The following is a 103,725-nucleotide window of genomic DNA, read 5'->3' as shown; positions in this document are numbered from 1 at the left end:
GATCCGCCGGACTACGACACTGCCCGTCCGTAACATCAAGGCCGACCGACCACGAACGGTCGCACCCGAAGTTGTCTAGGCCCGGTGTAAAGGATCACCTGGCACAGAACCGTTAACCATCTCCTGATCCAAGGCAGCCCACGTCCGGCCATCCGTCCGCGTTCCCGCTAGGTTCGTCGACATGAAGGTGCTGTTAACCGGGGGCGCGGGCTACATCGGGTCCACGACGGCGCTCGCGTTGGAGCGAGCCGGTCATGTGCCCGTGGTCCTCGATTCGCTGGTGTCAGGCCCGCGGGCGTTCGTGCGGGACCGGCTGTTTTACGAAGGCGACGTCGCCGACAGAGTGCTGCTGCGTCGAATCGTTCGGGAGCACCCAGACTTGGACGCCACGATCCATCTAGCGGCACGAATCGTTGTGCCGGACTCCGTGGCGCAGCCGTATAACTACTACCGCGACAACATCACAAAGTCCTTAGAGCTCTTCGATGAGCTAGCTCGGCTGGGTAAGCCGCGCGTGTTGTTCTCATCCTCGGCTTCGTTATATGCATTCACCGACTCGTTCGAGGTGACCGAGGAGTCAGCGCTGGCGCCGGGCTCGCCGTACGCGCGAACTAAGCTGGTGATGGAGATGGCGCTACAAGACATGTCGCAGGCCTATGACCTCCGGTCCATTATTTTGCGCTATTTCAATCCCCTCGGTTCGGACCCTGCCCTGCAGTCCGGTGTTCACGTGCGCGAGCCGTCGCACGTGCTCGGCCAGCTCGTGATGGTGGCGAATGGGGTCAAGGATGCCTTCGTAATCACTGGAGTCCATCACCCGACCAGGGACGGCACGGGGCTGAGAGACTACATTCACGTGTGGGACCTTGCGTTGGCCCATGTGGCAGCGATCGAGCAGTTCGACGCGGTCCTCGATCAAGTGCGGAGGCCCAGCGTCGTACTGAATGTCGGTACAGGAAACGGGGTCACGGTACGTGAACTCGTGGCCGCCTTCGAGCGGGTCCTTGGTGCGGAGGTCCCGGTGCGCGAAGCTCCGGCACGTCTTGGCGACGCCGTGGGCGCCTACGCCAACGTGGACAAGATCAAAACCCTGCTCGGATGGTCGGCCACTCTGACCGTCGATGAGGCGATCGCCTCCGCCCTGGCATGGTCGGCCAAGCGCCGCAAGGTTCTGGGATACGAATAGCTCGCTGATCATGGTGCGCACCGGTCCAACGCGACCGCCTCGGTCGGCGGCCGGTGCGTCAGCGCGGAGGTCAGTTCCTGGGACTTCGACCCCGGGTACAGCCGAGACAGCCGCAGCTGTCCAGACTCGGGGAGGTGGTTGGGCGACATTCAAGGCCTTGCGGTCCCATCGCCACCTCAGGTCACCCGGAGCGAGCGGCAGAGCTGGCGGAATGGGGCCACGGCCAGCAGGTTCTTCAACTGCTCCTCCAGCGGCCCGTACCGGTCCACGAGCTCATCGCGCCCGGCATCGACGTCGGCCGGACGCCGAGGTAAGGCTTTGACCATCAGCCGGCCGGCACTGACCCACGAATTCGGCGTCGGCACCGCCGTCGCGATTGGACTCGCAGTGCTCCTTGTCAGAGCGTCCCGTCCATCGTGGGCGACCGCGTTCGGAAGCCCAGCACATGATCCACCTTTGCTTTATGGCCAGGCGGGAGCGATTCCGGATGGCCTTCATGCGTTGGTCGAGCGAAGCGACGGTTTTTCGTCGCCGCTAGCTGCCCACCAGCGCCGACGCAGGGACCAGATCCTCCAGCACCCTGCTGCAGTAACCCAGCAACTCCCGATCCCGCAGCGCAGTACCGCCCATCCGGCCCCCCTCGGTCGGCGGCCGGAGCGTCAGCGTGGAGGTCAGCTCCCGGTACTTCGATCCTGGGTACAGCCGGGCCAGCCGCATCTGCCCGGACTCGGGCAGGTGGATGGGCGACATCCGCAGACCCTGCGGTCCCATCGCCACCTCCGTCACCCCGAGCGAGCGGCACAGCTGGCGGAAGGCCGCGACGGCCAGCAGGTTTTCTACCTGCTCCCCCAGCGGCCCGTACCGGTCGACGAGCTCGTCGCGCACCGCATCGACGTCGGCCGGTGAGGTTGCGCCGGCGATCCGGCGGTAGGCATCCAGCCGCAGCCGCTCGACGGGGATGTACTCATGCGGAATGTTGGCGTCGATCGGCAGCTCCACGCGGACCTCGGCGGGTTCGTCCTCGACCGCGTTAGCGCCGTCGGCCGACGATGCCGCCTTCTTGAAGGCGTTCACCGCTTCACCGACCAGCCTGATGTAGAGGTCGAAACCAACCCCGGCGATGTGGCCGCTCTGCTCGGCGCCGAGGATGGATCCAGCGCCGCGGATCTCCAGGTCCTTCATCGCGACGGCCATGCCGGCGCCGAGGTCGGAGTTCTGCGCGATGGTCGCGAGCCGGTCGTGCGCGGTCTCGGTCAGCGGCTTCTCCCCCGGGTACAGGAAGTAGGCGTATCCACGTTCCCGGCCGCGGCCGACCCGGCCGCGGAGCTGGTGCATCTGGGACAGCCCCAGCACCTCGGCGTGGTCGACGATCAGCGTGTTCGCGTTGGAGATGTCCAGGCCGGTCTCGACGATGGTCGTGCAGAGCAGCACGTCCCACTCACGCGCCCAGAAGCCGTCGATGATCTTCTCCAGCCGGTCCTCGGCCATCTGACCGTGGGCCACGGCGATCCGCGCCTCCGGCACCGCCTCACGAATGCGCCGGGCCACTGACTCGATGTCGGCGACCCGGTTGTGCACGTAGAAGACCTGGCCCTCCCGGAGCAGCTCCCGCCGGATCGCAGCAGAGACCAGCTTGTCGTCGTACGCGCCGACGTAGGTGAGGATCGGGTGCCGTTCCTCCGGCGGCGTGGTGATGGTCGACATCTCGCGGATCCCGGCGAGGCTCATCTCAAGGGTCCGCGGGATCGGCGTCGCGCTCATGGTGAGCATGTCGACGTGCGCCCGCAGCGCGGTGATGTGCTCCTTGTGCTCGACCCCGAAGCGCTGCTCCTCGTCGACGACGACCAGCCCGAGGTCCTTCCAGCGGATGTTGGGCTGCAACAAACGGTGCGTGCCGATGACGATGTCGACGCTGCCGTCGGCCAGGCCCTTGATCGTCTGAGCGGCCTCGGTGTTCGAGGTGAACCGGGAGAGCCCACGGATGGTGATCGGGAACTGCTCCATTCGGTCCGAGAACGTCGACAGGTGCTGCTGCGCCAGCAGGGTCGTCGGCACCAGGATGACGACCTGCTTGCCGTCCTGCACCGCCTTGAACGCGGCGCGCACAGCGATCTCGGTCTTGCCGTAGCCGACGTCACCGGAGATCACCCGGTCCATCGGGACCGCCTTCTCCATGTCGGCCTTGACCTCGTCGATCGCCGCCATCTGGTCGCGGGTCTCGGTGTACGGGAACGCGTCCTCGAGCTCGCGCTGCCACGGGGTGTCGGCGCTGAACGCATGCCCGGGAGCGGACGCCCGCGCTGCATACAGCTGTACGAGTTTCGCCGCGATCTGCCGGACCGCCTTCCGGGCACGACCCTTGGTCTTCGCCCAGTCCGACCCGCCCAGCTTGTTGAGCGACGGCACCTCGCCGCCCACGTAACGGGACAGCAGGTCCAGCGCGTCGGTCGGCACGAACAGCCGGTCCCCGGGGTGGCCGCGCTTGCTGGGGGCGTACTCCACCACCAGGTATTCACGGGTCGCGCCGCCCGAGGTGCGCTGCACCATGTCGATGTACTTGCCGATGCCGTGCTGCGCGTGCACCACGTAATCGCCCGGTTTGAGCGACACCGGGTCGACGGCATTTCGGCGGCGGGTCGGCAGCCGGGTGCCCGCAGCCTCCGGATTGACTCCGCGGGTCCCCGTCAGGTCCGCCTCGGTGAGAATCGCGAGACCGGAGTCCCGCAGCACGAAGCCGTTCTCGAGCCGTCCGCAGGCGACCGTGACGACATCCTTGCGCGGTGCCTCCGTCAAGCCGTCTCCCGCGACGATGACGCCCATGTCGGCCTCGGCGAGCCGCTCCCCTGCTCGCGCCGCGGTGCCGGCGCCGGCGACCACCAGGACCGTCGACCCACCCGCGGTCTGCCGTTCCCGTGCGTCGTCCAGCGCGACCGCCAGCTCCCCCCGGTAGGCGGGGGCCGCGATAACGGCGGGCGTCGTGGCAGCAGACGCCGCCTCACCGTCGGGGACCGCGTCACCGGTGTCGAACGGTGCGATGCGCCAGATCGGCAGTTCGGCGTCCCGGACGACGTCCAGCGTCTCCTCGAGGCTCCGGTACGCGGACGAGCCGAGGTCGATCGGTGCCCGGCCGCCGGTGGCGGCCGCCATCCAGGACGCCGCGAGGAATTCGTTGCCGGTCCTGACCAGGTCGGCCGCGCGGGTGCGAATCCGTTCCGGGTCGGCAAGCAGCACATGCGTCCCAGGACGGACGAGGTTCGGCAGCAGCTCGAGCTTCTCGCCGACCAACACCGGAATCAACGACTCCATACCCTCGACGCTTATTCCGTTGGACAGGTTGTCGAGCATCTGGGCCAGCGTCGGGTCGCCGGTGTTCTGCGCGGACAACGCTGCCGCTCTTGCGCGCACCTCCGGCGTGAGCAGGATCTCCCGGCAGGGCGGCGCCGTCACGGATTCGACGGCCTCCAGTGAGCGCTGGTCGATGACGCCGAAGGTGCGGATGTCGGTGATCTCGTCACCGAAGAACTCGACCCGCACCGGGTGGTCCGCCGTCGGTGGGAAGACGTCGAGCAACCCGCCGCGAACAGCGATCTCCCCGCGTTTCTCGACCATGTCGACGCGGGTGTAAGCCAGTGACACCAACTGGTCGACGACGTGGGACAGGTCGACCTCCTCGCCGACCGTCAACAGCACCGGTGCCATCTCGCCCAGATGCGGCGCCATCGGCTGGATCATCGACCGGATGGTCGCGACCACCACGGCGGGATAGCCGGCCGGGTCGGTTTCCGGATGCGCGATCCGTCGCAGCGTGGCCAACCGGCGGCCCACCGTGTCGGCCCGTGGCGACAATCGCTCGTGCGGCAACGTCTCCCACGAAGGGAACAGTGACACCCGGTCGTCGCCGATCAGGTCGCCGATCGCCGCGACAGCGGCTTCGGCCTCCCGCCCGGTCGCCGTCACCAGCAGGACCGGGACACCGGCCGGAGCATCGAGATCGGCCGCGAGCGCACCGGCGACGAACGGCCGGATTGATGGCGGTCCCGTCACGCTGTGGGTGATCGCGCCCGACGCGGCGCGCATCGACCCGAAGAACGGATCGTCCAACGCCGCAGTCAGCAGCCCGCGCAGCGCACCGGAATTCACTGTGACAGCACTCCCTATCCTTCGACTCGCTCGCCCCCGCGATAGCGCGTGGGCGACACCGGCTCACGCCAGAAACCCCCCGCCGACGCGACGAGGGGTTGTTGGTGCCAAGCCTACGCGGCCGGGAAGACCTCCCGGTCCTGCGCGGCGTGAGACAATTTCACCGCTATCCGCCGTGGTGTAACGGCAGCACCTTGGATTTTGGTTCCAATGGTTCAGGTTCGAATCCTGGCGGCGGAGCGGTTCTCGACACCAGCGGTTCCTGCGGCTTGAGCCCGAGCATGCCCGGTCTACGATCAGCCGCGGGGCCTTCGCACGAGTGTCGGCACCGCGTGACCTGCGCCTGACAGCACCCGACGAGCCGCCATAACCCCGCGAATACGTTCGCAGGAGGGATGAGCCGTGCCACCCGAGTCCTTCGACCCGGAAACCGGCGGATCGCCGACGACCCCGATCTCTGCAGTGATCGTGCTGGCGGCCGGCGCGGGGACGCGAATGAAGTCCGACCGGCCCAAGGTGCTCCACGAACTGGCCGGCAAGCCGATGCTGTGGCATGCATTGCGGTCGGCCGCTGGGCTCGGGCCGGAGCGGCTGGTGGCGGTGCTGGGCCACGGCCGGGAGCGGGTCGGTCAGTTCCTGGACGATTCCGCGGACCTCCCGCCCGTCATCACCGCCGTCCAGGACGAGCAGAAAGGCACCGGCCACGCCTGCGCCTGCGCGATCGAGGTGACCGGCGACCTGACCGGGACAGTCCTGGTGACCTACGGCGACGTGCCCCTGCTGCGAACCGAGACGCTGTTCGCCCTCGCGGCCGAACACTCGGGCAGTGGCAATGCCGTCACCGTGCTGACGGCGGAGGTGTCCGACCCCACCGGCTACGGACGCATCCTGCGCGGCGACTCCGGTGAGCTGGTGGGCATCGTCGAGCAGAAGGATGCCGACGAGGCCCAGCGCGCCATCCGCGAGGTCAATTCCGGTGTGTACGCCTTTGACGGCGCCGTGCTCGGTGACGCGCTCGGCCGGTTGTCCGACGCCAACGCGGCCGGCGAGCGATACCTCACAGACGTCGTCGGGATCGCCCGTTCCGACGGCCGCCGCGTCGGTTCCGTCACAGCGGCCGATGCCGTCGAGACGGAAGGCATCAACGACCGCGTCCAGCTGGCCGAGCTCGCCCGGGTGCTCAACGCGCGGTTGGTGCGCAAGGCACAGCTAGCGGGCGTGACCGTGCACGATCCGGCCACCACCTGGATCCATGCGGACGTCACCATCGGACCGGACACCGAGATCCTGCCGGGCAGCCAACTCCAGGCCGGCACCACCATTGGGCGCGGCTGTTCGATCGGGCCGGACACCACGCTCATCGCGTGCACCGTCGAGGACGGGGCCAGCGTCGTGCGGTCGCACTGCATCGGCTCGAGCATCGGGCCGGGCGCGAACATCGGGCCGTTCAGCTACCTGCGACCCGAGAACGTGCTGGGCCCGAAGAGCAAGGTCGGCGCCTTCGTCGAGATCAAGAAGTCGACCGTCGGTGCCGGATCGAAGGTGCCGCACCTCTCCTATATCGGCGACACCACGATCGGGACCGGCGTCAACATCGGCGCCGGGACCATCACGGCCAATTACGACGGCGACCACAAGTACCCCACCACCATCGGCGACCACGTCTTCGTCGGCAGCGATTCGACGCTGGTCGCCCCCGTGACGCTGGAGACCGGTGCCTACGTCGCGGCCGGGTCCACCATCACCGCCGACCTCGGGCCAGGCGATCTCGGCATCGCCCGCGGCCGCCAGCATTCGGTGTCGGGATGGGTTCTGCGCAAACGCCTCGGCAGCAAGTCCGCGATCGCGGCCGAGGCAGCCATCGCCGAAGAGCCCGTCCAGCTTCCAGCCGGCGGTTCGCCGGACAGCACCACCACTTCTCAAGGAGATCGTCCGGCGTGAGCTCCCTCTCGATCACGACCCGCAAGAGCCTGATGCTCTTCTCCGGGCGCGCCTATCCCGAACTGGCCGAAGAGGTGGGCAAGTACCTGGATGTAACCGTCACCCCGCAGTCGGCCTACGACTTCGCCAACGGTGAGATCTTCGTGCGGTTCGAGGAGTCGGTCCGCGGCTCCGATGCGTTCCTGATCCAGTCCTGCGGTGTGCCGATCAACACCTGGGTCATGGAGACGTTGATCATGATCGACGCGCTCAAGCGGGCGTCGGCCAAGCGGATCACTGTTGTGCTGCCGTTCTACCCGTACGCGCGCCAGGACAAGAAGCACCGCGGCCGCGAACCCATCTCCGCCCGGCTGATCGCCGATCTGCTGAAGACGGCAGGAGCACAGCGGCTGATGACGGTCGATCTGCACACCGACCAGATCCAGGGATTCTTCGACGGACCGGTCGACCACCTCTTCGCGCAGCCGCTGCTCGGCGGGTACATCGGAGAGAAGTACAGCGGCGACGATCTCGCCGTTGTCTCCCCCGACTCCGGCCGCGTCCGGACTGCGGAACGGTGGGCGGACCGGCTCGGCGGCGCACCGATCGCGTTCATCCACAAAACCCGCGACCCCACCCGACCCAACCAGGTGGTGGCCAACCGGGTGGTCGGTGAGGTCCGCGGCCGAACCTGCATCATCGTCGACGACATGATCGACACCGGCGGGACCATCGCCAAGGCCGTCAAGCAGGTCCTCGAGGCCGGCGCCACCAAGGTCGTGGTCGCCGCCACGCACGGCGTGCTGTCCGACCCGGCCGCCGAGCGACTGGCCAACAGCGGCGCCTGCGAGGTCGTGCTCACCAACACGCTGGCCATCCCGCCGGCCCATCAGTTCGAGCAACTGACCACACTGTCGATCGCCCCGCTCATCGCGAAGGCGATCCACGAGGTCTTCGAGGACGGCTCCGTCACCTCCCTGTTCGACAACTAAACCCTCGAACCACGCTCCTCGACGGCGGAAACCGCCGTTCGGCTTAGAGGTGCGTCGACCGTGAATACTCCCGTCGATGACTCCAGGCCCAGAAGAATCTCCGTCGGCGACCGGGTACCACTAATAAAGATGGCGCCCATCTCGATTGACCGAAGAACTTTCGGCCGATACCCTTATGTACAGGAGATTCTCAAGGCATAGGGGTTGATCATGACAGTGTTTCCACGGGTAGCCGTCTTGGACGGCGCAACAGAGGGCGGCCGCCTGCTCGACCTCGTCGTTTCCCGCGGCTACGCCGTTTCCGATCCTGCGGGCGCCGACGTCCTCGTCGCCGGCACCAGCAGCGTGCTGGACGACGCTGCCGCCGAGCGGGTCCGCGGGGGCATCGGCCTTGTGGTCCTCGATGGGCCGGCCGGAGCCGGACAGAACGAGCAGCTCCACGCGCTGCTCACCGAGGCCGGTATCGAACTGACCACGGAGCCCGGAGTCGGCAACGCCGCCGCCACCCGTGAGGAGACCGCGGACGTCACCGACCTCGACCTTCTCGCCCGCGTCGACCCCGCCGAGCTGACCGTGCTGGGCTCCATGGCGGTCCGCTCGCCCGCCGCACCACTGCTCCGGCTGCGCGCCGCGGGCCGCGCCCTGGGCGCCCCGGTGGCCGCCGTGTCCCATCTGGGCACCGGCCGCGTCGTCGCGCTCGCGGTCTCCCCCGCGGCCGGGCACGCCACCGACGAACTGCTCTTCAACGTCATCACCTACGCGGCGAGTCATCTGCGTCACCGTCGCGAGCCGGTCCGATCCGGCCTCACCTCCGAGCCGGCCTGGCTGTCGCTGAAGGCGGCCGTCACCGATCTGCAGGCTGTCCAGGCGAAGGACGGTTCCGTCGCGGACGCGGCCGATCATCCGCGGGCCACCGAGCTGATCGGCGCGATCAGCAGTGCCGTCACCGATCTCGCGCCGCATTTCCCGCACGACCGGGATTACCTCGCGGCACTGGTCAAGGACTTCACCCGATGGGCCGACGGCGGCTTTGGGGTTCCGGATTTCCTGGACTCGCTGATGGAATTCCATCCCGAATTGCAGCGGGTGGACGGCCGCGAGCATCTGGTGGTCTTCCCGATGTACACCCAGAACGGCAGCCCGTACAGGCATGTCGAGGCCGTTCTCGTCCAGGTGATCTGGCCCGAATTCGTCGGCGAACTGGAAGCCGGCGCGTACTCGAACAAACTGTTCGTGCCCATCCGGTTCCTGGATTTCACCGCCGGGTACGACACCAATTCCGCGGTTCTCTTCCCGGAAACCATTGCGATGCGCGAGGTCCCGAAGTTCACCTGGGGTGCCATCTTCGCCGACCGGGAAGCCGCCCGGTTCCGCACCGTGGTGGAGGCCGCCGCCGCGACCACCAAGTTGGCACTGCCACCGGACGCCGCGCGGCTGCTCGAGGACCAGAAGCTGACCGAGGAAACGTTCGTCATGTGGGATCTCATCCACGATCGCACCCACATGCACGGCGACCTCCCGTTCGACCCCTTCATGATCAAGCAGCGGATGCCGTACTTCCTCTACTCGCTCGAGGAGCTGCGCTGCGACCTGACGGCGTTCCGCGAGTCGGTCGACCTGGAGCGGCAGGGCGTGCCGCACGCCCGCCTCGTCCAGTACGCCGTCATCTTCGACCGGATCTTCCGCTTCGCGATCACCGGCAACCGGGTACGGAACTACGACGGCCTCGGTGGCCAACTGCTCTTCGCCTGGCTGCACCAGCACCACGTCCTGCACTGGACGGACAACCGGCTGTCCATCGACTGGGACCGGGTGGCCGACGCCGTGCTCGAGCTGGGTGAGCAGATCGAAACCCTGTACTGGCGCTCCATCGACCGCCCGAAGGTGAGCCATTGGCTGGCCGCCTACCAGCTGGTGTCGGGCACCGTCGAGCCGCATCCCGCGTCCACCTGGGCGAAAGGCGCTGCGGTGCTCCCGGTCTCCGGTCCTCCGAAGGAGATGACCGACGCCGTCCTGCCCGACGAGTTCCCGCTGTCGATGTTCTACGAGGCGCTCAGCCGCAAGCTGGCGCCGGTGATCACCTCGACTGCCGGCATCACCGGATGACCGGACCATCGGGCCGGGTGGTGGTCGTCACCGGAGCTGCCGGTGCCCTCGGGCCGCCGACGTGTTCGGCGCTGGCCGCGGACGGTGCCACCGTCGTCGCTGTCGAGTACGCGCCGGAGCCGCTGGCCGCACTGCAGGAGCAGGTTCCCGGACTGGTCGGAGAGGTCGTTGACCTGACCGACGTGGCCGCCGTGTCCGCCCTTGCCGCCCGGGTCCGCGCCCGGTTCGGCGCCGTGGACGGGCTGGTGCACCTCGTGGGTGGTTTCCGCGGCGGCGGGTCGTTCGTCGACAACACCGACGATGACTGGCGTTTCCTGTCCGCGGGCCTGATCGACACCCTCCGTCACGTCACGATCGCTTTCCACGACGACCTCGAACGCTCCTCCGCCGGACGGGCCGTCATCGTGTCTGCCCTGGCCGCTCAGAAGCCGGCCGCCGGGGCCGCGAGCTACGCGGCCGCCAAAGCAGCCGCCGAGGCGTGGATGCTGGCGCTCGCCGATTCCTTCCGCCGGGCGCAATCGGGCAACAAGGAGCAACCGGTCCCGCAGACGTCCGCGGCCACCATCCTGGTGATCAAGGCGTTGGTGACCGACCGGATGCGGGCGGAGGCACCGGAGCGGAAGTTCCCGGGCTTCACCGACGTCGCGGATCTGGCAGCCCGCATCGTCGGGCTATGGTCGGAGGACGCCGCAGCACTCAACGGCGTCCGGCTACCACTCTGACCCGCCCACCTGACCCGAAAGACCACACGACGTGAGCACTCTGCACGACACGGCCAGTCGGGGCTTCGCCTCCGACAACTACGCCGGCGCCCATCCCGAGATCCTGCAGGCGCTCGCGGATGCCAATGGCGGACACCAGATCTCCTACGGCGAGGACGTCTACACCGAACGGCTGCACGAGGTTCTGGCCGGCCACCTCGGATCGGACATCGAGGTCTTCCCGGTCTTCAACGGGACCGGCGCGAACGTGTTGTCGCTGCAGTCGATGCTGCCCCGCTGGGGCGCGGTGATCTGCACCGAGACCGCCCACATCAACACCGACGAGAACGGCGCCCCGGAACGCGTCGGGGCGCTGAAGTTGCTGACCGTGCCGACCCCGGACGGCAAGCTGACCCCCGAGTTGATCGACCGGCAGGCCTACGGCTGGGGTGACGAGCACCGGGCGCAACCGCTGGCCGTCTCCATCACCCAGACCACCGAGCTGGGCACCGCGTACACCCCGGACGAGATCCGGGCGATCGCCGACCACATCCACCCGCTCGGGATGCGGCTGCACCTTGACGGCGCCCGGATCGCGAACGCGGCGGCAAGCCTCGACGTGCCGCTGCGGGAGTTCACCACCGACGCCGGCGTGGACATCGTGTCCTTCGGCGGAACCAAGAACGGCCTGCTGTTCGGCGAGGCGGTCGTGGTGCTGCGGCCCGAGGTGTCCTCGGGATTGCTGTTCCTGCGCAAGATGAACATGCAGTTGGCATCCAAGATGCGGTTCGTCTCCGCTCAGCTGATCGCGCTGCTCGAGGGTGACCTGTGGCTCCGATCCGCGCGCCACTCCAACGCCATGGCCCAGCGCCTGGCCGCCGCCGTCCGTGACCTGCCCGGCGTCCAGATCACCCAGGCCGTGCAAGCCAACGCGGTGTTCGCCATCATCGATCCGGCGGTGGCCGACCGGCTGCGCCGGAAGTTCCGGTTCTACGACTGGAACCCGTCGACCGGCGAGGTCCGGTGGATGTGCGCGTTCGACACCACGGAGGCCGACATCGATGCGTTCGCGGCTGCCCTGGCGGAGGAACTGGGCTGAGCTCCGGCTCTAGACGGAGAGTCGGGTGAGCCGGCGAGATCCATGACGGCCGCGCGCAGAACGTCGTTGACCGACTGCAGCATCCGGAGCTCGGCCTCGAGTTCCTCGACCACGGGGCAATCGCCGGAGTCGGCGGACTGTGGCTGGCCGGCATCGACGCCTGCCTCACGCAGCCAGCCCCTGACGAAGGCGGGCAGCACCCCGAGCGTGCCGCCGACCCGCTCCGCGGCGGCCGCGAGCGATAGCGTTGCGTCACAACTCAATGCCTGTCCGACAAGACGAACGGATCGCTCACGCAACTCCTGCGGATATCGACAAGGTGCAGGCATGAATGCCCTCCGCTGTGTTGTTGAAACGCGCCGTCGACCATTGCCGGCCCATTGAACGTACCCCGGGACCGGCTGCGACACATGGCCGCCCTGCGCCGTTTTCGCATGAACCAGGTCGATCAAAGCGCACTTGTTGTACGCACGGGACGGTGATGCATTCGACCTATTGGTCGATGGGTCAGATCAGTCACGGATTGTCCGCGACCGGGACGTTGTCCGAGACATAGGAGCCGCCCTCGGCCGGGATACCGTCCGGGTTCTGCTGGACGACATCGTCATCGGCGAACCGCACGGGCAGCGAATCGGTGAACCAGTCCGCGGGGACGGTGCTCTCCACCTGGAAGTGCAGGTGCGGCACGCAACCGGTCAGCCCGGTCCTGCCGCTGAGGCCCAGCACCTCACCCTGCGCGACCGGCCCATGGTCGCGGGCCTTCGCCAGGATCCCCGGCGACACCTCCTGCAGGTGCAGGTACAGCGCCGAAGTGCCGTCGCCGTGGTCGATGCGGACGAGGTTCGCCTGATCCCCCATGGTGGCGTTGACGAGGTACCCCGGCGGCGGATCGGCCACGGGGACGAGGCCACCGCAGTGGTCGGGCGCCCAACTCCCGGCCGCGAGCCCGACGGTGCCGGCCCTGGCGGCCAGCACGGGTATGCCTTCCGGGAGGTCGAAGTCCCAGCCGTACTGCTGGCCGTCGCCGCTGTGCGTCAGGCAGCCACTGAGGCAGTTCCCGGAGACGGGGTCGGCGACGTGGACGCCTTGCAGGACAACCAGTTTGCCGTCAGCCGCCGCCCAGGGCAAGAGGTACTCGGGTGCCTGCGACGCCGCACCGGGCGCACAGCCGCCGGCCGCGGCGAGCACCGCCGCGGCCACGACGGCCCGCACCCTGCAACGGCGACGAATCCTAGGCCCCAGCCCACAATTCGGTGGTGCGAGCCAGGTTGATCCGGTTGGATTCCTCGGCCCGGTCCTCCCAGGCAAACACGCAAACGGTCAGTTGGCCGTCGAAGTTGTGCTGTTTGAGCAACGAGAACAGCTGCGGGAAATCGACTTCGCCCTGGCCGATGTCGAGGTGCTGATGGATCCGGGCGGCCGACCCGGGGGGATTGACGATGTACCGCAAACCCGAGGACGCCCGGAAGTTCAGCGAGTCGGCCAGGTGGACGTCGGTCAGCAGGTCGCCGGCGTGCGCGATGATGCCCGCCGGGTCGTTGCCGATGTGATACGTGTGCGGCGCGCAGTAGAGGTACGACAAACGGGGGTGGTCGAGGCCGCGGATCACGTTGATGGCCTCGATGCCGTCCTCGATGAAGTCATCGGGATGGGGCTCGAGGGCCAGGTCGATGCCCTCCCGTTCGAAGACCGGCAGCAGATCCTCGAGCGAGGCGAAGAACTTGTTCTCGCTGGCCGACACTGCCTCCGGGCGGCCGTTGAACTCCGACACCATCCGGGTGGTGCCCAATTCCGCGGTGATCTGGATGGCGCGCTTCCAGTTGCGGACCGCGGCCTGCCGTTCGTCCTCATCCGGCCCTGCCCAGCGGTACAGCGGCAGCACGGTGGAGACACCGACACCGGCGGCGTCGAGTTCCTTGCGGAACCGGCGAACCGTCGCCAGGTCGACCCGGGGATGCCGGAAGAACGGCAGGAAATCCTCGCGCGGGGACAGTTCGATCCACTCGTAACCGTGGTCGGCGACCACACCCGGCAGGTCGAGCAGTGGGACATGGCGGATCATGTGCGGATCCAGGGCGATTCTCACGCCGTCGATCCCTGTCGGTACAGCGCCGGCTTCTCCGCCAGCTGGACAGTCGTCCGCGCGCCGGTCTTGATGGATTCGACGGCGGCGTCGGAGACGACCGCGGCGGCGTAGCCGTCCCAGGAGCTCGGGCCGAGCGTGGACCCGTCCCGGACGCCGTCGATCCATTCCTGGAATTCGACGTCGTAGGCGGAGATGAAGCGCTCCCGCCAGTCCTCGGGGACCCGGCCGTAGTAGACACCGTTCTTCCGCACGGTGATCGGATTGGACTCGCCCAGCGCAGCGGTGCCCTCCTCGCCGACGACCTCGCCGCGGATGTCGTACCCGTACCGGATGTTGACGGAGATCTCGACGTCGATCAATGCGCCGCTCTCCATCTCGAGCAGCAGCACCAGTGGGTCCTGCAGGTCGCCGCCGAGCCGGCTCTTGCGCGGTGTCAGCACCGTGGTGCCGACGATCTCCTCGCCGAACATCCAGCGCACCATGTCGATCTCGTGCACAGCGGTGTCGGTGATGGCCATGTCCTTGGTGTAGTGCCCGGGGACGCTGGGGTTGCGATGCGTGCAGTGCATGATCAGCGGGGCACCGATCTCCCCGCTGTCGACCACTGCCTTCAGCGCCCGGTACGCCCGGTCGTAGCGGCGCATGTACCCGACCTGGACCAGCCGTTTCCCGGCGGCGACCTCGGCGTCGATGATCCGCCGGCACGCCTCCTGCGTTGTGGCCAAGGGCTTCTCGCAGAACACCGGTTTACCGGCGGCGATCGCGGCCAGCACGTACTCCTCGTGGGTCGGCCCCCAGGAGCACACCAGCACGGCGTCCACGTTCTCGTCGCTGATCAGTTCCTGACCGGTCGAATGTACCCTCGCCCCGGGTATCGCCTGAGCAACCTTCTTCGCCTCATCGAGGTTCACGTCGGTGACCGCCGTGACCTCCGCCCCGGCGAGAACGGTGGTGAGCCGCCGGATGTGGTCCTTACCGATCATTCCCACGCCGATGACGCCGACGCTGACTGTCACGAGTGTTCCCTTTCCTGATGGTGTCGCAGCTGATGTCGCCGGTGGTGCCGCGGGTCAGCGGCCCTGGAGTTCGTGGGACAGCTCGGCGAGCTCGCGGCCTCCGGCCATCTCGGCGGTGAGCTCCTCGAGGGTGACCTCGGACCGCTTCTTGTCCAGCACCCGCTGGCCGAGCTTGAGGATGATGAAGTGGTTCCCGACAAGGTAGGCGTGGTGCGGGTTGTGGGTGATGAACACGACGCCCAGTCCCGCGTCGCGGGCGGCCGCGGTGTATTTGAGCACCACACCTGACTGCTTGACCCCGAGCGCGGCGGTCGGCTCGTCCAGGATCAGCACCCGGGCGCCGAAGTACACCGCCCTGGCGATCGCGACGCACTGCCGCTGCCCGCCGGACAGCGTGCCGATGGGCTGGTTGATGTCCTTGACCGTGATGCCCATCTTCTTGAGCTCGGTGTCGGCGATCTCCCGCATTTCCTTGATCTTGAGCGGGGCGAGCGGATAGTTACCCGCGCGCAGCTCCGACCCGAGGAAGAAGTTCCGCCAGACCTCCATCAGCGAGACGACAGCGAGATCCTGGTACACCGTGGCGATCCCGTGATCGAGCGCCTCCCTGGGAGAGCTGAAGTTCACCTCCTTGCCGTCCACCTTGAGCGAGCCCTCGGAGTGCCCGTGCAGACCGGACATGATCTTGATCAGGGTTGACTTCCCGGCGCCGTTGTCGCCCAGGACGCAGGTCACCTCGCCGGCGCTGACCGACAGGTTGATGCCCTTCAGGGCCCGGATCGCGCCGTAGGTCTTCCCGACATCGTCCATCTGGATCAGCGGCTCGCCCTTGTGCAACGAAGGGTCGGCGTGTGAGCTCAGTGTGTCTGTCATGACGTTCCCCTCATGCCTTCCGGGTGGTGGCGAGCTTCTTGACGGACAGGTTCACCGCGACGGCGAGCAGCAGCATGACGCCGAGGAAGGCCCGGAACCAGTTCGGGTCCCACCCTGCGTAGACGATGCCCTGCTGCGTCATTCCGAAGATGAACGCGCCCAGTGCGGTACCGAAGGCCGAGCCGTAACCGCCGGTCAGCAGCGTGCCGCCGACCACGGCCGCGATGATGAACAGGAATTCCTGGCCGACACCGCCACCGGCCTGGATGGTGTTGAACTGGAACAGCTGGTGCATTCCGGAGAACCAGGCGAGGAACCCGACACCCATGAACAGGGCGATCTTGACCTTGTTCACCGGCACACCGACGGCACGGGCACTGGCCGCGTTCCCGCCGACCGCGAAGATCCAGTTACCGGTCCTGGTCCGGTTCAGGATCCAGGTCGCCAGCAGGACGAACAGCAGCCACCAGACCACCGTGATCCGCACCGTGACACCGAAGACGGTGAACGAGGACGAGAAGATGGCGTTGAGGAAGCTGAAACCTTCCATGTCCGAGATGTTCTGGGTGGACACCGCACCGGTGACGAGCTTGGTGACGCCGAGGTTCACACCCTGCAGGATGAAGAATGTCCCCAACGTGATCAGGAAGCTCGGAATGCCCGTCTTCACGACGAGATAACCGTTGATGAACCCGATGAACAACGCCAGGATCAGCGCCGACACCGCACCGACGATCACATTCAGGTTGAACTGATAACTGAGCATCGCCGCTGTCAACGCCGCCGTCACCACAGCAACACCAGCGGACAGGTCGAACTCGCCGCCGATCATCAACAACCCGACACCGACCGCGACTATGCCGATCAGCGAACTGGCGTACAGGATGGTCGAGAAGGCTTCGGGCGACCGGAATGCCGGCGCGACGATGAAGAAGAAAATGTAGATCACGACCGCGGCGAGGAAAGCGCCGAGCTCCGGTCGACCGAGCATCCGGGTCACCACGGACACCGGCGCCTTCGCAGGAGCTGTTGCGGCACTCGCACCGGATGACGCCGGTGGCGGCGTCTTGAGAGACTGACTCATCACGTTCTCCCTACAGTTGGGGGACCCCGGAGGCGGGAACGGGTCCACGGCCGCCTCCGGGGCGAAGACATCAACGGGTGTTGTTCGCCGCGTACTCGGCAATGGCATCGATGTTGGTGCTGTCGACGAACGATGGCCCGGTGAGAACGGGCTGTCCGCCGCCGATGTCGTTCTTGTTGGTGAGGTACAGCCACAGCGAGTCCACCGCGAGGTATCCCTGCAGGTACGGCTGCTGGTCGACACTGAACTGGATCTTGCCGTCCTTGATCTGCGTTGCCACGTCCGCGTTCAGGTCGAAGGTCACGAGCTTCGCCTCGCTCCCGGCCTGCTCGATCGACTGCTGTGCCGCCAGGGCGATGGGTGCACCGAGCGTCACGATGTAGTCGATGGAGGGATCCTGCTGCAGCTTGGCGCCGATGGTCGAGGTCACCGAGGGAATGTCGGTGCCGGTCACCTGGATGTTCTCGGTCCCGGGAGCGTTGGCCTTGACACCCGCGCAGCGGGCCTCCAGAGCCACCGAACCCTGCTCCTGGATGACGCACAGCGGGTGCTTGGCACCATCGGCGGTGATCCGCTCGCCGACAGCCCGGCCGGCGATGTCCTCGTCCGAGCCGAAGTACATCAGCGCGCCGAGTTCCTTGTACTGGCCGATTCCCGTGTTGAAGCCGACGACGGGGATGTCGGCGTCCACGGCTGCCTTCACAGCAGTCGTCATCGCGTCCGGTGACAGGAACGTCGCGGCGATGCCGTCGACCTTGCTGTCCACGGCGTTCTGGATCAGCGTCGCTTCGCCCGGTGCCGTCGGGTCGTTGGAGTACTTCAGCTCGACGTTGTCCTTGGCGGCGGCGGCTTCCGCGCCGGCGCGGACCTTGTCCCAGAAGGAGTCTCCGGGAGCCTCGTGCGTCACCATCGCGATGGTGAGTCTCGGGGTGTCAGCAACCGCCCCACCGCCCGCGGCGGCGGCCTGGGTCTCCGCCTGCTTGCCACCGGTGGCGCTGCACGCGGTCAGCGCAAGTGCGGCGGCCACGGCGACAGCAGTCAGGCCGACAGCCTTCTTGCGAATCGTCATCGATTCGGGTCCTTTCGTGAAAGGGACGGGGAGGTCCCGCGGTGAGGTGATGGGGACGGCGGCCGCGACAGGTCGATTCCGGTGATGTGACCGCGGCCGCCACTCAGGAAACAGAGAGGCGGCAGCTGTTCAGGTACTGCAGCGTGCGGGTGGCGATCGGCGCCGGAACATCCGGCGCACACGGGTAGAGGTCCTGCTCGACGATCGCGAACAGCGGCCGGCCGAGCGCATCGAGCGCATCGAGCACCGGCGGCATGTCCGGAATGCCCTGCGGCGGCTCGCACATCGCGCCCAGCTTGACGGCCGGGCCGAACGGGAGATCCTCCGCGTTCACCTTGGCCAGCACCGCGGGATCCACCTGCTTGAGGTGCACGTACCCGATCCGCGACGGGTAATCGCGGATCAGCGCGAGGTTGTCGCCGCCGCAGTAGCTGATGTGTCCGGTGTCCAGGCACAGGGTGACCAGGTCAGGGTCGGTGCCTTCCAGGAAGCGGCCGACATGCTCGTTGGTGTCCACATGCGAGTCGGCGTGCGGGTGGTAGACCACCTTCATGCCGTACTCGTCCAGGATCGCCCTGGCCAGTCGGTCCATGCCCGTGGTCTTCTGGTCCCACTGGGCCGGCGTCAGATCCCGGGGTTCGAGCACCTCGGCCGTGGTGTCGTCCCGCCACATCTCCGGGATGACCACGACGTACTCGGCGCCCTGGGTCTTCGCCAGCCCCGCGACATCCGAGACCTGCTTCCACACGCTGTCCCACGAGTTGGGCTTGTGCAGGTGCTCGAAAACCGTCCCGGCGGACAGCTTGAGATTCCGTGCCGCGAGTTCGTCGGTGAGTTGTGCCGGATCCGTCGGCAGGTAGCCGAACGGCCCCAGCTCGATCCAGGTGTAACCGGCGGCTGCGACCTCATCCAGGAAGACGCTCCAGTGCACCTGCACCGGATCGTCGGCGTGCCACACACCCCACGAATCGGGTGCTGATCCGATGATCAGATTTCCGGCGTCGCCATTGGCGCCCATGCAATTCCTCCGTTCAGAACCGGTCGGACCGGCTCGCCTAAGAGTGGCCCGCACCACATGTGTTGTCAAGACTTTGTACTGACATTCTTACGTCTTAACCGACCTGTGATCTTGACGCATCGGCGGATCGCCGGCGCTGACCCGACGGGGTCGGCAGGTCAATGCAGCACGGAGCGAAGTCCGTGCTGCACAACCGCTTTCGAGGGGTTTGTCATCTTTCACCCCATTGCAGCGCTAGACGTTCTGGGGGAACCCGAGGTTCAAACCGCCGTGGCTCGGATCGAGCCAGCGGGTCGTGATGACCTTGTTGCGGGTGTAGAAGTTGAAGCCTTCGGTGCCGTGCGCGTGGGTGTCACCGAACAGCGATGCCTTCCAGCCGCCGAACGAGTAGTAGCCGACCGGGACCGGGACCGGCACGTTGATGCCGACCATCCCGACCTCCACCTCGTTCTGGTAGCGCCGGGCAGCGCCGCCGTCATTGGTGAAGATGGCGGTGCCGTTGCCGTACGGATTGCTGTTCACCAGCTCGAGGGCCTCGTCGTACGAATCAACCCGCACGACGGACAACACCGGGCCGAAGATCTCGTCGGTGTAGATCGACATGTCCGTCGTGACCTTGTCGAACAGGGTTGGACCGAGCCAGAACCCGCCGGCGGCACCGTCCACGGCCGGGTCGCGGCCGTCCACGACCAGTTCCGCGCCGGCCTCGACGCCGGCGTCGACATAGCCCTGCACCTTGTCCCGGTGCGCGCCGGTGACCAACGGGCCCATGTCGCAGCCGCGGCGCCCGTCACCGGTGCGCAGGGTGGCGATCCGCTCGGAGATCTTCCCGATCAGCTCGTCGGCGATCACGTCAACGGCGACCAGCGCGGAGATCGCCATGCAGCGCTCGCCGGCGGAGCCGAAGCCCGCGTTGACCGCCGCATCGGCCGCGAGGTCCAGGTCGGCATCCGGCAGCACCACCATGTGGTTCTTGGCGCCGCCGAGCGCCTGTACGCGCTTGCCGTTCCGGGTTCCGGTCTCGTAGACATACCGGGCGATCGGGGTCGAACCGACGAACGAAATCGCCTTCACCCGTGGGTCTTCCAGCAGCGCGTCGACGGCCACCTTGTCCCCGTGCAGCACGCTGAACACACCGTCGGGCAGGCCGGCCTCCTTCCACAGCGCACCCAGCCAGTTCGCGGTCGACGGGTCCTTCTCGCTCGGTTTGAGCACGACGCAGTTGCCGGCGGCGATGGCGATCGGGAAGAACCACATCGGCACCATGGCCGGGAAGTTGAACGGCGAGATCACCCCGACGACGCCCAGCGGTTGCCGCAGCGAGGACACGTCGACGTTGGTGGAGGCGTTCTCGGTGAGGCTGCCCTTGAGCAGATGCGCCAGGCCGCAGGCGAACTCGACCACCTCCTGGCCACGGGTGACCTCACCGAGCGCGTCCGAGAGGACCTTCCCGTGCTCGCTGGTGATGATCTCGGCGGCCTCGTGCTTGCGCTCGTTGAGCAGCTCACGGAAGCGGAACAGGACCTGGGTGCGCCTGGCGAGGGACATGTCCCGCCAGCCGGGCCAGGCGGCGGCCGCCGCACCGATGACGGCGTCGGCGTCCGCGGGCGATGCCAGTCGCAGCCGCTTCGTCACCTGGCCGGTGGCCGGATCAAAGACGTCGGAGAACCGGTCGCTGTCCCCCGCGAACGCCGAGCCCGCCTTCCAGTGCGACACGGTCGGCGGTGCGCCGGCCGGGTGATGAGCCTCCGCGGTGGGTAGCGCGTCGGGGTCGGTGATGGTCGTCATGTCAGATCCTTCCGATGCGGGCGAGGGAGCGGGCCGGGATCACAGCAGCGGCCGCTGGTCGGCCTTGAAGCCGTCGTAGGTCCGCTTCGCCTCGCGGGTGATTTCGAGTTCGGAGACGTCGGCGACGGGGACGTCCCACCACCCGTCCCCGGCAGGCGACTGGTACTCCAGGTCGGTGTCGACGTGCACGAGCACCGCGGTCTCCGATGCCTTGGCCTTGGCCAGGGCGTCCTTGAGTTCCACCAGCGTCGAGGCCTTGAGAACCTTGATGCCGAGGCTCGCGGCATTGGCGGCCAGGTCGACCGGCAGGATGTCGCCGTCCAGCCGGCCCGAGGTGCTGTTGCGGTAGCGGTACTTCGTGCCGAACCGTTGCACGCCGAGCGATTCCGACAGCGATCCGATCGAGGCGTATCCGTGGTTCTGCAGCAGCACCACGATGATCTTGATGCCCTCCTGGACCGCGGTCACCAGCTCGGTGGGCATCATCAGGTAGGACCCGTCGCCGACGGTGATGAACACGTCGCGGTCGGGTGCCGCCATCCGGATGCCGATGCCGCCCGGGATCTCGTACCCCATGCAGGAGTAGCCGTATTCGACGTGATAGCCCTTGCGGTCGCGGGTCCGCCACATGCCGTGCAGATCCCCGGGCAGCGAACCCGCCGCGCAGACCACCACGTCACGGGCGTCCATCGCCTCGTCGACGGCGCCGAGGACCTCCGCCTGCGCGAGCACGCCGTGCTCCGCGCCGTAACCGGAGTGGAACGAGGCGACCACCTCGTCGTCCCATGCCTTCGCCCGTTGCCGGGCATCCTGCTGATATTCCGTAGCGGTGGAATAGCCGGCCAGCAACGGGGTCAGCGCCTCGAGGGTCCGCTTCGCGTCGGCCTGCACCGGCAGCCCGGCGTGTTTGACGGCGTCGATGGCGGCCACGTTGATGTTGACGAAGCGAACGTCGGGGTTCTGGAAGATCGTCCGGGACGCGGTGGTGAAATCCGAGTACCTGGTGCCGATCCCGATCACCACATCGGCCTGCCTGGCGAAGAGGTTCGCGGCCGGGTTGCCGGTTGCTCCGATCGCGCCGAGGTTCAGCGGGTGGTCGAAGGGCAGCGAGCCCTTCCCGGCCTGCGTCTCGGTGATCGGGATCCCGGTGGCCTCGACGAACGTGCGCAACGCGTCATTGGCCTCGGCGTAGGTGACCCCGCCGCCGGAGACGATGACGGGCCTCCTCGCGCCACGTATCAGCGCCGCCGCCGCGTCGAGGACCTCGGGCTCGGCGACGGGACGGGCGATCCGCCACACCCGTTCGCGGAACAGCTCCACCGGCCAGTCGTACGCCTCGGCCTGTACGTCCTCGGGCAGCGCGATGGTCGCTGCACCGGTTTCCGCAGGATCGGTCAGCACCCGCATCGCGCCGAGCAGGGCGGCCGGCAGCTGCTCGGGCCGCCATACCCGGTCGAAGAACCGGGACACCGGCCGGAACGCGTCGTTCACCGAGATGTCGTACCCGTAGGGCTGTTCCAGCTCCTGGAGCACCGGCGAGGCGACCCGGGTCGCGAAGATGTCGCTGGGCAGCAGCAGCACCGGGAGCCGGTTGATGGTGGCCAGCGCGGCGCCGGTGAGCATGTTGCTGGCACCCGGACCCACCGATGCGGTGACGGCGAAGGACTGGAGCCGGTCCGACTGGCGGGCGTAGCCGACCGCGATGTGCACCATCGCCTGCTCGTTGCGGCCCTGGTGATAGGGCAGCTCGCCCGGGTCCAGCAGTTCGGACTGCAGCAGCGCCTGGCCCAGGCCGGCGATGTTGCCGTGCCCGAAGATCCCGAAACAGCCGGCGAAGAACTTGCGCTTCACCCCGTCCCGCTCGGAGTACTGCTGTCCGAGGAACTTCACGATCGCCTGGGCGACGGTCAATCGGACGAACTGGCCCGTCGGGGCGCCCGCCCCGTTGCTCGCGCTTGTCACCAGCGCTCTCCTTTTCCAAGATCTGATGGTGCGGGTGGGAATGCTGCGGTGGTCATGTCGTCGCGTCCGGTGCCCGGTAGAACGGGAGTCGCGGATCTGTCGGCTGGTCGGCCCACATCTCCCGCACCCACCCGTGGTTCGGGTCGTCGCTGATCCCCCAGGCCCGCTCGTCGCCCGGCCCGGCCATCACGTTGAGGTAATACATATGGTGCGACGGGGACGCGATCGAGGGCCCGTGCCAGCCGTGCGGGATGAGCACGGTGTCGCCGTCCGACACCTCCTCCAGCAGCTCGATCGGGCGCGCCGCGGTGCCGTAGACGCGCTGGTAACCAACGGCTCTGGCGCTGCGCGCGGCGGTCTGGTCGGGTGGAGCCGCGGACGCGAAACGGTAGTGGTAGATCTCCTCGAGTTCGGTCTCGCCGCCGTTGGCCTCGTCGTGCTTGTGCGGCGGGTAGGACGACCAGTTGGAGGCGGGCGTCAGCACCTCGCAGGCCAGCAGGGCGACACACTCCATGCCGGAGCCCATGCCGAAGTTGTTCACCTGCCGGGTGCTCGAGCCGCTGCCCCGCAGCGAGACGTCCACCGCGGACGCCGGCTGGTAGCGGAACGGCATGCCGCGTCCGGCGCGGGCACCGGGCAGTGCGACCGTGGCACCGTCCGGGCTGACGAGCCGGACCTGGGAGTCGATCGGCAGGTAGGCGGTGTCCGTCACCGCCGAGAAGACGCTGTCCCGGCCGGCCAGCCGGTACGTGGTGGAACCGATCGACACGTCCACCCCGCCGGACAGCGGCAGCACGATCATCTCGTCCGGACCGGTGGCGAACTCGAATGCTTGCCCCGCGGCGAGTTCCACGATACGCAGGCTGGAGTATCCCCAGTCGGCCGACTCGGGGGTGACGACCAGCGCGAACCCGTCCGCGGCGGAGGATCCCGCGGGCACGAACAGCGATGATTCCTGCTGCGTGACAGACGATCTGGGCACGCCGGTCACCGCACCATGGACGCGGCGGTGTCGACCGCTGCGGCCACGTCGTCGTCACCCGGGTACAGCAGTGTCCGGCCGACCACCAGGCCGCGCACGGACGGCAGCGCCAGAGCAGCCCGCCAGGCGGCGAAAGTCTCCTCGGGGCTGGTGTCCGGGTCCCCGCCGAGCAGCAGGGTGGGCAGTGTCGTGGACTCCATGACGCGCTCCATCTCCTCGACCACCGGCAGCTTCATCCAGGTGTAGGCGGAGGTCCTGCCGAGCGCGCTGCAGATGCCGACCGACTTGATCACGGCGTCCGCGGTCAGGTCGTTGCGCACCTTGCCGTCGACCCTGGACGACCAGAACGGTTCGACCATCGCCATCAGCTTGCGTTCGGCGAGTTCGTTGATCGCCTGGGCGGTGGCCACCATCGTGCTAGCCGTGCCCGGATCGTCGAGAGCGATGCGGGTCAGCGTCTTTCCACCGTTCAGGCCCATGTCCAGGCAGGCCTGCGCGTCGTAGCCGGTGAACCGGTCGTCGAACTCGAACGCCGCGCCCTGCAGGCCGCCGCGGTTCATCGACCCGATCGCGATCTTGCCCTCGAGCGCGCCCAGCAGCAGCAGGTCCTCCAGGATGTCGGGGCTGGCCAGCAGGCCGTCGACACCCGGTCGGGCCAGCGCCACCTCGAGCCGCTCGAGGAGGCTGATCCGATTCCCCATCGCGAGTGGGCGGTCGCCGACGCCGTTGGCGCCGCGCGCCGGGTGATCCGCGGCGATGATCATCAGCCGGCCGTCGCCGCCGGTCAGGCTGCGCTTGGTCCGGGCATCGGCGGCGCGCCTGATGGCCTCCGGGTCTTGGACGCGGATCTCGGTGAGCGCGGCGTACCGCTCGCGGTTGGTTGCGCCCGACACCACCGGTGCCGCAGGGCTTGTGGTCGGTGCAGCCGTCGCAAGATCAGACATGCTCGACCTCCTTCAGGAGCGCCTGTACCTCGTCGGTCGTCGGCATCGCGGTGGAGCATTCGCGGCGGGTGGCGACGATGGCACCGGCGGCGTTCCCGAACCGCAGGACCGTCTCCAGGTCCCAGCCCGACAGCAGGCCGTGGCAGACCGCGCCGCCGAAACTGTCGCCGGCGCCCAGCCCGTTGATCACCGTGACCGGGGTGGGCGGCACCTCGACGACGGCATCCTGCGTCATCCCCAGCACGCCCTTCGGGCCCTGCTTCACGATGGCCAGCTCGACGCCGGCGTCCAGCAGCGCCTTGCCGGCGCGCATCGGATCGGTTTCACCCACGGCGATCTCGCATTCCTCCTTGTTGCCGATGGCAACCGTGACGTTCGGCAGCGCCGCGCGTACCTCCCGCGTTGCGGTGGCCGGGTCGCTCCAGAACATCGGCCGGTAGTCGAGATCCAGCACGGTGTACCTGCGCCGCGAGCGTGCCTGCCACGCCGCATGGTGCGCCGACCTGCTCGGCTCCGCCGACAGCCCGGTCACCGTGGCCCAGAAGATATCCGCCTCGGCAATCGCGCCGAGATCGAGTTCGTCCGGCCGGATCACCAGATCCGGGGCGATCGGCAAGCGGTAGAACAGCAGCGGGAAATGGTCCGGTGGGTACATCTCGCAGAAGGTCACCGGGGTCAGCAGGTCGCCCACCTCGGTGATGTAGCGGTCGTCCACGTTCATCCGGCGCAATGCCTGATGGACGAAACGGCCGAACGCGTCGGGTCCGGTGCGGGAGATCAGTGCCGCCCGGCGACCGTGCTTGGCCGCGGCGATCGCGACATTCCCGGCACTGCCACCCACCGACTTGCTGAAGGTGTCGACGTCCTCCAGCCCGACGTTGTCCTGCAGCGGGTAGAGATCCACGCCGACCCGACCCATGGTCAGCACCTCGAAAGGCTCGACCGGTTCCTGCGGGACCGAAACTCGACTTGATTGCTGGTGGGGCGCTCCCTGGTGGGGCGATTCCTGCTCGACCATCGTGGTCCTTCCGTCTTCTCACCGGACGTGCCGCCTCTGACGCGGGTCTACGGGCGCCGGCTGGAAGGACTCCGAGCGGCGGCGGTGCCGTGACGTTTCAGAGCGTGGCGTCTCAGCGCCGGTCTGTCAAGACTTTGATAGGACATATAGTCATGTTGATGTCGGGCTGACATGTACTACCATCAGCTCACCAGCGGCGGGAGGATGCGATGACCCAGCTCTTCGTCGACCTGGATCGTTCGAGCCCGGTGCCGCTGTACTTCCAGGTCGCCCAGCAGATCGAACTCGCCATCAGCGAAGGCGGTCTGGCGCCCGGCGACAGGCTGGACAACGAGATCAGCCTGGCCGAGCAATTCGGCCTGTCACGTCCCACCATGCGACGAGCCATCCAGGAACTCGTCGACAAGGGCCTGCTGGTCCGCAAGCGCGGTGTCGGTACCCAGGTGGTGCACGGCCAGGTCACCCGGCCGGTCGAGCTCACCAGCCTCTTCGACGATCTCACCAGCCATCACCAGACGCCGACAACGACGGTGCTGGCGAACGAGACCATCAGGGCGACGGACGAAGTCGCCGTCATGCTGGCGGTTCCGTCCGGCAGCAGGGTGCTGCACCTGCGACGGCTGCGGTTCGCGCATGGGGAACCGCTGGCCATCATGGAGAACTTCCTGCCAGAGGACCTGATCGAGATCGGCGGAATGGATCTCGCGGGCCGCGGGCTCTACCAGCTGATGCGCGGCAAGGGCGTCAACATCCGCGTCGCCAAGCAGCGCATCGGTGCCCGCACCGGCACCCCGGAAGAATGTTCGCTGCTCGGCGAGAAGCGCGGCACGCCCGTGCTGACCATGGACCGGGCAGCGCACGACGATTCGGGACGCCCCGTCGAGTGGGGTCATCACTGTTACCGCGCCAGTCAGTACTCGTTCGAGGTGACGCTGGTCGATCACTGACCAGCCGTTCCCGGACCTACCCGACCGATAACCCGACCGCCCGCCGCCCGTGCGACCGGCACCACCTGCAACGCTGTTCATCACCCGGCCGAGCCCCGAGGGGCCACGATGCGTCCCAGCGCTGGACGCCACGATGGAGGAATCCATGGCAACGACGCCCACCACCGACATCCGCACGTCCGACAACGGGCCGGCCACCACGGTTCCCGACCAGCCGATGCTCATCGGCGGCGACTGGGTCCCGGCGCTGGACGGCAGCTGGAGCGAGGTCCGTTCCCCCGGGCACCGCGGCACCGTGCTGGCCAGGGTTCCGGTCGGCGGCGCCGCCGACGCGGACCGGGCCGTGCGAGCCGCCCGCGCGGCCTTCCCTGCCTGGCGCGATCTGCACTTCAAGGACCGGCAGAAGGCGCTGTTGCGCATCGCCGACGCACTCGAGGAACGTGCCGAGGAGCTCGCCCGGCTGACCGCCGCCGACACCGGGAATGCGCTGCGCACCCAGGCCAGGCCCGAATCGCAGACCCTGGTGAATCTCTTCCGTTATTTCGGCGGCGTGGCCGGTGAGTTCAAGGGCACCGTGCTGCCGGCCGGGAATGACCAGCTCCAATACACCCGCCGCGAACCGCTCGGCGTGGTCGCCGGAATCCTCCCGTGGAATTCACCGTTGATGATCGCGGGAATGAAGACCCCCGCGTCCCTGGCCGCGGGCAACACACTCATCCTGAAGACGGCCCAGGAGGCCCCGCTCACCATTCTCAAGATGGCGGAAATTGCTGCAGAATTCCTCCCGCCGGGGGTGCTCAACGTCGTCACGGGCCGGGGATCGGACATCGGGGAGGCGCTGCTGGTCCATCCCGACGTCGACAAGGTGTCGTTCACCGGGTCGACCGGGATCGGCCGGCATGTCGCCGAGGTGACCGGAAAGCGTCTGGCTCATTCGTCTCTCGAACTCGGCGGGAAGAGCCCAAACATCGTCTTCGCCGACGCCGCGACCCCGGAGACCATCAACGCCACCGCCGACGGTGTTCTCACCGCGATGCGTTTCACCCGGCAGGGCCAGTCCTGCACCGCCGGTTCCCGTCTTTTCGTGCACGCCGACGTGTATGACGAATTCCTGTCGGTCCTCGTCGAGAAGGTGCGGGCGCTCAAGGTCGGCGATCCGCTGGACGAGGCGACGGACATGGGCTCCATCATCAACGAGAAGCAATACGAGTCGGTGCTGGGCTATATCGAGGACGGCAAATCGCAACCGGGCATCAGTGTCCCGCTCGACGGCACGTCTTTCGACAATTCCGGTCTCGATGGCTTTTACACCGGTCCGACCATTTTCGCCGGCGTGGACAATGGCTGGCGCATCGCCCAGGAGGAGATCTTCGGGCCGGTGCTGGTCGCGATTCCGTGGCGGGACCGGGACGAGGTCATCGCGATGGCTAACGACTCGCACTACGGCCTCGGCGCCTACATCTGGTCGCACAACCTGACCGACGCCCTGGACACCGCGCACCGGATCGAATCCGGCTGGATCCAGGTCAACCAGGGCGGCGGGCAGGTGATCGGTCAGTCCTACGGCGGCTACAAGGCCAGCGGCATCGGCCGGGAGTTCTCGATCGAGGGCGCCCTCGAATCGTTCACCCAGATCAAGCAGATCAACGTCAAGCTCAACTGAAGCGGGGACAGCAATCGTGACCGGTGGACCGCTGGCCGACATCACCGTCGTCGACCTCACCCGAGCACTGGCCGGCCCGCACGCCGCGATGATGCTCGCCGATCTCGGCGCCAGGGTGATCAAGATCGAGACCCCCGGCGCGGGCGACGACACCCGGGGCTGGGGGCCGCCTTTCGTCGGCCCCGGCGGGACCATCTCCACCTACTTCCTGGCCTGCAACCGCAACAAGCAGTCGGTGGTGCTGGACCTGAAGAGCGAGCACGGCAAGGACGCGTTGACCGAACTCGTCCGGCGTGCCGACGTGCTGCTGGAGAACTTCCGGCCGGGTGTCCTGGACCGGCTGGGTTTCCCGATGGAGCGCCTCACCGAGCTCAATCCCGGCCTCGTCGTGCTCTCGATCTCCGGGTTCGGGCACGACGGCCCGGAGGGCGGTCGCGCGGGCTACGACCAGATCGCCCAGGGCGAGGCCGGCCTGATGTCCATGACCGGACCCGATCCGCAGACACCGACCAAGGTCGGTGTCCCGATCTCCGATCTGCTGGCCGGCATGTACGGGGCGTACGGGGTGCTCGCGAAGCTGCACGAGCGCGCCCGCACCGGTACCGGCGGGCTGGTGCGCACATCGCTGCTCGCCAGCGTGGTCGGGGTGCACGCATATCAGGGCACCCGCTGGACCGTCGCCGGCGAAATCCCCAAGGCCGAAGGGCCGCACCATCCCTCGATCTGCCCGTACGGGCTCTTCCACTCCTCCGACGGCGTCGTGCAGATCTCGGTCGGATCGGAGGGACTGTGGGCACGCTTCGCGCCCGCCTTCGGCCTCTCGGTGCACGCGCCCGGATTCGCCAGCAACGAGGAACGGGTGCGGAACTCCGAAGCCGTGCGGGCGGCCATCGAGTCGGCCTTCACCGCCTACTCCACCCCGGAATTGCTGGCCAAGTTGGCCGAGATCGGCGTGCCCAGCGGCCAGGTGAAGAACCTGCAGGAGGTCTACGAGTGGGACCAGACGCGGTCCCAGGGTTTGCTCATCGGGGTCGAGCACCCGGTGCTCGGGGAGATCGAGCTGCCGGGTCCGCCGCTGCGGTTCTTCGACCCGGCTGGTGACGAGTGGCGCCGTGAGCACGCCGCTCCGCCGCTCCTCGGCCAGCACACCGACGAGGTGCTGGGCTGGCTGGACTCCGACGGGACCGGGTCCACGGGTTAGAGACGCTGGGTTTGGGCGGGTGGCGGCCCGGCGCGTAAGATGGACGGGTTGCCTCGGCGAGGGCGATCCGGACGGCCATGGCCGGCGGGTCTGCCGTGATCGGCGCGGTGGGTGTTCTGCCCCCGTGCCGTGAGCCGGGTCAGATGATGCACCTACCGCACGCACCTAGCGCCTGACGAAGGCCGTTGTCCGAGGAGTCCGCAGTGTCTGAAGTTCGCTTGTCCGCCGAGATCCGCACCGAGTTCGGCAAGGGCGGTGCCCGTCGCACCCGCCGCGCCGGCAAGATTCCCGCGGTGCTCTACGGGCACGGCACCGAGCCGCGCCACCTGTCGCTGCCGGCCCGTGACTTCTCGCACGCACTCAAGGGCGGCGCGAACACCGTGCTGACCCTGCAGTTCCCCGACGGCGACGAGCTGGCGCTGCCGAAGTCGGTCGTCCGGCACCCGCTGCGCGACTACGTCGAGCACGTCGACCTGCTGCTGATCCGTCGCGGCGAGAAGGTCACCGTCGACATCCAGCTGCACTTCGTCGGTGAAGCCGCCTCCGGCACCCTGGTGCTGACTGAGGCCAACTCGATCTCCGTCGAGGTCGAGGCGATGAGCATCCCGGAGAGCCTGACCGTCGATCTCGAAGGCCTCGAGGCCGGCACCCAGATCCTGGCGGGCGAGGTCGCCCTGCCGGCCGGTGCGGTGCTGATCACCGATCCTGAGGCGCTGCTCGTCGCCGTGCAGACCGCGCCGACCGCCGAGCAGGTCGAGGCCGAGACCGAGGCCGCCGAGGCCGACGCCGGTGTCGTGCGCGACGAGAAGACCGAGACCGAAGACTGATCGTGGCGACCGGGACGTTTCTCGTCGTCGGTCTTGGCAATCCGGGGAAGCAGTACGCCGGGAACCGGCACAATGTCGGCGCCATGGTGGTCGACGTGCTCGCCCAGCGGTCGAGCAGCAACTTCAAGAGCCACAAGGCCGGGGCCGACATCGTCGAGACCCGGCTGGCCGGCGGTCGTGTCGTCCTGGCCAAGCCCCGTTCGTACATGAACCTGTCGGGCGGGGCGACGGCCGGACTGGTGCGGTTCTTCGGCATCGAACCCTCCGGCGTCATTGCGGTGCACGACGAGCTCGACCTGCCGCCGGGAACCATCCGGGTCAAGTCCGGCGGCGGCGAGGGCGGTCACAACGGCCTGCGGTCCATCTCCGCCGCGCTCGGCACCAAGGACTACCTGCGGGTGCGGTTCGGCATCGGCCGACCACCGGGCCGGATGGATCCGGCCGACTACGTGCTGCGTGATTTCTCCGCCGCGGAGCGCAAGAATCTCGGTGTCGACATCGAACACGCGGCGGACGCCGTCGAGCTGCTCATCGAGGTCGGGCTCGAGGCCGCCCAGAACACCCTGCACGCAAGCTGATCCCCCGGCGCATCGTCGACCGGGCTCCGGCGGCAGGGGCCTAGAGCACCGGCCGGCGGCTCTGGCTGGCCGATGACGGGCGCCCGGTCGGGTCGATGTCGAGCACCCGCTGTGCGGCCGCCGCCACGAGGTCCGGCCGGTCCACCGGCACGAAAGTGCCTGCCCGGTCCGCCCACACGACGCGGGTGTCGAGCATTGCCGCTACTCGGCGGCCGTCCGCGGCGGAAAAGCAGAGATCGCGCCGTGGCCAGACGATCTCGGCATGACCCTGCAGATAGCCGAGCCGGCTGCTCGCACGAAGCAGCAGCTCGGGCCGAAGCGATCTGATGAACACGGCGAGATCCGCTCGTACGGCTGGATTCTCGAGGATTCCTGTGGTGATCCGCCGGACATAGTCGCGGCCGAAGCCGCGGACGGTGAAGATGTTCAGCGGTCCGGGGTCGGCCAGCACCGCCGGGATGCGGAGCACACGCGCGAAGCCGCTCAGTGTTTGCGGCCATTTCGCTCCAGCCACGAAGGGTGCGAAGGCCGGCGGCGGGAAGTGCTCGAGCACCTCGCAGCCCGCGAGAACAATGCCGGCCACCAGGTCGGGATACTCGGCCGCCAACAGCTGGCTCATCGCCCCGCCGTTGTCGTTGCCGACGACAACGGCCGGCCCCAGATCCGCTGCCTCCAGGACGTCGGCGAGCGCGTCGGCGATGCCGCCCGGGTGCAGCCGATTCCGCTCGGGAACGGCGTGCCGGTGAGCCCCCTGCGGTAAGTCCGGCAGGACGACAGTGGCGCGCGCCGCCAGCAGGCGGGCGGTCGCGTCGAAGATGTGGCTGTCAACGAAGGCGCCGTGGACGCACAGGACAGGCGGCCCCTCGCCGACCAGTCGCACCGGTACCTGGCCGATCCCGGTCGACACGCCGAGTCGTCGGACGCTTGACTCCGGCAGAGTCTCCATATGCTTCTCCTCGTCGTGTAGCAGTCGCTACACCGAAATGTAGCGACTGCTACACGTCACGGCAAGGGGTGGGAACCACGTGGTGACCGAGCGGGGCCGACCCGAGCAGCGCGAAACATTCCTGACCGGTGCCGTCGACTACGTGCTGCGCCACGGCGCCGGCGGGATGTCGCTGCGCCCATTGGCTGCCGCACTCGGGACCAGCGATCGCATGCTGCTGTACTACTTCAACAGTCGCGAACGCTTGCTCGGGGCGATCCTGGACCGCGTCGGCGACGGACTGGTCGCAGCACTGTCCGAAGCCGTCCCGCCAGGACGCTCGGACCCCGAGGTGTTGCTGCGCTCGGTGTGGGCGGTCGCCAGTGACCCAGCCGGGGAGCCGGCGCTACGGCTGTACGTGGAGATCATGGGCCAGGCCGCCGCGCGGGTGGCACCCTTCCCGGCCGTCGCACATCGGGTGGCCGGCCGCTGGCTGGATTGGGTGCAAGACCGGCTCGACCTCCCCGATGACGAGCGGCGGGATGCGGCCGCTGCGCTGTTGGCCACCCTTGATGGTCTTGTGCTCCTCCGGCTGGCCGTGGGCAGCGATGTGGCCGACCGAGCCGCCCGGCGCCTGCTGAACGAGAGTTGACCACGAGCGCGACCGGCCGCACTGTCATTCCCGGCCGGCCGGGCGATGTCAGGTGATGAGAACCGCTGCGGCAGAACGCTTCAGCTTCCCCGACGGTGTCTTGGGAATGGTACCGACCGGCAGCACGGTGACCACTGCCGGCCGCACGCCGATTGCTGACGTCACGGCCGAGCGCACTTCCGTGGCGATCCGGTCGGCGGCCGCCTGGTCAGCGGCCTGCCGGGACTCGACCGCCAAAGCGAAGGATTCGCGCCCACCCGAAGTCGTCCACCGAACGGCAACCGCATTGCCGGCCCGGACCCCGTCGACGGTCTCGGCGATCCGCTCGACATCGGTCGGATAGATGTTCCGGCCGCCCATGATGATCAGGTCCTTCACCCGCCCGCAAATCACCACCTCGCCGCCGACCAGGTACCCGAGATCGCCGGTGTCCAGCCACCCGTCGGGGCCCTTGGTCGGCACCGGACCGTCGACAGTGAGGTAATTGTCGGTCACCGAATCACCGCGCAGGTGCAGGGTCCCGACCTGACGCTCATCGAGATGCCTGCCGTCCGGGCCGACCGCGCTGACCTCGATACCGCGCAGCGGCGGCCCGAGCACCGGGAACGTCCGGGTCTCCACCTCACCGAGCGAAGCCGCTGGTTCTCCTCCGGCCCCGTCGGCCGGTACCGCGAGCTGCCGTCCCTCCAGGTCGGCGGCGCGGATGGTGTCCACCTTCAACGGTGTGCCCCACGGATGGAAGGACACCCCCAGGGTCGCCTCGGCCATCCCGTACGCGCAGACCACCGCGGTCGACGGCAGACCGAACCGGGCGCCGGCGTCCAGGAAGGCGTGTACCGCGGTCACATCGATCGGCTCTGCCCCGTTCAGCGCGAACCGCATCGAGTACAGGTCCAGATCGAGGTGTTCGTTGGCGGCCCTTGCCAGAACCTTCGCGGTCAGTGCGTAGGCGAAATTCGGTGCGGCAGTGATGGTTCCGCGATACTTGCTGATCAACGTCGGCCAGAGCACCGGCGACGACAGGAAATCCGTCGGTGTCACGGTGACCAGCTCGACCCCCTGGCACATCGGCAGCGTGAGGAAACCCACCATGCCCATGTCATGGAAGAGCGGCAGCCACGAGACCATCACCTCGCCGGGATGGATGTTGGCGCTGTCGCACATCGCGCCGATGTTCGCCCAGAGATTCCGGTGCCGGATCACCACCGCCTTCGGGGTGGAGGTGGATCCCGACGTCAGCTGCAGCAGGGCCGGGGCGTCCTCGTCGATCGTCACGTCCGGCGCCGTCCCGCCCGGCTCCGCGACCAGCTGGTCGACGGTCAGCGCGAGGACGCCGGACTCCTGCACCATGTCGACGAAATCGGTGAACGGGTCGCCGAGCACGATGGCCCGGGCACCGATCAACTCCAGCACCGCCGCCGTGTCGGCAGCGTAGGTGGCCAGGTTCGTCCGCGCGGTCGGCTGGTGCAGCATCGTCACCGATGCACCGGCGAGCCAGGCCGCCTGGGCGACGGGTGCCACCTCGAAGGGTTTCGCGGCGAGCACCGCGACGGCGTCACCGGGTCGTACGCCCCGTTCGGCCAGCACCCTGGCCCCGGCACAGGCCGCGGCGTGCACCTGGCCCCAGGTGGTCCGCACGGGTTCGTGCGGTTCGCCGGTCGTCATCCCGGCGTCGCCCTCGGCTGCTCGGCGCAGTGCATCAGTGAACGCGCTCATGCCCGCCACGGTAGGGCACGCGGCGGCCGGCCCGGGCGACCGGTGCCGGGCTGTTCTTCCTGCCGGCCCCGGCGCGTCGGCTATCGTTCGCCGGTGCCGCAGCCCGCAGCAGAACATCCTCCCGATCGCCCACCCGGCGCGGTCCGGATCGCCGTGCTCGGCAGCCTCAACATGGACCTCGTCGTTCGCACTGCCCGGCTGCCGGGTCCCGGCGAGACCCTCCTCGGCCGGGACTTCGCCACCTCGCAGGGCGGAAAGGGTGCGAACCAGGCGATCGCGGTCGCCCGTAGCGGGGCTGCCGTGACGATGATCGGTGCCGTCGGGACGGACGGATTCGGTGACGAGCTGCTGGCGGCGCTGGGCGCGGACGGCGTGGACACCCGGCTTGTGCGGCGGGTCGACGGCAGCTCCGGGATCGCGGTCATCACCGTGGACGACGACGCGGAGAACACCATCGTGGTCGCCCCGGGAGCGAACGGTGCGCTGACCGGGCTCTCCGACGACGACCTCGCCGTCATCTCCTCGAGCGATCTGCTGATCGCCCAGCTCGAGGTGCCGATCGGGACCGTCACGGCGGGCGCTCGCGCAGCGGCGGAACGCGGCGTCCCGGTGTTGCTGAACGTCTCCCCCGCCCGGTCGCTGCCGGACGACGTGATCGCTGCCGTCACCCTGGCGGTGGTCAACCAGGGTGAGGAGACATTCATCGGCGCAACGGTTCTCGACCGGGTGCCGCATGTGGTGACGACCCTGGGGGCGGTCGGAGCGCGCTACCGGGGTCCGCAGGGACGGCGGGCATCGGCGACCGCACCTCGGGTGCGACCCGTCGACACGACGGGCGCCGGCGACGCCTTCACCGGCGCGCTTGCCGTTGCCTGGGCGCAGGGCGCCGACCCGGAGCGTGCGCTCCTCGTTGCGTGCGCGGCAGGTGCGCTGGCAACGACCCGGGCCGGGGCGGGAAGATCCGCTCCGATTCGGGCGGACATCGAGGCCATGATCCGCCCACCGGGGGCGGAGCCGGAAATCTGACAGACACCCATCGGCAATGAGACGATGGACACATGGCTTTCAGTGCAATCTACGACCTGGTCATCGACGACCGGGACGTCCGCATTTACTCGAACGGCACCGGAGACCCGGTCCTGATGCTGCCGGATCTCGGTTCGTCGGCGGCGAGCTGGGAGTGCCTGACCGGCCGGGTGGTCGAGCGCGGGCGCCAGTTGGTGGCCGTCGACCTGCCCGGTACCGGGCATTGCGATCCGGTCAGCGGCTCGGACCTGTCCAGCTTCGTCGACCACCTGCGGCGGGTGGTGCAGCAGCTCGGGGACGAACCGATCGACCTGGTCGGCTGCGGGTTCGGCGCCTACCTCGCCGCCAGCCTGGCCGCCGCCGAACCCGCACTGATCTCCCGGCTGGTGCTGGAGAACCCATTGCTGCCACCACGTTCCGGGCCGCCGGTCAGCAGCAGGATGCCGGCCGGAATGGCCATCAGCGGCGCCGTCACCACCCTGCGCCGCGGCCGGCTCAAGCAGAACGTTCTCGGCTTCTCCCGCGCCCGCGCCGTCCTCGACCAGCTGTCCAGGGCCGACCCGGAGTGGTGGGACTCGCTCTCCCGGATCACTGCGCCCACCCTGGTGCTCGGCACCGGTGCCACCGTGGCCGCCGATCGCGCAATGCTCGACCTGCTGGCGGCCGCCATCCCGGCGAGCGTGCGCAGTGACCTGTCCGGATCGAAGCGGGGGCACGCCAGTGATCCGGACGGATTCGCCGCGACGGTGCTGCCCTTCCTGGTCGCCTGACTCCGCATCGGCCACCGGCAGCGGGACAGTCCGGTCATAACCGGACGTCTTTCCGCAAGTGCGCTATGGACCGCGTTCTTGGGGCAGACTAGGGATGCTCCTGAAGACAGCTCAGGAGCAGGCGTCGTTGCCGGGCCCGGTTCCGGGCGACGATGCGGGGGCAACGATTCGGGGCGGAGGGCCATGAAACGGTTCGCCTGCCGCGACGTCATTCCCGGTTGTCAGTATGTCTTTACCGGCGACGACGACCAGAGTGTGCTCGACCAGGTGATCGCGCATGCCGCGGCGGATCACGGTCTGCTGAAGCCCCCGTTGGCCCTGGTGGAATTGGTGGTCGCCACCACCTACACGGTCCCCCCGACCCGGTCGCGCAACCACCTCCGACTGGTCGGTGCGACGAGCGACGAGCCGGACGAGTCCCCCGGCACGCCGGGCGCCACGGGGGACGACCCCGCCGCAGAGGCGGCCGACGACGATCGGTCAACGATGCCGGCCGCTCTCCACTCGGGCTCGCCCGGTGCCCACTCCGCCGGTGCCGGATCGGGGTTTCCCGATCGGTCGGCTTCCGTGCTGCCGTTCCGTGGGCTGCGGTCGGCAACACCGTCCGCGGGCGCAGATGGCGACACCGCGAGAGCGGGACGGCACGCCTCCGCCACCCACCACCCGTCCGCCGGTCACGACAGCTATCGACACGAGTGCCTGTTCTATGACGGCGTCGAGGAGTTCGTCGAAGCAGTCCGGCCGTTCGTCCTCGACGGCCTGGCTCTGCACCAGCCGGTCATGGTGGCGGTGGTCGAACCCCGCGCCTCGGCCCTGCGAGCGGCGCTCGGACCGGATGCCGAACGGGTCGTGTTCGCCGATATGGCCTCACTGGCCGCCAATCCGGCCCGGATCATCCCGGCGTGGCAGATCTTCGCCGACCGGGCCCGCGGACCGAGTCGCGGTGTGGGAGAACCCATCTGGGCCGGACGGCGGCCCGCCGAGGTCCTCGAGAGCCAACTGCACGAGGCCCTGCTCAACCTTGCCCCGGCGCAGTCGACACCGTTGTGGCTGGTGTGCCCGTACGACGTCGGCGCCCTCGACCCGCTGGCGATCCAGGAGGCCAGGCGCAGCCACCCGACGCACACCGTCGGCGACGGCAGCGTGGACAACATCGCCTACGGCGGCGTCTCCCGGGCCCGCGACATGTTCGCCACCCGACTCCCGGAACCGACGGGACGGGTGAGCACGCTGTCCGTCGGCGGCGACGTCGCGGTACATCTGCTGCGGCATGCCGCGGCCGCAGGTCTGACGGCGCGCCGGTCGGCGACGCTGGCGGCCGCGGTGGACGCCCTCACCAGTTCGGCAAGCGTGCGGGACGTCACCGTCCGGGTCTGGCGCGAGCAGTCGGCATTGATGTGCCAGGTAGACGACCCGGTGGTGCTGGACGACCCGCTGGTCGGCCGGTCGACCACGATGCCGACCGACGGGCCGGAACGCGGGATCCGGCTCGCGAACGAGCTGTGCGATCTGGTGCAGGTGCGGTCAGGCGCCTCCGGTACGGCCGTTCGCCTGCACTCCTGGCTCTGATCACCGCTCCGATCAAGAAGGCGTCAGCCCTCGAGGTCCTCCGCAGCAGCGAGCCATTCGGTCTCCACCGACGCGATTTCGGTGCGCAGCGCCTTGAGTTCCGCCGACAGTTGCGCCGCTGACCCGTAGTCCGCGCCCGCCGCGGCGAGCCGATCGTGCAGTCCGGATTCCTTGCGGTGCAACGATTCCAGCTTGCGTTCCAGGCGCTGCAGGTCCTTGCGGAGCAGCCGGAGCCGGGCCGGGTCGGTCGCCGGTGTCCCGTCGCCGACAGCAGCGGCCGGCGCACCGTCCGGGACGGCACCGTTCGTACTCGACGACCGGGCCGCCTGCTGGTCGTCGGCGCGCCGCTGGAGGTACTGGTCGATCCCGCCGGGCAGATGGGTGATCCGGCCGTCTCCGAACAGCGCCACCGTGGTGTCCGCGACCCGCTCGATCAGGTAACGGTCGTGGCTGACGACCAGCAACGTCCCGGGCCAGCCGTCGAGCAGATCCTCCAGAGCGGCCAGCGTGTCGGTGTCCAGATCGTTGGTGGGCTCGTCCAGCACCAGCACGTTCGGCTCGTCCATCAGGATGCGCAGCAGCTGCAGCCGGCGTCGCTCACCGCCCGAGAGCTCGCCCACCCGTGTCCACTGGTGGGTGTTGGTGAAGCCGAACCGCTCCGCGAGCTGGCCGGCGGTGAGCATCTTGCCGCCGAGCTCGACGATGCCGGCGATCTGCGTGACCGCCTCGATCAGCCGGAGATCACCGGGCAGTTCGGCGACCTCCTGCGAGAGGTAGCCGAGGCGCACCGTGGAACCCAATTTGACGGTTCCACCGTCCGGTGGGAGCTCGCCGACCAGGATCCGCAGCAGGGTGGACTTCCCGGAACCGTTGATGCCGACGATGCCGATCCGGTCGCCCGGGCCGACCAGCCAGGTGACGTGGTCGAGCAACGTGCGGCGGGTGCCGTCGACGGCGGTGACGGACGCCGAGACATCCTTCAGCTCCAGCACGTCCTTACCGAGCCGGCGGCGGGCGAAGGCGTGCAGCTCCACCGAGTTCCGCGGCTCGGGCTCGCCGGCGATGATCGCCTCCGCGGCCTCGATCCGGTAGCGCGGTTTCGACGTGCGGGCCGGCGGACCGCGTCGCAACCAGGCCAACTCCTTGCGCGCCAGGTTTTTTCGACGTTCCTCGGCGGCCTGGTCGAGCCGCAGCCGCTCGGCCCGGGCGAAGACCCAGTCGGAATAACCACCCTCCCGACCGAGCACCGCGGCGTCGACCACCTCCCACGTCGAGGTGGCAACGGCGTCGAGAAACCAGCGGTCGTGGGTGACGGCGACGACCGCGCCGGCCCTCGCCCGAAGGTGGGCGGCGAGCCAGGCCACCGCCTCGATGTCCAGGTGGTTGGTCGGCTCGTCCAGCAGCAACAGCTGGGCGTCGGTCACCAGGGCGGCGCCGAGGGAAACCCGGCGCTGCTCGCCGCCGGACAGTCCACCGACCGGCGTGTCCAGTCCGATGTCGCGCAGGCCGAGGCCGCTGAGCACCTCCCGGACGGCACCGTCGGATGCCCAGGCATGCTCGGCCTCGCCGAACGAATGCAGCACCGCGTCGCGGACCGTGATGCCGTCCGGCAGATCCGAGCTCTGCGAGACGAAGGCAACGGACGTCCCACGGGCGAACGAGACCCTGCCGGTGTCGGGCAGGTCGAGCCCGGCCAGCAGCCGGAGCAGCGTGGTCTTGCCGGAACCGTTCAGGCCCAGCACGCCGATGCGATCGCCCGTCTGCACGCCCAGCGACACCTTGCTCAGCACCGGCCGGACGCCGTGCGTGACGCCGGCCGCCTCGATGTTGACCAGGTTCGCCATCAGTGCCGCACCGCGGGAGTCGATCCGATGAGCCGGGCACCCGGCGCAGGCCCCGCGGCCATCCGTACCGTCCGGCAGGTTCCGGACCCGGCGAGCTCGGCCGCCACCCCGCCGGCCGATTCGGCGTCGGCGCAGAGCAGCGCCACCGTCGGCCCGGAGCCGGACACCACGCCGCCGAGCGCACCCGCGGCCATCCCGGCACGCAGTGTTCGGCGCAGCCCCGGCTGCAGCGAGATGGCCGCCACCTGCAGATCGTTGCCGAGCGCGGCCGCCACCTCGGCCGGCTCGCCGCTCGCCAGGGCGGAGAGCACCCGGTTGACCGGACCGACCCGGGGTGGGTTCGAATCCGCGCGCAGCCGGTCCAGTTCGGCGAACACAGCGGGGGTCGACAGACCCTGGTCGGCCAGTGCGAGCACCCAGTGCAGCGGGGTGCGGGCCAGCACCGGCGAGAGCCGGTCGCCCCGGCCCGTTCCGACCGCCGTGCCGCCGGTGAGCGCGAACGGGACGTCGGCTCCGATGTCTGCGCCGATCTCGGCCAGCTCGCCGCGGCCGATCTCGAGTCCCCAGAGTGCCGCGCAGCCCACCAGCGCGGCGGCGGCATCGGCGCTGCCGCCGGCCATGCCGCCGGCCACCGGGATCTGCTTGGCGATCTCGATGGCGACCGGCCCGCCGAGCCGGGTGCGCCGGGCCAGCAGCCGGGCGGCGACCCCGGCCAGGTTCTTCGAGCCGGCCGGGACACCGTCGGTGGGAACGGTGCGCACCGAATGCCGCGGCGCTGTGGTGATGGTCAGTTCGTCGGCGAGGTCGACGGCGTGGAACACCGTCACCAGGTCGTGGTAGCCGTCGGGCCGGACGTCACCGACGGCGAGGTGCAGGTTGATCTTCGCGGGCGCCCGAACCCGGACAACGGCGGACGCACGGTCATTCGGACCGCCCGTCATTCGGGCTCCACCGCGTCGATCGCACCGGCGGTGCGCGCGATCCGGGCGAAGTCGTCGACGGTGAGCACCTCGCCACGGGCCGAGGGGTCGACCTTCGCCCTGGTCAGCACGGCCTCGGCGTAGGCGGGAGAGCCTGCCCACCCGGCGAGGGCGGACCGCAGCGTCTTGCGGCGTTGCGCGAAGGCTGCGTCGATGACGGCGAACACCGCGGCGCGGTCGCCGGAGCGCGGCTCGGCGCGCCGCTCGAAGCCGACAAGGGCGGAATCAACCCCCGGCACCGGCCAGAACACCGAGCGGGAGATCGATCCGGCTCGGCGGGCGGTGCCGTACCAGGCGGTCTTCACGCTGGGCGAGCCGTAGGTCTTCGACCCCGGACCGGCCACCAGCCGATCCGCGACCTCGGCCTGGACCATCACCAGCACCCGGCGGAGCGTCGGGACCTCGGCGAGCAGCCGCAACAGAACAGGAACAGCGACGTTGTAGGGCAGGTTCGCCACCATCGCGGTCGGGTACTCGGGCGCGGCCAGGTCGGTGGTGGGCAGGGCGAGCCGGTCCCCGGTGATCAGCAGGGCGTCCTCGGTGATCACCTGCAGCGCAGCCGCCTGCCGGGGTGCGTGCGCGTGAACCGTGTGCGGCAACAGTTCGGCGAGCCGTGGATCGATCTCGACCGCCGTGACGGCCGCGGCGACGTCGAGCAGTCCCAGGGTCAACGAGCCGAGGCCGGGGCCGACCTCGAGCACGTGGTCGGTGGACCGGAGGTCAGCGGCCGCAACGATGCGCCGCACTGTGTTGCCGTCGATGACGAAGTTCTGCCCGAGCGACTTGGTCGGGCGCAGGTCGAGCTGCTCGGCCAGCCGACGGATCTCGACGGCACCGAGCAGGCTCACCGGAGAACGATCGGACACAACGATCATCCTCACACGATCCGCGGGCCCGAACGACCGACCTCGCCGCGTTGCCGGTCGTGGCGCCCAACCGGCGCCGGGATTGCACCCTGCGGGGCGCGTTCGCCCGATCGACTGTGCCGAGCGCAACACAGGCCCCGACCTGTGGGTCGGGGCCTGTGGGGCACTGCTCGGTCTGCTCGGTCTGCTCGGTCTGCTCGGTCTGCTCGGTCTGCTCGTGCGAGCTGTATCGGTCAGCCGGGAGCTGTATCGGTCAGCCGGGAGCTGTATCGGTCAGCCGGCGGGCGGGCCGCTGGCGGCGTACCCGCACAGCCACGGCTCGAGCCCACGCTGCTGGTAGAGCAGCTTGGCACGCTTCAGCTGCTCCTCCGGGCTGGCGTCACCGGGGTTGCCGGAACCGCCGACGGACTGCCAGGTCGGCAGGTCGAACTGAAACAGGCCATAGGTGGACAGGAAACCGGCCGGGTTGTTGACGGCGTTCGGGTTGTTGGTCGACTCGCAGTAGGCCAGCCCGTCCCAGTTGACGCCGAATTCGGTGTCGTGGAAGAAGACGCGCCCGCCCTGGACGTCAAGGCCCGACTTCGTCCCGACGCGCACCTGGTTCGGGGTGGGCTCGGCGACGGTCGTGCGGGAGACCGCCTTGCGGGAGGTCTCCTTGCCGTTGACGGTGGTGACGGTGACGACGACCTTCTGCTTGCCGGGCTTGCCCTTGACCGCGACGACCGTCGAGCCCTTGTCGAGCTTCGGGTCGTCCGTGCGGACGTCCTTGGGGGCGATGCTGACGGTCTTCGTGACGGTCTTGACCGACACCCTGGAGACCTTGATCTGCTGGCCGTCCTTGACCGCGGTGGTCAGGGCGGGATCGGTGGTGTCGTCGGCGCCGAGGGAGACGCCCTGCTCCTTCAGCACGTCGGCGACGGTCTTCGCGCCGGTGCTGACCTTCTTCGCGGGGCGGCCGGCGTCGGAGATGGAGACGGTCCGCAGCGCGTTCGCGGTCACCTCCAGGCCGTCCAGCGGGATCTCCCTGGACCGGTCAGCGGACAGATCCAGCGCCGCCGGGTCCTGGCCCAGCTGGACCAGCGCCTCATCGACGGTGTCCGCCGTCGTCCAGACCTGCCGCTCCTTGCCGTTGATGGTCAGATCGAGCGGACGGGCCCGCTCCAGCGCGATGTGCGAGCCGTCGGAGATCGTGGCGTCGGGGGCGGGGGCGACGACGTCGTGCTCGCCGACCTGCAGGCCGGCGGTGGCCAGTGCGCCGTCCACGGAGTCGGCCAGGGTGGTGACCTCCTGCTGCTGGCCGTCGACGGTGATGACGACCTCCTTGCTCATGGCGGCAGCGGTTCCGCCGCCCACCCCGAGCAGCCCGATGGAGGCGGCAGCGGCGATCAGCAGGCCCTTGCGGCCCAGTCCGCGGCGGCGCTTGCGATCGTTCGGGACAAGTGCGGTGGCGCTGTCAAGGTTCGTGTCGGCGTTCGTCGGCGCCGCGGCGCTAACGTTGTCGGCGGGTTTGTTCACGTCACATCCGATGTCGTTGATCTGTTTTCCGGGCAGGGCAGGAGTCAGCGCGAAGATCTGATGGTGCTGCGCTCGTCGGGCTCGCCGGCCTCGAGCGCCGCGGGTTTTCGTTCGCCCGCACTCCTGCTCGACCGCTGCCCTGCATGACTCCGGAGAATGACCCATCCGGCTTCTATCACGAAACAGTAACGACGGCGATGTGCACGCGCAATACTTGCGGATGCATTGATGCTTCGATTAGCTCACAGTGGAAGACGCGAATACACCAGAGCCCCGATTCCGGGTAGGAATCGGGGCTCTGGTGTAAACTAGATCTCGTGATGAATGACGCTGTTCACATCATTCGACGGCTGCTCGATCAGCCGGCGCCGGCGCACGCCCACGGCGAGGTTCCGCGGCTGGCGTACAGGTTCTCGGCGACAGCGATCTGCTGCTCCCGGGTAGCCAGGTCAGGCCGCGAGGCGTAAGCGCCGCCACCCGCACTGTTCCAGGTCGGGATATCGAATTGCAGGCCACCGTAGTAACCGTTCCCGGTATTGATGGACCAGTTGTTGGTCGACTCGCAATTCGCGATGCCGTCCCAGTTCACCCCGGACGAACCGGAGGAAGCGGGGGCCGGATCCGCGGCCGGGGCGGGCTCGGCAGCGGCCGGAGCCTCGCTGCTGGAATCGCTGACCGGGGCCGAGGAATCGCTGGACGAATCGCTCGAGGAATCGCTCGACGCGACCTGGGCGACCTCGGGCTCGGGGACGACGATCTCGCGGGTACCGACGGCGACGACAGTGGCCTTCGCGGGAACGACGGCGGCGCGGGCGATCTCCTTCTTGGAGGTCGTCTTGCCGTTGACCGTCGTCACCTGGTAGGTGACCTTGTCCTTGCCGGCGTTGCCCTGCTCGGTGACGGTGGTGGTGCCGGCGTCGAGCGAATCGTCCTGGACCTGCTGGTCGGCGGGCTGAGCGACCGCAACCTCTTCGTTCACCTTGGTCTTGGTCACGCGGGTGACGGTGACCTTGAGCCCGTTGGTGACCGGGGTGTTGGCGGCCGGCTTGACGGTGTCCAGCGGGCCGAGCGCGATCTTGCGCTCCTTGAGCAGGTCGCCGACGGTCTTGGCGGTGCTCTTCACCGAGACGGCCTTCTTGCCGGCATCGGACACCGCGGCGCTGTGCAGGGTGAGTGCGGTGACGGTCAGGCCGTCGGTCGGGATCTCACGCGAGCGGTCGGCCGACAGCTTGAAGGCGGCCGGGTTCTGGCCGAGCTCGGCGAGCGCCTCTTCGACAGTGTCGGCGGTGGTCCAGACCTCGCGGGTCTTGCCGTCGACGGTCAGGGTGAGCAACCGGCCACGCTCGATGACGATCTGCGAGCCGTCGGAGATGGCGGTGTCGACAGCCGGCGCAACCGAGTCGTGCTCGGTCACGGTCAGCCCGGCCGCCTCGAGGGCGCCGTCCACGGAGCCGGCGAAGGTGCCGACTTCCTGCTGCTGGCCGTCGACGGTGAGGGACACCGTCTTGTGGGAGGAGGCGGCGACTCCGCCGCCGGCGACCAACGCCACGACGAGCGCGGCGACGCCGACCAGGACGGGCTTGCGCAGGTTGCGCCCGGTCGAGGTGGTGCGGGTGGTGCTGTCGTTGTCGAGCTCCGCATCGGCGGTCGGCTCGAGGGTGTCGGTGGCGGCAGCGTGCACTCCATCGGTGGTGTCGGCGGAGGCGAACTGGTCGTCGTTGGAAGCCAAGGTTTCATCCATAAGGGTGGTGGTGTCCGGGCAGGGGTCGAGGCCGTCGTTGTGCATCAGGTTCTTAATCCCCGGATACAGCACAGGTCGATTTCGACGGGCGGCAACCCGGCTCCGAATGTGTTTCGAATACCGACTTGCATTTATGCCCTACAACCTGATGCGACGAGCTCGACGGTTTCCCATCCCAGCTGCTATTACAAAACGATAAAGGACGTACCGCGCTTTTGACAGAGTTAGAACCAAACTGTGGCGCAGCTGACACCGCTACGGGACCGATACAGGTATCGCCTGAGCACGAACCGCCTCCTCGGATGGCGTATTGTGCTTGCCCGCTGAAGCTGTTCCGGATCCAATCACGGGACGGTAACGGCCCTTTATACCAACCCTTTACCATTAGCAAATCGCGGGCATCATGCCTGGTCAAGCGCGATGCGTGGCAACCTCAGCAGTGCTCGTGCGGTGATCTGGCGGTGCCTGGCAGTGGTCAGCCGGCGGCGTAACCACACGCCCAGGGCGACAGTCCGCGAGAGGCATAGACACGCTCGGCGATGGCGATCTGCTGTTCCTTGCTCGCAAGGTCGGCCCGCGGCGCGTACTCGCCACCGCCGTTGCCGAGCCAGGTGCCGATGTCGAACTGCAGGCCGCCGTAATAGCCGTTGCCGGTGTTGATCGACCAGTTGTTGCCGGACTCGCAGGTCGCGATGGCGTCCCAGTTGACACTCCAGCCGCCGCTGGGGGCCGGTGGCGCCGGGGCGGGCGCGGGTGCCGGGGCAGGTGCCGGTTCTGGTTCCGGAGCGGGCGCGGGTGCAGGAGCCGGCTCGGGCGCCGGTGCAGGTGCCGGCTCGGGCGCCGGTGCAGGTGCCGGTTCTGGTTCCGGAGCGGGCGCGGGTGTCGGAGCGGCGGCGCGAACCGGCGGCGGCGGGGGCGGTGGCTGCTTGGTCCCGACGGCGGTGATCGTCGGGGTCGCGTCCGCGATGGTCTTGCGGCTCACCTCGGCGCGCGCTCCTGCCTTGCCGTTGGTGAGCGTCGTCCGGTAGGTGACCTCGACGACGCCCGGTTGGCCCTGCTGGACCACCTCGGTGGTGCCGACCAGCAACGAGTTGTCGTCGCGGGTCTGGTCGGCCGGCTGCGCCACCGGCTGCTGTTCCACGTCGGTTCGGTAGGCGATCCTGGTGACGACGACGCTGAGGCCGTCCTTGAGCCGTGTCTTGACCCCCGGGCTGACGGAGTCGTCCTTACCCAGCTTGACGCGGGCCGTTGCCAACGCGTCGGCGACGGTGGAGCCGTCGACCACCTTCTTGACGGGCCGGTCGGTGCCGGCCTTCACCGTGACGGTCGGCAGGGTGCGGATGGTGATCGACGCGCCCTCGGTGATGGCGGCGGTGAGCGCCACCGAGACCCGCTGGTTCGCGGCGGGGCTGAGGTCGTTCTCGGCGAGGAATGCGCCGACGGTCTTGGCCGTGGTGTCGAAGTCCTTTGTGGTGCTGCCTGCCTTCACCGTGACCGAGCGCAGCGTGTCTGCGGTGACCGCGAGGCCGTCCAGCGGGATGCCCCTGGAGCGGTCGGCCGAGAGCCTCAGGTCCGAAGGGTCCTGTCCGAGCTCGGCGAGCGCCTTGTCGACGGTCGTCGCGGTGGTCCAGACCTCGCGGGTCTTACCGTCGATGGTGAGTGTCAACAGCCGGCCGCGCTGCACCACGATCTGCGATCCGTCGGTGATCTCCGCGTCCGGGGTGGGGGCCAGCGAGTCATGCTCAGCCACGGTCAGCCCGGCGGCGTCCAGCGCTCCGTCGACCGACCCGGCAAGTGTCGAGACCTCCTGCGAGACATCGTCAACCGAGATGGTGACCGTCTTGTGCATGGCTGCATAGGTGCCGCCGCCGGCGGCGAGCAGGCAGGCCACCGCCGCGGCCGCCGCGAGAACCGGTCGGCGCCAGCGGCTTCCACCGGCGGCCGGGGTGACCGGCGGGACGCCGCCTGTGTCGTCGCCGCCTGTGTCGTCGCCGCCTGCGTCCTCGGTGCCCGCTTCCGCTATGCCCGCGGTGTCGGCAATCGTTCCGGCTGCGGAAGCTTCGTTTGCGGTCGCCTGCGCGGCCAGGACGGTCGCGCCGGTGGGTGTCGCGGCATCGGCGGACCCGTCGGCCGCGGCAGCGTCGTCACGCCGGCGATGGGCTCCGCGACGGCGACGGGCGGCGTCGGATTCCGCGACTGCCGGCCCTGCTGCCGATTCGCGGGATGCCGATTCGGGGAATGCCGATTCGGGGAATGCCCGGGCGTCACCGGTCGCATTCGAATCGTGGGTGAACAGCTCACCGGCGGCACCCGAACCAAGCCGGTGAAGAACGGTCTGCGGATCGGATTCGTTGCCGGAAGGGTCAGCCGGAGAACCGTCGGAGCCGAGTTGGTCGTGCGTCGTGGTCACGTCAGATCCGAACGTCGTCGCTCCCGAGCAAGGGTCAGCGGGCGCAGACCGGCGGCTACCGACGCCGTCAGAGGACGTCAGGGCACCAAAAAAGCAGGGCCCGTCCCCGACGTACGGGTCGGTCAGTTCTCCGACCCTGTCGACGCCGCCGACAAGTCCTGCCCCAGTTGCACCCGGGATTTCCCCATCCCGGCTGTCATCACGGGAGGGTAACGACGGGAGCACGAACCGGCAACCAAAGCTTTCTTTACCGTGTCAAGCCGATCACGACGCGGCTTCGCTGACCTCGGTCGATACGGGCAAATCCGGCATTCCGTAGACCCGACGTGTGGTGTAGGTCACCTGTTCGCAGAGTTGGGCGACGTCCTGACCACGGACTCCGGCCAGCGCGCGCACCGTATACGGCAGCGCGTAGGGCTCGTTTCGTTTCCCGCGATGGGGATGCGGGGTCAGGAACGGGGCATCCGTCTCGACCATCAGCAGCCCCGCCGGCACCACGTCAGCCGCCGCTGCCAGGTCGCGCGCGTTGCGAAAGCTGACCGGACCGGCGAACGACAGGTGGTAGCCCTGCTCGACGCAGATCCGCGCCATGGCGACATCGCCGGAGAAGCAGTGGAAGATCACCCGGTCCGGCGGCCCCTCGGCGCGGAGGATCGCCAGGACCTCGTCGTGCGCGTCCCGGTCGTGGATCATCAGCGGCTTGCCCAGCCGCTTGGCCAGGTCGATGTGCCAGGCGAAGGCCTCCGCCTGGACGTCGTGCGGGGCAGCGTCCCAGTAGTGGTCCAGACCGGTCTCCCCGATTGCCACCACCCGCGGATCGGCCGCCAGTTGCTCGAGTTCGGCGCGGGCCGCGTCGTCCAGCATGTCCGCCCGCGTCGGGTGCAGGGCGACGGCCGCGTAGAGATCCGGATGCCACCCCGCCGCGTCGACCACCCAGCGGGCGGAGGTCATGTCGTCGGCCACCGTGACCACCTGCCGGACGCCGACCGCGGCGGCCCGGGTCATCGCCGCCGCGACGTCTTCCGGGGTCGAGCAACCACAGGCGTCGAGGTGCGTGTGAGCGTCCACCACAGGGTGCGGCAGCGGCTCCGGCGGCGGCACCATCGGCCGCTCCGCCACCGCCGGGTGCGGCGTGCCGTTCACGGCTTGCGCACGAGACGTGCGTCCGGACCCGTGTTGATCATGGCGAAACTCGCGCCCGGCACGGCGTGTCGAGGGCAGATCCTGCAAGTTTTGCCATGATCAACTCCAAAGAAGGGGCGCCGCGCGTTGATGATCATGCGGCCCAGCACAGGTTCTCGGGCGTGTCGTCGGCGTGTCGCGTGCTGGGCTGCATGATCAACTCGGAATCGGGGCCGCACAGCGACGGCGCGCTCAGGCGATCGGGGCCCAGGGGGGGCCGGTCTCGCCCAGCTTCGGGTCCAGCTTGGTGAACAGCGGGGTCGGCTTGGCCAGCGGCCGCCCGACCTCGATGTCCCGCCGCCGCCAGACGGCCTGCTCGGCGGCGTAGTCGCCGGTGATCACGGGGTAGTCGCGGACCTCGGGCACGCCGACGCCCTCGACGTCGTCGTCGAAGTCCGTCACCTCGCGGATCTCCGGCTGAGCCGCCCAGACGCCGTCTCCACCGAGGGCTGCGAACACCTGCTGGGACGAATGCGGCAGGAACGGCGTCAGCAGCGTCTTGGTGTCGTCCACCACTTGCAGGGCGGTGTGCAGGACGGTCGCCTGCCGCTCCTTGTCGTCACCCAGTTTCCACGGCTCGGATTCGGAGATGTACTTGTTCGCCAGCCCGGCCAGCCGCATCGCCTCACCCGACGCAGCCTTGAACCGGCTGCGGCCCAACAGTTCTCCCACCGTCTCGAAGGACCGTTCGGCCGCGGTGAGCAACGCGACGTCCAGCTCGGTCCGCGGGCCGGGGGCAGGAATGACGCCGAAGTTCTTGTGCGCCATGGAGATCGACCGGTTGACGAGGTTGCCCCATTCGTTGGCGAGCTCGAAGTTGGTGCGGCGGACGAACTCTTCCCAGGTGAAGTCCGCATCCTGGTTCTCCGGACCGGCCGCCGCGATGAAATAGCGCAGCGCATCCGGACCGTACTCGCGAAGGAAATCGCCGACGTAGATGACGGTCTTGCGGGACGTCGAGAACTTCGAGCCACTCATGGTCAGGAACTCGCTGGACACCACCTCCGTCGGCAGATTGAGCGCACCGAGGGTGCCCGCCGAACCGCCACGTTCGCCCAGACCGTTGTAGGCCAGCAATTCCGCCGGCCAGATCTGCGAGTGGAAGGTGATGTTGTCCTTGCCCATGAAGTAGTAGGCGCGGGCCGCGGCATCGCCGCCCTGCCACCAGCGCTGCCAGGCGTCGGGGTCGGGCCCGCCACCGGGTTCGGTCACTCCCCCGTACCGGCGGGCCCACTCGATGGACGCGGACAGGTACCCGATGACGGCGTCGAACCACACGTACAGCTTCTTGTCCGGCCGGTCCCGCCAGCCGTCCAGCGGCACCGGAATACCCCAGTCGATGTCCCTGGTCATCGCCCTCGGCCGGAGGTCGTCGAGCAGGTTCAGCGAGAACCGCAGCACGTTCGGTCGCCAGTCGGTTCGGGTCTGCAGCCAGGAACCGAGCGCGCCGGCCAACGCAGGCAGATCCAGGAAGTAATGCTCAGATTCGGTGAAAATCGGTGTCTCACCGTTGATCCGGGACTTTGGGTTGATCAGGTCGATCGGGTCCAGCTGGTTGCCGCAGTTGTCGCACTGGTCGCCGCGGGCACCGTCATACCCGCAAATCGGGCAGGTGCCCTCGATGTAGCGGTCGGGCAGCGTGCGGCCGGTGGACGGCGAGATCGCCGACATCGTGGTCTTCGGCACGAAATAGCCGTTGCGGTGAACGGTGCGGAACAGTTCCTGGACGACCGCGTAGTGGTTGCGGGTGGACGTCCTGGTGAACAGGTCATAGGACAGCCCCAGGCCCTGCAGATCGTCGACGATCACCCGGTTGTACCGGTCCGCGAGTTCCCTCGCCGGGACGCCCTCGGCGTCAGCCTGCACCAGGATCGGGGTGCCGTGCTCGTCGGTGCCGGAGACCATCAGGACGTCGTTGCCGGCCATCCGCTGGTAGCGGGAGAAGACGTCGGCGGGGACGCCGAAACCGGAAACGTGGCCGATGTGCCGGGGGCCGTTGGCGTAGGGCCAGGCCACCGCTGTCAGGACGGGCGAGCTCATTCCGATCAGGTTAGTGGTCCGGTTCAGTCTGCGCGGACAGCATTGCCCGGAGCGGGGACCGATCACCCGCCCTGTTGATCATGACGAAACTCGCACCGGACGCCTCCGACACGCCGTCTCGGACGCGATCTTTGCCATGATCAACACGAATTTGGGGGGAAACGGCGCCGCGCGGGCTCCGGCCGACTCACCCCGGATGCACCTCGAAGGTGAAGCCGTTCGCCTGCAGCCGCCGGGTCAGCGCTCCGTTCATCGCGGTCGCCGGGGTGAGAACGCCCGCAACCTTCGGCAGGTCGTCGACGGCCAGACAGAGCGCGGACTCGCTCAGCATCACCGACGTGGCCTGGTAACCGGGGTCGCCGGACGCCGCAACGACGGCGGTGTAGCGGGCGCCCGTGGTCGTCACAGCGCGGATCTCCAGCCTGAAACGTCCTTCCCGGCGCGCCTTCTCACTCGGCCCCTCGCCGGGTGCGGGCAGGACCCGATCCAGCACCGGTCGGCTGAAGCGGTTGGCCAGCCCGGCCGCCAGTGCGCCGGTACCGAGCGCGACACCAGCGGCGGTGACGGCACCGAGCGGTGACGTACCGGTCCGGACGACCTCCCGGTACCTCAGTTCGCGGCCGTACCGGTGCCCCTGCAGGGCGTTGCTGCGCCGGACGACCCGGGAATTGAACGAGGACATGACGAACGGGGCGACCCAGCTCCCGTCATCGAGCCGCTCGGTGAGGAACGCGCCGGACTGCCGGCCGAGGTCGGGTTCGCCGTCCCGGTCCGGGCTGAACAGGTACGGGTCGGCGAGCCGGCGGCGGAGCCCCGGGTCCGCCCGGCCGGCGTCGATGATGCCGCGCAGCGAATCAATGGTGCCGCCACTGATCCCGCCCTTGAGCGAGACGACCACCAGGGTGGCCTGCGCGAGTTCACCGGCACCGTCCGCGATCACCCGATCGGCCAGCAACTGAACGCCGAGGTCGGACGGCACGGAGTCGAACCCGCAGGAATGCACGATCCGCGCGCCGGTGCGGGTGGCGAGATCCTGCACCGCGTCGATGCTGTCCCTGACGAACGTCGGTTCGCCGGTGAGGTCCGCGTAGGCGGTGCCCGACTCGGCGCAGGCCTTGACCAGCGGCAGGCCGTACCGCGCGTACGGCCCCACCGTGCTGACGACCACCCGCGCGGACGCGGCGAGCGCGCCGACGGCCTCCTGGTCCGAGGAATCGGCGACGATCACCGGCCAGTCGACTCCGAGGTTTCGCTGGAGATCGGCAAGCCGTTCCTTCGAGCGGCCGGCCAGGCCGACCCGCACGGCGCCGAGGTCCACGGTGGCGAGTAGCTGCGCGACCAACCGCCCGACGAACCCGGTCGCACCGAACACCACGACATCGAGGTCTGCTTCGCTCACCGGCTCGACAGTACAAACGGCGGAGCCGCTAGCTCGGATCCGGGTCCGGTTCGGGCGCCTCGATGACGACCAGTTCGGTCCCGGCCGGGTCGACCGCGATCGGCTGCGCAGCGATCGCCTCGGCAATGGACAGCGCCCGTTGCGCAGACGAGTCGGTCACCGTCGCGGTCAGCAGCACGGAGTCCGGCTCGATCGTCACCTCTATCTCGTCCCGCAGGTCGTCCACCGTGAGGTCGAGCTCCAGCTCGCCGATCAGCCGTTCGGCCAGCGCGTCACCGTCCAGCACAGCCCCGGAGGAATCCATCAACCGGGCCACCTCCGACGCCGAATCCGGTTGCCCGGGCCGCATCAGGAAGAACGTGACCGAACTGGAGTACTCGGGCGGGCCGGTCCCCTGGATCACCGTGACCGCCCCGACGCCGAGCACGATCGCCGCCGCGGCGACAGCGCCGCGGCCGACCTGCCGGCGTCGGGTGTCCATCTGACCGTCAGCTCCCAGCGGGCGGCGCCTGGTTGACGCCCGGAGTCGGGCCTTCCTCCCGGACCTCGCTGCGGTCGCCGGACCAGAGCGTGTGGAAGGTCCCTTCCTTGTCCACCCGTTTGTAGGTGTGCGCACCGAAGAAGTCGCGCTGGCCCTGGATCAACGCGGCCGGCAACCGTTCCGAGCGCAGGCCGTCGTAGTAGGACAACGCCGCCCCGAAGCCCGGTGTCGGGATTCCGGACTGGGCCGCCCCGGCCACCACCCGACGCCAGGAGTCCTGGGCGTGGGTGATCGCGTCGGTGAAGTAGGGCGCGAGCAGCAGCGACGCGGGGATCTCCACCCCGGTACCGACGTCGTACGCCTCGGTGATGCGGTTGAGGAACTTGGCCCTGATGATGCAGCCGCCGCGCCAGATACGCGCCACCGCACCGACATTGATGTCCCAGCCGTATTCGGCGGCGCCGGCGAAGATCTCGTCCAGTCCCTGGGCGTAGGCGACGATCTTCGAGGCGTAGAGCGCGATGCGGACGTCCTCGACGAACTGGTCCTTGTCCTTGACCGACCAGCCGCTGTTCGGCCCGGGCAGCTTGCCGGCCGCCGCGACGCGCTGGGTCGCGGCGGAGGAGAGCCCCCTGGCGAAGACGGCCTCCGCGATGCCCGACACGGGGATGCCGAGGTCGAGCGCCGTCTGCACGGTCCACGTCCCGGTGCCCTTCATTCCGGCGGCGTCGACCACGACATCGATGAAGGGCGAACCCGTTTCGGCGTCGACGTGCCGCAGCACCTCGGCGGTGATCTCGACCAGGAACGAGTCCAGGTCGCCCTTGTTCCATTCGGCGAAGATGTCGCCGATCTCGGACGGACTCAGGTCGGCGCCCCGGCGCAGCAGGTCGTAGGCCTCGGCGATCAGCTGCATGTCGGCGTATTCGATGCCGTTGTGCACCATCTTGACGAAGTGCCCGGCGCCGTCGGTGCCGATGTGCGTGCAGCAGGGTGCGCCGTCGACGTGGGCGGAGATCTTCTCCAAGATCGGGCCGAGCGATTCGTAGGACTTGGCGGACCCGCCAGGCATGATCGACGGCCCGTTGAGCGCGCCCTCCTCACCGCCGGACACACCGCAGCCGACGAAGTGAATGCCCTTCTCCTGCAACGCCGCCTGCCGGCGCCGGGTGTCGGAGAACTTGGCATTGCCGCCATCGATGATGATGTCGCCCGGCTCGACCAGCGCCGCGAGCTCATCGATGACGGCGTCGGTGGGACCGCCGGCCTTGACCATGATCAGGATCTTGCGCGGCACCGCCAGGGATGCGACGAATTCCTCCGTCGAATCCGACGGGACGAAAGTGCCGTCACCGCCGTGCTCCTCGATCAGCGCCCTGGTTTTCGCCGTGGTGCGGTTGTGCACCGCAGTGACGAAGCCGTTGCGGGCGAAGTTGCGGGCGAGGTTGGAACCCATCACGGCAAGTCCCGTGACGCCGATGTCGGCCTTGGGGGACGTCGCGGTGGTCGCAGGATCGGTCATTTCCGGGCCTCCGGGCAGCAGTCAGGGCGGTGCGGACGCCTCAGCCTTCCGCACCGTCGGGAGCGCCGCACGCCCGGGGTGCCCTGGCCGCCCGACCCCGGGGACGGGCCGGTCGGACGGCGTCAGCCGGCGATCGCGGCCTTGACCGCGGCGGAGATCCGGGCCCCGTCGGCACGCCCCTCGGCCGCGGCCTGCACCTGCTTGATGATCGGGCCCATCTGCCGCATGGTGACCGGCGCACCGGTGTCCGCGCGCACCTGCTCGACCGCCGCGCTGACCAGGGAGCCGAGCCCTGCGTCATCCAGCGGAGTCGGCAGGTACCCGGACAGCACCGCCGCCTCGGCCTCCTCCTGGGCCGCCTGCTCGGCCCGTCCGGCACCGGCGAAGGCCTCGGCCGCTTCGGCCCGTTTGCGGACCTCCTTGGCGAGGACGGCCTGCACCTCGGTGTCGGTCAACTCCTTCGCGGTGCTGCCGGCAACCTCCGCGGTGGTCACCGCGGCGAGCGCCATCCGCAGCGTCCCGGTGGTCAGGGTGTCCCTGGCCTTCATGGCCGTGGTGAGGTCCGCGCGCAGGCGACCCTTCAGGGTTGACGCACCGCTGCTGTCGGTCATGTCGCTCATTTCCTCGATGGTTCCGGTTCGCCACCCGCGACACCGTGTGCCGCGACCTGGTCCAGAACAGTCTCAGCACGGGGCTTGACAGTCAAAGCTAATGGCATTAGCTTTTGGGCTATGCACACAAGCCAAGTGAACGGAGCCCCACTCATGACGACCGACACCACCACCCAGTACCTCGACCGCGGCGAGGGCCGAATCGCCTACGACGTCACCGGCAGCGGGCCCCTGGTCGTCGCGGTTCCCGGCATGGGCGACCTGCGCAGCTCCTACCGGCACCTGGCGCCGGCACTGGTCGACGCCGGCTTCCGGGTCGCCACCATGGACCTGCGGGGCCACGGAGACAGCGACACGTCGTTCACCGCCTACGACGATCCGGGCGCCGCGTCCGACGTCAGCGCGCTCATCGAGCACCTGGGTGGCCCCGCCCTGGTGATCGGCAACTCGATGGGTGCGGCCGCCGCCGTGATCGCCGCAGCCGAAACCCCCGCTCTGGTCAGCGGTGTCGTGCTGATGGGACCGTTCGTCCGCAACCCGCTCGCGCCGGCCTGGCAGCGATTCATGTTCCGGGCGCTGATGGGCGGCCCGTGGGCCAGACTGGCCTGGCTTTCCTGGTACCCGACCCTGGTCCCGACCCGGAAGGATGCGGACTACACCGAGCATCGGGCAGCGATCGGAGCGGCGCTTGCCCGCCCGGGATACGGCCGGGCGTTCCGGACGACCACACAGGTCTCCCACGCTCCGGCAGAGGCGGCGCTGGACAAGGTGTCGACGAACGTGCTCGTGGTGATGGGCAGCAAGGACACCGACTTCCCCGATCAGCAGGCGGAGGCGCAGTGGATCGCCGATCGGCTCGGCGGGCGCGTCGTCATGGTCCCCGACGCCGGCCACTACCCGCAGTCCGAGTTCCCCGAGGTGACCACGCCCGCTGTACTGGAGTTCGCCCGGACGGTCGCGGCCGGACGCACGGATGCCTAGGGCGGGTCTGTCGCGGGCGGTCATCGCTGCCGACGCCGCCGAGTTCGCCGACGAGAACGGCTGGGACCAGCTCACCTGCGCCGCGGTGGCCACGAGGTTCGGTGTCCGTCAGCCCAGCCTGTACAAGCACGTTGCGGGCCTGAGCGAGCTGCGCAGGGACGTCTCGGTGCTGTCCGCCCGCGAAATGCACCAGGAACTCACGGCGGCGGCCGTCGGTAAGTCCGGCGCGGAAGCGCTGCAGGCCATGGCGGAGGCCTATCGCACGTTCGCCAAGAAGCACCCCGGTCGTTACCAGGCGTGCGTCATCGCGCCGGCGTCCGGCGACGTCGAGTACCAGCAGGTGGCCGCGGCGGTGGTCGCCACCATTGCCGCGGTCCTGAGTGGGTACGGGCTGGAGGGCGATGACGCGATCCACGCCATCCGCGGCCTGCGTGCCCTGATGCACGGCTTCGTATCGCTCGAGGCGGCCGGCGGATTCGCGTTGCCGCAGGATCTGGACGAGAGCTACCGCCGGCTGGTTGACGGATTCGCTGCGTCGCTATCCCGCGACTGAGATGGTGGACAATCTACCTGCCGCCGAGCGGTAGGGCGCGAAAGGTGTGCTCCCGCCACAACAATCGGGAGGCCTCCTCCGGGTAGGCCGTGACGGCCGGTGGGGTGTCGAGCAGTTGGACCAACCGTTGCCGGGTATCGAAAGCGGGCCAACCGGGGTCGCCGTCGGCGGCGAACGCAGTCCACGCGGCGCGGACCCATTCGGACAGCGCCTCCGCTTCCGCGGAAGCGGGCTCGCCGATCAGCAACCCGGGTCCACCGCTGGTGAGGTTGCCGAACACCAGCGGCACGTCGAGGCCATGGCACGCACCGAGGGCGCCGTCCATACCGGGTGCGGACCAGGTCAGCTCGTAGACGTGGGTCCGGCCCGCGTCGGCATGCGCCTCGGCGAGGTGCAGCGTCGGCATGCGAAACAGCCAGTCGCCGTTGACAAGTTCGTACAGTTCCTCCGGACCGGCGGCCGGGAAGGCCTCCCGATAGCGGCGGGCACCGTCAGCGCCGGGGGCGAAGGAGCGCAGGGCGGACTCGGCCTGTTCCTCCGTCACCTGTCCCAGCACCCCGTCGATCAGGCTGAACAACCGATGCTCGTCGCGGGTGTGACCGACGAGCAGCTCGACATCGCGCCCAGCCCCTCCGGCCACCGCCTCCCAGGGGGTGGTCGGTAGGACGTCTCCGTCGACGACGGGTGCGAACGGAATCGGCCGGTGGGTAATCGGGCCCCACCGGTCCTTCCACCGGTCGATCTTCGCGGACACCGCCTCTCCCGCGGCCGGCATGCGCCAGGGGTCGACGGCGGACAGCTCGGCCACTGTTGGCCGCACTCCCAGTTCGGCGGCACACGCTGCGGCGACGTCGGCGGCAAGCTCGGCAGAGAAGAACACCCCGGGCATGCTCTGCACGATGGCGCGGCGGAAGAGCCCGGCCGCCCGCGGCATGGCCAGCAGCGCAGCGACCGATCCACCACCGGCCGACTCGCCGAAGATCGTCACCCGGTCAGGGTCGCCGCCGAAGGACCGAATGTTGTCGCTGACCCACTGCAGTGCCGCGACCTGGTCCAGCAGTCCCCGGTTGGCCGGGGCGCCGTCGATCTGCGCGAAACCTTCGACACCCAGCCGGTAGTTGATCGTCACCAGCACGACGCCCCCCGCTGCGAGCCGACCGCCGTCAAACTCCGGGAGGCTGGACGCGCCGATCAGGTAGGCGCCGCCAGGGATCCAGAACAGCACCGGAAGTCCGGCCCCCGGGGCAGGATCGGGCGACCAGACGTTGACGGTGAGCCAGTCGTCGCCCGCTGTCGACCCTGCAAGACCGTCGGTCCGGGACAGGCCCGGCTGCGGCGGCGGCGGGCCGAACGAGACCGCTTCCCGCACACCAGACCACGGACGCACCGGGCGTGGTGCGGCGAAACGCAGCTCACCGACCGGCGGCTCGGCGTACGGGACGCCGTGGAACACCGCCACCCCGGCTGAGCTGCCGCCGCGCAGCTGCCCGCTCGCCGTCCGGACCTCGGGCCCGGACTCCGACGATGCGGCGGCGGTGACGTTCACGACGGTTGCCTTCCGGCTGATCGGGGGCGCTCGAGCGGGTGGCCCGGCTCCGCGGATCATCCCGGCGCACAGGCATGTCGACCAGCGATTTACGGCCCGCCGCTCGCTCGGGAAAGTGCGCCGCTACCGCCTGGTCGCGGCCGCATAGACGACCCGGCGCGCCAGGCCGTACCGGGCGGCCACCGCGTCCACCGCATCCCGGCGGGTACCGCCGCCGTCCACGAGTTCCCTGACGGCCGCGGCAAGTTCGTCGGCTCCCGCCGGTTCGACGTCCTCGGTGGCACCGGCCACCACGAGCGTCACCTCACCCCGCACACCCTGCTCGGCCATCAGGACGAGATCGGCAAGCGTGCCCCGTCGGACCTCTTCGTAGGTCTTGGTGAGCTCCCGGCAGAGCGCCGCGGGCCGGTCGGCACCGAACGCCGCCGCCATCGCCGTCAGCGCCTCGGTCAACCGGTGCACCGATTCGAAGAACACCATCGTCCGGCGCTCCCCGGCCAGCTCGGCCAGCGCCCGGCCGCGTTCGCCGGGTTTGCGCGGCAGGAAACCCTCGAAGCTGAACCGGTCGGACGGCAGCCCCGACAACGCGAGAGCCGTGATGACGGCGGAGGGGCCGGGCACCGAGGTGACAAGCAGGCCGGCCTCGGCGGCCGCGGCAACCAGCCGGTAGCCCGGATCGGACACCGACGGCATCCCCGCGTCCGTCACCAGCACCACGGTCTGCCCGTCCCGCATGCGGTCCAGCAGGGCCGGGATGCGGGACTGCTCCACGGATTCGTAGTAGGAGACGATCGGCGCGCTGAGCGTGACGCCGAGGTCGGCTGCCAGCCGGTGCAACCGCCGGGTGTCCTCCGCGGCGATCACATCGGCGGTGGCGAGCGCGGTGCGCAGCCCATCGGACGCGTCCGACGGCCGGCCCAAGGGGGTGCCGGCGAGCACCAGCCGCCCCGCCTTCACGTCCGCCGTCACCCCGTCACCCTACGATCGAGCGCATGTCCGCCCCGCCCACCGCCGTCAGCACGGTCGCTGACGACTCCGCACCGGAGGCGCCGGAGGATTTCGAGGAGCCCACCGAAATTGGCGACCCCAACCTGCCACAGCCGGATCCCGCGGAATCCGTCGTTCCGATCGGTGCCGTTCCCGCCCTGACGAAGCCGGTGCGGACCCCACGTCGGGTCCTGCCGCCGATGCCGACCGACCGCGCCCGCGGCTGGGCCGTCACCGGCGTGATCACCGCAATCGCGGCGGTCGTCAGGACCGTCGGCCTCGGGTCGGCCACCGACGGCGGGACGCCGCTGTTCGACGAGAAGTACTACGCGATCCAGGCCCAGGAGATGCTCCGCAACGGCGGCGTCGAGGACAACCAGGGTTTCGGCGTGGTGGTCCACCCACCACTGGGCAAGCAGCTGATCGCGATCGGCGAATGGCTGATCGGCAACACCCCGACCGGGTGGCGGCTGGCGTCGGCCGTCGCCGGCATCGTCAGCGTACTGCTGATCATCCGGGTGGTCCGCCGGATGACCAGGTCAACGATGCTCGGTGGCATCGCGGGGGTGCTGCTGATCTGCGACGGCGTCAGCCACGTCCAGTCCAGGTCGGCGCTGCTGGACATCTTCCAGGCGGTGTTCGTCCTCGGGGCGTTCGCCTGTCTGATCGCCGACCGCGACCAGGTGCGCGCCCGATTGGCGGCCGCGGTGGCCGACGGCTCGATCGCGACACACCGTGCAGGCATCGCCCTCGGTGCCCGCTGGTGGCGATTCGGCGCCGGTGTGCTGCTGGGTCTGTGCACGGCGGTGAAGTGGTCGGGGGCGTACTGGATCGTCGCGTTCGGGGTGCTGACCGTCATCTGGGACATCACGGCGCGACGGGAGGCGGGCATCCGGCGCCCTGTCCGGGCGGTGCTCCGGCGGGATCTGCTGCCCAGCCTGTGGTCGCTGGGCGTCGTGCCGCTGATCACCTACATCGCGTCCTGGTGGGCGTGGTTCGCCTCCGAGACGGTGTGGCCGCGACACACCCTGGTGGCCGTCACCAGCAACCGTTCGGACTGGAAGAGCGGCGCCCTGTACGAGCTGGCCTCGGTCTGGAAGAACGAACTGTGGCAGTGGACGTGGAAGATGCTGGACTTTCACTCCCACCTGCTGACGCCGACGGATCCGACCAAGCGGCATCCGTGGGAATCCAAGCCCTGGACGTGGCCGATCGGCACCCGGCCGGTGCTGTACTACTCCCCCGCCGACGGGACCGCGTGCGGCGACGGACCGGTCAACTGCGTCCGGCGGATCTTCCTGATCGGCACGCCCGCGCTCTGGTGGATCGCGCTGTTCGTGCTGGCCTGGGCACTGTGGAAGGCCATCGGCCAGTTGGACTGGCGCTACGCGGCGGTCCTGGTCGCCTACGGCGCCGGCTACCTGCCCTGGTTCACCAATCTCGACCGGCAGATGTACTTCTTCTACGCGACACCGCTCGCGCCGTTCCTCGTCATCGGGATCGCCCTGGTGTTGGGTGACGTGCTGGGCCGGGGCATGGCCACACCCGACAGCGGCTCACCCGATAGCAGCTCACCCGACACCGGATTACCCGACACCAGCTCACCCGATACCAGCTCACCCGACACCAGCGGCGGCAGCCGGGTCGGTGTGGAGCGACGGCTGACGTCGGTCGCCGTCGTGGCCATCTACGTCGGCCTTGTTGTCGCCAATTTCATCTGGCTCTGGCCGATCCTGAACGGTGACCCGATCACCCAGGAGCGCCTGGTGATGGAGACCTGGCTGCCCTCCTGGGGGTGATTTCGACCCTGGTTTCCGGTCTCGGAGGCGACCCTGCGGGCCTCTGACCGGCAGGTATAGGGTCGATGCCGAGTGCGGCCACCACCCCGTGCTGTCGCGCCGGTTCCACCTCAGGACAGCAGAAAGTCGAAGGAGATCACATGGGCCAGTACACCTTGCCGGATTTGCCATACGACTACGCGGCGCTCGAGCCACACATCTCGGGCCAGATCATGGAACTGCATCACAGCAAGCACCACGCCGCCTACGTGACCGGCGCGAACACCACCCTCGACCAGCTCGCCGAGGCTCGCGAGAAGGATTCCTTCGGGTCCATCAACGGTCTGGAGAAGAGCCTCGCGTTCCATCTCGGCGGCCACATCAACCACTCGGTGTTCTGGCCGAACCTGTCCCCCGACGGCGGCGACAAGCCGGACGGAGAGCTGGGCGCGGCGATCGACGAGTTCTTCGGATCGTTCGACGGATTCCAACGTCAGTTCACCGCCAACGCCAACGCCATCCAGGGTTCCGGCTGGTCGATCCTCGCCTGGGACACGCTCGGTCAGCGGCTGAACATCCTGCAATTGTTCGATCAGCAGGGGAACATCCCTGCCGCGCAGATCCCGATCGTGCTGCTGGACATGTGGGAGCACGCCTTCTACCTGCAGTACAAGAACGTCAAAGCCGATTACGTCAAGGCCTGGTGGAGTGTTGTCAACTGGGCGGACGCCACCGCTCGTTTCAATGCCGCCCGCGCGAACACCGGCGGGCTGATCATCCTGTAATTGCTGTCAGCCGTGCTGTGGGCCCCGGCGTCGATCCTGACGCCGGGGCCTGCGTCGTCTTGAACTACAGCAAGCCTCACTCCGCGAAACCACGCCTCACTCACGCTGCAGCACGAGCAACCCGTCGATTTCCCGAGCATCGCCGCGACAGAAGCCCGCGGTCAGCCCGACCCGTACGGCAGCGGCTCGGCCAACGCCACCGCTACCCCCAGCCGCTCGGCGAGCCGGCGTGCATCGTAGGGAGCACGGGCCTGGTAGTCGTTGTCGAAGAACACCTGCACCTGCCGGACCCCCGGGGTCCGCGCCCACTCCGTCACCCGGCCCGCCCACCATTCGATGCCCTGATCGGTGTAGCCACTGACGTACAACTCCTGGTCGCCGTGCAGCCGGACGTAGACGATGTCGGCGGTCACCTCGTCGACCCAGGTGAATTTTCCCGCGGTGTCCGCGACCACGAGCCCGATGCCGTACTCCCGGCAGAGGCGGGCGAAGTCGCCGGTGCCGAAGGAGTCGTGCCGGACCTCGACCACGTGCCGGATCGGCGCGTCCGGGCGTTCCGCAGTGGTCACCGGGTCCTCGCCGAAGCGCGTCTTGATCCGGTCGTCGCACCGGGCGGCGATCGTGGCGGCCTGCTCAGCGGTGAAGGGCAGGGAGTTGAAGAACTCGCGCATCCGGTCCTCCCGGTACCCCAGCATCGGCGGCAACTGCCACAGGATCGGCCCGAGCTTGTCGCCCAGTGCGAGGACCCCGGAGGCGAGAAAATTGGCCAGCGCCTGATCGCCGCCGCCCAGCTTCTTGAGATGCGTGATGTACCGGCTGCCCTTCACCGCGAAGGTGAATCCGTCGGGTGTCGCGTCGCGCCAACGGCGATAGCTGCTGGGCCGTTGCAGCGAGTAGAAGGAGCCGTTGATCTCGAGCGCGTTGAACGCGCTAGAGGCGAACTCGAGCTCACGCCGCTGCGCAAGTCCACGCGGGTAGAAGCGCCCCCGCCAGTGCGGGTAGGTCCAGCCGGAGACCCCGATCCGGATCTCGGCCGTCACGACCGGGCGGTGTCCGGCCGCTGTTCCACTGCCGCCTCGACCCGGGCGACCTTGCCGTCGAGTTCGCCGACATGGCCGGGCCGGATATCCGCCTTCAACACCAGCGACACCCGGCTGCCGTACCGGCCGACGACGTCGCAGGCCTTCTTGACGACGGCCATGCACTCGTCCCAGTCACCCTCGACGGTGGTGAACATCGAGTCGGTCCGGTTCGGCAGTCCCGATTCCCGCACCACCTTCACCGCCTGGGCGACCGCTTCGGAGACGGACCCCGACGGGTCCGCGCCGGCCAGCTCGCCGACACCGGACGGGGCGATCGAGAACGCGATCAGCATCCGCCCACCGTATCGGCGGAGGGATCAGCGGCCGACAGCCGGTGCGGCATGGCCGCTTCCGGTCGGCGGACTCCCTGATTGACCAGCTGCGGGGGAACGACTACCCGCGGGCGCGTTTGACGGCGGCCGCCAATTCGTCGCGGGACATGGTGGATCGGCCCGCGATGTCCAGTTCCTGGGCTGCTCGGTAGAGCTCCGCGCGAGTGGGCGTCGCCGAGGGCGCAGCGGCCGGCGCGGCTTTCGGGGTGGCGGCTTTCGGGGAGGCGGCGCGTGCGGTGGCGGCGCGTTCGGTGGTGGTGCGGGCGATGGTGGTGCGGGCGGGGGTGCTGCTCGAGGTCGCAGTGGGAAGAGAGGCTGCGCGGGCCGTGGCGGGTTTCGACGAGTCCGAGCGGGTGGTGGTGGCCCGGCGTGGCGCAGGGCGCGGCTTCGGCGTCCGCCTGGTTGCCTCGGCGGGCGCTGGGTTGTGCACGGGCAGCGCCGCGGGAGCCGCGGTTTCCGGAGCGGCAGCGGGGGCGGTGTCGACCGGAACGGCGGCCGGGACGGCATCGGCCGGCACTGCACCGTTCGACTTCGGATCGCCGGGGGCGACGCCCTTGGCGGTCTTCGCCGCCTTCTTGGCATCGGGCTTCTTGGCGTCGGCCTTGCCACTCCCGGAATTGCTCTTGACCTTGTCCGGTGCCGCCTTTTCCGACGCCTTCTTGAGGCTCGCCTTCAACGCGGCCTTCTTGGCGTAGCCCTTCTTGGCGTCGCCCTTCTTGGCGTCAGCCTTCTTCGCCTTCGCCTTGAGCGCGGCCTTCTTGTCAGCGGCCTTCTTGTCGGCAGCCTTCCGTGCGGCTGCCTTCTTGTCAGCTGCCTTCTTCGCCGCGGTCTTCTTGGCAGCGATCCTCTTGTCGGCAGCCTTCTTGGCCTTCTTGTCGTCCTTGGACTTCTTGTCGTCCTTGGACTTCGAGGACTTCTTCTTCGAACCGGCCACGGGGGCAACCTCCTGCTGGACTGGGGCGAAGTCGGCGGCGAAAGATCACCGTTGTAGGACCGACCTCACCATAAATCGGCAGGTTTGGCGCGCAGACTCCCCGACAACAGGTGACTCAGCGGGCGATGGTCAGTGAGCATCACGGGCGGTGACCTGGGCGCCGGCGACCGCATCAGCCTGTTCCGGGTGGAAGATGTCCGGCTCGATGTACAGCACCCTGGCGATCGGAACCGCGGCACGCACCCGCTCCTCCACGGCGTTGATGGCGTTCGCGACATCGGTCGCCGACTTGCTGGTCTGCACGGCGACCTTCATCGCGACCATCAGCTCTTCCGGGCCGAGGTACAGGGTCTTCATGTGGATGATCCGGTCGACGTCGTCACCGGCTTCAGCGGCCTTCCGGATCGCCTCGACGTCGGCCGCCGACGCGCCCTCGCCGATCAGCAGGCTCTTCGTCTCGATGCCGAGGATCGCCGCCACCACGATCAGCAGCACGCCGATGAAGACGGTGCCGATGCCGTCGAACACGCCGTTGTCCGTGACGACCGCGGCGGATACACCGAGCAGGGCCAGCATGAGGCCGGTCAGCGCGGCGATGTCCTCGAGCACCACCACCGGCAGCTCCGGTGCCTTCGCCCGGCGGACGAATTCGAGGATCGAGATACCCCGCCGATCCGGCGCCGACTCTTTCAGCGCCGTTCGCAGCGAGAACGACTCCAGCCCGATGGCGATCACCAGCACGGCGAGCGGAATCCACGCCCGCTCGATCGGCTCCGGGTGCTGGATCTTGTGCACACCCTCGTAGATGGAGAAGACGCCACCGACGCTGAACAGGATGATCGACACGAGGAACGCGTAGACGTACCGCTCGCGTCCGAAGCCGAAGGGGTGGTCGGGCGTCGCCGCCCGGTTTGCACGCTTGCCGCCGATCAGCAGCAGCACCTGGTTGCCGGAGTCCGCCAGCGAGTGCACGGACTCGGCGAGCATGGACGACGAGCCGGACAGCAGGAAGGCGACAAACTTCGTGACGGCGATCCCCAGATTCGCCAGCAGGGCCGCGAGAATCGCCTTCGTGCCACCGGATGTACTCATGCTGAGCTCTCCTCATTCGACGTCCGGGCCCGGCGTTCACCGCCCGGGTCCTTCCCGCCGGCCGCCCTAGAAGTTGCCGGGCGCCCGCCGCTGAAACGCGGACCGGCACGGACAGGATCACGAGCGGTCGGCTTCGGAACTGATTCAGCGAAGCGAATCACACTTTCGCCGGGCCGTGCACTGAGCGCGACTCGGCACCACGGCCGGAACGTCCGATTCGACCGCCCTGCCGCTCACCAGGGCGGCACGGCGTGGTGGGGCGCACCCCCTGACGACACCTCGTGTGCGGTCGGACACAATCGTGTTCATGCCCTCGCAACATGACGGCCCTACGGTGCGTCACATGGCGGATCTGTTCGAGGAGTACCCGTTCGGACGGGCGTGGGACGAGATGTTCTCGGCACCCGGCGAGATCAGACCGGCCTACGAGTCGGTCTTCGCCACGCTGCAGACTCTGGATGCCAGCGACCTCAAGGCCAGGGCCGACATCATGGGCCGGACCTTCCTCGACCAGGGCATCACGTTCGCGCTCGGCGGCGTCGAACGCCCCTTCCCGCTCGACCTGATCCCCCGGATCGTCACCGCCGCCGAGTGGACCGCGGTCGAGAAAGGCGTGCCGCAGCGGGTCCGGGCGCTCGAGGCATTCCTCGCCGACGTCTACGGCGCCGGCCGGATCTTCGCCGACGGCGTCGTCCCCCGGCGCCTGGTCACCACCTCGCCGCACTTCCACCGCCAGGTGATGGGGATGGACGCCCAGGACGGCGCCCGCATCGTCATCTCCGGTGTCGACCTGATCCGGGACGAGCACGGACGGTTCCGGGTGCTCGAGGACAACGTCCGCATCCCGTCGGGTGTGTCCTACGTGCTCGAGAACCGGCACGCCGTCACCCAGGTGCTGTCCGAGGCCGGCGCCGACCAGCGGGTTCGTCCCGTCTCGGAGTACCCCGGCAGATTGCTGGCGGCGCTGCGGGCCGTCGCGCCCTGGAACGTCACCGATCCCAACGTGGTCGTGCTGACACCCGGCGTCTACAACTCCGCCTACTTCGAGCACACCCTGCTGGCCAGGGAGATGGGCGTCGAACTCGTCGAGGGCCGGGACCTGATCTGCCGCAACAACAAGGTGTTCCTGCGGACCACCTCGAGCGAGATGCCGGTGCACGTCATCTACCGCAGGGTCGACGACGAGTTCCTGGACCCGATGCAGTTCCGGCCGGACAGCCTGCTCGGATCGCCGGGACTGCTGAACGCCGCCAGGGCCGGCAACCTGACCATCGCGAACGCGGTTGGCAACGGCATCGCCGACGACAAGCTGGTCTACACCTACGTCCCCGACATCATCAGGTACTACCTGAACGAGGAACCGATCCTGCTGAACGTCGACACCTACCGGATGGAGGACGAGGACCAGCGCGAGTACGCCCTGCAGTACCTGGGCGAACTGGTGCTCAAGCCGGTGGACGGGTCCGGTGGGAAGGGCATCGTCATCGGATCGCGCGCCGACGCCGTCACCCTCAACCGGGCGCGGGCGGCAATTCTGGAGAACCCGCGCGGCTGGATCTGCCAGCGGGAGATCGCGCTGTCGACGGTGCCCACCCTGATCGGCGACAAGATGCGACCCCGGCACGTCGACCTCCGGCCGTTCGCGGTGAACAACGGCAACTCGGTGTGGGTGCTGCCGGGCGGCCTCACCCGGGTCGCGCTGCCGGAGGGCGAACTGGTCGTCAACTCGTCCCAGGGTGGCGGTTCCAAGGACACCTGGGTGCTCGGCGGCACCCCGGAGTCGGGCGGGGAGGCCGAGCCCGAACCGCCGGCGGACGCCACCCAGGTGATGCACCGACTCGACGTCGCAGACCTGATGTTCGACCACCCGCCGCACCCGAGCGAGGCAACCGGCACCTACCGCGCCCAGCAGGGTCAGCAGCAACAGGCCATCTCGGAGGACCGGACATGCTGAGTCGCATTGCCGAATCGCTGTACTGGCTCGGCCGGCACGTCGAACGGGCAGACTGCACCGCGCGGATCCTGGACACCTACCTGCACCTGCTGCCGGCCGGCTCCTGGCAGGCCGATCACCAGGTGATCCGCTCGTTGCTCGACTCGATGGGCCTGTCCGACGACGACACCGTGGGCAAGGGCAGCCAGGCGGATTCCGGACAACTGGTGCGCGCCCTGGTGTTCGACGGCGAGCGCGCCTCCTCGGTGGCCGGCGCGCTGACCGCCGCGCGGGAGAACGCCCGTGGTGTCCGGGACGCGATTCCGCTCGATGTCTGGGAATGCCTGAACGTCACCTGGCACGGGCTGCGGACCAGGGACGCCAACGGCGCCGGCCCGCACATGTTCCTGCGCTGGGTCGGTGAGCGGTGCGCGATCGCCAACGGCCTGGTCGCCGAGGTGATGAGCCACGACGAGGGCTGGCACTTCCTGGTCGTCGGGCGCTCGCTGGAACGCGCCGACATGACCATCCGGCTGCTCGCGGCCGCCGAGTCCGAAACCGGATCGGTGCCGCCGTGGCGTGCGCTGGTCAGCGCCTGCGGCGGCTGGGAACCGTACGTTCGCTCCTACGGCGGCGCCATCGGCCAGCGCACCGCCACCGAGTTCGTGCTGCTGGACCGGCATTTCCCGCGGTCCGTGCTGCGCTCGCTGACCCGGGCGGAAACCTGCCTCGCGGAACTGGAGGCGGTGGGCGCGACCCGGTACCTCGACCCGCGGCGTGACCCGTCATCGGCGCGGCGGATCGTCGGACGCACCCGGACCAGCCTGGACTACCGCACCGGCACCGAACTCGCGGCCGACCGTGCCCACCTGCTGGCCACCCTGCAGCGGACGGTCGCCAGCGCACACACCGCCGTGACGAGCTCGTTCTTCCGCAGGGAGGACGCGGTGAGCTGGGCGAACATCGGCGCGGAAGGGGGCGCGGCATGACGACGGACGCGGCGAACGACCTACAGAGCCAATCGCAGGGCCAATCGCAGGGCCAATCGCAGGGGCAGAACGGGCTCGATCGGCCGAGCCCGGAGATCTGGCGGCTGCTGATCGTGCACCGGACCGTGCTGACCTACCCGGACACCGTCACCACGTCCTACAACGAGGTGCGGATGCAGCCGTCGGACGAGCCCGGCCAGGCCGTGCTGTCGGCCAGGCTGGAGATCGACCCGTTCGAGGGCGTGCTGTCCTACGTCGACTACTTCGGCACCAGGGTGGCGGCGTTCGACGTCCACCGGCCGCACCGCCACCTGGCGGTCACGGCGACCACGACCGTGGAGACCTTCCCGCCGATGGAGAGTTGGCCGGGCGCCGTGCCGCCCGGATCGCCTCCGCCGGTGGCGGCGACCGCGCCGATGAGCTGGCAGGACCTGGCCGACTCGCACTGCGAGGACCGGTTCGAGGAGTACCTGACGCCGACCCCGCTGACCGCGCTGGACGACGAACTCACGGGCATCGCCGACGACATCAAGCGCGATTCGGCCAGCCCGTCCGAAGCGGCGGCCGCCGTCTGTGAGTGGGTGCACGCGACGCTGACCTACGAGACCGGAGCAACCGGTGTCAGCACCTCCGCGGTCGAGGCATACCTCGCCCGGCGCGGAGTGTGCCAGGACCTTTCCCACCTGGCGATCGGCATGCTCCGCTCGATGGGTGTGCCCACCCGGTACGTCTCCGGGTACCTGCATCCCGGCGGGACGATCGAGGTCGGCAAGGCCGTCACCGGTGAGTCGCACGCCTGGATCGAGTGGTTCGACGGCTCCTGGAACCGGTTCGACCCGACGAACCTGACGGCACCCGGGCAGGCCCATGTGGTGGTCGGGCGCGGCCGGGACTACCGCGACGTGCCACCGGTCAAGGGCGTGTACGCCGGGCCGGATGCCACCGGCAATGACGTGACCGTCCGGGTGACCCGCCTACGCTGAACGCGGCCGTCACCCGGCCGATCGGATCGGCTCCGCATTCCGTGTCGGAGCGCGGCCGTCAGGGCACCGGACAGTGGTGACGTTCCTCACGTAAAGTCAGTGCAGCCGGGTCCGCCGAAGCACGCCTCGCTCCGGGGTTTCTCGCGGGCCGGCCTGTCAAGGAGGACGAGTCATGACGGCGACGTTGACCGAGCGAGCGCAGTCGTTCGGGCACCTGTTTGTGGACCGGGTCGGCAAGACGCCCAACGGCGAGGCCTTCCGGTACCGGGAGGGTGACGACTGGACATCGCTGTCCTGGGCGCAGACCAAGGAGCGCGTCTTCGAGCTGGCGGCCGGGCTTGTCGATCTCGGCGTGCAGCCGCAGGAACGGGTGGCCATCGCCTCCACGACGAGGATCGAATGGATCCTCTCCGACCTGGCCGTGCTGTGCTCGGGCGCCGCGACGACCACCGTCTACCCCACCACCAATGCCCCCGACGTCGCGTACATCATCGGCGATTCCGAATCGGTGCTGATGTTCGCCGAGAACAGGGACCAGGCGGCCAAGGCACTGGAGACGCACCCGCCGTGCCTGAAGACCATCGTGTTGTTCGACGGGTCGGCGACCGACCTCCCGAACGCCGGGGAGGTCACGGTCCTGACCCTGGACGAGCTCGCCGAACGCGGCCGCCGGCGGCTCGGCGACGAACCCGACGTTGTCGACCAGCGCATCGAGGGTTGCCACCCCGAGGACCTCGCCACCCTGATCTACACCTCTGGCACAACGGGGCGACCCAAGGGCGTCCGGCTGGTGCACGACAACTGGACCTACGAGGGCAAGGCAGTCGCCGCGCTCAACATCCTCGGACCCGATGACGTCCAGTACCTGTGGTTGCCGTTGTCGCATGTGCTCGGCAAGGTGCTCACCGCTGTCCAGCTGGAATTCGGCTTCGCCACCGCCGTCGACGGCGACCTCACCAAGATCGTCGAGAACCTGGCGGTCGTGAAGCCGACGTTCATGGGCGGCGCCCCGCGCATCTTCGAGAAGGTGCGCGCCAAGGTCACTCTCACCGCGCAGGGCCACGGCGGGTTGAAGGCCAAGATCTTCGACTGGGCGATCGGCGTCGGCCTGCAGGGCTCCCGAGTCCGCCAGCAGCGCAAGCAGCCGTCGAAGATCCTCGCGGCGCAGCTCGCCATCGCCGACAAGCTGGTCTTCAGCACGGTGCGCGAGCGCCTCGGCGGCCGCATCCGGTTCTTCGTCTCCGGGTCGGCGGCACTGTCGACCGAGGTGGCGGAATGGTTCGACGCCGTCGGGATGCCGATCCTCGAGGGCTACGGGCTCACCGAGTCCAGTGCCGCCGCCGCGGTGAACCTGCCGGAGGACATCAGAATCGGCACCGTCGGGCCGGCCCTGCCCGGTTCCGAGTTCCGGATCGCCGACGACGGCGAGATCCTGCTGCGCGGCGGTGGCGTCATGCGCGGCTATCACAACCACCCGGACGCCACCGCCGAGGTGCTGACCCCGGACGGCTGGCTGCACACCGGCGACATCGGCGAGCTGGTCGACGGCTATCTGAAGGTCACCGACCGCAAGAAGGACCTGATCAAGACCTCCGGCGGCAAGTACGTCGCGCCGCAGAAGGTCGAGGTCATCTTCAGCGCGGAATGCGCCTGGGCGGGCCACATCGTCGTGCACGGCGAGAATCGCAAGTTCGTCTCCGCGCTGATCACCCTCGACCCGGAAATGATCACCGAGTGGGCGAACAAGCACGGGCTCGAGGGCCGCACCCCGGAGCAACTGGCCAAGGAACCGGCCGTTCAGGAGCTCATCCAGCAGCACGTCGACGCGCTCAACGGGCACCTCGAACGCTGGGAGACGATCAAGAAGTTCGTCATCCTGCCGAACGACCTGACCGTCGAGGACGGCGAGCTGACCCCGTCGATGAAGGTCAGGCGAAAGGTCGTCGAGCGCAAGTACATGGCCGAGCTGGACACGCTCTACAAGGACTGAGCGCCCCGCACCGGGCCGAGCGCCTGGGTCAGGCGCTGGCGACGTACTGGTCGAACGGCAGCTGGAAGTCCCCGAACCCGTCCCACACCTCGAGGGCCGGCCCGACGGTGTTCTTGATGATCACCGGATCGCCGGGGATGAAGGTGTCGTAGAACCACTTCGCCGCGTCGGTGGACACGTTGACGCAGCCGTGCGAAACGTTCTCGACGCCCTGCGAATCCACCGACCACGGCGCGGCGTGCACGAACTCTCCGGACGACGAGATCCGGGTCGCCCATTCGACCTCGGTCCGGTACGCGCCGGTGCCGGTCAGCCCCCAGGTCGAGCTGTCCATGATTTTCTTCTCGTACTTCTCGGCGACCACGTGCACACCGTTGTAGGTGGGGTACTTGTCACGGCCCAGCGACACCGGGATCGTCCTGACGACCTTGCCGTTCTGTTTGACGGTCATCGTCTTCGTGTTGTTGTCGACCTCGGCGACCATCGTCCGGCCCACCTTGAATCCGGAGGTCAGGTCTTCCTGCCCGTACACGCCTCCCCCGAGATCCCTGCCGTAGATGTCGACGGTGACCGCGACCTTGGTCCCCGACTTCCAGAAGGCCTGCGGGCGCCAGCGAACCTCCTGGTCGGTGATCCAGCGGAACCCGCCCGCCTGCTTGGGCTTGGTGGTGACGGTGATGGCCTTCAGCGCGGCCTCCCGGTCGGTGACCGGCTCGTCGAAGTAAATCGCTATCGGTTGCGCCACACCGACTGTCGAGCCGTTGGTCGGATAGACCCTGGCCGCCACCCGGTTGTTCGGGACCACGGTGGTGAAGCTGCTATCTGTTGTGTCAACCACTCCCGCGACGTTTCGGGTCGCTGTCGCGACCGTGTAGGTCTTGCCGTAGCCGAGCTCCGTCGCCGCCTTCCAGCTGCGCTTGTCGGCGGCCAGCTTGCCGGGGATCTCCTTGCCGTCGGGGTTCGTCATCCGGACGGAGTCGAGGGTGCCGCCGGCCACCGAGACCGTGATCGGGGCCAGCGGGTCGATGCCCTCCGCCCCGTCCTTGGGCGTGACCGACACCGTGGCCGGTGGGGGCGGCGGTGGCGGGGGCGGGGTGCTGGAGGATGTCGTCGACGGGGTGGTCGGGACCGGTGCGGCGGTGACGGCGGCCGTCGGCGATGCCGGCGCGGCAGCGACGGTCTGCTCCTCCGCGGCCAGTGAGGGCAGGGTGGAGCCGCCGGTGGAGGCCGTGCAGCCGGCCACCAGCACCGTCAGCACCGCTGCTGTTGCGGTCAGCAACCGGGTTCGACCGTGCGCGCGTTGACCGCGTCTCCCCGTTCCCTGCATCGGACTGCCACCACCCATGGGTCGCGTCATCTCCACCCCCTGCTTTTGGACCAGTGTGCACACCGGTCGGCGCAGGATCGCGGACATTTCTCCGCGCCCACGTCACCGTCACTCTTCTGTGACCTGGGCCTCACCTGTCTGTGATGTCCGCCCCGCGGTCAGCTACCGCCGCTGGGCCGCGGTATCCGACAGTGATCGGTCCGTACCGTGGAAGCCGAGGCCACCCGTCCGCACCGACCGCCATGGGGATCGAGATGACCACCACCACCCGCCCGACGCTGCCGGAGCCGCGCGTTCGCGCCGCCCGGTGGCTCGCCGCGGCCGGCATCGGCGGCGCCGTCGCTGCGGTGGCCCTCGTCGGCGGCCTGCATCTGGTTCCCGAGACGGCCGGCATCTCGCCGGTCCGCCGGACCATCAGCGAATACGCGCTGACCGATGCGGGCTGGGTGTTCAACCTCGGCGCGGTGGTGCTGGCGATCGGGTCGCTCGCGGTGATCGCGGCCCTCGTGCTGACCGGCGCGGCCCGGCACCGGTCGACCGGGTCGCTGCTCGTCGGCGCCTGGGTCGCGGCCCTGCTGATCGTCGTGCTGTTCCCGAAGCACAACTGGGCGGTCGGGCCGAGCATCGACGGGCACATCCACCGGGCTGCGAGCGTCGTCGCCTTCCTGTGCCTGCCGCTCGCGGTGATGATGCTGACCCGGCGACGCCACCCGGCGAGCGGTGGCCGAACGGATCAGTCGCTACCGGCCCGCTCGGCGTTCTGGCTGGCGGTGATCTCGCTGCTCTGGTTCACACCGATCGTCGGCGCGCTGCTGCTGTCCCCGGTGACCGGAACCCCCTGGTGGCAGGCGATCCCGCTCGGCCTGGTCGAGCGCGGTTTGGTGATCAGCGAGGTGCTGGCGATCATCGCGCTGGGTTGCTGGGCGATCAGCGAGTCGATACCGACCCGGAATCCCCGATCGGCCAGCCGGGGGCGGATTCCGCGAGCTGCCTGATCGCGGTCGGGCCGACCCGGCAGCACCCACCGACGAGCCGCGCACCCGATGCCACCCAGACGGCGGCATGCTCGGGGCCAAATGTCGCCCGGCCCGCCCACGAGCGCCGCTGTGCGTCCCAGGTCTCCCCGCTGTTCGGGTAGACGACGCCCGGCTTCCGCGAGGCCTCGACCGCGGTCGCGACCAGGTCCGCCGCCTCCACCGAGCTCACGCAGTTCACCCCGACGGCGATGATCTCGTCGATACCCGCAGCCATCGCGAAGGCGTCCTCGGCGGGCTCACCGGCCCTGGTCCGGCCGTCGGCGCAGGTCATCGACAACCACGCCGGCACACCCAGCGCGCTCACCTCGGTCAGCAGCGCCTCGGCTTCCGCCATGCAGGGGATGGTCTCCAGGGCCAGCACGTCGGCGCCCGCATCGGCCAGGATCTGCAACCGCGGACGGTGCCAGTCCCGCAACTCCTCGACGGTCAGCCCGTAGTCGCCGCGGTACTCCGAGCCGTCGGCCAGGGCGGCACCGTAGGGACCCACCGATGCCGCGACCCACCGCTGCGTCACTCCGGCCCCCGGCCTGTCTGGACCACCTGGCTCCGCCGTGTCCGCGGCCTCCCGGGCCAGTCGCACCGACCGCCGGAGCAGTTCTTCGGCGGTGGCTCTGTCCAGCCCCAGCTCGGCGAATCCCTGGAACGAGGCCTGATAGGAGGAGGTGATCGCGACCTCGGCGCCCGAGCGGAAGTACTCCCGGTGGGCGGCGGTGATCGCCCCGGGATTGTCCGTCAGCAGCCTGGCCGACCACAGCGCCGAGCTGAGGTCGTGACCGTGCGCTTCCAGGAGGGTGGCGAGACCGCCGTCCAGCACCACCGGTCCGATGTCGATCCGATCCGCCAGGCTTGCCGTCGGGTGCGTGGTTCGCCCGAAAACGGTGCTCATCGGCGCGACGCTACCCGGCGCCGCACTGGTTGACACGACCAGGTCGGGATCAGGGAGGGCGGCACGGCCCCACCGTCACGGGTATGGGATTCCTCGCGGAAATCTCGCGAAACGTTCACGGCGCTTCGGGCATAGCGTGGAGAAAAGCCGTATCGCACCGAGGAGGACCCCGTGGTCGCCACCGTCAGAACCGTCATCAGCCCCGGACGTTATGTGCAGGGCAAGGGCGCCATTTCGCAGCTGGGAACGTTCCTGGCCGATCTCGGGTCGACCCCGCTGATCGTCGCGGACGACCTGGTGTGGGGCTTCGTCGGCCATGACGTCGAGGCGTCCCTGACCGCCGCCGGGTTGCCGGTCCGCCGGGAGAAATTCAACGGCATCCCCAGTGCCAAGGAGGTCGACCGCCTGGTCGGCGTCATCAAGGAGAGCAAGGCGGACATCGCGGTCGCGGTCGGCGGCGGCAGCACCATCGACGCGGTGAAGGCGGCCGGCTTCCTCGCCGGGATCCGGTGGGCCAACTGCCCGACCGTCGCATCGACCGACGCGCCCTGCAGCGCGCTGTCGGTCATCTACACCGAGACCGGCGAGTTCGAGGAGTACCGCTTCTTCCCGCGCAATCCCGACCTCGTGCTCGTCGACTCGCAGATCGTCGCCAACGCCCCCGTCTCGCTGCTGATCGCCGGCGTCGGCGACGCCCTGGCCACCTGGCTGGAAGCACGGGCGACGTCCCGGTCGAACTCGAAGACCATGGCCGGCGGCCTGCCGACGCTGACCGGTACCGCGCTCGCCCAGTTGAGCTGGGATGTGTTGTGGGAGAACGCTCTTCCGGCGATCGACGCGGTGCTGGACCATCAGGTGACACCGGCCGTGGAGAAGGTGATCGAGGCCAACACGCTGCTGTCCGGCCTGGGGTTCGAATCGGGCGGGCTCGCGGCGGCGCACGCCATCCACAACGGGCTGACCGCCGTGCCACAGACCCACGGTCTGGCCCATGGCCAGAAGGTGAACATCGGCTCGGTCACCCAACTCGTGCTCGAGGGCGCACCCACCTCGGACATCCGGGACTTCATCGAGTTCACCACCAGGGTCGGGCTGCCGAACACGCTCACCGAGGTCGGGTTGCAGGCCGATGACATCAAGTCGCTGACCGTCATCGCGGAGGCCGCGACGGTGCCGGGCGAGACGATCCACTCGATGCCGTTCGAGGTCACCAGCGCCGACGTGGTCAGCGCACTCGCCTCCATCGAACGGTTTGCGGTCCGGGTCCGCGAGGAGGCCCACCTGCCCGCGCCGGTCGCGTACGTCGCGCACCACTGACCGACCGCATCAACCGGCGGTGGCGATGACCTCCGGCCGGCGGCCGAAATCCCAGCGGGACGCCCAACAGAGCACCCAGGCGAGGGCGAGCCCGACGATCGCGACGAACACACTCATCACCGCGACGAAGAGGTAGCCATTGGTCCGCGGGTCGAGGAACGGGTAGGGATACCAGTCCACGATCGGCCCGCGAATCATCGAGTAGGCGAGGTAGGCCACCGGGTAGGCGAGGAACACCAGTCCCTGCCGGAAGGACAGCGGCCGCACCGACCTGTCCACCAGCCAGTCGATGACGATGAACAGCGGAAAGACGTAGTGCAGCACCGAGTTCACCCATGGAATCGGTGTCTGCACATCGGCGCCGCTGAGCAGCAGGCTGAAGATCATCCCGGTGATGCCCATGTAGAGCGTCGCCGCGCCGCGGAGCTGGCTGAGCCACACGCTGTCCCTGGCCGCGCCACCGGCCAGGGCCGCCGTGCTGACCGCGATGGCTCCGATGATGTTGGACTGGATGGTGAAGAAACTGAAGAAGTTGGCGACGCTGTAGCCGAGGCTGACGGTGTTGGCGAGTTGGGTCAGGATGGCCGCCAGGACAGCAGCCGCCATCAGCAGGCGTAGGCCGCTGCCCACCGCACGGCCGGTCATCCGGTGCCTCGGTCCGCAGTCAGCATCAGGCGATGGTAGGAGCCGCCGGCTGCCCGCCCGTCCCCGCCGTGACGGCGCGCCGGGCGGGATGTCAGACTCCGAAATGTGATCACCGATACAACGCCCGCTATCGCGGTGACCGGCGCAACGGGCGTGGTCGGCCGCGGCGTCGCGCAGGGCCTGGCAGCGCTCGGGGTGCCGCAGCGGCTGGTGGTCCGGGAGCCGGCGAGAGCACCGCGCGTCCCGGTCGCCACCGTCGTCAAGGCCTCTTACGCCGATCGGGCCGCCGCTGAAGAGGCGTTGGCCGGACTGGACACCGTGTTCATGGTGTCCGGCTCCGAGGACCCGAACCGGCTGGCGGACCACCGCACGTTCGTCGACGCGGCGGTGGCGGCGGGTGTCCGGCGGATCGTCTACACCTCGTGCTACGGGGCGGCGGTGGATTCCACCTTCCTGCTGGCCAGGGACCACTGGCACACCGAGCAGCACATCCGCGACTCCGGGCTGGCATTCACGTTCCTGCGCGACAACCTCTACCTCGACTTCCTGCCGGACATGGCTGGACCCGAAGGGGTGCTGCGGGGCCCGGCGGGTCAGGGCCGGCTTGCCGCGGTCGCGCGCGCCGACGTCATCGATGTGGCGGTGACGGTGCTGGCCGCCGCTGCCGCCGCCCGGGAGGAGCCGACGGTTCATGACGGGATCGGCTACTCGTTGACCGGTCCGCAGTCGCTCACGCTGGACGAGGTGGCGGTGATCATCAGCAGGGCGACCGGCCGGCAGGTCCGCTATCAGGACGAGACGATCGACGAGGCCTACGCCTCGAGGGCCGGTTACGGCGCTCCGGCCTGGCAGGTCGACGCCTGGGTGAGCACGTACACGGCGATCGCGGCCGGCGAACTGGCGGAGGTCACCGACGACGTGGAGGGCGTGACGGGGCACCCGCCGATCAGCCTGCGCGCATTGCTCGGCGGCTGACCGACAGCCGGACTCAGCTGGTGACGGCCCCGCTGTTCGGGTCCGCCGTGTGTTCGGCCGGAGCTGCCCTGAACGCGGCGATCGCATCGTCGACCGAGGCAAAGACGTGGTCGGCGTTCAGCATCCCCAGCACGCCTTCCTGTTTCAGGGTCGCATGCAGGTCGGGGTCGAGCCCGGCCAGCGCAAAGACCGCGCCCCGCTGGTGCACGAAGTCGATCAGGCCGTCGATGGCGAGCCCCGCGGAGTAGTCGACGTCCGGGATGGAGGTGCAGTCCAGTACCAGCCAGCGGACCGGGTCGGGTGCGCCGGTGATCAGGCCCTGGACCTCGTCGGAGAACCGATTGGCGTTGGCGTAGAACAGGTCAGCGTCGTACCGGAAGACGATCAGTCCGGGCGCGCTCTGGATCCCGGGGGTGGCCGCGGTGAACGTTGCCGTCCCTGCCTTGTCCACGCCGACCACGAACCGTTCCGGCCGGTACTGCCGGCGGATCATCTCCAGGATCGACGCCACGATCGCCAGGATGATGCCCTGTTCGACGCCGACGGCGAAGACCACGACACCGGTCAGCGCCGCGATGACGAACTCGCTCCGACGTGCCCTCCAGACCCTGCGCAGGCCGGCGATGTCGACCAGGTCGATGCCGATCAGGAACACGATGGCGCCGAGCACCGCCTTCGGCATGTCCGTCAACAGACCGGTCAGGAACAGCACGACGATCAGCACGACGACGGCCATCGTCATGTTGGCCAGCTGCGTGCGGCCCTTCTGCTCATCCAGGATCTGCGTCTTGGTCGGGCTGCCGTTCACCACGAAAGTGCCGTTCAGACCCGCCGCAAAGTTGGCGCCGCTCAATCCGACGATGTCCCGGTTGACGTCCACCTTCTGCCCGTGCCGCATCGCGAAGCTCCGGGAGGTCGCCGCGCTCTGCGCGATGATCAGCACAAAACAGGAGAACGCGACGGCGATCACCGGCGGGATGTCGGACAGGCTCACACCCGACGGCAGCCCGATCGGCGGGAAGCCGCCCTGCACGGTGCCGACCAGCGCGACCCCGTCGTTGCCGACATCCAGGACGGACGCCACGACGATCGATCCGATCACCGCGACGATCGCGCCGGGCACCTTCGGCACGAACTTCTTGAACCCCAGGATGATCACCAGGGCGCCCACCGCGAAGGCCACCGTCGGCAGGTTCGCGTCCGGGATGTGGGTGATGGTCCACCACTGCTGCTGGAACCAGGTGCCGGTGCCCTTGGAGATGCCGAGCATGTCGGGGAGCTGGCCGCTGAACACCTGGATGCCCACACCGGTGAGGAACCCGATGAGCACCGAGGACGACAGGAAATCGCCGATGAACCCGAGCCGCAACAGTCGCGCGAGCAGCAGCAGCACCCCACAGACCAACGCGGTCAGCGACGTGAACGCCAACCACTCAGGCGAGTAGGGGGTGAGGCCGGCGATGCCCAGCCCCGCCAGCCCGGCGGCCAGGATGGCGGCCGTGGCGGAATCGGCGCCGACCACCAGCAGTCGCGACGATCCGAGCAGCGCGAACGCGAGCGCCGGAAAAATCACCGTGTACAGACCGGTGACGACCGGCACCTGGGCGATCGAGGTGTACCCCATGGTTCCGGGATCGCGACGGCGGCAAGCGTCACCCCGGCGACGATGTCGGTCCGCAGCCAGGCCGGTTGGTAACCGCGGAACGAGTCCGGGATCAGTCGGCTGAGCAGGCCGGCCATCACGAGCCTGCTCTTGGCGCGCTGGACGAGGCCGGGGCTGGAGCGGGAGAAGTGACCACGGTGGCGAACGATAGGAGAAACGGACAAATCGCGACTCACCCTTGGCAGGTGAGAACCGCAAGCGCCGGTCGATCGTCGCCGCGACTAAGGTCCGGTGGATGGCGACAGCTGACACGGGCGCACCGTCACCGGACGCGCCGGCGCCGACCGGGTGGACCTTCCTGACCAATCACGCCCACGTCCTTCTCACCATCGCCAGGAACCGGGACATCACCCTGCGGGACGCCGCGGCCCGGGTGGGGATCACCGAGCGCGCGGCGCAGAGCATCGTCAGCGACCTGGTCGTCGCCGGCTACCTCGTCCGCACGCGCCATGGCCGGCGGAACAGCTACACCATCGAGTCGCACCGCCCCCTGCGTCACCCGCTCAACGCCGGCCACGACCTCGACGAACTCCTCGCCCTGCTTGTGCCGATTCGTCCCGAGGCGTAGACATACGAAGTCTATTTCGGTAATCTGGAGTCGTAGGTTGAGGGGAGTACCCCACATACGGCGCGTCGTCATCACGGTTCCTCCGCAGGAGCCCGGCGCGTAGGGGCCGAGAGGCCCGGGGAAGACCTCGCCGGCTCAGCCGAGAGGAACTCGATGTCCGCAGCACCCTCCCCCGCACTTCCCGGCGCCCTCCTTCCGGGCGCCCTCCTTCCCGGCGCCCTCCTTCCCGGCCCGACGGTCGACCAGGTGATCGCCCTGCAGGCGTTCAAGGGCTACCCGGCCATCTCCCTGCTGCTCACCACCGTCCCGGCCCCGCGGATGACGCCGACCGACGCCGTCCGGCTCCGCGCCATGGCCGGTGAAGCAATCGACCGGCTCCGGCGCAGCGAGAACCCCCGCGCCATCGCAGCGGTCCAGGCCTTGTTGACAACCGCGGTCGAGCAGGCGATCTCGTCGCCGTCGAGCGCTGCCGTCGCCGTGCTGGCGAAGGCCGACCATGTCGAGGTCGTCCCGCTGCCGGTGCAGGTCAGGGATCGGGTGGTGGTCGACACCACGTTCGCCACCCGCGACCTCGTCCGGGCGCTGCACCGCACGCCCCGCCATGTCGTGCTGGTTTTCAACGCGGGTCAGGCTCGTTTGTTCGACGGTGGAGCGGGCGTCCTGCGCCCGGCCACGACCGACGCCTTTCCGATGGAACATGCCAGCAAGCAGTCCGGCGGGGTGAGCACCGCTTTTCTCCGGCGGGTCGACACCGCGCTGGGCGTCTACCTCCGATTGCGCCCGGCACCGCTGATCCTGATCGGCCCGGACCGGGTGCTGACCGCCTTCACCGGGCTGTCCCGGAACACCGGCCGGCTGGCCGGCACGATCGGCGGCAACCTGGCCCGGGCGCCGCTGGCCGAGTTGGCACGCCGCCTGCAGCCGGTCCTGGATTCCTACCTGCACTCCCGCCAGGAGGAGGCGCTCCGCCACCTCGCGGCCCGCGATCGGGCGGGCAAGGTGGTCACCGGCCTGCCCGCGGCGTGGCTTGCCGCCCGCCACGAACGGCCCGAGATGCTGGCCGTCGAGGAGAGCCTGTTCTACCCTGCCCGGCTCAGCGAGGACGGCGACTTCATCGAGCCCGCAACGGATATCGGAGCACCCGACGTCATCGACGATGCCGTCGACGAGTTGATCGAGCTCGCTCTGCAGCGCGGCGCATGGGTGGCGCTCACCACCGACGGCGCCCTCGCCGGATACGACCGGATCGCGCTCACCGTTCGCCCGCAGCGTTAGGACCGCCGATGGCACCCACCCCCCATGACGCCGCCCCCACACCGGTGGCGCCGGCCCGGCGACCGACCGGGGACGCTCAGCCCGCACCCGACCTGGCCTGGCAGGAACTGCTCAACGGCAACGGTCGGTTCGTCGCCGGCGAGCCGCTGCATCCCGGGCAGGACGCGGCCAGGCGGGCCGAGATCAGCGATGGTCAGCGCCCTTTCGCGATCGTCTTCGGCTGCAGCGACTCGCGGGTCGCCGCGGAGATCGTCTTCGACCAGGGCCTTGGCGATCTTTTCGTCATCCGCACGGCCGGCCACGTGGTGGACGCCGGTGTCCTCGGGTCGATGGAGTTCGGCGTCCACGCGCTGCGGATCGGCCTGATCGTCGTGCTCGGCCACGACAGCTGCGGTGCGGTCGCCGCTGCCGCTGACTCCGTCCGCACCGGAGCGGTGCCGCCCGGATACATCAGGGATGTGACCGAGCGGATCACGCCGAGTGTGCTTGCGGTGCAACGTGCCCAGTACCCACCGGACGCTGATGGAACCCGGACTCCGATGGACTACATCGAGGCCGAGCACGTCCGGGGCACCGTCAGGTTGCTGCTCGAACGCTCCAGCATCCTTGCCGGGGCGGTCCGGAACCGGACGTGCCTGGTGCTGGGTGCGACCTACCGGCTGGCCGATGGCCGGGTGCGGCTGGTGAGCAAGGAAAACTGAGAGACACTGCCTGCCAAAAGATCCCGCAGGCATTGCAAAATGAAGGGGAGTACCCCTACGCGTTCCGTCGTCATACACGGCTCACCGAGCCCGGCGGTACGGGCCCTTCACCGGGCCGGGAGAGACCTTCGGTTGACCGATCGACCGGAAGGTGGTTCCCGCTGTGGACGTAGCTACATGGGTATGGTTCGCCGTCATCGGCGTCATCGTCGCGATGCTGGCGGTGGATCTTTTCGCGCACCGCAGGGCGCATGTGATCGGCGTGCGCGAAGCCGCCGCGTGGTCGGCTGTCTGGGTCGGCCTCGGGGTGGCCTTCGGTGCCGTCGTCTGGTGGTGGTGGGGTGCCGAGTTCGGCCAGCAGTACTTCGCCGGCTACCTGATCGAGAAGTCGCTGGCCGTCGACAACGTGTTCGTCTGGGCCATCATCCTGAGCTACTTCGCGGTCCCCCGCGAGCTCCAGCACCGGGTGCTGTTCCTCGGCGTGCTCGGCGCCCTGGTCTTCCGCGGCGCTTTCATCGCGGCCGGGTCGGTGCTGATCGCCAGCTTCAGCTGGGTGCTGTACATCTTCGCCGCCTTCCTGCTGTACACGGGGTACCGGATGATCAGGAGCCGCAACGAGCACCTCGACCCGGGGTCGTCCCGGGCGCTCCGGCTCTTCCGGCGCTATGTGCCGATGTCCGAGACCTATTACGGGCAGCGGTTCTTCGTCCGCCGCGCGGAAGTGCTGATGGCGACGCCGTTGCTGGCGGTGCTGGTGCTGATCGAGGTCACGGACATCGTCTTCGCCGTGGACTCCATCCCGGCGATCTTCGCGGTCACCGACGAGGCGTTCCTGGTCTTCACCGCCAACGCGTTCGCCGTTCTGGGATTGCGGGCGATGTACTTCCTGCTCGCGGACCTGATCCACCGCTTCGTCTACCTGAAGATCGGTCTTGCCCTGGTGATGATCTGGGTCGGCATCAAGATGCTGCTGAAGGTGGACGTGCTGTACATCCCGACACCGATCTCGCTGGCGGTCATCGCCGTCCTGATCGGCGGCTCGGTGGCCGCGAGCCTCGTCGCCACCCGCGGCAGCGGCCGCCTTGCCCCTCCCGCGCCGCTCGACCCGCCGTTCCGTACCGCGACCGACGCCGAGGCCGCTGAGGTGGAGCCGGTGTGGCGCCGGCGCAGCAGGCGATAGCCCACCGCTCCGCCGGTCGCTGCGCGCCGCGTACGGTCAACGCCGGAGCTGACGGGCCGGACCGAGTGAGGAAGTGACCTTTCGTGAGCGTGCAGACGACGCACACCGAGCAGTCCCTGTGGCACGGCTTCGCCGACATGGGCGCGGTGCGCACCAACGGCGAATTCGTCGTCACCCGCGGGGAGGGTGCCCATATCTGGGATGACGGCGGGCGGCGTTACCTCGATGCCACCGCCGGTCTGTGGTTCACCAACGTCGGGCACGGCCGCACCGAGATCGCCGACGCAGTCGCAGCACAGATCGGCCGGATCGCCGCCTACTCGACCTTCGGCGACTACACGGTGGACACCACTGTGGCGCTGGCCGACCGGCTGGCCGGGATCGCGCCGGTGCCCGGCAGCAAGATCTTCTTCACCTCGGGCGGGTCCGACTCGGTGGAGACCGCCGTCAAACTGGCCCGCCGGTACTGGCTGGAGACCGGTCACCCCAACAAGAAGATCGTCATTGGTCGCGAGAAGGCCTACCACGGAATGCATGTCGCCGGCACAGCGCTCGCCGGCATCCCGGGCAACCACGACGGGTACGGCGAGCTGATGGCGGACGTGCGGGCCGTGGAGTGGAACTCCGGCAAGAGCCTGCTGGAGACCATCGAGAACGTCGGCGCCGATCGCATCGCCGCATTCTTCTGCGAGCCGGTGATCGGCGCCGGCGGCGTCTACCCGCCGCCCGAGGGGTACCTGGCCGAGGTCCGGCAGATCTGCCGCGACAACGACATCCTTTTCGTGGCCGATGAGGTCATCACCGGGTTCGGCCGGATCGGTGACGAGTGGTTCGCCTCCACCAAGTTCGGACTGGAGCCGGACATGATGACGACGGCGAAGGGCCTGACCTCCGGCTACGTGCCGATGGGCGCCGTGTTCGTCGCCCCGCACCTTGCCGAGCCGTTCTTCGACCCGTCGGCCGGGGTCTGGTGGCGCCACGGATACACCTACGGCGGCCACGCGGCCGCCGCGGCCGCCGCGCTGGCCAATCTCGACATCATCGAGCGGGAGAACCTGCTGGCGGCCGCGGGACGGCTGGAAAAGACCCTGCACGCCTCGCTCGCCGGACTGGCCGATCACCCCGCGGTGGCCGAGGTGCGCAGCGGGACCGGCGCGGTGGCCGCAGTCCAGCTGGTGGACGCCGGGGCGGCACTGGGGTTCGCCAAGTCGCTGCGCAGCCATGGCATCGCGACCCGGGCGGTCGGTGCCGGCGGCATCCAGATCTCCCCCGCCTTCGTCATGACCGACGACCAGGTCGAGGAACTGGCCGCGGGCATCCGGGCTGCCCTGGGCTGATCGGGGCCGATCAGGACCCGAGCGCGTCCGCCAGTGCGGTGATGGTGCCGTCCATCCAGCTGACGAAGTCCGTGCCCGCGGGCAGGGTCTCGGTGACGGGCACGACGGCAACCCCGGCCGCCTGCGCCGCGGATTGCACCTCCTGCGTCTCCGGTGACGAGGTCTGCTCGTTGTAGATCAGCGCGGCGACCTGCTTGCCCTGCACGAGGGCGACCGTGTCGGCCAGCACGAGCGGGGGGACGTCGGTGCCCTGCTCGATGGCCTCGCTGAACTGGTCCGGAGTCTTGTTCGGCAGGCCGGCGGCCTCGGTCAGGTAGAGCGGTACCGGTTCGGTGATCGCGACCGGTGTGCCGCCATGCGCGGCCTTGATCGCGCCGATCTTCTCGGCGAGCCCGTCGAGCTTGCCGGTGAAGGCGGCGGTGTTCTCCTGGAAGTACGTTGCCTTGTCCGGCCTGATCGCGGTCAGTTCCGCCGAGACCTGCTCGGCCACAGCGGCGACCGACGGCAGGTCGTACCAGACGTGTTCGTTCAGCTCGCCGTGCTCTTCATCCTCCGACGTCGACGCGGCGTCCGAACCGGGGGCCTGCGACGAGGCGGTGGTGCCGTCGTCCTGATGATCCTTACCGGACACCGCCACCGCGTCGATGACCGGCACACCGGCGTTGGAAGCGTCGACCATGGTGGTGGCCCAGTCGTCGTATCCGCCGCCGTTTGTGACGACCAGACCCGCCTTCGAGACTGCCAACTGCGCCTGCGCCGTCGGTTCGAAGGAGTGTGGGTCGGCGGCCGGATCGCTCACCAGTGCGGTGACGGACACCTGATCGCCGCCGACCTGCTCGACGACGTCACCCCAGACGTTGGTCGAGGTGACCACGGGCACGGGGCTCGCGCCGTCCGCGCTGCCACCTGCACCGCCGGCGGCCGGTGCGTCGGAGCCGCACGCCGTCAACGCCATTCCCGCGACCGCGGCCACCGCGATCAGTGACGCCCTGAGCCTAGTTCTCATCCGCATTCTCCTACTGCTGTTGATTCTGATTATCACTGGCGGTAGTCTAGAGGCTCCCCATCCAGCAGTGCGAACGGCCACCGAACAGCGCTCGGGTCAGCGGGTGGAACTCAGCGCCGGGCGAGCAACTGCTCGAAGGGCACCAGCCGCTCGAACGGATCGGCGTCCCGGCCCTGCCGCCTGGGCGTCGCCGCCACGTCGTCGGCAACAGCCGTTGTGGTGGACGGGCTCCAGGCGCCGGCGGCCAGGGTCGCGCCGAGCTCCCGACCGGCCCGATCGACCCTGTCGGTCAGCGACCGACCCGATTCGTCGGCACCGAAATCGGCGGTCGCTGCGAAGACGGCCGTCGGCACCACGCCGGCCCGCAGGTAGCCGAACAGCGGCCGCAGGGCATGGTCGAGCACCAGCGAATGCCGGGCCGATCCACCGGTCGCGGCGATCAGCACCGGGGTGCCGTCCAGCGCCGCCGGATCGAGCACGTCGAAGAACGACTTGAACAGCCCGCTGTAGGAGGCGCTGAAGACCGGGGTCACGGCGATCACCGCGTCTGCCGAGCTGACCGCGTCCAACGCGGTCCGCAGCGGCAGGCTCGGAAACCCGGTCAGCAGGTTGTCGGTGATGTCGTGGGCCAGTTCGCGCAGCTCCACCGGGATCAGCTCGACCCGGTCGCCCCGCTCGACGACGCTCCGCTTCGTCGCGTCGGCGAGTTGGTCGGCCAGCATCCTGGTCGATGACGGCCGGCCGAGCCCGGCCGACAGGACGACGACGGTGAAGGTCCTCATGCCCGATCACCTGCCGGCGACAACGGCGACACTGCAGCAGCATCGGCGGCCGCGGCCTTGAGACTCTCGTGCGTGGGCGCCTCCGGGACATGCGCCGGGCGCAGTGCGTCGAACTCCCTGCGCAGCGTCGGGACGACCTCCTCGCCCAGCAGGTCCAGCTGCTCGAGGACCGTCTTCAACGGCAGGCCCGCGTGGTCCATCAGGAACAGCTGGCGTTGGTAGTCGCCGAAATAGTCGCGGAACTTCAGTGTCTTCTCGATCACCTCGGCCGGGCTGCCGACCGTCAGCGGCGTCATCTCGGTGAAGTCCTCGAGGGACGGACCGTAGCCGTACACCGGGGCATGATCGAAGTACGGACGGAATTCCTTGACGGCGTCCTGGGAGTTCTTCCGCATGAAGACCTGCCCGCCGAGACCGACGATCGCCTGGTCGGCGCTGCCGTGCCCGTAGTGCTCGAAACGCGTGCGGTAGAGCTCGATCAGCCGCTGGAAGTGCGCCTTGGGCCAGAAGATGTGGTTGGCGAAGAAGCCGTCGCCGTAGTACGCGGCCTGCTCGGCGATCTCCGGGCTGCGGATGGAGCCGTGCCAGACGAACGGCGGCACACCGTCCAGCGGCCGCGGGGTCGAGGTGAAGCCACGCAACGGGGTACGGAATGTGCCCTGCCAGTCGACGACATCCTCCCGCCAGAGCCTGCGCAGCAGGTCGTAGTTCTCCACGGCCAGCTCGATGCCCTTGGTGATGTCCTTCCCGAACCACGGGTACACCGGGCCGGTGTTGCCACGGCCCATCATCAGGTCGACCCGGCCGTCGGCGAGGTGCTGCAGCATCGCGTAGTCCTCGGCGAGCTTCACCGGGTCGTTGGTGGTGATCAGCGTCGTGGACGTCGACAGCATCAGCTTGTCGGTCTTGGCTGCGATGTAACCCAGCATGGTGGTGGGTGAGGACGGCACGAACGGCTCGTTGTGGTGCTCCCCTGTCGCAAAGACGTCGAGCCCGACCTCTTCGGCCTTCTGAGCGATGGTGACCATCGCCTTGATGCGCTCCGCCTCTGACGGGGTCCTGCCGGTCGTGGGATCGGTGGTGACGTCGCCGACGGTGAAGATTCCGAACTGCATGGCGTGCTCCTCGGTGTCGATGTCGTTCCCGGTTGTTGAACGTTCAACCGGTTCTGCCCGCTGTAACGGCACGGGGTCAGGTTCCATTCCCGCGCATGGATCAGGCTCCTGCGCCCTCGTTTAATCAGTTGCCCCACCCCGGCTCCGTCTGGTGCCGTTGGGTCTCACATCCCACCGAGCGACAGGAGTTCCACCGTGCGAGCTGCATCGATGTCCGCCTCTCACACCATTTGTCGCGAGGACTCGATGCTGCATGCGCACGCTCAACCTGGGAATACTGGCCCATGTCGACGCCGGTAAGACAAGCCTGACGGAACGGCTGCTGTTCGAAGCCGGCGTTCTGGACGAGATCGGCAGTGTCGACGCCGGCAGCACCCAGACGGACACATTGGCGTTGGAGCGCCGGCGCGGCATCACCATCAAGACGGCTGTTGCGACCTTCGTCGTCGACGGCGTCACCGTGAACCTGGTGGACACCCCCGGCCACCCCGACTTCATCGCCGAGGTGGAGCGGGTGCTGGACGTCCTTGACGGCGTCGTCCTGGTGGTGTCCGCGGTCGAGGGAGTGCAGGCGCAGACCAGGGTGCTGATGCGGGCGCTGCAACGACTGCACCTCCCGACGATCGTCTATGTGAACAAGATCGACCGTGCCGGGGCGCGTGAGGGCGAACTGCTGAGCGAACTGGACGACCGACTCGGCGGCGGCATGATCGCCGTGCAGCGGGTGTCCAGTATCGGCAGCCGAACCGCCGACGTCAGCGGAGCGCTGGACGAAGCCCGTTTCGCCGCCTCCGCTCTGGAGGTTCTCGCCGGAAACGACGACCGATTGTTGGAGCAATACGTCTCCGCGGGAGCGCTGTCCACGCCCCGGCTGCGGGCCGAGATCGGCGCGCAGACTGAGCAGGCGCTGGTGCGCCCGGTGTTCTTCGGCTCCGCGATCACCGGTGCCGGCGTCGCCGAGTTGATGGCCGGTGCCATCGAGTTGCTGCCAGTGGCCGATTCACCGGACCTGGACAGCGCATCGGCGGAGCGGCCGTCCGCGACGATCTTCAAGATCGACCGCGGCCCGGCCGGCGAGAAGGTCAGTTATCTGCGCATGCGGGCCGGCGTTCTCAGAACGAGGGACCGGGTCACCCTGTGCGGCCGGAACGAGGCGAAGGTGACGGCGATCCGGGCGTCGGCGCCCGGCGGGTTCGTTCGCCGCGATGTCCTGCTGGCGGGCGAGATCGGCACGGTGACGGGGCTGGGCGAGGCCCGCATCGGCGACGTGTTCGGTGCCGTGCCCGGTGACGGTCGGCGCCCAGGGTCGACCTGGCACTTCTCCCCTCCGACGCTTGAAACGGTGGTGACGCCGGGCCCGGGATCCGATGGCCGCGCACTGCACACCGCGCTCACCGAACTCGCGGAAGCCGACCCGCTGATCGGGCTGCGATCCAACGCCGCCGGAGAACTGGTGGTGTCGCTGTACGGCGAGGTGCAGAAGGAGGTGCTCGAGGCGACGCTGCTGGAGCGCGGCATCGAGGTCGGCTTCACCACCAGCACGACCGTCTGCATCGAGCGGCTCACAGGCACAGGGTCGGCGGTCGAGCACATCTACGCCGACGGCAACCCCTTCCTGGCGACGATCGGGTTGCGGGCGGAGCCGGCGCCGCCCGGTGCCGGCATCGACTTTCGACTGGAGATCGAGCTCGGGTCGATGCCGCTCGCGTTCCTCACCGCGGTCGAGGCAACTGTCCGGGAGACGCTGCGGCAGGGACTGCGCGGATGGGACGTGCCGGACTGCGTGGTGACCATGACGCACGGCAAATACGCGCCGCGACAGAGCGCCATGCACGCGAATTTCGACAAGAGCATGTCCAGTACCGGTGCCGATTTCCGCGGCTTGACACCGCTGGTGCTGATGTCGGCACTCAAGGCTGCCGGCACCGCGGTTCACGAACCGCTGCACCAATTCCGGCTCGAGATCCCGGCGGACACCTACGGCACGGTCCTGCCGGTGCTGACGAAGCTGGGCGGCATTCCGCAGCAGCCGACGCCGGACCGGGCGGGCTACCGCATCTCGGGGGTCATCCCCGCCGCCGCGGTCCACGGGATGTATCAGGCGCTACCGGAACTCACCCGCGGGGAGGCCCTACTCGAGACCTCATTTGATTCCTACCGGCCGGTGGCCGGACGCGCTCCGGCCAGGGCACGGACCGGGCCGGACCCGTTGCACCGCAGGCAATACCTGATGGCGGTGCTGCGCGGGCTGTAACTAATTGTCCGAGCCGTCGGACCCTCTGCTGAATTCGCCATTGACGATCGCATCCGCATACTTCCGAATGTCGGGTCCCGGCTCGAAATCGATGAACCGTCCCTCCAACCGCTTGTACAGCTCTGCGTAGACGGCGTCGGAGGATTCTCCACTCATCGACTTACCCAGGTCCAGCACAGCTTCTCGCAGCACCCGATCGGAGTCGTCCAGGATCTTGGCGCGGGCGGGTTCATTCCAGCGGATATCGGATTCTTGCATTCCACCAACATACGCGCGGCCTTCGCTGCGAGCATCCGTGCAATTGGGACGAAAAGCGCCGCCATCCGCCAACAATGGCGGTTTGAGAATGAACAGTAAGGGAAGTTCAGCGGCCGGCCGGGTCGCGGCCCGGGAACCCGAACGACTCCCGCAGCAGGGCGAACCCGGCGTCCAGCGACACCCTGGGCGTCCAGCCCAGCACCGACCTGGTCCGCCGCTGGTCGAACCAGTGCGCGGTGCCGAGTTGCTCGGCCAGGAACCGGCTGATGGGCGGAACTCCGGGGCGCCTGGCCAGCCGCCAGGCGGTCTCCACCGCGGAGCCGGCGGCGACCGCTACCGGCAGCGGGATCCGCCGTCGCGGACCGGGCACGCCGGCCGCCGCGCAGACCTCGCCCAGGATCTCCGCCACCGGCCGCGGTTCGCCGTTGGAGATCACCAGGGCCTCGCCGTGCGCCGGCCCGCAGGCATCGACCGCGGCGACGAGCGCGTCGACAGCGTTGTCCACGTACGTGGTGTCGATCAGCGCGGTACCACCCGCGATCAGCGGCAACCGGCCCGCACGCCCGCGCGCGACGATCGGACCGACCAGCTGGGTGTCCCCGGGACCCCAGATCAGGTGCGGTCGGACGGCCAGCACCGCGAGCTCCGGGTCGTCCGCGGCGAGCGCATGCCGCTCCGCGATGGCCTTGGACCGTGAATAGAACGACCGGGCACCGGTGGGGTCTGCCGCGCCCGCACCGGCGCCGATCAGCGGTTCCCCGGCGTGCGCCACCGAGGGCGAGGACACGAACACCAGCCGGGGCACACCGCCCGCCCGGCACGCCTCGACGACGGAGCGGGTTCCGGCGACGTTGGCGTGCTCGTACTGCTCCCAGGGACCGACGACGTCGACCTTCGCGGCCAGGTGCAGCACGGCATCGTGGCCGCGCACCGCGGCCCGAACCAGCTCGGTGTCCGCGACATCGCCGAGCACCTCGCGGGTGTCGATGCCGGCCGGCCTGCGCTGCAGCACCGTGACGCTGTCACCGCGGTCCAGCAGCGCGGTCGCCACCGCCCTGCCCGTCATCCCGCTGGCGCCGGTCACCAGGACCTTCATCCGCGGCGTGACCGCCCGGCCAGAACGTCGGTGGCCCAGTCGGCGAGCGCTACCCGGTCGATCTTGGAGTTGTGCCTGATGTCCACCGGCAGGGCGTCCTTGATCAGGACGGCCGCGACCGGCAGACCCGCCGCGCCACGGGCGGTCGCGGCCAGTTCCGGCGACGCCAGCGGGCCGCCGGAGCCCGCCAGGACCAGCACGAGTTGCTGCGTGCCCGCCGGACCGACACCCACTGCGGCCACCGCCGGCCGGCCGGCCGCGGCCGCGACGGGTTGCACTCCGCCGAGCGCACGCTGGACCCGCTGCTCGACACCGACCGGCGTCACCGGGCCGTCGGGACCGCTGATGACGTGCACCGTCCGGCCCTGCACCCAGAGCCGTCCCCGCTCATCCAGCATCCCGACGTCGCCCGTGCGATGCCAGCCCGGATGGGCGGCGGCGCGCTGGTCGGTCATCCACAAGGTGTCGTAGCGATCCTTGAGATGAGCAGCGATGACCCAGATCTCGCCGCTCACACAGGGCGTGTCGGTGAGATCCACGCCTGGGACGCCGGCCTCGTCGAACGGGCCGATCAGCACCCGGACGCCCGGCAGCGGACGTCCGACACAGACGCCGTCACCGGTGCCGGCGTCGGCGATCTGCGGCAGCGAGATGTCCGTCAGCGGAAGGCCTTCGGTCATCCCGTACGGGGTGTGCATGGCGGCGTTCGGCAGCACCGCCTGCAGCCCGCGGAGCAGCGCGGCCGGGACGGGCGCCCCGGCACTCATCAGCAGCCGCACGTCGCCGAGGGCCGAGCGCTGGGCCGCGGACAGGCCGTCCGCGGTGGCGAGCACATTGGCCAGCGCCGCCGGGGAGGCGAACACCACGGTCGCATTGACCGCCGCCGCGGCGTCACCGAGCGCCGCCGCGGTGAGTGTCCCCGGCTTCGTCACGTCGGTCGCAGGGACGGCGGACGGCACGCCCAGCGCGGGTCCGTACAGCGCGAACGGGGCGAACGCGGCGACCATCCGGTCCCGCGGGCCGAGGTCGTAGGTGCCGGCGATGACGGCCAGCTGGGCCCGCAACTGGCGGTGCCGGTACAGCACGCCCTTCGCCGGTCCGGTCGCTCCGGAGGTGAAAACCACTGCTGCCTCGGCGGTCTCGTCACCGTGACCGTCACCGGCCCCGAGCCCGGGGGCCACAGCGCGCTGCCCGACAGCCTCGAGATCGGGCAGCGAGTGCCGGACGCCGGTGACCCGGCGCACCGCGGAAGGCAACGGGCGGCTCGCGATCCTGGTCCCCGGCACCCGCATCGGCCCGGCGGCCAGCAACCCGGGCAGGTCGGCGATGACGTGGTCGATCTTTGCGCTGCGCAGCGCCCTCGCCATGCCCCGCAGGCCGAGACCGCGGTCCACCACGACGATCACGCCGCCGGCCTGCCAGACCGCGTACAGCGCGACAGTGAGTTCGATCGAGGGCGGGACCAGCAGCGCCACCCGGTGTCCCGGCAGCACCCCGGCCGTCCGCAGTCCGGCCCCGGTGTCCCGGACCCGGCGATGCAGGTCGGCCCAGCTGATGGTCGCACCGCCGACCTCGACGACCGCGGGGGTGTGGTCGTCGGCCCGGGCGATGAGTTGGGCGAAGACCGACGGCCGGACCGATGCGCCAGGGTCCGGCGACGCGTTCGGGCCGGACCGATCCTCGGCCGCACGGTGACGCCCCGTGGAGGCCGGCTGCGCATCCAGATCGGCCACGAAGGCACGAACGGCGTCGGCGTAGCCGGGGGCGTCCTCGGGCAGCAGGTGGCTCGCGTGTTCGTACCGGTGCAGCTTCGCGGTGGGCAGCCGCTGCTGCAGGTCCCGCAGGTGCTCCTCGAGGAAGACCGGATCGCGTGGCCCCCAGAGCAGCAGCGCCGGCACCTCGAGCGTCGGCATCGCCTCGGCGATCAGATCGAGTGTCGGCCTGCTGGGATGATCTGAAGCGAAAGGAATGTCGGCCACGAAATCGCCCACCGGGGCACGCAGTCCCACCGAGCGGTACGGCGCCGCGAAGGCGTTGCGAACGTCCCTCGGGAGCCGCGGCCAGGTCAGCGACGTGGTGGCCCGCACGAAGATCGGGGCCAACCGGCACGCGACCCGGTTGATCACCGGGACATGCGCCAGCCGAATCAGCACGGGACCCGCCGACGACTCCGGCTGATGCACGGCGGTGTTCGTCAGCACCACCCCGGCGAGCTGGTTGCGGTGGCCGACGGCCCAGCCCATCGAGATGATGCCGCCCCAGTCGTGCGCCACCGTGACGACCGGCCCGGTCACGCCCAGTGCCTCGGTCAGCCGGCCGAGGTCGTCGACCCGTTGCGCCAGCACCCGCGGGGTGCCGATTCGCTCGGAGTAACCCATCCCGAGCTGATCGGGCGCGATGACCCGCCACCCCGGCGGCGGCGACGCCACGAGCCGGCGCCACAGGTAGCTCCAGGTCGGGTTGCCGTGCACACACAGCAGCGTGCCCACCGGCTGCTCCCCGGACCCGCCGGCCGACTCCGGCCAGGAATCCAGCACATGGAACGTGCGGGTCGCCCCGTCGGCGTCCACCACCTCCACCAGCCGCGACCACGCGGGATCCAGCCCGGGGAGGCCGGCAGGCGGCAGCGTGGCCGGGCGCACCGGCGACCCCGTTGCGGAGCCGAAGGGACGCTGTGAAAGAACCCCGGTCACCAGACGAGTTCAGAGATCGAGGCGTTCAGACCGGAGCCGATACCCATCAGCAGCACCCGGTCGCCCTGCGAGAGTTCGCCCGCGATGCCGGCAAGGGTGAACGGGATCGCCGCCGGCCCCAGGTTGCCGCGCTGCGGGAACGTCAGCGGCACCCGGTCCAGGTCGATGTCCAGCGCCGACGAAATCGCCCTGGTGTGCACCGAGCTGACCTGGTGCATCACGTACCGGCTGATGCCGTCGTGCCAGCCGAACTCGGCCGCAGACTCCGCCCACAGCTCACGGGACAGCTCGAGCCCGGCGTTCATCAGCCCGGTGCTGTCGGTATGCATGTAGTCCATGTCGCCGACGCAGAGCAGGTGGTGCTCGCTGCCGGCCCTGGTCGCGCCGCCCAGGAAGCGGTGCCCTTCCGGGTGCTTGTCGCTGCGTCCGAGCACCATGGCGGCGGCGCCGGATCCCAGGGTCAGCGAAGCGAACTGAGCGAAGACGTCCTTGGCGTCACCGCTGCCGTTCTGCAGGCGGCCGATGGTCGCGTTGTGGATCCCGCGGGCGTCCTCGCCGTTGACGACGAGCGCGTAGTCGATCTGCCCGGATTCCAGCATGGCGGCGGCGAGCTGCATCCCGTTGACGAATCCGAGGCAGGCGTTCGTCACGTCGAAGTTCTGGCAGGAGCTGGGCAGACCCAGCGCGTTGTGCACCGCCACGGCGGTCGACGGCTCCAGGTGCGCGCGGCTCACCGAGGTGTTCACCAGCAGGCCGATGTCGCCCGGCTGCACGCCCGCCTCGGCCATCGCCTTCGCGCCGGCCATGGCCGCGCCGTCGGCGAACGTCGTTCCGCGATTCCACCAGCGCCGCTCGTGGATGCCTGCCAGACGCTGCATCATCCCGGGCCGCAGACCTACCCTCGCGTACACCTCGCCGAGCCGGTCGTCCATCTCGGCCGAGGTGACGACCTCGGGGGCGTCGATGGCACAGACGGCCAGCACAGAGGTGTTGTGGAAACGGTGAATGGCATTGCCGCCCATACGGACCCTTTCGGCGATCAGACGGGTGTGAACCCGCCGGCGGCAGGATCACGCGGGTGTGTCCGGAAGCCGTCTTACGTCAGGACGGAGCTGTACCCAGAGATCACGATAATGCAACGGCGGACCGGCTCCGTCCGGTGGACGCGGCGGTCAGGCTCCGACGACCCGCCGCAGGAGGCACCCGAGGGGCCGGTGCCGACCACCCGGTCACCACGCGGCCCCCCGGTAGTCCTTGAGAAAGACCCCGGTCAGATCGACGCCGTTCTCGCCCTGCACGATCGGGTCGTAGACCCGCGCCGCGCCGTCCACCAAGTCCAGCGGGGCGTGGAAACCCTCACGCGCGAGCCGCACCTTCGTCTCGTGCGGGCGTTCGTCGGTGATCCAGCCGGTGTCCACCGCGGTCATCAGGATCCGGTCGCCGAGCATCTCGGCGGCGCTCGTCCGGGTCAGCATGTTGAGTGCGGCCTTGGCCATGTTCGTGTGCGGGTGGCCCGGGCCTTTGTAGCCGCGGCTGAACACACCTTCCATCGCTGAGACGTTCACCACGTACTTCCGGCGGGCCGGGCTGGCCGCCATCGCGGACCGCAACCTGCTGATCAACACGAACGGTGCCGTGGTGTTGCACAGCTGCACCTCGAGCATCTCCAGTGCGTCGACCTCGTCGACCCGCTGGGTCCAGCTGTTGTTCCGGCCGCGGTCCGGCACCAGCCCGCCCGCGTCGATCGCACGGCCGGCGGCGACCAGCTCAGTGGACGCGGACCCGGCGAGCAGGGCCAACCGGGAGATCTCCGCGCCGGTCCGCCCCGCCGGCAGGTGCGGCAGCGGGTGCTCGGACAGCGAACCGGCCAGGGCGAGCGGGTGCGCGTCGGAAATGTGATCGAAGGTGAGCAGTTCGGGCAGCGGCCCGTCCGGCAACGTATCCGATTCGGCCGCGACCAGCGGCGCGTACGCACCGGGTGACCGGCGGACCGTCTGTGCTGCGTTGTTGATCAGGATGTCCAGCGGACCGGCCTCCGCGACGGCGTCGGCCAGTGCCACCACCTGAGCGGGATCGCGCAGGTCAATCCCGACGACGCGCAGCCGGTGCAGCCAGTCCGCACTGTCCGGGAGGGCGGTGAAGCGGCGCACGGCGTCGGTCGGGAACCGGGTGGTGATGGTGGTGTGCGCGCCGTCGCGGAGCAGCCGCAGCGCGATGTACATGCCGATCTTGGCCCGGCCGCCGGTGAGCAGCGCGCGGCGTCCGGTCAGGTCGGTGCGGGCGTTGCGGTGCTGGTGGTTGACTGCCGCGCAGGCAGGGCAGAGCTGGTGATAGAACGCGTCGACCTGCACGTAGTCCTTCTTGCAGATGTAGCACGGCCGCGGTCGGGTGAACGTGCCGGCGAGCGCGCCCACCGCGGTGGACACCAGCGGGATGCCCTCGGTCTCGTCATCGATCCGGCCAGGGGAACCTGTTGCGGTCGCAGCCACCACCGCCTGGTCGGCAGTGCTGACCGCGTCGCGCCGTTGCACCCTGCGGGCCTGCTTGACGGCCTTGAAGATTCCCGCGGTCGCCCGCCGCACCGCGACGGCGTCGGGGTGCTCGGGAGGAAGCTGCTCGGTCGCGGCGATCACCCGCAAGCAGGTCGCGAGGTCGTCGGTGTCGATTCCGTGGGGTGCTGTCTGCGTCACGGGTATGACGATAGGTGCGCCGAATGCCCCGCTTTGCCCGAGAAGCCGGTTCGTCAGCGGCCGGAGCCCGTCACGAGGTGCAGGTCACGCCTGCCGGTGGCGATGTCGAGCGCGCCCGCCGGCAGGTCTGCCGGGATCAACTCGCCGATCTGCCGGTAGGCGTCGACGACCGCGGCCACCACCTCGGCCGGCCCCACGTCGGGGGCGACATCACGCACCGCACCGACCGACGCCGGATCCCAGTCCAGTTCGAGAGCCCGGTACACCTCCTCGAGCACCGAGCGCACGGTATCGGCGTCCTCGACGACGATGACGGTGCCGAACAGCCACGCGCCACGGACCAGTCGTTGCGCGGTGCCCACCAGTTTGTGACCGCGTCCGTCGTTGATGCTGAACTCGCCCCGGCAGTACTCGCCCGGCACCGGACCGAGTTGCGCATCCACTCCCAGCGAGCGGAGCGCACCGGTCAGCACATCGGCGAACAAGGTGAACCGCGGCCGGATCTGGTCGACGTCCGGGCCACTGCCGGGACGGGTCGGGTCGGTGGCGATCGGGCCGATGTGATCAAGGCAGACGGTCCCCGGGTGGTACGCGGCCGCGCGGCCACCGGGACCCCGGCGCACCGGGGCGAACCCGGCGGCGACCGCGGCCGCGGCCGCGGCGCCGATGCCCGGGGACACACAGTCCCGACCACTGAACGCCAGCGTCGGCCTGGGCCGGTACACCCGCAGCAGTTCCGATCCGCCCGCGCCGACCTGCTGGAGCAGGAAGGCGCCGAGCGCCACGTCGAGAACGGGATCCCGATCGCCATCGGCCCGCCCGCCCGTCTCGTCGATCAGCCTGATGGTCTGCGGCGGGTGGCCCAGCACAGTGTCGGTGTCGGTGTCGGTGTCGGGCACGACAGCGATGCTGGCACACTCCCAACCATGGATTTGCGCGCCGAGATCGCCGACTGGCCGGTCGGATACGCCGACGTCGCGGTGGTCGGCCCGACCGGTGTGCTGGACATCGCCGACGACGGCAAGTCCCACCCGTGGGCGTCGGTGACGAAGGTGCTGACCGCGCTCACGGTGCTGGACGCGACCATCGAGGGTGTCGTCAGCCTGGACGACGAGGTCGGCCCGCCCGGTGCGACGCTGCGCCACCTGTTGTCCCACACGTCGGGGCTGGCTCTGGACGAGGACCTGGTCATCGGCCGTCCGGGCGCCAAACGTTCGTACTCGAACCGCGGGATCGACCTGGCGGCGGAGCATCTCGCGGATCGGACCGGTCGCCCGTTCGCCGACGAACTGGCCGACCGGGTGCTGGACCTGCTGAGCATGGACGGGACGGAACTGCAGGGCGACCCGGCGCACGGCGCGCGGGGACCGATCATTGACCTCGCCGCCCTCGCGCATGCCCTCCTGGTACCGACACTGCTCCTCCCCGAAGTGGTGTCGCTGGCCTCGACTGTTGCCTTTCCCGGGCTGCGCGGCGTGTTGCCCGGCTTCGGGAGGCAGGAGCACAACGACTGGGGGCTGGGCTGCGAGATCCGCGACGGGAAGTCCCCGCATTGGACAGCACCGGGCAATTCACCGCGCACATTCGGGCACTTCGGCCAGGCCGGGACCTTCCTCTGGGTCGACCCGGACGCCGGACTCGCCTGCGTCTCGGTGTCCGACACCCCGTTCGGACCGTGGGCCGCCGATCGCTGGCCGCGGCTCTCCGCCGCGGTGCTCGAGGCCTACCGGCCCTGAGGCCTGATCCAGGTCAGCCCGCCGCCGAGCCTGCTGTCGGCCACCACCTCGACCAGGCACGTCGCCCTCCCACTGCCGGCCGCCTCCGAAGCCCGGTCGGTCTCCACCACGACCCGCAGTGATCCGCCCGCACTCGGATCGATCATCCCGGTCACCGCCGTCACCAGCGCCCGGCAGGACGCCATGATCGACTCCTCGTCCGACGCAGCGGGGCCGGGCTCCGCAGGACCAGGCTCGGCAGAACCGCCGGTCGGCGCACCCCACCCGCTGGTTGCCGACCAGCCGAAGATCTCGGCGTCGTGCGCCACGGAGCACGGCAGCTCCCGCCGCCCGGCAGCGGACGGCTGCGCCCGGCAAGACCCGTAGGCATCCGCTGCCGGGAAGGCCCCGGACGCGGCACCGGTCCTCAGCGATCCGGAATAGGGGGCCTTCCTGGGCAGCATCGCGCAGCCGATCCAGCGTTGGCCCGCGAGGAACTGAGCCTTGTCGGGGCCGATCAGCACCAGTGTCTGGGTCAGGACCGGACGCCAGTCGGCCAATGCGCGTGCTGTGTCCGTCGGCCCCGCGCTGCCGGACGAACCCGCGGGTTCCCAGCCGAGGTACTCGCGGGCAGGTGGATCGCAGTCACCCGGATCGACGAACGACGTCCGATCGAAGACCATGGTCGACGGGAAAGCCCTGAAATCCGGTGCCACGAAAACCATCTCGCCGTAATTGGCGGCCCCGCAGGGACCGGCCGGCGCGGCGAACGCCGTCACCCGGCCGTACGCGAGGGTCGGTTCGGGAGCGGCAGACAGGCACTGGCCGAGCTCGGGCGCATCCGCCGTCGACAGCCGTGCGGCGGATCCGGCGATGCGACGACCGGTCACGGTCGGGATGGCCAGGGCGACCAGCACGGCGGCGATCAGCACCACCGCGCCCGCTGCCCGTCGGTCCATCCGTCAGATCATCCGCCTGGATGCCCGACTTCGGACAGAGTCGGGACCCGCCTGATCCCCAGCGAGAGGAACGCGGCCACCACGCAGAGGCCGGCCGCGCCCAGCCAGGCCATGGTGTAGTCACTGGTCAGGTCACGGATCACGCCGGCCCCGACGGAGGCGATGGCGGCGCCGAACTGGTGCGCGGCGAACACCCAGCCGAAGACGATCGTCCCCGACTCGCCGAACACCTCCCTGCACAGAGCCGCGGTCGGCGGGACCGTGGCCACCCAATCCAGCCCGTAGACGATGACAAAGGCCAGCATGCTCGGGTGCACGGAGTCGGTCAGCAGGGACGGCAGCATCAGCAGGCCGACGCCGCGGAGCGCGTAGTAGACCGCCAGCAGAATGCGCGGGTTGATCCGGTCGGTCAGCGCCCCGGAGGCGATCGTGCCCACGACGTCGAAGATCCCGACAACGGCCAACAGCCCGGCGGCGGTGGTGGTCGGCATCCCGTGGTCGTGGGCGGCCGGGACGAAATGCGTTCCGATCAAGCCATTGGTGGTGGCCCCGCAGATGGCGAACCCGCCGACCAGCGCCCAGAACGTGCGGGTGTGCGCGGCCTCCACCAGGGTGCGTAACGTTCGCTTCACGGCGCTGCCGGACCGGACGGCGAGCTCGAAGTCGTCACCCCGCGCGAGATGGCCCGGGCTCACCTCGGCCGACGGCTCGAGCGCAGGCGCCCCGTAGGGGAGCACACCGCGGTCCGACGGGTAGTTCCGCACGAAGATCAGCACCAGCGGCACCACGGCCAGCGCGGCCACCGAGACCATCAGCGAGGCGGCCCGCCAGCCGTAGCCCTCGGCGAGCCAGGCCATCAGCGGCAGGAAGACCAGTTGGCCGGTTGCCCCCGCCGCGGTCAGCACACCCATCACCAGCCCGCGCCGCCGGACGAACCACCGGTTGGCGATGGTGGCCGCGAACACCAGCGCCATCGAGCCGGTGCCGAGGCCAATCAAAACGCCCCACAGCAGCACCAGCTGCCACCCGGCGGTCACGAACACCGAGAGCCCGGAGCCGAGCGCGACCATCACCAGCGCACAACTGGTGACGGTCCTGATACCGAATCGGTCCATCAGCGCCGCCGCGAACGGGGCGGTCAGCCCGTACAGGACCAGGTTGGTCCCGACCGCGACCGACAGCAGCCCGCGCGACCAGCCGAACTCGTCCTGCAGCGGCACGATCAGCACCCCGGGTGCGGACCTGAAACCCGCCGCCCCGATCAGCGCGATGAACGACACCGCGGCCACGATCCAGGCGGGATGGATGCGGCCGGACTTCGGCGCCACGGCGGGCTTCTCAGTGCCCTCCGCCCGCCCGGCGGAGGGCACGGATTCGGGCTGTAGGTCCGGCGTCGTCATACAGACCTCGAATCGGGCGCGGGAACGGTCTCTGGTCACCGTAACGGCATCCGGCCCGGGGTATTCCGCGGTCCGCGGAACCACCGCTGGCATCCGGCGGCGAAAACATCTGTCAGCCTTTTACTGTGCGCACTGCTCAGTCCTCCCGCTGTGCTCCAGCCGTGACGGCCGACCGGTGAGCGCCATCGGCGAACAGTCCGAGGACGAACAGTCCGAGGAGGCCGGCCCGCGGAGCGCCAAGCCCGACGCGGCCTCACTCGCCGCGTTCGCGACCCTCTGCACCTACACCTGGTTCCTCTACGGGCTGGGTCCCGCGCTCCCGTTGTTCCGCGACGAACTGGGAACCAGCAGCGCGGTCGCCGGCCTGCACAGCCTGATGCTGGCGGTCGGCGTCGTGATCGCGGGCTTCACCGGGGTCAACCTCGCCCGCCGGTGGCATCGGTACGGCGTCGCGCAGCGTGGGATCGCCGCGTTGACCATCGGAGTGTTGCTGTTCACCGCGGGATCTCTGCTGTCCGGAGCCGAACTCGCGGTCACCCTGCCGGCGATGATCGTCATCGGCATCGGTGGCGCGGTCGCGGTGAACACCTCGACGACCGTTCTGCAGGCGCACAACGGTGTCTACGGCCCATCGCTGCTCAGTACCGGCAACGCGGCGGCGGCCGGGGTCGGTCTGATCACCCCGCTGGCCGTGGGAGTTGCCACCGCGGCCGGCTGGACCTGGCGCGCGGCGATGGTGCTGGTCATCCCGTTCGCCGTTGTCGCGCTGATCCTGGTCACCCGGCAGCGCCGGGTGCCCGCCTATGCGGCGGTGCCGGTGGGCACCGCGAGCTTCACCTTCCGCGGCCTGCCCAGGGCGTACTGGCCGGCGGCCGCCGCGGTCGTCAGCTCGGTCGCGATCGAGTTCTGCATGGTCACCTGGACACCTGACCTGCTCACCGACCGGACGGGCATGAGTCCCGGAACGGCCAGCGGCGCCGTGTCCGCCGTCGTCGGCGGGATGGCGCTGGGCAGGCTGCTGGTCGGTGCGCTGGCCACCCGCCGGTCCTCGCTGGTCCTGTTCCTGGTCAGCGTCGGGGTGACGGCGGGCGGCTGGCTCATCGTCTGGCTGTTCACGTCCCCCGTCGCGGCCGTCGGCGGTCTGCTGATCGTCGGGCTCGGGGTGGCCGGCCAGTACCCGTTGGGCGCGGCCATGGTCATGGCCCTTTCGGGCGGGCAGCCGGACAAGGCGATTGCCGTCATGAGCATCGGGGTCGGGCTGGCCTCCGGCCTCGGGCCGTTCCTGCTCGGCGCGCTGGCCGACCAACTCGGCGTGCGGTCCGCGTTCCTGATCGTTCCGGTCCTGTGCATCCTCGCCGCGGGGTGCAGCACCGTCGGCCAGCGGTGGGGAACCAGGACGATTCGGGATTGACCACCCGTATCCTCGCGGTGAGCCGCAGCTGTCAGCGTGGCTCACGATCACCGGCGGTGAGGAGTGACATGAGCGTTCAGGACGCCAGGCCGAGGGTCGCCATCGCCTGCCAGGGAGGCGGCAGCCACACCGCTTTCACCGCAGGCGTTCTCAGTCGTATCTTCAGCGACGACGTGCTCGCCCGGTATCGCATCGTCGGACTCAGCGGGACATCGGGCGGCGCGGTCTGCGCCCTGCTGGCGTGGTCCGCGCTCGTCGATGGCCGACCGACCAGGGCCGGCGAGCTGCTCCGCCGGTTCTGGGACGACAATTCGGCGTCCTCGATCCCGGAGCAACTGCTCAACGCCTGGACGCTCTGGGTCAGCGAGCTGGCCAATTACGTGGCCACCCCGGCCGTCAGCCCGTACGAGAGCCCGGCATCGGATCTGGCGTTCGCGCAGTTGAAGGCCCTGCTAGGCAAATCCGTGGACTTCGGATCCCTGAAGGCCGTCGCCGACGACCCCGAGGCGCCGCGACTACTGCTGGGCGCCGTTGACGTGGTGTCCGGCGATTTCAAGGCGTTCGACAGCCGACGCGCGGAGATCACCCCGGAGGCGGTGATGGCGTCGGCGGCGATCCCCAATCTCTTCCGGTCGGTGCACGAGGCAGGCGGCGTGTACTGGGACGGCCTGTTCTCCCAGAACCCGCCGGTGCGTGAGCTTCTCGACACGGCGCCGGACGAGATCTGGGTGATCCAGATCAACGCCAAGCAGACGGACAGCGAACCGCGGACCGTGGTGGAGATCGCCGACCGGCGCAACGAGCTGTCCGGCAACCTGTCGCTCTACCAGGAGCTGCACTTCATCGAGACGATCGACACCATGCTCGAGGAAAAACTGCTGGCACCGGGCAAGTACAAGCCGATCACCATCCGCATCATCCAGATGAACCGCTCGTCCCGGTCGCTGATGATGGGCGCGGCGTCGAAGATCAACCGTGATCCTGTGTTCCTCAACGAGCTGATCGACCAGGGCGAGCAGCGCACCGCCGATTTCATCACCGCTCTGGGATTCGAGCAGGCCTGGCTGACAAGGGATCCCGAATCGATCGTCAGCTACTTCACCGACGCGACGGTGCTGTGTTCGGAGGCCCCGTTCGCTCCGCGAGGGCCGATCATCGGGCTGCGCACCGCCCGGCAATTCGCCACCGACCTGCTGGCCGCCGACGTCGAGGTGGATCTGACCCGCAAGCAACTGGCCGGCGACCACGTCCGCTGGCGGATTCGCACACCTGCCGGTGAGGACGGCGGCCGGGTCGTCGGTACCGCGGAGTTGCGGTTCGACAAGGGCAAGGTCACGAGCTTCTCGCTGGGCCCGCGGGCCTGACCGCCGGAGCGCGCCGGCCCTATTCCGCGTCGGTGGTCTGGTCCATCACGTAGATCGTCATCCCACCGGCGTCCCGATAGGTCGCCAGGTAGCCGCCGGGGATCTCCGCCGGCTCCTCGACGACATGCAATGTCCCGGGTCGCTTCTCGTGAAATGCCTGCACGCTCTCGACGACGAACAACGGCCCGGGCGGTGCGGTCGGGTCATTGGCGTCGAGCATCAGCTGTACATCGGTGCCAGGCATGGACAGCGCTACGGTGGCCTCGCCCTCCCGCCACATCTCCTCGCACCCGAAGGTGTCCCGGTACAGCGCCAGTGAGGCGCCCAGGTCCGCCGTGGGAGCGAAGAGGAACTCGAGCTTCATCGCAGCACCTTCATCGGAACGCCTTCCGTGTCGTGGCCGGCAGCCGTAGTTGAATAGGCGTCCAGCGTAAAGGCATTATGTACCCATGCGCGAGTGGGTTCCGGTGTCGACATCACCGAAGGGGCGCCTGGCCCTGACCGCCGTGCAGGCGTTCGGGGAGCAGCCCTTCGACGAGGTGACGGTCGGCGATCTGGCCGCCAAGGCCGGCGTGACGACAGGCGCTCTCTACCACCACTTCCAGAGCAAGCTGGGTCTCTACCTGTTCGTCCGCGGCGACGTCGAGCGTCGGGTCCTGGATCGGATGGAGGGTGCAGCGGGCGCAACCACCGGGCGGTCCGAGGCCGTGAGCGCCGCACTGCTGGTCGGCTTCGACTTCGCGGTGCGACAGAACGTTCCCCGGCTGCTCGGCGAGCCACCCGGCGGGTCGACGGATGACCAGCTGGTTGATTTCCTTGCCCTGCTCTGCCGTCCCATCCCGCCCCCGGTGGCCGAGGTGCTGGTCGCCGGGTGGCGGGCCGCGCTGCTGGCCGTGGCCGCCGGGGTTCCCGCCGAACAGGCGCGGCAGGCACTGATGGCGGTGCAGCTGCGACCGGATCGGTAGTCCAGGCCCGGATCGGCCTGGATCGGCCCGGCCCGGCCCGGACCGCCGGCGATCGCCGGTGCTGTCCGGCCGTTGTCGGTGCGGCGGGTCATCATGGGCGGGTGTTGTTCGCCCAGCTCGCCGTCACCTCGGCCGATGTCGCCGCCACCCGTTCCCGGCTGGCCAAGCGGAAACTGATCGCCGCGGCCCTCCGGTCGGCCGAGCCGCCGCCGGCAGAGCCCGGGACGACCGCACCGGCGCAGCCGTCCGAGCTCTTTCTCGTCGTCACCTACCTGTCCGGCAGTCTGCGACAGCGGCGGACCGGGGTGGGCTGGGCATCGCTCAGCGCGTTGCCGCCGCCCGCCGGGACCGCATCGCTCACGGTGCACGACGTCGATGCCGCCTTCCAGGACATCGCGACCATCGGCGGCCAGGGCTCAGCGGTGCTGCGGGCGGCTGCTGTCGGCGAGCTGTTCGGCCGCGCGACCGAGGACGAGCAGCGGCTGCTGCGGGGCCTGGTGTTCGACGAGATCCGGCAGGGCGCACTGGATGCCCTCGTTCAGGACGGGCTGGCCGAGGCATTCGGGGTGCCGGCGAAGGCCGTGCAGCGGGCGTCAATGCTGCTCGGGTCAACCTCGGCCGCTGCCGATGTGCTCGCGTCATCGGGACGTGAAGGCCTGCAGGCGGTTTCGCTGAGAGTCGGGCAGCCGGTG

Annotated in this window: 86 protein-coding genes, 1 tRNA gene and 1 pseudogene; 38 read left to right on the top strand and 50 right to left on the bottom strand. The window is 69.2% G+C overall.

The genetic code is table 11. The features are described 5' to 3' along the window. Nucleotides 1-181: 181 nt before the first annotated feature. Complete coding sequence (gene galE, locus ACVBEQ_RS06380; RefSeq protein WP_447155322.1) at nt 182-1,186, top strand: UDP-glucose 4-epimerase GalE; 1,005 nt, start codon at nt 182-184, stop codon at nt 1,184-1,186. A gap of 176 nt (nt 1,187-1,362) precedes the next feature. Here the strand turns inward: galE and ACVBEQ_RS06375 are convergent, their stop codons facing one another. After that, a complete protein-coding gene (locus tag ACVBEQ_RS06375) occupies nt 1,363-1,551 on the bottom strand; it encodes a TRCF domain-containing protein (protein ID WP_447155321.1) in 189 nt (62 codons plus the stop codon). Between the two features lie 169 nt (nt 1,552-1,720). Beyond that, nucleotides 1,721-5,326 (bottom strand): transcription-repair coupling factor, encoded by a 3,606-nt coding sequence (mfd, locus tag ACVBEQ_RS06370; protein ID WP_447155320.1) that lies wholly within the window; start codon nt 5,324-5,326, stop codon nt 1,721-1,723. A 169-nt stretch (nt 5,327-5,495) separates the two neighbouring features. Between mfd and ACVBEQ_RS06365 the strand changes: the two genes are divergently transcribed. The 6 genes from ACVBEQ_RS06365 (at nt 5,496) to ACVBEQ_RS06340 (ending at nt 12,144) form a co-directional block, all read left to right on the top strand. Then, nucleotides 5,496-5,566 (top strand) — tRNA-Gln (locus tag ACVBEQ_RS06365). A gap of 162 nt (nt 5,567-5,728) precedes the next feature. Next, nucleotides 5,729-7,267, top strand: coding sequence for a bifunctional UDP-N-acetylglucosamine diphosphorylase/glucosamine-1-phosphate N-acetyltransferase GlmU (glmU, locus tag ACVBEQ_RS06360; protein WP_447155319.1), 1,539 nt, complete (start codon nt 5,729-5,731; stop codon nt 7,265-7,267). Continuing rightward, entirely contained in the window at nt 7,264-8,238 is a 975-nt protein-coding gene (locus tag ACVBEQ_RS06355) for a ribose-phosphate diphosphokinase (protein ID WP_447155318.1), read from the top strand. Before glmU ends, ACVBEQ_RS06355 begins: the two co-directional genes overlap by 4 nt. Nucleotides 8,239-9,009: 771 nt before the next feature. Next, the gene (locus ACVBEQ_RS06350) at nt 9,010-10,344 is read left to right on the top strand and encodes a DUF6421 family protein (RefSeq protein ID WP_447155329.1); all 1,335 of its coding nucleotides are present in this window, start codon (nt 9,010-9,012) and stop codon (nt 10,342-10,344) included. Continuing rightward, nucleotides 10,341-11,066, top strand: a complete 726-nt coding sequence (locus ACVBEQ_RS06345; protein WP_447155317.1) for an SDR family NAD(P)-dependent oxidoreductase — start codon at nt 10,341-10,343, stop codon at nt 11,064-11,066. Before ACVBEQ_RS06350 ends, ACVBEQ_RS06345 begins: the two co-directional genes overlap by 4 nt. A 31-nt stretch (nt 11,067-11,097) precedes the next feature. Then, on the top strand, nt 11,098-12,144 hold the full coding sequence (locus tag ACVBEQ_RS06340) for a threonine aldolase family protein (RefSeq protein ID WP_447155316.1): 1,047 nt from the start codon (nt 11,098-11,100) through the stop codon (nt 12,142-12,144). A gap of 516 nt (nt 12,145-12,660) precedes the next feature. On the opposite strand, the gene ACVBEQ_RS06335 is transcribed toward ACVBEQ_RS06340, so the two are convergent. The 12 genes from ACVBEQ_RS06335 to iolC form a co-directional block, all read right to left on the bottom strand. Next, entirely contained in the window at nt 12,661-13,356 is a 696-nt protein-coding gene (locus ACVBEQ_RS06335) for a M23 family metallopeptidase (RefSeq protein WP_447155315.1), read from the bottom strand. 19 nt (nt 13,357-13,375) lie between these two features. Continuing rightward, nucleotides 13,376-14,230, bottom strand: a complete 855-nt coding sequence (locus ACVBEQ_RS06330; protein ID WP_447155314.1) for a sugar phosphate isomerase/epimerase family protein — start codon at nt 14,228-14,230, stop codon at nt 13,376-13,378. Next, nucleotides 14,227-15,246: a Gfo/Idh/MocA family oxidoreductase gene (locus ACVBEQ_RS06325; RefSeq protein WP_447155313.1), complete on the bottom strand. Its 1,020-nt coding sequence runs from the start codon at nt 15,244-15,246 to the stop codon at nt 14,227-14,229. The genes ACVBEQ_RS06330 and ACVBEQ_RS06325 overlap by 4 nt, the downstream gene beginning before the upstream one ends. 54 nt (nt 15,247-15,300) lie before the next feature. Beyond that, a complete protein-coding gene (locus ACVBEQ_RS06320; RefSeq protein ID WP_447155312.1) occupies nt 15,301-16,119 on the bottom strand; it encodes an ATP-binding cassette domain-containing protein in 819 nt (272 codons plus the stop codon). A 10-nt stretch (nt 16,120-16,129) separates the two neighbouring features. Further along, nucleotides 16,130-17,203, bottom strand: a complete 1,074-nt coding sequence (locus ACVBEQ_RS06315; RefSeq protein WP_447155311.1) for an ABC transporter permease — start codon at nt 17,201-17,203, stop codon at nt 16,130-16,132. Between the two features lie 70 nt (nt 17,204-17,273). Then, nucleotides 17,274-18,272 carry a substrate-binding domain-containing protein gene (locus tag ACVBEQ_RS06310; protein ID WP_447155310.1) on the bottom strand — a complete coding sequence of 333 codons (999 nt, stop codon included), beginning with the start codon at nt 18,270-18,272 and terminating at the stop codon, nt 17,274-17,276. 103 nt (nt 18,273-18,375) lie between these two features. Further along, nucleotides 18,376-19,290, bottom strand: a complete 915-nt coding sequence (locus ACVBEQ_RS06305; protein WP_447155309.1) for a TIM barrel protein — start codon at nt 19,288-19,290, stop codon at nt 18,376-18,378. Nucleotides 19,291-19,524: 234 nt separating this feature from the next. Beyond that, nucleotides 19,525-21,078 (bottom strand): CoA-acylating methylmalonate-semialdehyde dehydrogenase, encoded by a 1,554-nt coding sequence (locus ACVBEQ_RS06300; RefSeq protein ID WP_447155308.1) that lies wholly within the window; start codon nt 21,076-21,078, stop codon nt 19,525-19,527. A gap of 39 nt (nt 21,079-21,117) precedes the next feature. Continuing rightward, the gene (iolD, locus tag ACVBEQ_RS06295; protein WP_447155328.1) at nt 21,118-23,043 is read right to left on the bottom strand and encodes a 3D-(3,5/4)-trihydroxycyclohexane-1,2-dione acylhydrolase (decyclizing); all 1,926 of its coding nucleotides are present in this window, start codon (nt 23,041-23,043) and stop codon (nt 21,118-21,120) included. A 49-nt stretch (nt 23,044-23,092) separates the two neighbouring features. Further along, nucleotides 23,093-24,022: a 5-deoxy-glucuronate isomerase gene (gene iolB / locus ACVBEQ_RS06290; RefSeq protein ID WP_447155307.1), complete on the bottom strand. Its 930-nt coding sequence runs from the start codon at nt 24,020-24,022 to the stop codon at nt 23,093-23,095. A 5-nt stretch (nt 24,023-24,027) separates the two neighbouring features. Next, a complete protein-coding gene (locus ACVBEQ_RS06285) occupies nt 24,028-24,966 on the bottom strand; it encodes a Cgl0159 family (beta/alpha)8-fold protein (protein WP_447155306.1) in 939 nt (312 codons plus the stop codon). Further along, nucleotides 24,959-25,885, bottom strand: a complete 927-nt coding sequence (gene iolC / locus ACVBEQ_RS06280; protein WP_447155305.1) for a 5-dehydro-2-deoxygluconokinase — start codon at nt 25,883-25,885, stop codon at nt 24,959-24,961. Before iolC ends, ACVBEQ_RS06285 begins: the two co-directional genes overlap by 8 nt. 308 nt (nt 25,886-26,193) lie before the next feature. Between iolC and ACVBEQ_RS06275 the strand changes: the two genes are divergently transcribed. The 5 genes from ACVBEQ_RS06275 (at nt 26,194) to pth (ending at nt 31,200) form a co-directional block, all read left to right on the top strand. After that, nucleotides 26,194-26,931, top strand: a complete 738-nt coding sequence (locus ACVBEQ_RS06275; RefSeq protein WP_447155304.1) for a GntR family transcriptional regulator — start codon at nt 26,194-26,196, stop codon at nt 26,929-26,931. Between the two features lie 217 nt (nt 26,932-27,148). Next, nucleotides 27,149-28,594, top strand: a complete 1,446-nt coding sequence (locus ACVBEQ_RS06270) for an aldehyde dehydrogenase family protein (protein ID WP_447155327.1) — start codon at nt 27,149-27,151, stop codon at nt 28,592-28,594. A gap of 16 nt (nt 28,595-28,610) precedes the next feature. Then, on the top strand, nt 28,611-29,795 hold the full coding sequence (locus tag ACVBEQ_RS06265) for a CaiB/BaiF CoA transferase family protein (protein ID WP_447155303.1): 1,185 nt from the start codon (nt 28,611-28,613) through the stop codon (nt 29,793-29,795). A gap of 203 nt (nt 29,796-29,998) precedes the next feature. Continuing rightward, nucleotides 29,999-30,622 (top strand): 50S ribosomal protein L25/general stress protein Ctc, encoded by a 624-nt coding sequence (locus ACVBEQ_RS06260; protein ID WP_447155302.1) that lies wholly within the window; start codon nt 29,999-30,001, stop codon nt 30,620-30,622. Nucleotides 30,623-30,624: 2 nt separating this feature from the next. After that, nucleotides 30,625-31,200 carry an aminoacyl-tRNA hydrolase gene (pth, locus tag ACVBEQ_RS06255; RefSeq protein ID WP_447155301.1) on the top strand — a complete coding sequence of 192 codons (576 nt, stop codon included), beginning with the start codon at nt 30,625-30,627 and terminating at the stop codon, nt 31,198-31,200. Nucleotides 31,201-31,240: 40 nt separating this feature from the next. Here the strand turns inward: pth and ACVBEQ_RS06250 are convergent, their stop codons facing one another. Continuing rightward, a complete protein-coding gene (locus ACVBEQ_RS06250) occupies nt 31,241-32,146 on the bottom strand; it encodes an alpha/beta fold hydrolase (RefSeq protein ID WP_447155300.1) in 906 nt (301 codons plus the stop codon). A gap of 79 nt (nt 32,147-32,225) precedes the next feature. Here ACVBEQ_RS06250 and ACVBEQ_RS06245 point away from each other — a divergent pair, with 79 nt between their 5' ends. Then, a complete protein-coding gene (locus tag ACVBEQ_RS06245) occupies nt 32,226-32,777 on the top strand; it encodes a TetR/AcrR family transcriptional regulator (RefSeq protein ID WP_447155299.1) in 552 nt (183 codons plus the stop codon). A gap of 48 nt (nt 32,778-32,825) precedes the next feature. On the opposite strand, the gene ACVBEQ_RS06240 is transcribed toward ACVBEQ_RS06245, so the two are convergent. Then, nucleotides 32,826-34,493, bottom strand: a complete 1,668-nt coding sequence (locus tag ACVBEQ_RS06240) for a fatty acyl-AMP ligase (protein WP_447155298.1) — start codon at nt 34,491-34,493, stop codon at nt 32,826-32,828. Between the two features lie 93 nt (nt 34,494-34,586). On the opposite strand from ACVBEQ_RS06240, the gene ACVBEQ_RS06235 reads away from it, so the two are divergent. The 3 genes from ACVBEQ_RS06235 to ACVBEQ_RS06225 all read left to right on the top strand — a co-directional run bounded on the left by ACVBEQ_RS06235 (nt 34,587) and on the right by ACVBEQ_RS06225 (nt 37,858). Then, nucleotides 34,587-35,519, top strand: a complete 933-nt coding sequence (locus ACVBEQ_RS06235; protein WP_447155297.1) for a ribokinase — start codon at nt 34,587-34,589, stop codon at nt 35,517-35,519. Between the two features lie 32 nt (nt 35,520-35,551). Continuing rightward, nucleotides 35,552-36,289, top strand: a complete 738-nt coding sequence (locus ACVBEQ_RS06230) for an alpha/beta fold hydrolase (protein ID WP_447155296.1) — start codon at nt 35,552-35,554, stop codon at nt 36,287-36,289. Nucleotides 36,290-36,472: 183 nt separating this feature from the next. Next, nucleotides 36,473-37,858, top strand: a complete 1,386-nt coding sequence (locus tag ACVBEQ_RS06225) for an anti-sigma factor RsbA family regulatory protein (protein ID WP_447155295.1) — start codon at nt 36,473-36,475, stop codon at nt 37,856-37,858. 23 nt (nt 37,859-37,881) lie between these two features. On the opposite strand, the gene ACVBEQ_RS06220 is transcribed toward ACVBEQ_RS06225, so the two are convergent. The 12 genes from ACVBEQ_RS06220 to ACVBEQ_RS06165 form a co-directional block, all read right to left on the bottom strand. Beyond that, complete coding sequence (locus tag ACVBEQ_RS06220) at nt 37,882-39,702, bottom strand: ABC-F family ATP-binding cassette domain-containing protein (protein ID WP_447155294.1); 1,821 nt, start codon at nt 39,700-39,702, stop codon at nt 37,882-37,884. Next, complete coding sequence (locus ACVBEQ_RS06215) at nt 39,702-40,643, bottom strand: 4-(cytidine 5'-diphospho)-2-C-methyl-D-erythritol kinase (protein ID WP_447155293.1); 942 nt, start codon at nt 40,641-40,643, stop codon at nt 39,702-39,704. Before ACVBEQ_RS06215 ends, ACVBEQ_RS06220 begins: the two co-directional genes overlap by 1 nt. Beyond that, nucleotides 40,640-41,557, bottom strand: a complete 918-nt coding sequence (gene rsmA / locus ACVBEQ_RS06210; protein WP_447155292.1) for a 16S rRNA (adenine(1518)-N(6)/adenine(1519)-N(6))-dimethyltransferase RsmA — start codon at nt 41,555-41,557, stop codon at nt 40,640-40,642. Before rsmA ends, ACVBEQ_RS06215 begins: the two co-directional genes overlap by 4 nt. A gap of 264 nt (nt 41,558-41,821) precedes the next feature. Beyond that, a complete protein-coding gene (locus ACVBEQ_RS06205; RefSeq protein ID WP_447155291.1) occupies nt 41,822-43,063 on the bottom strand; it encodes a ubiquitin-like domain-containing protein in 1,242 nt (413 codons plus the stop codon). A gap of 358 nt (nt 43,064-43,421) precedes the next feature. Next, nucleotides 43,422-44,804: a ubiquitin-like domain-containing protein gene (locus tag ACVBEQ_RS06200; protein ID WP_473163162.1), complete on the bottom strand. Its 1,383-nt coding sequence runs from the start codon at nt 44,802-44,804 to the stop codon at nt 43,422-43,424. A 475-nt stretch (nt 44,805-45,279) separates the two neighbouring features. Beyond that, a complete protein-coding gene (locus ACVBEQ_RS06195) occupies nt 45,280-47,214 on the bottom strand; it encodes a transglycosylase family protein (RefSeq protein ID WP_447155289.1) in 1,935 nt (644 codons plus the stop codon). Nucleotides 47,215-47,478: 264 nt separating this feature from the next. Then, nucleotides 47,479-48,318, bottom strand: coding sequence for a TatD family hydrolase (locus ACVBEQ_RS06190; protein WP_447155288.1), 840 nt, complete (start codon nt 48,316-48,318; stop codon nt 47,479-47,481). Nucleotides 48,319-48,588: 270 nt separating this feature from the next. Beyond that, nucleotides 48,589-50,436: a methionine--tRNA ligase gene (gene metG / locus ACVBEQ_RS06185; RefSeq protein ID WP_447155287.1), complete on the bottom strand. Its 1,848-nt coding sequence runs from the start codon at nt 50,434-50,436 to the stop codon at nt 48,589-48,591. A gap of 187 nt (nt 50,437-50,623) precedes the next feature. After that, nucleotides 50,624-51,835, bottom strand: a complete 1,212-nt coding sequence (locus ACVBEQ_RS06180; protein ID WP_447155286.1) for a saccharopine dehydrogenase family protein — start codon at nt 51,833-51,835, stop codon at nt 50,624-50,626. A gap of 28 nt (nt 51,836-51,863) precedes the next feature. After that, nucleotides 51,864-52,316, bottom strand: a complete 453-nt coding sequence (locus tag ACVBEQ_RS06175; RefSeq protein WP_447155285.1) for a YveK family protein — start codon at nt 52,314-52,316, stop codon at nt 51,864-51,866. A gap of 7 nt (nt 52,317-52,323) precedes the next feature. Continuing rightward, nucleotides 52,324-53,838 carry an NADP-dependent phosphogluconate dehydrogenase gene (gene gndA / locus ACVBEQ_RS06170; RefSeq protein ID WP_447155284.1) on the bottom strand — a complete coding sequence of 505 codons (1,515 nt, stop codon included), beginning with the start codon at nt 53,836-53,838 and terminating at the stop codon, nt 52,324-52,326. A gap of 122 nt (nt 53,839-53,960) precedes the next feature. After that, nucleotides 53,961-54,458, bottom strand: coding sequence for a GatB/YqeY domain-containing protein (locus ACVBEQ_RS06165; protein WP_447155283.1), 498 nt, complete (start codon nt 54,456-54,458; stop codon nt 53,961-53,963). A gap of 144 nt (nt 54,459-54,602) precedes the next feature. Here ACVBEQ_RS06165 and ACVBEQ_RS06160 point away from each other — a divergent pair, with 144 nt between their 5' ends. Next, complete coding sequence (locus ACVBEQ_RS06160; RefSeq protein WP_447155282.1) at nt 54,603-55,430, top strand: alpha/beta fold hydrolase; 828 nt, start codon at nt 54,603-54,605, stop codon at nt 55,428-55,430. Further along, a complete protein-coding gene (locus tag ACVBEQ_RS06155) occupies nt 55,423-55,983 on the top strand; it encodes a TetR/AcrR family transcriptional regulator (RefSeq protein WP_447155281.1) in 561 nt (186 codons plus the stop codon). The genes ACVBEQ_RS06160 and ACVBEQ_RS06155 overlap by 8 nt, the downstream gene beginning before the upstream one ends. A gap of 13 nt (nt 55,984-55,996) precedes the next feature. On the opposite strand, the gene ACVBEQ_RS06150 is transcribed toward ACVBEQ_RS06155, so the two are convergent. Together ACVBEQ_RS06150 and rsmI are read right to left on the bottom strand one after the other, a co-directional pair. Next, nucleotides 55,997-57,589 (bottom strand): carboxylesterase/lipase family protein, encoded by a 1,593-nt coding sequence (locus ACVBEQ_RS06150; protein WP_447155280.1) that lies wholly within the window; start codon nt 57,587-57,589, stop codon nt 55,997-55,999. Between the two features lie 63 nt (nt 57,590-57,652). Then, entirely contained in the window at nt 57,653-58,498 is an 846-nt protein-coding gene (gene rsmI, locus ACVBEQ_RS06145) for a 16S rRNA (cytidine(1402)-2'-O)-methyltransferase (protein ID WP_447155279.1), read from the bottom strand. A gap of 23 nt (nt 58,499-58,521) precedes the next feature. Here rsmI and ACVBEQ_RS06140 point away from each other — a divergent pair, with 23 nt between their 5' ends. Then, nucleotides 58,522-60,315, top strand: coding sequence for a dolichyl-phosphate-mannose--protein mannosyltransferase (locus ACVBEQ_RS06140; protein WP_447155278.1), 1,794 nt, complete (start codon nt 58,522-58,524; stop codon nt 60,313-60,315). Between the two features lie 140 nt (nt 60,316-60,455). Next, nucleotides 60,456-61,079, top strand: a complete 624-nt coding sequence (locus ACVBEQ_RS06135; protein WP_447155277.1) for a superoxide dismutase — start codon at nt 60,456-60,458, stop codon at nt 61,077-61,079. Between the two features lie 161 nt (nt 61,080-61,240). Here ACVBEQ_RS06135 and ACVBEQ_RS06130 read toward each other — a convergent pair whose 3' ends face one another. The 4 genes from ACVBEQ_RS06130 to ACVBEQ_RS06115 form a co-directional block, all read right to left on the bottom strand. Continuing rightward, the gene (locus ACVBEQ_RS06130) at nt 61,241-62,119 is read right to left on the bottom strand and encodes a DUF72 domain-containing protein (RefSeq protein WP_447155276.1); all 879 of its coding nucleotides are present in this window, start codon (nt 62,117-62,119) and stop codon (nt 61,241-61,243) included. Beyond that, on the bottom strand, nt 62,116-62,454 hold the full coding sequence (locus tag ACVBEQ_RS06125; RefSeq protein ID WP_447155275.1) for a thiamine-binding protein: 339 nt from the start codon (nt 62,452-62,454) through the stop codon (nt 62,116-62,118). Before ACVBEQ_RS06125 ends, ACVBEQ_RS06130 begins: the two co-directional genes overlap by 4 nt. A gap of 100 nt (nt 62,455-62,554) precedes the next feature. Then, the gene (locus tag ACVBEQ_RS06120) at nt 62,555-63,427 is read right to left on the bottom strand and encodes a hypothetical protein (protein WP_447155274.1); all 873 of its coding nucleotides are present in this window, start codon (nt 63,425-63,427) and stop codon (nt 62,555-62,557) included. Between the two features lie 129 nt (nt 63,428-63,556). Next, nucleotides 63,557-64,519 (bottom strand): cation diffusion facilitator family transporter, encoded by a 963-nt coding sequence (locus tag ACVBEQ_RS06115; protein ID WP_447155273.1) that lies wholly within the window; start codon nt 64,517-64,519, stop codon nt 63,557-63,559. Between the two features lie 343 nt (nt 64,520-64,862). Here ACVBEQ_RS06115 and ACVBEQ_RS06110 point away from each other — a divergent pair, with 343 nt between their 5' ends. The 4 genes from ACVBEQ_RS06110 to ACVBEQ_RS06095 all read left to right on the top strand — a co-directional run bounded on the left by ACVBEQ_RS06110 (nt 64,863) and on the right by ACVBEQ_RS06095 (nt 70,414). Beyond that, a complete protein-coding gene (locus ACVBEQ_RS06110; RefSeq protein ID WP_447155272.1) occupies nt 64,863-66,473 on the top strand; it encodes a circularly permuted type 2 ATP-grasp protein in 1,611 nt (536 codons plus the stop codon). Continuing rightward, nucleotides 66,467-67,441, top strand: coding sequence for an alpha-E domain-containing protein (locus ACVBEQ_RS06105; protein WP_447155271.1), 975 nt, complete (start codon nt 66,467-66,469; stop codon nt 67,439-67,441). The genes ACVBEQ_RS06110 and ACVBEQ_RS06105 overlap by 7 nt, the downstream gene beginning before the upstream one ends. Continuing rightward, nucleotides 67,438-68,424, top strand: coding sequence for a transglutaminase family protein (locus ACVBEQ_RS06100; protein WP_447155270.1), 987 nt, complete (start codon nt 67,438-67,440; stop codon nt 68,422-68,424). Before ACVBEQ_RS06105 ends, ACVBEQ_RS06100 begins: the two co-directional genes overlap by 4 nt. 172 nt (nt 68,425-68,596) lie before the next feature. Further along, entirely contained in the window at nt 68,597-70,414 is a 1,818-nt protein-coding gene (locus tag ACVBEQ_RS06095) for an AMP-dependent synthetase/ligase (protein ID WP_447155269.1), read from the top strand. 28 nt (nt 70,415-70,442) lie between these two features. Here ACVBEQ_RS06095 and ACVBEQ_RS06090 read toward each other — a convergent pair whose 3' ends face one another. Next, on the bottom strand, nt 70,443-71,693 hold the full coding sequence (locus ACVBEQ_RS06090; protein ID WP_447155268.1) for a L,D-transpeptidase: 1,251 nt from the start codon (nt 71,691-71,693) through the stop codon (nt 70,443-70,445). Nucleotides 71,694-71,995: 302 nt separating this feature from the next. On the opposite strand from ACVBEQ_RS06090, the gene ACVBEQ_RS06085 reads away from it, so the two are divergent. Next, nucleotides 71,996-72,736 carry a DUF998 domain-containing protein gene (locus ACVBEQ_RS06085; protein ID WP_447155267.1) on the top strand — a complete coding sequence of 247 codons (741 nt, stop codon included), beginning with the start codon at nt 71,996-71,998 and terminating at the stop codon, nt 72,734-72,736. Here the strand turns inward: ACVBEQ_RS06085 and mmuM are convergent. Next, nucleotides 72,669-73,664 (bottom strand): homocysteine S-methyltransferase, encoded by a 996-nt coding sequence (gene mmuM / locus ACVBEQ_RS06080; RefSeq protein ID WP_447155266.1) that lies wholly within the window; start codon nt 73,662-73,664, stop codon nt 72,669-72,671. The genes ACVBEQ_RS06085 and mmuM overlap by 68 nt on opposite strands. A 171-nt stretch (nt 73,665-73,835) precedes the next feature. On the opposite strand from mmuM, the gene ACVBEQ_RS06075 reads away from it, so the two are divergent. Beyond that, a complete protein-coding gene (locus ACVBEQ_RS06075; RefSeq protein WP_447155265.1) occupies nt 73,836-74,981 on the top strand; it encodes a glycerol dehydrogenase in 1,146 nt (381 codons plus the stop codon). A gap of 9 nt (nt 74,982-74,990) precedes the next feature. On the opposite strand, the gene ACVBEQ_RS06070 is transcribed toward ACVBEQ_RS06075, so the two are convergent. Continuing rightward, nucleotides 74,991-75,626, bottom strand: a complete 636-nt coding sequence (locus ACVBEQ_RS06070; protein WP_447155264.1) for a Pr6Pr family membrane protein — start codon at nt 75,624-75,626, stop codon at nt 74,991-74,993. A gap of 108 nt (nt 75,627-75,734) precedes the next feature. On the opposite strand from ACVBEQ_RS06070, the gene ACVBEQ_RS06065 reads away from it, so the two are divergent. Next, complete coding sequence (locus ACVBEQ_RS06065) at nt 75,735-76,601, top strand: SDR family oxidoreductase (protein ID WP_447155326.1); 867 nt, start codon at nt 75,735-75,737, stop codon at nt 76,599-76,601. Nucleotides 76,602-76,614: 13 nt separating this feature from the next. Here ACVBEQ_RS06065 and ACVBEQ_RS06060 read toward each other — a convergent pair whose 3' ends face one another. Beyond that, complete coding sequence (locus ACVBEQ_RS06060; RefSeq protein ID WP_447155263.1) at nt 76,615-78,225, bottom strand: SulP family inorganic anion transporter; 1,611 nt, start codon at nt 78,223-78,225, stop codon at nt 76,615-76,617. Between the two features lie 274 nt (nt 78,226-78,499). On the opposite strand from ACVBEQ_RS06060, the gene ACVBEQ_RS06055 reads away from it, so the two are divergent. The 5 genes from ACVBEQ_RS06055 (at nt 78,500) to ACVBEQ_RS06035 (ending at nt 83,325) form a co-directional block, all read left to right on the top strand. After that, a complete protein-coding gene (locus ACVBEQ_RS06055) occupies nt 78,500-78,832 on the top strand; it encodes a helix-turn-helix transcriptional regulator (protein WP_447155262.1) in 333 nt (110 codons plus the stop codon). A gap of 153 nt (nt 78,833-78,985) precedes the next feature. Beyond that, entirely contained in the window at nt 78,986-80,107 is a 1,122-nt protein-coding gene (locus tag ACVBEQ_RS06050; protein ID WP_447155261.1) for a baeRF3 domain-containing protein, read from the top strand. Nucleotides 80,108-80,115: 8 nt separating this feature from the next. After that, nucleotides 80,116-80,808, top strand: a complete 693-nt coding sequence (locus ACVBEQ_RS06045) for a carbonic anhydrase (protein WP_447155260.1) — start codon at nt 80,116-80,118, stop codon at nt 80,806-80,808. A 163-nt stretch (nt 80,809-80,971) separates the two neighbouring features. Further along, nucleotides 80,972-81,988, top strand: coding sequence for a TerC family protein (locus tag ACVBEQ_RS06040; protein ID WP_447155259.1), 1,017 nt, complete (start codon nt 80,972-80,974; stop codon nt 81,986-81,988). 137 nt (nt 81,989-82,125) lie between these two features. Continuing rightward, entirely contained in the window at nt 82,126-83,325 is a 1,200-nt protein-coding gene (locus ACVBEQ_RS06035; RefSeq protein ID WP_447155325.1) for an aminotransferase family protein, read from the top strand. A 10-nt stretch (nt 83,326-83,335) separates the two neighbouring features. On the opposite strand, the gene ACVBEQ_RS06030 is transcribed toward ACVBEQ_RS06035, so the two are convergent. The 3 genes from ACVBEQ_RS06030 to ACVBEQ_RS06020 all read right to left on the bottom strand — a co-directional run bounded on the left by ACVBEQ_RS06030 (nt 83,336) and on the right by ACVBEQ_RS06020 (nt 86,228). After that, on the bottom strand, nt 83,336-84,331 hold the full coding sequence (locus ACVBEQ_RS06030) for a metal ABC transporter solute-binding protein, Zn/Mn family (protein ID WP_447155258.1): 996 nt from the start codon (nt 84,329-84,331) through the stop codon (nt 83,336-83,338). 110 nt (nt 84,332-84,441) lie between these two features. Continuing rightward, entirely contained in the window at nt 84,442-85,113 is a 672-nt protein-coding gene (locus ACVBEQ_RS06025; RefSeq protein WP_447155257.1) for an FMN reductase, read from the bottom strand. Further along, complete coding sequence (locus tag ACVBEQ_RS06020) at nt 85,110-86,228, bottom strand: LLM class flavin-dependent oxidoreductase (RefSeq protein WP_447155256.1); 1,119 nt, start codon at nt 86,226-86,228, stop codon at nt 85,110-85,112. The genes ACVBEQ_RS06025 and ACVBEQ_RS06020 overlap by 4 nt, the downstream gene beginning before the upstream one ends. Nucleotides 86,229-86,481: 253 nt before the next feature. On the opposite strand from ACVBEQ_RS06020, the gene ACVBEQ_RS06015 reads away from it, so the two are divergent. Further along, nucleotides 86,482-88,482 (top strand): GTP-binding protein, encoded by a 2,001-nt coding sequence (locus tag ACVBEQ_RS06015; RefSeq protein WP_447155255.1) that lies wholly within the window; start codon nt 86,482-86,484, stop codon nt 88,480-88,482. On the opposite strand, the gene ACVBEQ_RS06010 is transcribed toward ACVBEQ_RS06015, so the two are convergent. The 6 genes from ACVBEQ_RS06010 to ACVBEQ_RS05985 all read right to left on the bottom strand — a co-directional run bounded on the left by ACVBEQ_RS06010 (nt 88,483) and on the right by ACVBEQ_RS05985 (nt 96,118). Further along, nucleotides 88,483-88,740, bottom strand: a complete 258-nt coding sequence (locus tag ACVBEQ_RS06010; RefSeq protein WP_447155254.1) for a hypothetical protein — start codon at nt 88,738-88,740, stop codon at nt 88,483-88,485. A 106-nt stretch (nt 88,741-88,846) separates the two neighbouring features. Next, the gene (locus ACVBEQ_RS06005; protein ID WP_447155253.1) at nt 88,847-89,824 is read right to left on the bottom strand and encodes an NAD-dependent epimerase/dehydratase family protein; all 978 of its coding nucleotides are present in this window, start codon (nt 89,822-89,824) and stop codon (nt 88,847-88,849) included. Nucleotides 89,825-89,832: 8 nt separating this feature from the next. Further along, entirely contained in the window at nt 89,833-92,478 is a 2,646-nt protein-coding gene (locus tag ACVBEQ_RS06000; protein WP_447155252.1) for an alpha/beta fold hydrolase, read from the bottom strand. Nucleotides 92,479-92,525: 47 nt separating this feature from the next. After that, nucleotides 92,526-93,551 carry a 3-oxoacyl-ACP synthase III gene (locus ACVBEQ_RS05995; protein WP_447155251.1) on the bottom strand — a complete coding sequence of 342 codons (1,026 nt, stop codon included), beginning with the start codon at nt 93,549-93,551 and terminating at the stop codon, nt 92,526-92,528. 207 nt (nt 93,552-93,758) lie between these two features. Then, complete coding sequence (locus ACVBEQ_RS05990; RefSeq protein ID WP_447155324.1) at nt 93,759-95,225, bottom strand: SDR family NAD(P)-dependent oxidoreductase; 1,467 nt, start codon at nt 95,223-95,225, stop codon at nt 93,759-93,761. Between the two features lie 47 nt (nt 95,226-95,272). Beyond that, nucleotides 95,273-96,118, bottom strand: coding sequence for a lipoate--protein ligase family protein (locus ACVBEQ_RS05985; RefSeq protein WP_447155250.1), 846 nt, complete (start codon nt 96,116-96,118; stop codon nt 95,273-95,275). A gap of 27 nt (nt 96,119-96,145) precedes the next feature. Here ACVBEQ_RS05985 and ACVBEQ_RS05980 point away from each other — a divergent pair, with 27 nt between their 5' ends. Further along, entirely contained in the window at nt 96,146-96,955 is an 810-nt protein-coding gene (locus ACVBEQ_RS05980) for a serine hydrolase domain-containing protein (protein WP_447155249.1), read from the top strand. Here ACVBEQ_RS05980 and ACVBEQ_RS05975 read toward each other — a convergent pair. Then, nucleotides 96,943-97,893: a hypothetical protein gene (locus ACVBEQ_RS05975; RefSeq protein ID WP_447155248.1), complete on the bottom strand. Its 951-nt coding sequence runs from the start codon at nt 97,891-97,893 to the stop codon at nt 96,943-96,945. The two genes, ACVBEQ_RS05980 and ACVBEQ_RS05975, sit on opposite strands and share 13 nt — an antisense overlap. Nucleotides 97,894-97,901: 8 nt before the next feature. Further along, nucleotides 97,902-99,293: an MFS transporter gene (locus ACVBEQ_RS05970; protein ID WP_447155323.1), complete on the bottom strand. Its 1,392-nt coding sequence runs from the start codon at nt 99,291-99,293 to the stop codon at nt 97,902-97,904. Nucleotides 99,294-99,468: 175 nt separating this feature from the next. On the opposite strand from ACVBEQ_RS05970, the gene ACVBEQ_RS05965 reads away from it, so the two are divergent. Both ACVBEQ_RS05965 and ACVBEQ_RS05960 read left to right on the top strand, forming a co-directional pair. Continuing rightward, on the top strand, nt 99,469-100,704 hold the full coding sequence (locus ACVBEQ_RS05965) for an MFS transporter (protein ID WP_447155247.1): 1,236 nt from the start codon (nt 99,469-99,471) through the stop codon (nt 100,702-100,704). A 68-nt stretch (nt 100,705-100,772) separates the two neighbouring features. Further along, entirely contained in the window at nt 100,773-102,068 is a 1,296-nt protein-coding gene (locus tag ACVBEQ_RS05960) for a patatin-like phospholipase family protein (RefSeq protein WP_447155246.1), read from the top strand. 19 nt (nt 102,069-102,087) lie between these two features. On the opposite strand, the gene ACVBEQ_RS05955 is transcribed toward ACVBEQ_RS05960, so the two are convergent. Continuing rightward, nucleotides 102,088-102,432: a VOC family protein gene (locus ACVBEQ_RS05955; protein WP_447155245.1), complete on the bottom strand. Its 345-nt coding sequence runs from the start codon at nt 102,430-102,432 to the stop codon at nt 102,088-102,090. An 85-nt stretch (nt 102,433-102,517) separates the two neighbouring features. Here ACVBEQ_RS05955 and ACVBEQ_RS05950 point away from each other — a divergent pair, with 85 nt between their 5' ends. Further along, a complete protein-coding gene (locus tag ACVBEQ_RS05950; protein ID WP_447155244.1) occupies nt 102,518-103,033 on the top strand; it encodes a TetR/AcrR family transcriptional regulator in 516 nt (171 codons plus the stop codon). Between the two features lie 101 nt (nt 103,034-103,134). Further along, a pseudogene (locus ACVBEQ_RS05945) lies at nt 103,135-103,725 on the top strand (ATP-dependent DNA ligase); the annotation flags it as partial.

Source organism: Nakamurella sp. GG22 (genome assembly GCF_052976845.2).
The sequence above is the reverse complement of the archived record's forward strand: the minus strand, read 5'-3'. Positions and strand labels throughout refer to the sequence as shown.

Coding starts and splice junctions, on each gene's coding strand:
- galE (WP_447155322.1), top strand. CDS start 182: ATGAAGGTGCTGTTAACCGGGGGCGCGGGCTACATCGGGTCCACGACG.
- ACVBEQ_RS06345 (WP_447155317.1), top strand. CDS start 10,341: ATGACCGGACCATCGGGCCGGGTGGTGGTCGTCACCGGAGCTGCCGGT.
- ACVBEQ_RS06320 (WP_447155312.1), bottom strand. CDS start 16,119: ATGACAGACACACTGAGCTCACACGCCGACCCTTCGTTGCACAAGGGC.
- ACVBEQ_RS06315 (WP_447155311.1), bottom strand. CDS start 17,203: ATGAGTCAGTCTCTCAAGACGCCGCCACCGGCGTCATCCGGTGCGAGT.
- ACVBEQ_RS06310 (WP_447155310.1), bottom strand. CDS start 18,272: ATGACGATTCGCAAGAAGGCTGTCGGCCTGACTGCTGTCGCCGTGGCC.
- ACVBEQ_RS06305 (WP_447155309.1), bottom strand. CDS start 19,290: ATGGGCGCCAATGGCGACGCCGGAAATCTGATCATCGGATCAGCACCC.
- ACVBEQ_RS06300 (WP_447155308.1), bottom strand. CDS start 21,078: ATGACGACCATCACCGACCCCGACGCGCTACCCACCGCGGAGGCTCAT.
- ACVBEQ_RS06285 (WP_447155306.1), bottom strand. CDS start 24,966: ATGTCTGATCTTGCGACGGCTGCACCGACCACAAGCCCTGCGGCACCG.
- iolC (WP_447155305.1), bottom strand. CDS start 25,885: ATGGGTCGGGTCGGCGTGGATCTCTACCCGCTGCAGGACAACGTCGGG.
- ACVBEQ_RS06275 (WP_447155304.1), top strand. CDS start 26,194: ATGACCCAGCTCTTCGTCGACCTGGATCGTTCGAGCCCGGTGCCGCTG.
- ACVBEQ_RS06270 (WP_447155327.1), top strand. CDS start 27,149: ATGCTCATCGGCGGCGACTGGGTCCCGGCGCTGGACGGCAGCTGGAGC.
- ACVBEQ_RS06250 (WP_447155300.1), bottom strand. CDS start 32,146: ATGGAGACTCTGCCGGAGTCAAGCGTCCGACGACTCGGCGTGTCGACC.
- ACVBEQ_RS06240 (WP_447155298.1), bottom strand. CDS start 34,493: ATGAGCGCGTTCACTGATGCACTGCGCCGAGCAGCCGAGGGCGACGCC.
- ACVBEQ_RS06230 (WP_447155296.1), top strand. CDS start 35,552: ATGGCTTTCAGTGCAATCTACGACCTGGTCATCGACGACCGGGACGTC.
- ACVBEQ_RS06225 (WP_447155295.1), top strand. CDS start 36,473: ATGAAACGGTTCGCCTGCCGCGACGTCATTCCCGGTTGTCAGTATGTC.
- ACVBEQ_RS06220 (WP_447155294.1), bottom strand. CDS start 39,702: ATGGCGAACCTGGTCAACATCGAGGCGGCCGGCGTCACGCACGGCGTC.
- ACVBEQ_RS06215 (WP_447155293.1), bottom strand. CDS start 40,643: ATGACGGGCGGTCCGAATGACCGTGCGTCCGCCGTTGTCCGGGTTCGG.
- rsmA (WP_447155292.1), bottom strand. CDS start 41,557: ATGATCGTTGTGTCCGATCGTTCTCCGGTGAGCCTGCTCGGTGCCGTC.
- ACVBEQ_RS06200 (WP_473163162.1), bottom strand. CDS start 44,804: ATGGATGAAACCTTGGCTTCCAACGACGACCAGTTCGCCTCCGCCGAC.
- ACVBEQ_RS06190 (WP_447155288.1), bottom strand. CDS start 48,318: ATGGTGCCGCCGCCGGAGCCGCTGCCGCACCCTGTGGTGGACGCTCAC.
- metG (WP_447155287.1), bottom strand. CDS start 50,436: ATGAGCTCGCCCGTCCTGACAGCGGTGGCCTGGCCCTACGCCAACGGC.
- ACVBEQ_RS06175 (WP_447155285.1), bottom strand. CDS start 52,316: ATGGACACCCGACGCCGGCAGGTCGGCCGCGGCGCTGTCGCCGCGGCG.
- gndA (WP_447155284.1), bottom strand. CDS start 53,838: ATGACCGATCCTGCGACCACCGCGACGTCCCCCAAGGCCGACATCGGC.
- ACVBEQ_RS06165 (WP_447155283.1), bottom strand. CDS start 54,458: ATGAGCGACATGACCGACAGCAGCGGTGCGTCAACCCTGAAGGGTCGC.
- ACVBEQ_RS06160 (WP_447155282.1), top strand. CDS start 54,603: ATGACGACCGACACCACCACCCAGTACCTCGACCGCGGCGAGGGCCGA.
- ACVBEQ_RS06155 (WP_447155281.1), top strand. CDS start 55,423: ATGCCTAGGGCGGGTCTGTCGCGGGCGGTCATCGCTGCCGACGCCGCC.
- ACVBEQ_RS06150 (WP_447155280.1), bottom strand. CDS start 57,589: ATGATCCGCGGAGCCGGGCCACCCGCTCGAGCGCCCCCGATCAGCCGG.
- ACVBEQ_RS06140 (WP_447155278.1), top strand. CDS start 58,522: ATGTCCGCCCCGCCCACCGCCGTCAGCACGGTCGCTGACGACTCCGCA.
- ACVBEQ_RS06135 (WP_447155277.1), top strand. CDS start 60,456: ATGGGCCAGTACACCTTGCCGGATTTGCCATACGACTACGCGGCGCTC.
- ACVBEQ_RS06125 (WP_447155275.1), bottom strand. CDS start 62,454: ATGCTGATCGCGTTCTCGATCGCCCCGTCCGGTGTCGGCGAGCTGGCC.
- ACVBEQ_RS06115 (WP_447155273.1), bottom strand. CDS start 64,519: ATGAGTACATCCGGTGGCACGAAGGCGATTCTCGCGGCCCTGCTGGCG.
- ACVBEQ_RS06110 (WP_447155272.1), top strand. CDS start 64,863: ATGGCGGATCTGTTCGAGGAGTACCCGTTCGGACGGGCGTGGGACGAG.
- ACVBEQ_RS06105 (WP_447155271.1), top strand. CDS start 66,467: ATGCTGAGTCGCATTGCCGAATCGCTGTACTGGCTCGGCCGGCACGTC.
- ACVBEQ_RS06100 (WP_447155270.1), top strand. CDS start 67,438: ATGACGACGGACGCGGCGAACGACCTACAGAGCCAATCGCAGGGCCAA.
- ACVBEQ_RS06095 (WP_447155269.1), top strand. CDS start 68,597: ATGACGGCGACGTTGACCGAGCGAGCGCAGTCGTTCGGGCACCTGTTT.
- ACVBEQ_RS06085 (WP_447155267.1), top strand. CDS start 71,996: ATGACCACCACCACCCGCCCGACGCTGCCGGAGCCGCGCGTTCGCGCC.
- mmuM (WP_447155266.1), bottom strand. CDS start 73,664: ATGAGCACCGTTTTCGGGCGAACCACGCACCCGACGGCAAGCCTGGCG.
- ACVBEQ_RS06070 (WP_447155264.1), bottom strand. CDS start 75,626: ATGACCGGCCGTGCGGTGGGCAGCGGCCTACGCCTGCTGATGGCGGCT.
- ACVBEQ_RS06060 (WP_447155263.1), bottom strand. CDS start 78,225: ATGGGGTACACCTCGATCGCCCAGGTGCCGGTCGTCACCGGTCTGTAC.
- ACVBEQ_RS06055 (WP_447155262.1), top strand. CDS start 78,500: ATGGCGACAGCTGACACGGGCGCACCGTCACCGGACGCGCCGGCGCCG.
- ACVBEQ_RS06050 (WP_447155261.1), top strand. CDS start 78,986: ATGTCCGCAGCACCCTCCCCCGCACTTCCCGGCGCCCTCCTTCCGGGC.
- ACVBEQ_RS06045 (WP_447155260.1), top strand. CDS start 80,116: ATGGCACCCACCCCCCATGACGCCGCCCCCACACCGGTGGCGCCGGCC.
- ACVBEQ_RS06035 (WP_447155325.1), top strand. CDS start 82,126: ATGGGCGCGGTGCGCACCAACGGCGAATTCGTCGTCACCCGCGGGGAG.
- ACVBEQ_RS06030 (WP_447155258.1), bottom strand. CDS start 84,331: ATGAGAACTAGGCTCAGGGCGTCACTGATCGCGGTGGCCGCGGTCGCG.
- ACVBEQ_RS06025 (WP_447155257.1), bottom strand. CDS start 85,113: ATGAGGACCTTCACCGTCGTCGTCCTGTCGGCCGGGCTCGGCCGGCCG.
- ACVBEQ_RS06020 (WP_447155256.1), bottom strand. CDS start 86,228: ATGCAGTTCGGAATCTTCACCGTCGGCGACGTCACCACCGATCCCACG.
- ACVBEQ_RS06015 (WP_447155255.1), top strand. CDS start 86,482: ATGCGCACGCTCAACCTGGGAATACTGGCCCATGTCGACGCCGGTAAG.
- ACVBEQ_RS06010 (WP_447155254.1), bottom strand. CDS start 88,740: ATGCAAGAATCCGATATCCGCTGGAATGAACCCGCCCGCGCCAAGATC.
- ACVBEQ_RS05995 (WP_447155251.1), bottom strand. CDS start 93,551: ATGGGCGGCAATGCCATTCACCGTTTCCACAACACCTCTGTGCTGGCC.
- ACVBEQ_RS05980 (WP_447155249.1), top strand. CDS start 96,146: ATGGATTTGCGCGCCGAGATCGCCGACTGGCCGGTCGGATACGCCGAC.
- ACVBEQ_RS05975 (WP_447155248.1), bottom strand. CDS start 97,893: ATGGACCGACGGGCAGCGGGCGCGGTGGTGCTGATCGCCGCCGTGCTG.
- ACVBEQ_RS05970 (WP_447155323.1), bottom strand. CDS start 99,293: ATGACGACGCCGGACCTACAGCCCGAATCCGTGCCCTCCGCCGGGCGG.
- ACVBEQ_RS05960 (WP_447155246.1), top strand. CDS start 100,773: ATGAGCGTTCAGGACGCCAGGCCGAGGGTCGCCATCGCCTGCCAGGGA.
- ACVBEQ_RS05955 (WP_447155245.1), bottom strand. CDS start 102,432: ATGAAGCTCGAGTTCCTCTTCGCTCCCACGGCGGACCTGGGCGCCTCA.
- ACVBEQ_RS05950 (WP_447155244.1), top strand. CDS start 102,518: ATGCGCGAGTGGGTTCCGGTGTCGACATCACCGAAGGGGCGCCTGGCC.